98 protein-coding genes and 1 pseudogene (1 of these 99 running past the window's edge) are annotated in these 115343 nt (G+C 63.9%); 50 read left to right on the forward strand and 49 right to left on the reverse strand.

Annotation, left to right across the window (positions count from 1 at the left end):
• Positions 1 to 237: 237 nt before the first annotated feature.
• The 8 genes from P0D70_RS01555 to phnS form a co-directional block, all read right to left on the reverse strand.
• Entirely contained in the window at positions 238 to 798 is a 561-nt protein-coding gene (locus P0D70_RS01555) for a phosphonate degradation HD-domain oxygenase (RefSeq protein WP_408181846.1), read from the reverse strand.
• A gap of 4 nt (positions 799 to 802) precedes the next feature.
• Positions 803 to 2254, reverse strand: a complete 1452-nt coding sequence (phnY, locus tag P0D70_RS01560; RefSeq protein WP_408181848.1) for a phosphonoacetaldehyde dehydrogenase — start codon at positions 2252 to 2254, stop codon at positions 803 to 805.
• Positions 2251 to 3537: a phosphonoacetate hydrolase gene (phnA, locus tag P0D70_RS01565; protein WP_408181850.1), complete on the reverse strand. Its 1287-nt coding sequence runs from the start codon at positions 3535 to 3537 to the stop codon at positions 2251 to 2253. The genes phnY and phnA overlap by 4 nt, the downstream gene beginning before the upstream one ends.
• Positions 3538 to 3593: 56 nt before the next feature.
• Positions 3594 to 4328, reverse strand: coding sequence for a phosphonate utilization associated transcriptional regulator (locus P0D70_RS01570; RefSeq protein ID WP_408181852.1), 735 nt, complete (start codon positions 4326 to 4328; stop codon positions 3594 to 3596).
• Between the two features lie 76 nt (positions 4329 to 4404).
• On the reverse strand, positions 4405 to 5268 hold the full coding sequence (gene phnV, locus P0D70_RS01575) for a 2-aminoethylphosphonate ABC transport system, membrane component PhnV (protein WP_408181854.1): 864 nt from the start codon (positions 5266 to 5268) through the stop codon (positions 4405 to 4407).
• Complete coding sequence (locus P0D70_RS01580) at positions 5258 to 6211, reverse strand: 2-aminoethylphosphonate ABC transporter permease subunit (RefSeq protein ID WP_408181856.1); 954 nt, start codon at positions 6209 to 6211, stop codon at positions 5258 to 5260. Before P0D70_RS01580 ends, phnV begins: the two co-directional genes overlap by 11 nt.
• Positions 6189 to 7289, reverse strand: a complete 1101-nt coding sequence (gene phnT, locus P0D70_RS01585) for a 2-aminoethylphosphonate ABC transport system ATP-binding subunit PhnT (RefSeq protein ID WP_408181858.1) — start codon at positions 7287 to 7289, stop codon at positions 6189 to 6191. The genes P0D70_RS01580 and phnT overlap by 23 nt, the downstream gene beginning before the upstream one ends.
• A 128-nt stretch (positions 7290 to 7417) precedes the next feature.
• Positions 7418 to 8506 (reverse strand): 2-aminoethylphosphonate ABC transporter substrate-binding protein, encoded by a 1089-nt coding sequence (gene phnS, locus P0D70_RS01590; protein ID WP_408181860.1) that lies wholly within the window; start codon positions 8504 to 8506, stop codon positions 7418 to 7420.
• Between the two features lie 285 nt (positions 8507 to 8791).
• Here phnS and P0D70_RS01595 point away from each other — a divergent pair.
• Positions 8792 to 9140, forward strand: a pseudogene (locus P0D70_RS01595) (2-aminoethylphosphonate--pyruvate transaminase); the annotation flags it as partial.
• Positions 9141 to 9290: 150 nt separating this feature from the next.
• Here P0D70_RS01595 and P0D70_RS01600 read toward each other — a convergent pair.
• On the reverse strand, positions 9291 to 10046 hold the full coding sequence (locus P0D70_RS01600) for a DeoR/GlpR family DNA-binding transcription regulator (protein WP_091802278.1): 756 nt from the start codon (positions 10044 to 10046) through the stop codon (positions 9291 to 9293).
• A gap of 186 nt (positions 10047 to 10232) precedes the next feature.
• Between P0D70_RS01600 and P0D70_RS01605 the strand changes: the two genes are divergently transcribed.
• Positions 10233 to 11792 (forward strand): ABC1 kinase family protein, encoded by a 1560-nt coding sequence (locus P0D70_RS01605; RefSeq protein ID WP_408181863.1) that lies wholly within the window; start codon positions 10233 to 10235, stop codon positions 11790 to 11792.
• A gap of 274 nt (positions 11793 to 12066) precedes the next feature.
• Positions 12067 to 12942 carry a DMT family transporter gene (locus tag P0D70_RS01610; RefSeq protein WP_408181865.1) on the forward strand — a complete coding sequence of 292 codons (876 nt, stop codon included), beginning with the start codon at positions 12067 to 12069 and terminating at the stop codon, positions 12940 to 12942.
• A gap of 201 nt (positions 12943 to 13143) precedes the next feature.
• On the opposite strand, the gene P0D70_RS01615 is transcribed toward P0D70_RS01610, so the two are convergent.
• Positions 13144 to 14214 (reverse strand): L,D-transpeptidase, encoded by a 1071-nt coding sequence (locus P0D70_RS01615; RefSeq protein WP_408181867.1) that lies wholly within the window; start codon positions 14212 to 14214, stop codon positions 13144 to 13146.
• Between the two features lie 348 nt (positions 14215 to 14562).
• On the opposite strand from P0D70_RS01615, the gene nadE reads away from it, so the two are divergent.
• Complete coding sequence (gene nadE, locus P0D70_RS01620) at positions 14563 to 15423, forward strand: NAD(+) synthase (RefSeq protein ID WP_408181869.1); 861 nt, start codon at positions 14563 to 14565, stop codon at positions 15421 to 15423.
• 118 nt (positions 15424 to 15541) lie between these two features.
• Here the strand turns inward: nadE and P0D70_RS01625 are convergent, their stop codons facing one another.
• The 5 genes from P0D70_RS01625 to P0D70_RS01645 form a co-directional block, all read right to left on the reverse strand.
• The gene (locus tag P0D70_RS01625) at positions 15542 to 15808 is read right to left on the reverse strand and encodes a hypothetical protein (protein WP_091802295.1); all 267 of its coding nucleotides are present in this window, start codon (positions 15806 to 15808) and stop codon (positions 15542 to 15544) included.
• 428 nt (positions 15809 to 16236) lie between these two features.
• Positions 16237 to 16587 carry a hypothetical protein gene (locus P0D70_RS01630; protein ID WP_091802299.1) on the reverse strand — a complete coding sequence of 117 codons (351 nt, stop codon included), beginning with the start codon at positions 16585 to 16587 and terminating at the stop codon, positions 16237 to 16239.
• Between the two features lie 91 nt (positions 16588 to 16678).
• A complete protein-coding gene (locus P0D70_RS01635; RefSeq protein ID WP_408181872.1) occupies positions 16679 to 17332 on the reverse strand; it encodes a hypothetical protein in 654 nt (217 codons plus the stop codon).
• A gap of 264 nt (positions 17333 to 17596) precedes the next feature.
• On the reverse strand, positions 17597 to 19270 hold the full coding sequence (locus P0D70_RS01640) for a S10 family peptidase (protein ID WP_408181874.1): 1674 nt from the start codon (positions 19268 to 19270) through the stop codon (positions 17597 to 17599).
• Between the two features lie 74 nt (positions 19271 to 19344).
• Positions 19345 to 20904: a S53 family peptidase gene (locus tag P0D70_RS01645; protein WP_408181876.1), complete on the reverse strand. Its 1560-nt coding sequence runs from the start codon at positions 20902 to 20904 to the stop codon at positions 19345 to 19347.
• 304 nt (positions 20905 to 21208) lie between these two features.
• Here P0D70_RS01645 and P0D70_RS01650 point away from each other — a divergent pair, with 304 nt between their 5' ends.
• On the forward strand, positions 21209 to 21718 hold the full coding sequence (locus P0D70_RS01650; RefSeq protein ID WP_408181878.1) for a DUF1993 domain-containing protein: 510 nt from the start codon (positions 21209 to 21211) through the stop codon (positions 21716 to 21718).
• A 108-nt stretch (positions 21719 to 21826) separates the two neighbouring features.
• On the opposite strand, the gene P0D70_RS01655 is transcribed toward P0D70_RS01650, so the two are convergent.
• Entirely contained in the window at positions 21827 to 22147 is a 321-nt protein-coding gene (locus P0D70_RS01655) for a YnfA family protein (RefSeq protein ID WP_091802314.1), read from the reverse strand.
• Between the two features lie 136 nt (positions 22148 to 22283).
• Here P0D70_RS01655 and P0D70_RS01660 point away from each other — a divergent pair, with 136 nt between their 5' ends.
• A complete protein-coding gene (locus P0D70_RS01660) occupies positions 22284 to 22457 on the forward strand; it encodes a DUF1289 domain-containing protein (RefSeq protein ID WP_091802317.1) in 174 nt (57 codons plus the stop codon).
• A gap of 56 nt (positions 22458 to 22513) precedes the next feature.
• Here the strand turns inward: P0D70_RS01660 and P0D70_RS01665 are convergent, their stop codons facing one another.
• On the reverse strand, positions 22514 to 23167 hold the full coding sequence (locus P0D70_RS01665) for a LysE family translocator (RefSeq protein ID WP_408181881.1): 654 nt from the start codon (positions 23165 to 23167) through the stop codon (positions 22514 to 22516).
• Positions 23168 to 23322: 155 nt separating this feature from the next.
• Here P0D70_RS01665 and P0D70_RS01670 point away from each other — a divergent pair, with 155 nt between their 5' ends.
• Positions 23323 to 23790, forward strand: coding sequence for an Lrp/AsnC family transcriptional regulator (locus tag P0D70_RS01670; RefSeq protein WP_012426651.1), 468 nt, complete (start codon positions 23323 to 23325; stop codon positions 23788 to 23790).
• Positions 23791 to 23855: 65 nt separating this feature from the next.
• On the forward strand, positions 23856 to 24089 hold the full coding sequence (locus P0D70_RS01675; protein WP_091802324.1) for a hypothetical protein: 234 nt from the start codon (positions 23856 to 23858) through the stop codon (positions 24087 to 24089).
• Between the two features lie 76 nt (positions 24090 to 24165).
• Here the strand turns inward: P0D70_RS01675 and P0D70_RS01680 are convergent, their stop codons facing one another.
• Together P0D70_RS01680 and P0D70_RS01685 are read right to left on the reverse strand one after the other, a co-directional pair.
• Positions 24166 to 24642, reverse strand: coding sequence for an OsmC family protein (locus P0D70_RS01680; RefSeq protein WP_408181885.1), 477 nt, complete (start codon positions 24640 to 24642; stop codon positions 24166 to 24168).
• Positions 24643 to 24733: 91 nt separating this feature from the next.
• The gene (locus P0D70_RS01685; protein WP_091802330.1) at positions 24734 to 25072 is read right to left on the reverse strand and encodes a hypothetical protein; all 339 of its coding nucleotides are present in this window, start codon (positions 25070 to 25072) and stop codon (positions 24734 to 24736) included.
• 158 nt (positions 25073 to 25230) lie between these two features.
• Between P0D70_RS01685 and P0D70_RS01690 the strand changes: the two genes are divergently transcribed.
• From P0D70_RS01690 to P0D70_RS01715, 6 genes are all read left to right on the forward strand, one after another.
• On the forward strand, positions 25231 to 25911 hold the full coding sequence (locus tag P0D70_RS01690; RefSeq protein ID WP_408181891.1) for an HD domain-containing protein: 681 nt from the start codon (positions 25231 to 25233) through the stop codon (positions 25909 to 25911).
• 200 nt (positions 25912 to 26111) lie between these two features.
• Complete coding sequence (locus tag P0D70_RS01695; RefSeq protein ID WP_408181893.1) at positions 26112 to 28118, forward strand: bifunctional DedA family/phosphatase PAP2 family protein; 2007 nt, start codon at positions 26112 to 26114, stop codon at positions 28116 to 28118.
• A 402-nt stretch (positions 28119 to 28520) separates the two neighbouring features.
• Entirely contained in the window at positions 28521 to 29798 is a 1278-nt protein-coding gene (locus P0D70_RS01700) for an efflux RND transporter periplasmic adaptor subunit (RefSeq protein ID WP_408181897.1), read from the forward strand.
• A gap of 15 nt (positions 29799 to 29813) precedes the next feature.
• On the forward strand, positions 29814 to 32939 hold the full coding sequence (locus tag P0D70_RS01705) for an efflux RND transporter permease subunit (protein ID WP_408181904.1): 3126 nt from the start codon (positions 29814 to 29816) through the stop codon (positions 32937 to 32939).
• Positions 32936 to 36256, forward strand: coding sequence for an efflux RND transporter permease subunit (locus P0D70_RS01710; protein ID WP_408181908.1), 3321 nt, complete (start codon positions 32936 to 32938; stop codon positions 36254 to 36256). The genes P0D70_RS01705 and P0D70_RS01710 overlap by 4 nt, the downstream gene beginning before the upstream one ends.
• Positions 36253 to 37746 carry an efflux transporter outer membrane subunit gene (locus P0D70_RS01715; RefSeq protein ID WP_091802345.1) on the forward strand — a complete coding sequence of 498 codons (1494 nt, stop codon included), beginning with the start codon at positions 36253 to 36255 and terminating at the stop codon, positions 37744 to 37746. The genes P0D70_RS01710 and P0D70_RS01715 overlap by 4 nt, the downstream gene beginning before the upstream one ends.
• A 17-nt stretch (positions 37747 to 37763) precedes the next feature.
• Here P0D70_RS01715 and P0D70_RS01720 read toward each other — a convergent pair whose 3' ends face one another.
• The 12 genes from P0D70_RS01720 to P0D70_RS01775 all read right to left on the reverse strand — a co-directional run bounded on the left by P0D70_RS01720 (position 37764) and on the right by P0D70_RS01775 (position 49873).
• On the reverse strand, positions 37764 to 38171 hold the full coding sequence (locus tag P0D70_RS01720) for a universal stress protein (RefSeq protein WP_408181913.1): 408 nt from the start codon (positions 38169 to 38171) through the stop codon (positions 37764 to 37766).
• Positions 38172 to 38296: 125 nt separating this feature from the next.
• Positions 38297 to 38641: a hypothetical protein gene (locus P0D70_RS01725; RefSeq protein WP_408181915.1), complete on the reverse strand. Its 345-nt coding sequence runs from the start codon at positions 38639 to 38641 to the stop codon at positions 38297 to 38299.
• Positions 38642 to 38647: 6 nt separating this feature from the next.
• Positions 38648 to 38863, reverse strand: coding sequence for a hypothetical protein (locus P0D70_RS01730; protein ID WP_091802353.1), 216 nt, complete (start codon positions 38861 to 38863; stop codon positions 38648 to 38650).
• A 221-nt stretch (positions 38864 to 39084) separates the two neighbouring features.
• Positions 39085 to 40203, reverse strand: a complete 1119-nt coding sequence (locus P0D70_RS01735) for a DUF294 nucleotidyltransferase-like domain-containing protein (protein ID WP_408181918.1) — start codon at positions 40201 to 40203, stop codon at positions 39085 to 39087.
• 14 nt (positions 40204 to 40217) lie between these two features.
• Positions 40218 to 42353 (reverse strand): 3'-5' exonuclease, encoded by a 2136-nt coding sequence (locus P0D70_RS01740; protein WP_408181920.1) that lies wholly within the window; start codon positions 42351 to 42353, stop codon positions 40218 to 40220.
• An 8-nt stretch (positions 42354 to 42361) separates the two neighbouring features.
• A complete protein-coding gene (locus tag P0D70_RS01745) occupies positions 42362 to 42748 on the reverse strand; it encodes a response regulator transcription factor (protein WP_091802362.1) in 387 nt (128 codons plus the stop codon).
• On the reverse strand, positions 42745 to 45516 hold the full coding sequence (locus P0D70_RS01750) for an ATP-binding protein (RefSeq protein ID WP_408181924.1): 2772 nt from the start codon (positions 45514 to 45516) through the stop codon (positions 42745 to 42747). Before P0D70_RS01750 ends, P0D70_RS01745 begins: the two co-directional genes overlap by 4 nt.
• Position 45517: 1 nt before the next feature.
• Positions 45518 to 45859 (reverse strand): hypothetical protein, encoded by a 342-nt coding sequence (locus P0D70_RS01755; RefSeq protein ID WP_408181927.1) that lies wholly within the window; start codon positions 45857 to 45859, stop codon positions 45518 to 45520.
• 67 nt (positions 45860 to 45926) lie between these two features.
• Positions 45927 to 47591, reverse strand: a complete 1665-nt coding sequence (locus P0D70_RS01760; RefSeq protein WP_408181930.1) for a cation acetate symporter — start codon at positions 47589 to 47591, stop codon at positions 45927 to 45929.
• Positions 47591 to 47896: a DUF485 domain-containing protein gene (locus P0D70_RS01765; protein ID WP_408181932.1), complete on the reverse strand. Its 306-nt coding sequence runs from the start codon at positions 47894 to 47896 to the stop codon at positions 47591 to 47593. The genes P0D70_RS01760 and P0D70_RS01765 overlap by 1 nt, the downstream gene beginning before the upstream one ends.
• Before the next feature lie 447 nt (positions 47897 to 48343).
• Positions 48344 to 49297 carry a Tim44 domain-containing protein gene (locus tag P0D70_RS01770; protein WP_408181934.1) on the reverse strand — a complete coding sequence of 318 codons (954 nt, stop codon included), beginning with the start codon at positions 49295 to 49297 and terminating at the stop codon, positions 48344 to 48346.
• An 81-nt stretch (positions 49298 to 49378) separates the two neighbouring features.
• Complete coding sequence (locus tag P0D70_RS01775) at positions 49379 to 49873, reverse strand: CBS domain-containing protein (RefSeq protein WP_091802377.1); 495 nt, start codon at positions 49871 to 49873, stop codon at positions 49379 to 49381.
• Between the two features lie 147 nt (positions 49874 to 50020).
• Here P0D70_RS01775 and nhaR point away from each other — a divergent pair, with 147 nt between their 5' ends.
• From nhaR to P0D70_RS01790, 3 genes are all read left to right on the forward strand, one after another.
• Complete coding sequence (gene nhaR / locus P0D70_RS01780) at positions 50021 to 50914, forward strand: transcriptional activator NhaR (RefSeq protein WP_408181937.1); 894 nt, start codon at positions 50021 to 50023, stop codon at positions 50912 to 50914.
• A gap of 257 nt (positions 50915 to 51171) precedes the next feature.
• A complete protein-coding gene (locus tag P0D70_RS01785; RefSeq protein WP_091802383.1) occupies positions 51172 to 51474 on the forward strand; it encodes an ArsR/SmtB family transcription factor in 303 nt (100 codons plus the stop codon).
• A 100-nt stretch (positions 51475 to 51574) separates the two neighbouring features.
• Positions 51575 to 52636, forward strand: a complete 1062-nt coding sequence (locus P0D70_RS01790; RefSeq protein ID WP_408181940.1) for an alkene reductase — start codon at positions 51575 to 51577, stop codon at positions 52634 to 52636.
• A gap of 191 nt (positions 52637 to 52827) precedes the next feature.
• Here the strand turns inward: P0D70_RS01790 and P0D70_RS01795 are convergent, their stop codons facing one another.
• A complete protein-coding gene (locus P0D70_RS01795) occupies positions 52828 to 53355 on the reverse strand; it encodes a GNAT family N-acetyltransferase (protein WP_408181942.1) in 528 nt (175 codons plus the stop codon).
• A 218-nt stretch (positions 53356 to 53573) separates the two neighbouring features.
• Between P0D70_RS01795 and P0D70_RS01800 the strand changes: the two genes are divergently transcribed.
• From P0D70_RS01800 to P0D70_RS01810, 3 genes are all read left to right on the forward strand, one after another.
• Positions 53574 to 54026, forward strand: a complete 453-nt coding sequence (locus P0D70_RS01800) for a MarR family winged helix-turn-helix transcriptional regulator (protein ID WP_408181945.1) — start codon at positions 53574 to 53576, stop codon at positions 54024 to 54026.
• A gap of 15 nt (positions 54027 to 54041) precedes the next feature.
• Positions 54042 to 54605: an isochorismatase family protein gene (locus P0D70_RS01805; RefSeq protein ID WP_408181947.1), complete on the forward strand. Its 564-nt coding sequence runs from the start codon at positions 54042 to 54044 to the stop codon at positions 54603 to 54605.
• Positions 54606 to 54669: 64 nt separating this feature from the next.
• Positions 54670 to 56010: an MFS transporter gene (locus P0D70_RS01810; RefSeq protein WP_408181949.1), complete on the forward strand. Its 1341-nt coding sequence runs from the start codon at positions 54670 to 54672 to the stop codon at positions 56008 to 56010.
• Positions 56011 to 56092: 82 nt separating this feature from the next.
• On the opposite strand, the gene P0D70_RS01815 is transcribed toward P0D70_RS01810, so the two are convergent.
• Together P0D70_RS01815 and P0D70_RS01820 are read right to left on the reverse strand one after the other, a co-directional pair.
• Positions 56093 to 57616 carry a CoA-acylating methylmalonate-semialdehyde dehydrogenase gene (locus tag P0D70_RS01815; RefSeq protein ID WP_408181952.1) on the reverse strand — a complete coding sequence of 508 codons (1524 nt, stop codon included), beginning with the start codon at positions 57614 to 57616 and terminating at the stop codon, positions 56093 to 56095.
• A 259-nt stretch (positions 57617 to 57875) separates the two neighbouring features.
• Positions 57876 to 58832 (reverse strand): LysR family transcriptional regulator, encoded by a 957-nt coding sequence (locus P0D70_RS01820; protein WP_408181954.1) that lies wholly within the window; start codon positions 58830 to 58832, stop codon positions 57876 to 57878.
• Positions 58833 to 59092: 260 nt separating this feature from the next.
• Between P0D70_RS01820 and P0D70_RS01825 the strand changes: the two genes are divergently transcribed.
• The 3 genes from P0D70_RS01825 to aroQ are packed head-to-tail and all read left to right on the forward strand — an operon-like array spanning position 59093 to position 62084.
• The gene (locus P0D70_RS01825; protein ID WP_408181956.1) at positions 59093 to 60499 is read left to right on the forward strand and encodes an MFS transporter; all 1407 of its coding nucleotides are present in this window, start codon (positions 59093 to 59095) and stop codon (positions 60497 to 60499) included.
• 33 nt (positions 60500 to 60532) lie between these two features.
• A complete protein-coding gene (locus P0D70_RS01830) occupies positions 60533 to 61600 on the forward strand; it encodes a Gfo/Idh/MocA family protein (protein WP_408181958.1) in 1068 nt (355 codons plus the stop codon).
• Between the two features lie 46 nt (positions 61601 to 61646).
• Complete coding sequence (gene aroQ, locus P0D70_RS01835) at positions 61647 to 62084, forward strand: type II 3-dehydroquinate dehydratase (RefSeq protein WP_408181960.1); 438 nt, start codon at positions 61647 to 61649, stop codon at positions 62082 to 62084.
• A gap of 60 nt (positions 62085 to 62144) precedes the next feature.
• On the opposite strand, the gene P0D70_RS01840 is transcribed toward aroQ, so the two are convergent.
• Entirely contained in the window at positions 62145 to 63233 is a 1089-nt protein-coding gene (locus P0D70_RS01840; RefSeq protein WP_408181962.1) for a hypothetical protein, read from the reverse strand.
• A gap of 199 nt (positions 63234 to 63432) precedes the next feature.
• Between P0D70_RS01840 and P0D70_RS01845 the strand changes: the two genes are divergently transcribed.
• From P0D70_RS01845 to P0D70_RS01855, 3 genes are all read left to right on the forward strand, one after another.
• Complete coding sequence (locus tag P0D70_RS01845) at positions 63433 to 64338, forward strand: LysR family transcriptional regulator (protein ID WP_408181964.1); 906 nt, start codon at positions 63433 to 63435, stop codon at positions 64336 to 64338.
• Positions 64339 to 64469: 131 nt separating this feature from the next.
• Positions 64470 to 65141 (forward strand): HAD family hydrolase, encoded by a 672-nt coding sequence (locus P0D70_RS01850; protein ID WP_408181966.1) that lies wholly within the window; start codon positions 64470 to 64472, stop codon positions 65139 to 65141.
• A gap of 21 nt (positions 65142 to 65162) precedes the next feature.
• A complete protein-coding gene (locus tag P0D70_RS01855; protein ID WP_408181968.1) occupies positions 65163 to 66302 on the forward strand; it encodes a DSD1 family PLP-dependent enzyme in 1140 nt (379 codons plus the stop codon).
• Positions 66303 to 66360: 58 nt separating this feature from the next.
• On the opposite strand, the gene hpaR is transcribed toward P0D70_RS01855, so the two are convergent.
• Positions 66361 to 66768 carry a homoprotocatechuate degradation operon regulator HpaR gene (gene hpaR / locus P0D70_RS01860; RefSeq protein ID WP_408181970.1) on the reverse strand — a complete coding sequence of 136 codons (408 nt, stop codon included), beginning with the start codon at positions 66766 to 66768 and terminating at the stop codon, positions 66361 to 66363.
• 179 nt (positions 66769 to 66947) lie between these two features.
• Here hpaR and P0D70_RS01865 point away from each other — a divergent pair, with 179 nt between their 5' ends.
• The 7 genes from P0D70_RS01865 to hpaI are packed head-to-tail and all read left to right on the forward strand — an operon-like array spanning position 66948 to position 72919.
• Positions 66948 to 67721, forward strand: a complete 774-nt coding sequence (locus P0D70_RS01865) for a fumarylacetoacetate hydrolase family protein (protein ID WP_408181972.1) — start codon at positions 66948 to 66950, stop codon at positions 67719 to 67721.
• Positions 67718 to 68476, forward strand: a complete 759-nt coding sequence (locus P0D70_RS01870; RefSeq protein ID WP_408181975.1) for a fumarylacetoacetate hydrolase family protein — start codon at positions 67718 to 67720, stop codon at positions 68474 to 68476. The genes P0D70_RS01865 and P0D70_RS01870 overlap by 4 nt, the downstream gene beginning before the upstream one ends.
• 27 nt (positions 68477 to 68503) lie before the next feature.
• On the forward strand, positions 68504 to 69961 hold the full coding sequence (gene hpaE / locus P0D70_RS01875) for a 5-carboxymethyl-2-hydroxymuconate semialdehyde dehydrogenase (protein ID WP_408181977.1): 1458 nt from the start codon (positions 68504 to 68506) through the stop codon (positions 69959 to 69961).
• Positions 69961 to 70824, forward strand: a complete 864-nt coding sequence (hpaD, locus tag P0D70_RS01880) for a 3,4-dihydroxyphenylacetate 2,3-dioxygenase (protein ID WP_408181979.1) — start codon at positions 69961 to 69963, stop codon at positions 70822 to 70824. Before hpaE ends, hpaD begins: the two co-directional genes overlap by 1 nt.
• 21 nt (positions 70825 to 70845) lie before the next feature.
• Positions 70846 to 71247 carry a 5-carboxymethyl-2-hydroxymuconate Delta-isomerase gene (locus P0D70_RS01885; RefSeq protein ID WP_091802438.1) on the forward strand — a complete coding sequence of 134 codons (402 nt, stop codon included), beginning with the start codon at positions 70846 to 70848 and terminating at the stop codon, positions 71245 to 71247.
• A gap of 20 nt (positions 71248 to 71267) precedes the next feature.
• Entirely contained in the window at positions 71268 to 72071 is an 804-nt protein-coding gene (hpaH, locus tag P0D70_RS01890) for a 2-oxo-hept-4-ene-1,7-dioate hydratase (protein WP_408181982.1), read from the forward strand.
• 44 nt (positions 72072 to 72115) lie between these two features.
• Positions 72116 to 72919, forward strand: coding sequence for a 4-hydroxy-2-oxoheptanedioate aldolase (gene hpaI, locus P0D70_RS01895; RefSeq protein WP_408181984.1), 804 nt, complete (start codon positions 72116 to 72118; stop codon positions 72917 to 72919).
• Between the two features lie 49 nt (positions 72920 to 72968).
• On the opposite strand, the gene P0D70_RS01900 is transcribed toward hpaI, so the two are convergent.
• A complete protein-coding gene (locus P0D70_RS01900) occupies positions 72969 to 75314 on the reverse strand; it encodes an EAL domain-containing protein (RefSeq protein WP_408181986.1) in 2346 nt (781 codons plus the stop codon).
• A gap of 114 nt (positions 75315 to 75428) precedes the next feature.
• Positions 75429 to 76580, reverse strand: coding sequence for a GGDEF domain-containing protein (locus tag P0D70_RS01905; RefSeq protein ID WP_408181988.1), 1152 nt, complete (start codon positions 76578 to 76580; stop codon positions 75429 to 75431).
• 571 nt (positions 76581 to 77151) lie between these two features.
• Between P0D70_RS01905 and bcsD the strand changes: the two genes are divergently transcribed.
• The 7 genes from bcsD (at position 77152) to P0D70_RS01940 (ending at position 90315) form a co-directional block, all read left to right on the forward strand.
• Entirely contained in the window at positions 77152 to 77607 is a 456-nt protein-coding gene (gene bcsD, locus P0D70_RS01910) for a cellulose biosynthesis protein BcsD (protein WP_408181990.1), read from the forward strand.
• Positions 77608 to 77825: 218 nt separating this feature from the next.
• Positions 77826 to 78800: a cellulose biosynthesis protein BcsP gene (gene bcsP, locus P0D70_RS01915; RefSeq protein ID WP_408181992.1), complete on the forward strand. Its 975-nt coding sequence runs from the start codon at positions 77826 to 77828 to the stop codon at positions 78798 to 78800.
• Positions 78797 to 79585 (forward strand): cellulose biosynthesis protein BcsQ, encoded by a 789-nt coding sequence (gene bcsQ / locus P0D70_RS01920; RefSeq protein ID WP_091802461.1) that lies wholly within the window; start codon positions 78797 to 78799, stop codon positions 79583 to 79585. Before bcsP ends, bcsQ begins: the two co-directional genes overlap by 4 nt.
• Positions 79582 to 81786 carry a UDP-forming cellulose synthase catalytic subunit gene (gene bcsA, locus P0D70_RS01925; RefSeq protein ID WP_091802463.1) on the forward strand — a complete coding sequence of 735 codons (2205 nt, stop codon included), beginning with the start codon at positions 79582 to 79584 and terminating at the stop codon, positions 81784 to 81786. Before bcsQ ends, bcsA begins: the two co-directional genes overlap by 4 nt.
• A 3-nt stretch (positions 81787 to 81789) precedes the next feature.
• A complete protein-coding gene (gene bcsB, locus P0D70_RS01930) occupies positions 81790 to 84360 on the forward strand; it encodes a cellulose biosynthesis cyclic di-GMP-binding regulatory protein BcsB (RefSeq protein ID WP_408181996.1) in 2571 nt (856 codons plus the stop codon).
• A 10-nt stretch (positions 84361 to 84370) separates the two neighbouring features.
• The gene (gene bcsZ / locus P0D70_RS01935; protein ID WP_408181998.1) at positions 84371 to 85552 is read left to right on the forward strand and encodes a cellulose synthase complex periplasmic endoglucanase BcsZ; all 1182 of its coding nucleotides are present in this window, start codon (positions 84371 to 84373) and stop codon (positions 85550 to 85552) included.
• On the forward strand, positions 85543 to 90315 hold the full coding sequence (locus tag P0D70_RS01940) for a cellulose synthase subunit BcsC-related outer membrane protein (protein ID WP_408182001.1): 4773 nt from the start codon (positions 85543 to 85545) through the stop codon (positions 90313 to 90315). Before bcsZ ends, P0D70_RS01940 begins: the two co-directional genes overlap by 10 nt.
• Before the next feature lie 75 nt (positions 90316 to 90390).
• Here P0D70_RS01940 and P0D70_RS01945 read toward each other — a convergent pair whose 3' ends face one another.
• The gene (locus tag P0D70_RS01945) at positions 90391 to 91623 is read right to left on the reverse strand and encodes a DUF2252 domain-containing protein (RefSeq protein WP_091802473.1); all 1233 of its coding nucleotides are present in this window, start codon (positions 91621 to 91623) and stop codon (positions 90391 to 90393) included.
• A gap of 353 nt (positions 91624 to 91976) precedes the next feature.
• Between P0D70_RS01945 and P0D70_RS01950 the strand changes: the two genes are divergently transcribed.
• From P0D70_RS01950 to P0D70_RS01965, 4 genes are all read left to right on the forward strand, one after another.
• Positions 91977 to 94625, forward strand: a complete 2649-nt coding sequence (locus P0D70_RS01950) for a response regulator (protein WP_408182006.1) — start codon at positions 91977 to 91979, stop codon at positions 94623 to 94625.
• Between the two features lie 36 nt (positions 94626 to 94661).
• Positions 94662 to 95573, forward strand: coding sequence for a DUF72 domain-containing protein (locus P0D70_RS01955; RefSeq protein WP_408182009.1), 912 nt, complete (start codon positions 94662 to 94664; stop codon positions 95571 to 95573).
• Positions 95574 to 95701: 128 nt separating this feature from the next.
• A complete protein-coding gene (locus tag P0D70_RS01960; RefSeq protein ID WP_408182013.1) occupies positions 95702 to 96649 on the forward strand; it encodes a phosphatase PAP2 family protein in 948 nt (315 codons plus the stop codon).
• A gap of 264 nt (positions 96650 to 96913) precedes the next feature.
• A complete protein-coding gene (locus P0D70_RS01965; protein ID WP_408182015.1) occupies positions 96914 to 97180 on the forward strand; it encodes a hypothetical protein in 267 nt (88 codons plus the stop codon).
• Positions 97181 to 97297: 117 nt separating this feature from the next.
• Here P0D70_RS01965 and P0D70_RS01970 read toward each other — a convergent pair whose 3' ends face one another.
• From P0D70_RS01970 to P0D70_RS01980, 3 genes are all read right to left on the reverse strand, one after another.
• Positions 97298 to 98653 carry an ATP-binding protein gene (locus P0D70_RS01970; RefSeq protein ID WP_408182017.1) on the reverse strand — a complete coding sequence of 452 codons (1356 nt, stop codon included), beginning with the start codon at positions 98651 to 98653 and terminating at the stop codon, positions 97298 to 97300.
• On the reverse strand, positions 98650 to 99363 hold the full coding sequence (locus P0D70_RS01975) for a response regulator (RefSeq protein WP_091802491.1): 714 nt from the start codon (positions 99361 to 99363) through the stop codon (positions 98650 to 98652). The genes P0D70_RS01970 and P0D70_RS01975 overlap by 4 nt, the downstream gene beginning before the upstream one ends.
• 135 nt (positions 99364 to 99498) lie before the next feature.
• Positions 99499 to 99792: an EF-hand domain-containing protein gene (locus P0D70_RS01980; RefSeq protein ID WP_091802493.1), complete on the reverse strand. Its 294-nt coding sequence runs from the start codon at positions 99790 to 99792 to the stop codon at positions 99499 to 99501.
• 541 nt (positions 99793 to 100333) lie between these two features.
• Between P0D70_RS01980 and P0D70_RS01985 the strand changes: the two genes are divergently transcribed.
• Complete coding sequence (locus P0D70_RS01985; RefSeq protein ID WP_091802496.1) at positions 100334 to 100579, forward strand: hypothetical protein; 246 nt, start codon at positions 100334 to 100336, stop codon at positions 100577 to 100579.
• Positions 100580 to 100630: 51 nt separating this feature from the next.
• Here P0D70_RS01985 and P0D70_RS01990 read toward each other — a convergent pair whose 3' ends face one another.
• A complete protein-coding gene (locus P0D70_RS01990) occupies positions 100631 to 101881 on the reverse strand; it encodes an arsenic transporter (protein WP_408182020.1) in 1251 nt (416 codons plus the stop codon).
• Between the two features lie 133 nt (positions 101882 to 102014).
• Positions 102015 to 103031, reverse strand: a complete 1017-nt coding sequence (locus P0D70_RS01995; RefSeq protein WP_408182022.1) for a GGDEF domain-containing protein — start codon at positions 103029 to 103031, stop codon at positions 102015 to 102017.
• Between the two features lie 229 nt (positions 103032 to 103260).
• On the opposite strand from P0D70_RS01995, the gene P0D70_RS02000 reads away from it, so the two are divergent.
• The 5 genes from P0D70_RS02000 (at position 103261) to dinB (ending at position 107462) form a co-directional block, all read left to right on the forward strand.
• On the forward strand, positions 103261 to 103815 hold the full coding sequence (locus P0D70_RS02000) for a cytochrome b (RefSeq protein ID WP_091802505.1): 555 nt from the start codon (positions 103261 to 103263) through the stop codon (positions 103813 to 103815).
• Positions 103816 to 103933: 118 nt separating this feature from the next.
• The gene (locus P0D70_RS02005) at positions 103934 to 104509 is read left to right on the forward strand and encodes a YceI family protein (RefSeq protein ID WP_091802508.1); all 576 of its coding nucleotides are present in this window, start codon (positions 103934 to 103936) and stop codon (positions 104507 to 104509) included.
• A 46-nt stretch (positions 104510 to 104555) separates the two neighbouring features.
• On the forward strand, positions 104556 to 105134 hold the full coding sequence (locus P0D70_RS02010; RefSeq protein ID WP_408182027.1) for a YceI family protein: 579 nt from the start codon (positions 104556 to 104558) through the stop codon (positions 105132 to 105134).
• A 484-nt stretch (positions 105135 to 105618) separates the two neighbouring features.
• Positions 105619 to 106224 (forward strand): hypothetical protein, encoded by a 606-nt coding sequence (locus P0D70_RS02015; protein WP_408182369.1) that lies wholly within the window; start codon positions 105619 to 105621, stop codon positions 106222 to 106224.
• 71 nt (positions 106225 to 106295) lie between these two features.
• Positions 106296 to 107462 carry a DNA polymerase IV gene (gene dinB, locus P0D70_RS02020; protein WP_408182030.1) on the forward strand — a complete coding sequence of 389 codons (1167 nt, stop codon included), beginning with the start codon at positions 106296 to 106298 and terminating at the stop codon, positions 107460 to 107462.
• On the opposite strand, the gene P0D70_RS02025 is transcribed toward dinB, so the two are convergent.
• From P0D70_RS02025 to P0D70_RS02045, 5 genes are all read right to left on the reverse strand, one after another.
• On the reverse strand, positions 107429 to 108883 hold the full coding sequence (locus P0D70_RS02025) for a heavy metal sensor histidine kinase (protein WP_408182032.1): 1455 nt from the start codon (positions 108881 to 108883) through the stop codon (positions 107429 to 107431). The genes dinB and P0D70_RS02025 overlap by 34 nt on opposite strands.
• Complete coding sequence (locus tag P0D70_RS02030) at positions 108880 to 109566, reverse strand: heavy metal response regulator transcription factor (RefSeq protein WP_091802526.1); 687 nt, start codon at positions 109564 to 109566, stop codon at positions 108880 to 108882. Before P0D70_RS02030 ends, P0D70_RS02025 begins: the two co-directional genes overlap by 4 nt.
• 76 nt (positions 109567 to 109642) lie before the next feature.
• Positions 109643 to 111139 carry an efflux transporter outer membrane subunit gene (locus P0D70_RS02035; RefSeq protein ID WP_408182035.1) on the reverse strand — a complete coding sequence of 499 codons (1497 nt, stop codon included), beginning with the start codon at positions 111137 to 111139 and terminating at the stop codon, positions 109643 to 109645.
• Entirely contained in the window at positions 111136 to 112359 is a 1224-nt protein-coding gene (locus P0D70_RS02040; protein WP_408182037.1) for an efflux RND transporter periplasmic adaptor subunit, read from the reverse strand. The genes P0D70_RS02035 and P0D70_RS02040 overlap by 4 nt, the downstream gene beginning before the upstream one ends.
• A 35-nt stretch (positions 112360 to 112394) precedes the next feature.
• On the reverse strand, positions 112395 to 115343 hold the 3' portion of the coding sequence (locus tag P0D70_RS02045) for an efflux RND transporter permease subunit (protein WP_408182039.1). 291 nt of this gene lie beyond the right edge of the window; only the last 2949 of its 3240 coding nucleotides appear in the window; the start codon falls outside the window, past its right edge — the gene reads right to left on this strand; its stop codon occupies positions 112395 to 112397.

The following is a 115343-nucleotide window of genomic DNA, read 5'->3' on the forward strand; positions in this document are numbered from 1 at the left end:
GCTGGCTCTCCCGCCTCCCGCGCTCCGTTTTCCGAAGCACGAAAGAGCGAGATTCTAGCGAGCCGCCCAGCGCCTTGCAAGCGTTATTTTGATATGCATGGATTGCGCCAGAAACGATGCGGAAACGACGAACGAATCAGAAGACGAGGAAGCGCGCGTAGGGCCAAAGCCGCCTCAATCAAACCACCCTCAAGCAGACCTTGAACAGTTCAAGCAGCTCAAACACCCTCAAGAGGTTCAAACAGCCGCGTATTTAAGCATCGCTCGCTCGACAACGCCCAGATAGTGCGCGAGATCCGGCGTCGCGCGGTTCTCTTCCTTGGCGAGATCGTCCCATCTGCGCAGGCGCAACGCGTCTTCCGCGTGAGGCTTCTGCAGAAACGCCTCCGCCTCCTCCTTGCTGAAGATGCCGCCCTGCAATTCCAGGCTTCGCACGGAATCGGCGGAAAGCTGGCCGAAATAGGTATTGTCGATGGCGCACAGGCAGCGCTTGGCGTCGACGTGCAGCCGAATCGGCTCCAACACCGCCTCCGACAACACCGGCCGCAGGAACGGCAGCGCGAAATACTGGTGCAGATCGTCGATGCCCCGCTCCGTCGGTGTCTCACCCTGCAGATTGAGCAGGTGGCCGAGGTCGTGTAGAAACGCCGCGGCGACCAGTTCCTCGTCAGCGCCAGCCTCTTCCGCCAACAAGCCGCTCTGCAAGGCATGTTCGAGTTGCGTCACCGGCTCGCCGCTATAAGCCAGATTGCCGTACTGTTCAAACAGGGAACGGATGTCCTTCACACTCAATGCCACGCTATCACTCCCACGGTAATGAAAAGGTCTTCAGATTGGTGAAGCTCTTCATGGCTTCCTGAACACCTTCCTTATAGCCAAGCCCGGAGTCCTTGATGCCGCCGAACGGCGTCAGCTCGATCCGGTAGCCGGGCACTTCCCACACGTTGACCGTCCCCACGCGCAATTCGTTGATGAACCGCGTGATCGCATCCTGCCGGTTTGTGCACACGCCTGACGACAACCCGAACGGCGTGCCATTGCTGATGCGGATGGCGTCGTCGAGCGTGTCGAAGGTGATGATCGGCGACACCGGCCCGAAGGTTTCCTCGCGCACGAGTGTCATGGAAGGATCGACGCGGTCCAGCACCGTCGGCGCGTACAGCGCGCCGTTGCGCTGGTTGCCGCTCAGCAGACGCGCCCCGCTCGCCACCGCCTCGCTCACGCGTGCCTCGAAGAGCTGCGCCGCGGCAACGTCGATCACGGTGCCCATCTGGTTCGACGCATCGAACGGATCGCCGAAAGACCAGGCCCGCGTCTTCTCGACGACCAGATCGGTGAAGTCCGCAGCCACGCTCTTTTGAACCAGCATCCGCTTGACCGCGGTGCACCGCTGCCCGGAGTTCTTGTACGAGCCCTGCACGGCAAGCGTCGCCGCGCGGTCGAGATCGGCGTCTTCGAGCACGATCAGCGGATCGTTGCCGCCCAACTCCAGCACTACGCGCCGGTATGCCGCCTTGCCCGCGATGTATTTGCCGATCGCCACACCGCCCGTGAACGTGACGAGCTCCGCCAACGGATGCGTGATCAATTCATCGGCGATTTCGCGCGGGTCGCCGGTCAGCACCTGCAGCATCGGCGCGGGCAAACCGGCTTCGTATAGAACGTCGGCGAGATAGAGCGCCGACAGCGGCACCTTTTCCGACGGTTTCAGCACCACCCGATTATTGGTCGCGATGGCCGGCGCGATCTTGTGTGCAACCTGGTTCATCGGATGGTTGAACGGGGTAATCGCGACGATCACGCCCGCCAGCGGCTCGCGCTGTGAGAACACGCGCCGCTTCTTGCCATGCGGCGTCAGATCGCAGGAAAAGCTCTGCCCATCGTCACGCAACGCTTCGATCGAGGCGAACTTGAACACATCGGCCACGCGGCCGATCTCGTAACGCGAGTCCTGCTTCGACAAACCGGATTCGAGCGAAATCAGATCCGATGCCTCTTCGGTGCGCTCACGCATGAGCGCCGCCGCGCGTTCGAGAATCTGCGAGCGTTCGTAACGCGTGAGCTGAGCCTGATAGGCTGCCGCATATTCGAACGCAGCGCGCACGTCGTCGACGCTCGCCAACGGGACCGTACCGACGCGTGTTCCCGTATAAGGATCGAACACGTCGAGCGTGCGCGAGCGCGTCACGCGTTCGCCTTTGAGCCGCAGCGCTTCCGCCCGAAAAGCCGGATGGTCCCGCAGCGTGGCGTTCATGATGCCGACACGCGATTCAGGGCGATGTCGAAGATATCGAAGTTACGCAGTCGCTTGCCGTCATTGCCAGCACTGCTGGACGGCAACGCTTCGACACGCCGGTTGAACAGCAGCGGCACTTCCTGCTCGGAGATACCGCCGTGCGAGCGCAACGGCACGGTCAGGCCCGACAGGTCGTGCTCATCGCGCCGCGTGCCGAGCACGACATGCTTCGTGCTGACCACGACGATATCGCCGACGCGGTCATTCGGCAGTTCGAAGCGCTCGCACGCGGCGCGGTTGTCGAGCACGGTTTCGATCCCTTGCATGCCGCCGATCCGTTCGATCACCTGCGCGACGCTGACATCGCGCGGCAGATAAATCGTTGCGAACGAGCCGAGCGCGCCGTGATGCACCACGTACGGATCCGTGATCGGCAAAATGACACGCGCGCGGCCGGCGCCGAGCCACTCGTCCAGCACGTCTTGCAGATAGATCACATTCGGCTCGCCGGTCTGCGGATCGTGCTTCGCGTTCATGCCATGATCGGCGGTCAGGCCGATCACCCAGCCGAGCGCGTCGAGCTTTGCAAGGTAGCCGTCCATCATCGCGTAGAACGCGTTCGCGCCCTCGGTGCCGGGCGCGAACTTGTGCTGGATGTAATCAGTCGTCGACAGATACATCAGATCGAGCTTGCGCGTTTGCGCGAGCCGCACGCCGGCGGCGAACACGAACTCGGACAACCCCGCGCTGTACACGTCGGGTACCGGCAAGCCGACCAGATCAAGGACTTCGTCGATGCCGTTTTCTTCCAGCGTGACCTTGTCGGCTTTTTCCGCCGAGAAGCAGATGCCCTTCAACTGCCAGCCGAGCAGCCGGCGCAGTTTGTCTTTCGCGGTGACCACGGCCACCGCGGCGCCGGCTTCGGCGGCAGCGGCCAGCAAGGTGCCGGCGCGCAAATACGCGGGATCGTTCATCATCACTTCCGCGCCTTCGCCGCCGTTCGCGTCCGGATCCCAGAAGTAATTGCCGCAGATGCCGTGCACCGAAGGCGGCACGCCGCACACGATCGAGAGGTTGTTCGGGTTGGTGAACGACGGGATCACGCAGTCGCCCTTGAACGCGCCGCCGCCTTTGAGCATCTTGCCGATGAACGGCGCGACGCCCGCCGCGACCGCGGCTTCGAGATAGTCGAACTCGCAACCGTCGACGCACACCACGACCGTCGGTTGCGAAGGTAGCCGGTAGCGGCGGCCGTTGACTTCGATCGTGCGTTCGTTCGTGCCTGTGCTCGTATTTGCCATCGTTGCCTTCCATGCGTGCGGGGCACGCGTGTTGTAGTCAGTCCGTTGCCCGTCTTTTATTCGTTCGATGCCGGCGGCATCCGCACCACGCCCAGCGTTCCTTCCGGTTCGCATGCCGCATGGGCGCGCTGCAAGCCGCCGTTCACGTGCGCATGCATCAACGCCGCGGCCTGCTCGGGCTCGCGCGACGCCAGCGCCGTCAAGATCGCGCGATGCTCGGCCAGCGAGCGCTCCATCGCATCGGCATGCACGACCAGAGCGGCACGCCGAAACAGACTCAACTCGCACACCAGCCTTCGATACGTCTCATACAGCTTCAGATTGCCCGATGCCGCTACCAGCGCATCGTGAAATGCCACATTCGCGCGCGCGTACGCATCGTGATCCTGGGCGTCGAGCGCCGCGCGCATGGCGTCGAGCCAATCGCGCAACACCGCGAGCTTGCGCGCATCGATACTCACCGCCAGCATCCGGCACGCCGCCTCTTCCAGCACCGCGCGCACCGCGTAAATCTCGTCGGCTTCCGCCAGCGACACCGTCCGCACGAACACGCCGCGGTTCTTCTCGGTACGCACGAGGCCGACCTGCTCCAGCGCGCGAAACGCCTCGCGCACCGGACCGCGCGACACCTGCAGCCGTGTCGCCCAGTCGGCTTCGTTGAGCTTGTCGCCGGGCGCGAGCGCCCCCTCGATGATGTGCCGTTCGATTTCGTCGCGAACCAGCGTGGTCAGCGAATGCCTGCGCACAACCTCGATCGGATCGACAGAAGCAGTTTGCATATATTCGGTCATTTCGACAATTTTTGCCACATCGATAAGTGCAGGCCCGCCGTCGAGGCGCGCCTGCTGACGCATCAGAAGTTGCCCGTCAGTCCGCCCGACGGCGCGGAACGCGCGCCGCGATCAACAACAGCGCGGCCAGCGAGACCAGCAGAAGAATCAGCGACAGCGCGGAGGCCGGCAGGTAATAGCCGCGCTCCACCTGCCCGACGACCACGATCGGCACCGTCGCGAAGCCCGGCGGATACACGGTGAGGGTGGCGCCGAGTTCGCCGAGCGAGAGTGCGAAACCCAGCGCGAGACTCGCGCGGATCGCCGGCACCAGTTGCGGCAGCACGACCCGGCGCAACACCATCGAAGGCGGCGCACCGAGGCTTGCCGCCGCTTCGCGCAGAATCGTCAGCTCCGGTCGCAACGCGGCGGCGGCGCAGCGGTAGCAGAACGGCAGCACCAGTGCGAGCTGCACGAATACGACGATCGCCGCGGAGCTCGACAGATCGAACGGACGCTTGTGATACGCGATCAGCACCGCGAGCCCGAGCACCACGCTCGGCACGCCGTTGGGCATCATCGCAATGGTGTCGACGAAGGCGCCGAGGCCGCGGCGGTCACGCCCTTCGAGCGCGAGCGCGAGCCACAGGCCGAGAATCGTGCCAAGCACCGCGACGCCCATGCCGATTTCGAGGCTGGTGGTGAGCGCGTCGAAATCGCTCGAACCGAGACGCTCGAACCAGCGCATGCTGAAGCCATCGGGCAGGATCGTGCCGGACCAGTGCGCCGCCACGCTCGAGAGCGCGACGACCAGCACGGGCAACACGAACAGCCAGAAGCACAGCAACGCGGCAAAACCGAGAAACAGGCCGCTGAGCATGCGCACCACCAGGCTACGGCGCACCGGCCGGGCTTTCTTGTGCATGACCGGCAAAACGGTCGGGTCGAGTTCAACGGCCATGGCCCGCTCCTTTCACCTTGCGACGGTTGACCTGGCGGTACAACGCGTACAGCGACAAAGACATGATCAGCATCACGACCGCGCCGGCGGCGGCGGTCGGCAGATCGAGATCGACCGTGGCGGAGCTGTAGATCGCCACCGGCAGCGTGATCAGGTGCGCGCTGCCGAGCACGAGCAGAATGCCGAACTCGTTGAGCGTGAGCAGAAAGCACAGGATCGTGCCCGCGGCGATGCCCGGCCATGCGAGCGGCAATATCACCTTGAATGCGACCATCCAGCCGTTCGCGCCGAGGCTGCGGGCGGCTTCGATCAGACGCATGTCGAGCGTGGCGAACGAAGCCAGCGTGGGACGCACCACGAACGGCGCGTAGAACACGACTTCCGCGAGAATCACGCCGCCTACGCCGAACAGGAAATCGAGCGGCGGCGCCTGCAGATGAAAGAGCCTCTGCAAGCCGATACTGACGGAACCTTGCGAGCCGTACAGAAAGATCAACGTGAACGCGACCAGAAACGACGGGAACGCGACGAACAGTTCGAGAAAGCGCGTGATCATCCGCGCGCCGGGGAACGGCTTGAAGAACAGGATCGACGCCAGCGCGACGCCGAGCAGCGACGCGAGCCCGGCACTGGCGAACAGGATCCATAGCGTCGTGCCGATCACGCCGCTCGTTTCCGGATTGCCGAAGAACGCCGAATAGGCGTGCAGGCTCAAACCGTGCGGGCCGGTCAGACTGAGCAGCACCAGACGTACGAGCGGATAGATCACCAACGGCCCGAGCACGACCACGGCGATGAACAGCAAATGCCATTGCGCGACGCGTTCGCGGCGCTTCACCGCGGCGCTATGCGAGGCGGCGCTGGCGCTGCGGCGCGCGGCGGCGGCATCGGCGGCGGCCGTGCCGAGCGCGTTGGGCGTATCAGGGGTTGATAAGGACGACATCGTCAGCCTCGTAACGCAGGGAAACACGCGCGCCCTTCTCCGGCATCATGCCTTGGCCGCGCTGCATGGTGACGAGCACCGGCTCGTTGGGCATGGCGTCCAGTGCAACGGATATCGACAACACCGCGCCGTACCATTCGACCGAGGCGATCGCGCCGTGCAAGTGCCCCTCGCCGAGCGGCACGATACGCAACGCCTCGGGACGCAGACAGGCCACGCGCTCGCGCTCGTTATAGCGCGCGTCGCTCATGCTGAACGCGATCTGCGGCGGCAGCAGATTGGCCGCGCCCAGATAACGCGCGACAAACCCGTCGGCCGGCGTGTCGTACAACTGCTGCGGCGTGCCGAGTTGCGCGATGCGACCTTCACGCATCAGCAGCGTGCGGTCGGACAGCACCAGCGCGTCGTCCTGATCGTGCGTCACGCAGACGATCGTCAGATTCGGCAGGCGCTCATGCAGCGCCTTGAGTTCGGAACGCACCGACGCGCGCAGATTGGCGTCGAGTGCGGAAAGCGGTTCGTCGAGCAACAATACATCGGGTTCGATCACCAGCGCGCGCGCGAGCGCCACGCGCTGCTGCATGCCGCCCGACAGTTGCGCGGGCATCACGTGACCGGCGTCGCCGAGTTGTACCAGCTTCAACGCATCGGCGACACGCCGGGCCACGTCTTTGGCCGGCGTGCGGCGCGCGCGCAAGCCGAAGGCGACGTTCTCGAATACCGACAAATGGGGAAACAGCGCATAGCTCTGAAACAGCAAGCCGAGATTGCGCTTGTGCGGCGGCACGTGCGTGAGGTCGTGACCGGCCACGGTCAGCGTGCCGGACAGGCCGTCTGCTTCGATAAACCCGGCGATGAAACGCAACAAGGTCGTCTTGCCGCAACCGCTGCGGCCGAGCACGGTGAGCAATTCGCCGCGCTGGATGGTCAGCGACAGATCGTCGAGCACCGTGCGCGAACCGAAGCGCACCGTCAGATGGTCGATCTGCACGCCGCCCGGCGTATTCGAACGCGCGGCATCGAGCGCGTCCGGTGAGGCGCCGAGCGCGCCTGGGTGAGCAAGACTGGCCGTATTCACCGGGTTCATCCTCCAACTGGATTAATGCTGATGCAGCGCCTCGGGAGCGAGTCCCGAAAGCGCCGCCTGACTCTGTGACGTCACCCGGCTACGTCCCGAGTGAGGTCGATTGCGTGACGAACGACGGCTTACTTCGGCTTGACCACTTCGATCTGCTTGCCCGACGAACCGATCACTTCATTCTTCCAGCGCGCGGTCCAGTCGGCCTTCTTGGCCATCACCTGAGTCCAGTCCACCGGAATCAGCTTCACGCCGGCGATCGCCTGCTTGACGATTTCGCCGTTCTTGCCTGCCAGCGGCACGTCGGTACGGCCCGGAATACCGAAGATGTCCGGCACCTTCGACTGCACTTCCGTCGACATCAGGTAGTCGATCAGCTTCTTGCCTCCGGCCTGGTTCGGACCGTTCTTGATCAGGCCGATTGCGTACGGCAGCTGGAACGTGGTCGGCTGGCCGCCTTCGTGCGCGAGGAAAATCGGCTTGAGCGACAGGCCGCCGTTGGCCGCGTCGTCGAGATCCATTTGCAGGTCGCCGTTGGCAACCGCGATTTCGTTACGCGAGAGCAGCACGTCGAGGTAGCCCGTGCCCTTGGTGTGGAACTTGGCGCTGTTTTCGAGCTTCTTCAGATAGTCGAACGCCTTGTCTTCGCCCATCAGCGACGACGTCAGGATGATCACCGCCATACCGTCGCCCGCCGTGGCCGGGTTCGAGTAGGCAACCTTGCCGCTGAAGTCCGGGTGCAGCAGGTCGGCGAAGGTCTTCGGCGCCGTCTTGGTGACTTCCGGGTTGATCGCGAACGAGAAGTAGTTGTTCACGAAGGTCGCCCACGCGCCGTTCGACGCCTTGGCGATCGCCGGCACGTTCTTGTAGTTGGCGCTCTGGTAAGCCTGCAGCAGGCCGCTCTGGTCGGCTTGCTGGATGAACGGCGGCAGCGTGACGAGCACGTCCGCCTTCGGCTGATCTTTTTCGATGGTGGCGCGGTTCACCACTTCGCCGCTGCCCGCCGTGACGATGTTGACCTTCACGCCTTCCTTCTTTTCGAAGGCCGGCAGCACGTCCTTGTAGAGGTTCTCGAGGCCGTCGGCGGTGTAGAGCACCACGGCGTCGGCCGCGTGCGCCTGCATGGCCGTGGCGCCGAAGGCTGCCGCGGCGACCAGCGCCGGCAACAGTTTGCGTGCGAGACCGGCCGTAGCGTGAAGGGAATTCGTCTTTGTCATGTCGCTTTCTCCGAAAGGCAAAAAACCAGACGGTCGGGATATCCCGATACCTGTTGTGATTGAACGGCGGTAGCGCCGCGCCGCTTGCGTGTTGCCCGCATCAAGCCGTGTGCGGATCATGCGGATTGCAGATTGCCAACAACTTTGCTGCTTCTTGTACCCTCTTTTCCTGCCCGACTTACAGCCCACCTACGACGCTCGCGCTGCCAGCCATGCCTGAACGGGCACGGCAAGGATCACAGGTTTCCATGACAACGCCATGACGATTCTGCTCAATTCCAAAAAATGACACAATTCGCCAATAATATCCAAATGAATCTTTTCGTCATCTGGTCTCGGGCGGTGCCTCTTCCCAGACGATGGCGGAGGCTTGCGCGCTCTTCTGGAAACGCCCCGATCGTGTTGACGGCGAGGCCCGCTCACTTCCACGCGGACGCGCGAAGCACTCCCGCGCGGCTGGGATTCGTGGGACGCCGCGTTCAACCGCTTGACCGACAGCGCATGCGCCGACCCGGTGAAGATCGTACATGGCGAAAATGACTATGCATGCGCACCGCTTCAACGCAGCGGGACGATCACAGTCGAAGCGGCGCCCGGCACGCTCGTGCCGCGCCACGGCTCCCTGCTGGTTCCGGGCAAACTGACTCAGGTGGAATCGTTTCGCTTGGGTGGCATCGGCGCGATCGATGTGAGTGAACTGCTCGACGCGGCGGCCGCGATCGGCCGCACGTCCGAACGGCCCTGCACCCCCGTGGAACAGACAGGCTCGCCGTGGCACGCACGCTCAGGCGATCAGGATTTCCGGGCCATGCGCCGTGATCGCCTTGCCGAGAGCGCGCTCCGGAGCCAGTTCGGTCACGAGGTAACGCGCCGACTCGATACCGTTGATGCGCACCGGCGTCACGCGGCCGAACTTCGAATGATCGGCGACGATCACCACCATGTCCGCAGCGGCGATCATGCGGCTGCGTACCTCCGCGGCCATGCGGCTGTAGTCGGTCAGATAGCCGTCCGGCGAAATCCCGCCCGCGCCGATGAAGGCAAAGTCCGCGTGGTACTGCGTGAGTTGATGAACCGTATCGAGCCCGAAGGTGGCGTCTTCGATATCCGACAGTTCGCCGCCCAGCAGCGTGACGCGGTTGTCGTTACGCCGGCCGAGCAGCAGCGCGATGCGCCAGTCGTTCGTGTACACCGACAGCCGATGCCGGTCGAGCAGCGCCCGCGCCACCGCTTGCGTGGTGCTGCCCGAATCGATGATCAGCGACGCGCCGTCCGGCACGAACTCCGCCGCGCGCTCGCCGATGGCGCGCTTCGCGCCGGCGTTCGCCGCTTCGCGTGTGTCGAGGTCGGGCTCGCGCCGGTCGCTCGACAGCGCGCCGCCGTGAGTCGTGACCAGCAGGCCGCGCCCGGCCAGCGCGTTCAGGTCACGGCGAATGGTTTCGCGCGACACGTTCAATTCGCGTACCAGTTCCGCGACGGAAAGCGCGCCCGTTTTGGCGACTTGCGCCAGGATGTATTGGTGACGTTGTTCTGCGAGCATCGATAAAAGGCCGGAAGCCGGCACGCTTGGGTTTCGCCACGGTTTGAGAAGGCCGGCGTATTGTATTACGCGACGCGCGGCGATGCTCCCCTCGGCGCGCTTACCTGCTAACCTGAACGCTCAGGCCGCGCGCGATCGTCCTTCGATAGCTTTGAACGCACGCGTGCCCCGTCAACCGAACTGCCGATGCCGCCACTGTTTCGCCGTCTACTGTTGCTGTTCCACGCGCTGCGTTACGGCGCTCGCCTGATCTGGCTTGCCGCTCCGCAAGATCACAAGCTGCACTGGATGATCGGGCTGGTCGGCCGCTTGCACGCGGCAGGACGCGGCGGCCAGAGCCTGAACGGCGTGCTGCCCGCACTCGGGCCGCTGGCGGAGCGGTTCGCGCAAACCCTGGTCGAACGGCCCGAACTCGCGACCGGCACCCTGCACGACGCGCTCGACGCGATCGATCACATGGAAGCTCCGCTGCCGCCGCGCGAGGCGGAACAGGCACTCGCGCGCGCCTTCGGCAAGCCGCTCGCCACGCTTTTCAGTGCCGTGGATCTGGTGCCGGTACGCGGCGGCTTCGCCGAACAGACGCATTTTGCACGGCTGCTCGCGCCGGTGAACGGTCACTACGAAGTGGCGATCAAGCTCGTGCGCGCCGACCAGTTGCAGCAGATCGGCGACGAACTCGCGCTGCTGCGCTGGGTCGCGCGCTGGCTGGAGAAGCTCTCCGGCACCGCGCGCCGCCTGCAACTGCGCGCGCAGGCGCAGACCTTCACGGACGACATCCTGCGCCGTTTCGATCTGCGCGCGGAAGCCGCCAATCTGAGCCAGACCGGCCATCATTTCGACGGCGACGCGCGCATCGTCGTGCCGGGCGTGATCTGGGATCTCTGCACCCACTACACGCTGACGATGCAACGCGTCAGCACCTTGCCGGCCAACGATCTGCCCGGTCTGCACGCGCATCACATCAAACTCGCGCCGCTCGCCGCGCATATCGTCGAAGTGGTGACCGAGCAAGCGTTCGAACATGGCTTCTTTCACGCCACACTCGACGCGCGCCGCGTGCGGGTCAGCATCGAACCGGACACGCTCGGGCGTCTCGTGCTGGCGGAATTTTCGATCATGTCGAGCCTCTCGACCGGCGAGCGCGAGTTCTTCGTGCATGGCGCAACCGCGCTGTTCGACCAGGACTACGCGCGCCTCGCCGAAATGCATCGCGATGCCGGGCACGTGCCGCACGACACGCGCGCCGAGGTGCTCGAAGCCGAGTTGCGCACGCGCGCGGAAGCGCATTTCGCGGCCGAACCGGAAGACCGCTCGGCGGGTTCGCTGTTTCATCATCTGCTGCAAGCGGTGCATCCGTTCGACGGCGCGGTGCCCGGGCGGCTCGCGAGCGCGCAACGCTCGTTTCATCAAGCGGAAATGCTGGCACGTGCGCTGCATCCAGGCGTCGACACGTGGAATATCACGCGCGGCGTGCTGGCGGATATCGCGCGGCGCGACATCGACCATCGCGGCTGGATCAAGCGGATCACGCGCGAGTTGCCGCACCTCGCGCATATGCTGCCGCGCGTGCCGCAACTGGCGGTTCGGTATCTGCAGCATGAGCATGATCGTGCGCGCAAGCCGCAGCAGAATGCGCAGCTCATGGCGGAGATCGGCCGGGAATACCGGCGCACGCGCGCGCTGCTGTGGGCGTGCGCCGTGTGCGGTGGCGTGCTCGGTGCGGGGACTGTGCTGCTGATGTGGTGATGGCGTTGGTGGGGGTTCATGCGGCGGGGTGGCAACCCGCGGTGCGGTGCGGTGCCTTGCGCGTTGCGGTGCCTTGCCGCGTTGCGTTGCCTTACGCGTTGCCTTGCCTTGCGCGTTGCCTTGCCTTACGCGTTCCTTTGCCTTACGCGTTCCTTTGCCTTACGCATTGCTTTGCGTTACGCGTTGCGTTGCACTGCCTCGCCGATTGCAGCTTCGAACAAGACACGCATCGCCTATCCCGACAAGATGGCGGCTTTTTACACCCCCCTTTCCGATGCTCGCTTCTTTAATCGCCGCCGTCTTCGTCGTGTTGTGGTCGACCGGTTTCGTGGTCGCCCGCGCGATCACGCCCTATGCCGATCCCAATCTTTTCCTGCTCGCGCGCTTCGGCGGCACGGCGCTGATCTTCGCGCTGGCCGCGCTGGCGGCACGCGCCGCGTGGCCTGGCAGGCGCGACTTCGGCAAACATCTGGTGGCGGGCGCGCTGCTGCAAGGCGTGTATCTCGGCGCCGGCTACTGGGCCGTCGCCCAAGGCTTGAGCGCGGGTGTGATGGCTTTGCTCGGCGCGCTTCAACCGCTTGCAACGGCTGCCGTCGCCGCGCCGCTCTTCGGCGAGCGGTTGTCGCGGCGTGGCTGGAGCGGCATGGCGCTCGGCCTCGCCGGCGTCGTGCTGGTGCTCGAACCGAAGCTGGCGGCGGCCAGCCCGGCGACACCGCACGGCAGCGCGCCCGCCTGGCTGGTCGTAGCGATCTCGATCGCCGCGATCGGCGCGATTACCGCGGGCACGCTGTTTCAGAAGACTTCGCTTGCCAAGGCCGATATTCGCAGCGCGAGCGCGGTGCAGAACCTGGGCGCGGCGCTCGTCGCGGGCGTGCTCGTGCTGGCGCTCGGTGAGCATCGCTGGATTGCGTCGCCTACGCTGTGGGCGTCGCTGGCGTGGGGCATCGTGATGCTCTCGGGCATCAGCGTCACGTTGCTCGTGTGGATGGTCAGACGTGGAGACGCGGCCCGCGCCACCGCGCTGATGTTTCTCGCTCCACCGCTCGCCGCGCTCGAAGGGTATGCGGGCTTCGGCGAGACCTTGCTGCCGCTGCAGGTCGCCGGTTTCGCCGTGGCGCTGGTGGGCGTGGTGCTGGCGCGCTCGCGCTGAGCGGGCTGACGTGATCGCGCCAAACGGGCTGGCGCACTCTCGCCGAACGAGCTGACGTGATCACGCCAAACGGGCTAACGTACTCTCGCTGAACGATCCGACGCGATCACGCCAAACGGGGCTGGCGTACTCTCGCTGAACAAGGTGACGCGCCCGCACCAAACGGACTGGCACGCCCACATTCAGCGCCGCGACCGCGCATCAATCCGCCGTGTCCGCCCCGGCCGGCACACTGGCGCGCGCCTTGCCGCCAGGCGCGGGCGCCCATGCCGGGCGGCTCTTGCGTTCCGAATCCAGCACGACGATGTATCGCCCTGCCCACGGCGTCACCTGACGATCGCTCTTCAACACCCACAGCGATCTACCCGACTCGACGAGCGCCGCATACTCGGCGTCGAGAATGCCGTAGTGATCAAGAAACGTATTGAGCGACGCGGGAATCCTCACGCAACCCTTCGAATGACGAATGCCGAGCAGCGGTTCGAGTCGGTCAGGGTCGGTGGCATGCATCTGGAAGCGCATCTGCGACATCCCGCCTTTGCCCCAGCCACGCTCGCCCTCTGCCCAGCCGAGGTCGAAGATCCGCATGTCACGTTTGCCATAACCACGAATATGGTTTTCGTTCTGCGTGCCTTCCGAGCGGAAATCCATGTTGGCGGGCGTATGTTCGAACACGCCGAGCGGCGTGACGAAGTGGTCATACTCGCCCGGCCGCCCGGTCGAGACCGGCGACGCGCCGATCATCTGCCAGACATCCGCCGGCGCGGCGCGAAAATAGATGAAGAGTGCCTGGACATTGGCGTTTCGATCGACCAGCACGACATACTCGCCCGATAAATCGCCCAGCATGTGCGCGTCGAGCACTGCTTGCATGCGATCCGCATAGGCTTGCTGATCCGCCGCCGGCACCACCAGCTTACGTGTGACGCTCTGCGCGAACACGTCCCGCAGGATGAATGCGCGGCGCGGATCGACCACGCCGGCCGCATCGGGCGCGGCGACAGCGGACGCGCTGACGCTCGCCTGCGGACGATTCGCCACGTGCGCCGCCGACGCCGCGGCGGGTGCCGAGGCGGCGATCGCCGCGCCGCAGGACAACCCGCAAAGGGCGGCGCCCAGCGCTTGCATCAGACGGTGAAAAGAAGGCAATCTGCGCGCGATGTTCCGCACGGTGAGTCGATACGAATGACGCGACACGTCGCGCGGACAATCTACCGACGCGAAGGTCAGGCGGTCCACTACAGGCTGGCCAGGCCGATTGGAGTAGTTCATCGCTTATTGGAGCAAACCTGATTATTATTGACTGCCCGCCGGCTTATGCGGCGCTCTCAGACCGAGGATGTTACTAAGCACATGGCAATCTGTCGATAAAGTTTCGACGATTCGAATATATCGCTGTAATACCCGGACACATTTGCTGTTCCACGCGACAAATTGAAAGCGACGCGAAGGTGATTTAAAGCTGATTGACGGCGAATAAACTCTGTAAAACGGATGCGGCGCAGCGTATCAACCAAAAACTGCCGTCGTACCGGCGCGCGGCTGTGCCTCTTACGGCCGTTGCGCGCGCAACGTTAATCGTTCGACACATGCGCGAGCGCGCAAGGAGCAAAAGGAATCATGACGCAACACGATCCAGTCGCACGCCAGGCGAACATTTCTCAAGAAATGCACATTAGCGACGGGTTCGACGCCGAATCAGAAATCGAGCGGCGGGTCGCTTTTCTCGCGGATTATCTGCGCAGCAGCGGCCTGAAAACATACGTGCTTGGAATCAGTGGCGGCGTGGACTCGACAACTGCCGGCCGGCTTGCGCAACTCGCGGTCGAACGATTGCGCGCCGAGCAATACGACGCGCACTTCGTCGCAATACGTCTGCCTTACGGTGAACAAAAAGACGAAGCCGACGCCCAACAGGCATTGCGCTTCATTCGAGCGGACGAAAATCTCGCCATCGACATCAAGCCCGCTGCCGACGCGATGCTCGCCGCGCTAGACAAGAGCGGCGTGCTATTCAAGGACGAATCGCAACAGGACTTCGTGCATGGCAACATCAAGGCGCGGCAACGCATGATTGCGCAATACGCGGTGGCCGGCGCGCGGGCCGGTGTGGTGATCGGCACGGATCACGCGGCCGAGTCGGTCATGGGCTTCTTCACCAAGTTCGGCGACGGTGGCGCCGACGTGCTGCCGCTCGCGGGGCTCAACAAGCGTCGTGTGCGCGCGTTGGCGAAGGCGTTAGGCGCACCGGAAGAATTGGCGCACAAGGTGCCGACCGCCGACCTCGAGATGTTGCGCCCGCAACGACCCGATGAAGATGCCTATGGCATCCCATACGATGCGATCGACGATTTTCTGGAAGGCAAACCGGTGAACGACACGGCGCGCGCGACCATCCTGCGCTATTACGACGCCACGCGTCATAAGCGGGCGTTGCCGTACACGCCGTTCGACTGGGCGGTACAGGCAAGCGAAGATTGAAAAAGTGATGGGTGTGCAGCTGACGCGCTCAATGCAGCGGCGTTGGCGTGTCGGCTATGCGTCAGCCGAAGCGCGGTCGTCTCGCTCGCCAGATTCAGGCTCGCTCGATCGAGTCAGCTCACTCAGCTTTCGGCGGTTCGTCGGTGAACAGATCGGCGCTGGCCTCCAACGCCAGACCACCTAGCTGCTTGCCCTGAATCTGCCGCGCGATGACCTCGCCCACATAGGGCACTTCGGCGTCAAGCTCGACCGTGGCGTAGGCGCCCGGCTTGCCGGCGTCGACCACTTCGATGTTTTTTGCGTAATGCCCGAGTTCGTGCTTCAGGAATTCCCGCACTTCCTGCTCGCTACACGACTGGGCGATGTTGCGAACGATCAGGTTCATGCAGCCTACCCTCGGCGCGCGTTGCGCCCTGTGCCCTCAACGCGCACGGGGCGCAATGCGGCACGCTGTTTCGCCTGCGCGACAGCAAGTTGGCGGATCAATGCGGCGCCCGCAGCGCCCAAGGCAGCCAATGACAAATAGAAGGCAAGCATTTAATTCTCCCCTGCGAATTTCGTCCTGTGTTCAGGATAGCCATAAATCACAGCAAAAGCGATGTGACACAGCGTAGTAAAACGGAACTCAAATCTCCGTTAATGCACTGTACCTGAATAAGCGGCGTCAAAAATAGCAAAACAGCGCTTCATTTTCCGGTACAGACCCGGCAAACGCGTCGAACGCAGTGCGTGGGCGCGAAAACCGGGCCGCGGCCACGTATCGCCACGGCATCCTGCGGGGGACGTGCGCAAAAGGCGGGCTGATCGTCGCGATCAGTCCGCCGCTTGCACGTTGGCCGCGCTGACCCACCACGTATTCTTGCCCTGCGGCAACTGCACCAGCACCGCGGACGGATCGTCGACACCGTCGTCGGCAACTTCGCATACCGCGAGACCGTCGGGCAGGCGCTTCACCTCGCCCGCGGACTGGAACAGCGCAACACGTTGCGCGCTCAACGGCCGCAACTGGCGGTACACGTCGAAGCTGATCGCCGCCGGCACATCGCCGCGAATCTGCAGCGCCCCGGCTTGACCGCAACGAACAGGCTCAGCGGCGAACACCGCGCTGCTACCGAACAGGCAGCCAAACGAAAGCGCCATGACGGCAACACGTGAATGGATCATGATGATTCTCCGAAAACAAGATGGGGGCGGGCTTGCGAACCGCAAGCCGGGCGAATGAACGAAACTGGCGACGCAGGCGAATCGGCCGCCTTCATGGCGGGTTGTCGTGCCCGGCGCCGCGGCCAATATCGCCGCCCGTGGCGACGTCGAGCCGGCTCACGTCGCAAGACGTCTGGCCGAAGCCCGAATAAACGACCGACCAGTTGCCGACAATCGCGGCCTGCGCTTCGGCGAGACTCATTTTGCCTTCGCAGACGCAGCGCTTGAGCATGACCGCGGCGCGCGCCTTGCGGCGCTCGCCCTGGTGGCCCGCCCACGGTAACAGATCGAGATTGGCGGGAGCGTCCGGCGAGCCGCCGAGCACGATCGGCACACGCCGGTCGAGCGCGAAGGCAGCGCCATTGTCCGCGTCGATGCCGCGCGCGGCGAGCATGCGGTCTTTGTGCGCCATCAGTTCGTCGAACGGCGGCGCGACCGTGTCAGCATAGCCAGGGCGGCAAATCGTCTCGCCCACCGACTGCTGCGTGACACGTTCGTCGAGCATACTGATGCCCTGTGCGCGGGCTTCGCCCATGCACACAGCGAGTAGCGCCGCCGAGCCGAGTGCGAGCACGATGCGCGCGCCGCGCGAAGGACGCGCAACGCGGCATCGGCGTGCGAGCGCCGGCGCGGCCGTTTCATACGTACTACCGGTCGGGTCGCTGAGGTGTTGAGTGCGACGCCTGTCTGCAATGCCTGCGTTCATTCGTCGGCGCGCCGGGAACGGCACGCAATAGTTCAATTCGCAGACTAATTAAAACACATTCAAAACGCTTATGTAAGAAAGCCTACGTGTGCGCGCTGCGTGCATAGATCGCAATCTGCGGGTTTCATAGACGGCAGCAACCGGCGGCGGCGCCCCTCGCGCACCGCCAATCCCCCTTCCCGCTACGGACGCCGCTCGCGGATCGCGCGCAACACCGCACGTTCCACACGAGAGGCGTCCGCCACGCTCCGTGTCAATGTGACGCTACCTCGGCACACGCGCCTGCAGCGCACGAATACGGAACATGGCCTGCGTGTCGGACACGGTGGTTTCGTACATCTTTGCGAGGTCCGCCTTCAGCGCGGTGCGCGATCCGCCGTCGAGATAGACCATATGCCCCGACGGATAAAAGCGCGCCGACAAATTCTGCCGGACCTGCTGACTGAGCAGCGGCATCTGCTGCAGATCGAGCACGGTTTGATAAAACGGCGTCACGTAATCGAAGAAACCGTTGGCCGACAGCACCTTCAGATCGGGATTGAGCGCCATGACGGCGGCAAGGTCGCCGGCGGTGTACAGAATGATGTTGCCCTTCGCGTCCACCCCCTTCTGCGCGCCTGTCGGATCGATGTGACTGAAGTCCCAGTACTGGAAGGCCTGATCGTTCAGGTCGGTGAATGACGAATTCGATGTGTATTTCAACTGCTCGTTCAGATACACGTTCCACATCGTCGTATAGACGCCGGTGACCGCCGTCATGGTCGGATCGTTGCCGCCGGAGTTCGGGTCGATCTTGCCGGCAATGCCCGTGCCGATCGCCGTCACGCGGCCGTCGTATTCGCCGAGCGCGAGACCTTTGGATTTCAGCAGCGTAGTCAGGAATAGCGAATTACCCCGGCTGTCGTACGACGCGATATCCAGACTCCAGGCAAGCAAGGTTGTTTTATCTATCCCGGTGTATTCGCTAAGTTTTTCGACCGTTGCCGAATCGGTGGTCGGAAATTTACGCAGCGCGGCCAGATAGTCGGTGCGCGCGAATTGCGCGACTTCTTCGGCGAACGTGCCGAGATCGGTTGGCCGCGGCGCGATGCCGAGCTTCTTGTGATACCACGCGTCCGCTGCCGCCGTGGGCAGCGTGCCGACCGGGTTGCCGGATTGCGTGTAATCGAGAATCGACGATTGCAGCGTAATGCCGTTCAGATCGACGCCGTCTTCGTGTAATCGGTAAGCGAGCACGCAACTACGCGCCGTGCCGTACGACTCGCCAAACAGGTACTTGGGCGAGTTCCAACGGTTGTTCTTGGTCAGAAAGCGCTTGATGAATTGCTTGATCGAGTCGGCATCCTGATCGACGCCCCAGAAGTCGCGGTTCTTCTTCGGGGCGATCGCCGCCGAGTAGCCCGTGCCGACCGGATTGATGAAGACGAGGTCGCTTTTGTCCAGCAGACTGTCCGGGTTGTCTTCCATCGAATAGGGCGCGGGCGGCGTAAAGCTCGGCATCGACGTCTTGATGCGACGCGGCGCGAACGAGCCCAGCAGCACGAACACCGACGACGATCCCGGCCCGCCGTTATAGAAAAACGTGAGCGGCCGCGCTTCTTCTTTCTGCTTGTCCTGCGTGAAGGCCACGTAGAACATCCGGGCTTCCGGTTGCGAACTGCTCGGGTCGACGATCACGAGGTGTCCCGCCGTCGCCGTGTAGTTGATCTTGCGCCCGCCGATGGTGACCGAATGATGCGTGATCGCAGCGGTCTCCGCGGTATCGGTGACGGAATCGTCCGGCCCGTTACCGTATGCGACCGGATCGAAGAACGGCTGATCGCCGGCTTTGTGCGGCGAGCTGGCCGCTGCCGGTGCCGCGGGTGCGGCCGGTGCAGCCGAAGCATGAGCATTGTGCGACGACTGCGGACTAACGGAAGCTGACTCTGTGTTCGTCATGATCGCTCCATGGGTTCGTTCACGTCTTGTACGTCGCCCCCAAAGCAGACCTGCTTCGGGGCGTGTGTTGCAGACTATAGTGCGGCCGCCACCTTCTGACCATTGGGACTGCCGAGCCCCGTGCAGGCGTCCCAGCCCGTGGCTGCCGCGAAGCTGCCGTTGTTGCCTTGCGTGATGTCGTTACACACGCCCGGCGTCTTGTACAGCTTGGGATTGATGAACCCGGCCGGCTGTCCTTTGGCCGCATTGATACGCGCGATCAGCGCGGCCCACAGCGGCGCGACCGCACTGGTGCCGCCGACCACCGTCTGCGTACCGTCGATCAATACGTTGTAGCCGGTCACCGGAGAAGCGTCGCCTGCTACGTCCGGCACGCCGCGCCCGCTGAGCGCCTTCTTGCCGCCGCTCGACGACGTGGCGGACAAACCCTTTTGCCACGTCGGCGCCGCAAAGGCATGGCTCACGCCGCCGCCGGTCGCGCCGCCCTGCGCGCCGTCGTTCCACACTACCTCGTGCGAGATCGAAGTGCCCGACGCGGTGAGGTTCGTGCCGCCGCAGGCCAGTACATACGGGCTCGAAGCCGGGAAGTCGACCTGGTCGCCGCCGCTCACGCCGTCGCTCGAACCGCTGTCGCCCGACGCCGCGCATACCGTGACACCGAGGGCCGCGGCCGACTGCAGCACGCTGTTGAAGGCCTGCATCGACTGGCTGGTCCAGTTCGACTCCGGGCCGCCCCAACTGATCGAAATGACCGACGGCTTGTTGGTCGTGTCGTGTACCGCGCGGCTCACCGCGTCGATGAAACCGGAGTCGCTATTCTGCGTGAAATACACCGCGATCTTCGCGCCGGGCGCGATCGCGCCGACGATCTCGATATCGAGCGTCACCTCGCCGTCCGGTCCGTTCGGATCGCCGCTCGGCTGATTGCTGCCCTGATCGACGCCGACCGATTTCACCGTGGGCGACGCGACGCCGAGGCTCGCGAAGTAGGACTTGAGATCGGCGGTGTTGTAGCCGCCGCCCAGTTCGATGATACCCACGCACTGGCCGCCGCCATCGCCTTGCGGAAAATGGTAGAGCGACGCGAGTTGCGGCGGCGTAAAGGAAGCCTGATGGGCCCGGGCCGGCTGGAACGGCGGCCGGATGCGAAAGTGCGGCCGCGCCTGCGGACGATTGTCGAGGCCCATCACGGCTTCCACCACGCCGCGCAGATCGTCTGGCACGCTGATCGGGCCGGTGCGCCCACGGAACTGCCCGGCCGTGTGATGTTCGTAATGTTCCAGCTTGACGGAAAACGCATCCTGGAACTGGGCAATCGTGCCGCCCAGCACGACCGAGCGCGCAGCCGGATCTTCGCGCACCACGGTCAGCCCGTGTTCCGCGGCGAAGGCCTTGACCTTGGCGATGTCGTCCGGCGCAGCGCCGTAGTCTGCGGCAAGCGCCTCGCGCGAGAGCGGCTTGACGCCCGGATCGCCCGATTCGATCTTGCTCATCAGCGCGTCGAACTGCGCCTGCTGCTGACGGCGCAACATGACGAACACCTCGATCCGCTGCGCCGGATCGCATTGCCCCACGACTTTCGAACCCTGTTCCACTGTTCGTTCACTGCCTGGCAGCGGGTGCTTGTTGACCATGGTGTCGACTCTCCAGTTAGCGTGACGGCGCAATCCACACAGTGGACCCAGCACGCCACGCGCCTGCACGACCTCATTGCCTGAAGCCGGCGGCAAGTTACTGTTTCAGGGACCTCGTCAAACCGTCCGACCAATCCATTCAAACACAGTTCCGGCGTGCGCGGCAGTTGTCCGGATGGCCAGCGCCGCGCCGCACCGACACGCATACGCCACCGCTCGCGCTATGATGCTGCAGCGGCAATCCAGCCGTTACGTTGCCTCGCGCGCCATCCGCGCGCACGATCAAAGAATCAGAGGAAGCCCCATGTCAATTTCGATGTATCAAGCATCACTGCCCGTGTTGATCCGCGGCCTGACAAACCTGCAGGTCATTCTGGGCAAAGCCGAAGCACACGCTGCCGAAAAGCAGATCGAGCCTACGGTGTTCACGACCGCCCGGCTCGCACCCGACATGCTGCCGCTCACGCGCCAGGTCTATATCGCGAGCGACACCGCGAAGGGCTGCGCCGCGCGTCTGGCCGGCGTCGAGGCGCCGAAGTTCGACGACGTCGAACAGACTTTTGAAGAACTGACTGCCCGCCTTCAAAAGACGATCGATTATCTGAAGGAATTCAAGCCGGAACAGATCGACGGTTCGGAAGCGCGCGAGATCACGCTGAAAATGCGCACGGGTCCGATCGAGTTCACGGGCTTGTCGTATCTGCTCGGTTTCGTGCTGCCGAACTTCTATTTCCACGTCACGACGGCGTACGACATTCTGCGTCACAACGGCGTCGACCTCGGCAAGCTCGACTATCTCGGCGGCATCAAGTAAAACGCATGTTCCGCACGGATTCGAGGCCTGTGCGAATGCGCAATGAGTGTTGGCGAGAGACGTTTGAAGGACGCGGCAAACACGTGTGGGCCGCGCCCCGGTGTCAGCTCAAACGCGCGGCTGGAACGCGATGATCGCCATGCCGGCCAGCGTAAAGGCGACGCCGGCCGCGTCCCACAGCGTGGGCCGCACCTTGTCCACGCACCACAGCCAGGCAATCGCCACCGCCACGTACACACCGCCGTAAGCCGCATAAACGCGGCCTGCGGCGGTACCGTGCAGGGTCAACAGCCAGGCGAACAACGCAAGGCTGAGCGCGCCCGGCACGAGCAGCCAGATCGAACCGCCCTCTTTCAGCCACCGCCACGGCAAATAGCAGCCGACAATTTCAGCAACGGCGGTCACGGCATAAAGCAGAAAAGTCTTCATTAACGATGAATAGGCAGGTGATTGTGATGCCACGAATGAGGTGTGGCGCTCTATCGGCTTTATTAACACAATCACTTGGCGCGCGGGCACGGCGCGTGCGAGAGTCTTCGAGTCCTTTCTTTAATTGCCCTTCGCCATGAGCATCGCTTCACCCTGCATCGACATCTGCAAATTCGACGGCAAAACCGGTTTCTGCATTGGCTGTTTGCGCACTCGCGACGAATGCAAAAGCTGGAAGAAGATGAAAGACAAGCATCGCAGGAAAATCATCGAGGACCGTTCGCGGCGCGAGCATAAGCTGAACAAGTAAGCGATCCGCCAACGCCATGCGTAGCGCGGCGCTTCTCGTCGTGCCTTCGCGCCGCGTCAGTCCAACGAAAGCCGCAGCGCAAAGCCGATCAACGCCGCCGAGAAGGTCCAGCGCTGCAGCGTTTGCGCCAGCGGATGAGCGCGCATCCAATTGGCGATGCGGGCAGCGCCGATCGCGTACATCACGTCGAAACATGCGCCTATGGCGAGCAACACCAAGCCTAACTCGACCATTTGCAAAGCCACCGGCCCCGCTTCCGGGCGCACGAACTGCGGCAGCAGCACCGAACAGAACAACAGCGCTTTCGGATTCAGCAAGTTGGTCAGCAGACCTTTGACGAAAGCAGCCCGCAGCGGGCGCGACTCGCCGTTTGCGGGAGCGCCCGCTGCGGCTTTCGCCGTGTCGCCGTCAGGCAGCGCGAACACCGGCGAACGAAAAATCTGGATGCCCACCCACGCGAGATAAACCGCGCCGCCATAGCGCACCACGTCGTATAACCACGGCGCGTTGCGCAACAGCGCGGCCACGCCGCACGCCGACAGCGTCACGTGCGTGGCGCGCGCGAGACCCAGGCCGCCGGCAGCCGCGAAACCGCTGCGCGCACCGCGTCCGATACTGGTTTGCAGCACCAGCGCCATGTCCGGGCCCGGCACGGCATAAACGACGAAAAGCGCTGCGATGTAGACGGCCAGCAGGTGTGCGGAAATCATCAGAGGCTCCTGTTTTTCAGGGCTCTATCTTGCTATTGCCAGCGGAGGGTTTGTTGGCGAATTACTGGCCCGGTATCTTTGGATTTGGAGGAATGCGCTAACATTACGGCTTAGGCTTGTGTTTTCCTCCAAACCGCTATTGACATCGCCGAGCCATGACAACCGACCTCGACAAAACAGATCGCGCAATCCTCGCCGCGCTGCAGAAAGACGGGCGCATGTCGAACGCGCGGCTGGCCGAAACGGTCGGCCTGAGCGAAACGCCGTGCGCGCGCCGTCTCAAGCGCCTCGAAAACGACGGGTATATCGACCAATACCGCGCCATGCTGTCGCGCTCCGCGCTTGGCTTCGGCGTGGTGGCCTTCGTCTATGTCCGTTTTGCCGTGCACGATCGCGCGGTGGCGACGCGCTTCGAGCGCGAGGTGCAGGCGATCCCACGCATTCTGGCGTGTCACAACGTGTCGGGCAGCGCCGATTACATCCTGCAGGTGGTGGCGCGCGACCTCGACGACTACGGCACCTTCATGCGCGACGAGATGCGCAGCCTGCCGGGCGTGACATCGGTGGAATCGGCGCTGTCGTTGCGAGAGGTAAAAGCCAACGGCGGCTTGCCGCTATCCTGAACGCGAACGTGGCATAGTCACGCCTTTGAAACGGCGCGAGCCGACCCGACGAATCTGGAGTTCTCATGGATCACGAACAGGCACGAGCCGAAGAAACCGCCGCGATGACGCGCGTATTGACCGCCACGCAGCGGGTGCAGTCAGCCTTTGCATCGCTGCAATCGCAATTCCCGCCCGCCGGCAGCGGCACGCCTTCGCAGTTCGCGCTGCAAACATTCGACGCGGCGCTGCAGGAACTCGAAGACGCGCAAGCCGCGTTCGACGAACTGCTTGGCGATCTGCTCGACGGCAATCGTTGAGAAGCCGTCAAGGCATGCCGCCTCTGAAAGAGCGGCCGGGCACGACTGCTTCAGAGCGCAGCCGGGCAAGACGCTCTCAATGCGCTTCGATTTCGATGACCGGCTCGCAGAGAATCGGAAAATTGACCGAGTTCGCGATATAGCACTTCTCGTGCGCGACGTGATGCAAGTGCGCGGCGAGTTCGGCATCGCCGCCCGCCCGAATCACGACGTGCGGGCGCAGAACGATTTGTGAAAAACGGCCCTGCTTGGGATCGTCGAGCATGGTGCCTTCGGCATGGTCGCGATACGCGGTGACGGCGATGCCGGCGTCCGCGCATAGATGCAGATACCAGAGTTGATGGCAGGCGCTCGCCGAGGCGACCAGCAGATCCTCCGGATTCCAGCGTTTGGCGTCGCCGAGAAAGGCCGCGTCCGATGACCCGGGAAGCTCGGGTTTGTCGCCAGCGGCAATCACATGATCGCGCCCGTAGTCACGGTAGCCCGACGTGCCGCTTCCGCGATTGCCGGTCCACTGCACCGACACCTTGTATTTGTGCTCGCCGTACGCCATGCCAACCTCCCTTTGATTTGAATCGGATCCGGTCGCAGAGGCGTGCATTTTATACGCGGGCATCACGCGACGGCCGCGCGCCGCTTGCTGACTAATTCGGCGAACTTGGCGGTAATGGCCTTCCGGCGAGAGGCGGCGCACGTGGGTCCGGGCTTTCGTTCAGGTTCGTGCCGTTTGCCCGCATGTTGCTGAGTGCGTGGCCTGCCCCCGCGCCGCTTGTCCTTCCCACGGCCGGCGCCCCGCTCGTGCCGGCGCCCGCCCCCAGCCCCGTCGCCGCCGCGCCGCCCGTGTTGTTGAGCCCGTTGGACTGCACGCCATTCAAGCCGAAGCCGCCCGCGTTGGCCGGTCGAGCGACAAGCTGCGCGTAAGCCGTCGCGGTGCAGCCGATCATAAGCGCCGACGCTACGATACCGCCCCATACTGTCTTCATGGCCACTCCGTTACATCGTCGATTTGCGCGGCCGCGGTGTCAGCATGGCGGACCACTCGAACAGTATGACGACGCCGAGCCCGCTTCGTTCAGAAGTGAAAATCGGGGCGCGACGGACGATACGCGATAATCGACGGTTTTCTTCGCAGACCGCTTCGATGCCTTCGATAACACCCGCCTCGTTCGACCCCTTCGACCCCTTCGCCCCGTTCGCCCCGTTCCAGGAACCGGCCCGAACCCTCCTGCCGCATGCGGGCGACGACAACGGCGACGGCTCGCACGACACCTCGCATCTGCAACGCGTCTGGAAAAACGCAGCGTCGATCCACGCGGAAGAAGGCGGCGATGCGCAGGTCCTGTTCGCCGCCACGCTGCTACACGACTGCGTAGCGGTCGAAAAGAATTCGCCGCTGCGCGCGCAGGCCTCGCGACTATCGGCGGAAAAAGCGGCGCGCGTGCTGACGTCGCTCGGCTGGGCACAAGCGCAGGTTCAGGCGACCGCGCACGCCATCGAAGCGCACAGTTTTTCGGCAGCCATCATGCCGACCACGCTTGAAGCGAAAACGCTGCAAGACGCCGACCGGCTCGACGCGATCGGCTTGCTGGGCGTGGCGCGCTGCTTCTACGTCGCCGGGCGGATGGGCCGCGCCTTGTACGACCCAGCCGATCCGCACGCAACACAGCGCCCGCTGGATGACACGCGCTTCACGCTGGACCATTTCCATACCAAGCTGCTAAAACTGTCCGAGGGTTTTCAGACGGCCACGGGCGCGCGTCTGGCCGGCATCCGCCATGCCCGCCTGCAACGTTTCCTCGACGAATTCAGCGACGAAATCTGAACATCCGACTCGCGCTGCCAAACGCAACCGCCATGCGGATCGCCACACGCCTTCACGTTCGCGGCGCCAGATCGAGCGATTGACTGCGCGCTTCGCGAACCCTGGCCTGCTTCACTGGAGGCCGGTTTCTAAAAAGGAATAAGACGGCCGCCGTGCGCGTTATGATCAATCGTTATGCCAGAAACGGCTGATCGCACACGATGGAGCACGCTTACGTTCACCTCCTGCATCTGCTGGCCGGCCACCCGGGCTGGACACTCACGGTCATCTTCCTTGCGGCGTTTCTGGAGGCCGTCGCCGTTATCGGCACCTTCATTCCGGGCAGCACCGCGATGTTTCTCGCCGGGGCGCTGGCGGGCACCGGGTCGCTCAGCCTCGGCTGGGTTTTCGTGTGGGCCATCGCGGGAGCCATCGCCGGCGACGGCATGAGCTTCTGGCTCGGCAGCCGCTATAAAGACCGGATCGTCCAGTTCTGGCCGTTCCGCAAACATCCCGAAGTGCTCGAGGCTGGCCGCCGCTTCTTTCGCAAACATGGCGCGAAGAGCGTCGTGCTGGCGCGCTTCATCGGCCCGTTGCGGGCGATCGTGCCGGTGGTGGCGGGCATGCTGCGCATGCCGCCACTGCTTTTCTACGGCATGAACGTGCTCTCGGCGCTAATCTGGGCACCCGCCCACATCCTCCCCGGCATGATCTTCGGCGCTTCGGTGCTGCTGGCCGGCGCGGTGTCGTTCCGGCTCGTGGTGATCATTGCGTTGCTGGCGGGTATCGTCTGGCTGAGCTTTCGCGCCGCGCGTGTGCTGCTCTCGCATGCCAATGCATGGTCGAACGCGGCCGGGCTTCAGGTGGGCGCCTGGGCTTGCCGGCACCCCGGGCCGTTCGGCCGTTTCGCGCGCAAGATGCTCGACCCGGCGACACCGGACGCCAGCAGCATTCTGCTGACGTCGCTGGTCGTAATCGTGTCTGGCGCACTGTTCTTCGGCGTGCTGGAAGACGTTCTCAGCGGCGATCCGCTCACGCAAGTAGACCTCTCGGTCTATCACTTCCTGCAATCGGTACGCACGCCCTGGAGCGACACCGTTCTCGCGGGACTCTCGACGCTCGGCAGCAGCATCACGCTCGCGGCGCTGATCGTGACGGTCGTGATCTGGATGCTGCTGGAACGGCGCTGGCGCACCATGGGCTACTGGCTCGCGGCCGTAGTGTTTTCCCAATTGCTGATCTTCGCGCTGCAGTTCGCGATGCACCGCGCGCCGCCGAATGATCTGATGGTCGGCGCGTATGTCTTTCCGAGCGATCACGTCGCCGCGACCGTTATCGTGTACGGCTTCCTCGCGTTCCTGCTGGCGCGCCGGGTCGGCATGCTCGAAGGCGTCATGGTGGCGGCCGCGAGCGCGATCGTCGTGATCGTGGTCGCGCTCGCGGGACTGTACTTCGGCAAATATTGGGTATCCGATGCGATCGGCGGCGCCGCGCTCGCCTACATCTGGGTGGCGATCGTTGCGTTGACCGCAATGTGGCGGCACCCGGAAACACCGCCCGAGCGCACCTTCATGCCGGTGGTCGTGCTGCTGGTCATGCTGGTCAGCGTGGGCCTGCAACTCGGCGTGGCCATGCCCGCGCCGCCGCCGGATACGGCGTTGCGGCCGCCGCCCGTGCTGGTCACCCAGGCGCAGTGGACGCTCTCCGTGTGGAAACGTCTGCCGTGTTACCGCTCGGATATGGGCGGCGACAGCATGGAGCCGCTCACACTGCAGTGGGCCTCGAACCTCGATTCGATCCGCGGGCAGTTGCGCGCCCACGGTTGGGTGGAGGGCACGGACGTGTCGGCGCACAGCCTGCTCTCGCTCGCCTCGCCCAATGTGGCGGCCGTGTCGCTGCCGGTCTTGCCGAAGCTGAACAATGGCGTGCCGTCCTCGGTGGTCTTCATGCGTCCGGGCAACACGCGCGACGAACGCGACGTGCTGCGCTTCTGGCCCAGTGGTTACGCCGTGGAAAACGGCACGTCCGCCACACCGTTGTGGGTCGGCGCTTTCGCGCACGAGCGGCTGTCCCGGCCGTCATGGCCCATCAACATTCTGCGGGTCGACAGAGGGATCACCTCGTTCGACGCGCACGCCAAATCCAGTGCGAGTCTCGGCGCGGCGATCGTCGGCAGGGTGAGTTGCCATGGCGTGCCGGTGTCGCTGCTCGCCTCGCCGGTGGAGTAAGCGCATTCCCTGTCATGCCGAAGAAATCGCTCTGTGCTCAACCAGTTAGCCCGCTTGGCCAGGACTTGTCCACAAGGATATGAACATTTTCTGTGGGTAACTTTTCCGTCCATGCGTGCCGTATCGCCCTATCCCCTTATTCCTCTTTGCACGACGCTTCAGGAGTGGCCCCGTCACACCTAGGTCTCGTCGACTTACCGTAACAAACCGAAACCCCGTCCAGGCGATGCCGCGAGAAATAGCTCCACAGTCGGATAGACTCTGCTACTGATTGTCTGGATTCCTGTCGCCGGCAACGGCGATACCCATCCTGGGAGTTCGTATGACGCGCTTCGACAGCAATTGGCCTGGCCGTCCATGGGCGGTGTTCGCCGGGTGCCACGAGTCCCGCGGGAGGCCGTCATGAGCGAAGCGCCGTCAATCCAGGCGAGGCGTCCCCGAAGAGGCCGCCTCGTACTCGCGGTCGTGCTGCTGGCGCTGATCGCACTGGTGGCCTTCCATCTGCTGCGCTCGAAGGCGCCCAAACCCACTGTTGCGCCCCAGGTCGTGACGGTCGCCGCCGCAACCACCGGATCGATGCCGGAAATCCTGAGCGAGCTGGGCACGGTCACGCCCGTTGCCACCGTCACCGTCTTGCCGCAACTGAGCGGCTACTTGACCGCCGTCGGTTACCGCGAAGGGCAGGACGTGCAGAAAGGTCAGTTCCTCGCGCAAATCGATCCGCGCCAATACGAAATCAGCAAGCGCCAGGCCGAGGCGCAACTCGCCAAGGACAAGGCGGCGCTCGCCCAGGCGCGTGCCGATCTCGCGCGCTATACGCAACTGAACGAGCGCAAGTCGATCGCCGAGCAGACCTATGCGGATCAGAAGTTTCTCGTCCAGCAGGACGAAGCGGCGATCAAGGCCGACGAAGCCAACATCGCCCAATTCGCGCTCGACCTGATCTACTGCCATATCACCGCGCCGGTGGCGGGCCGCGTCGGATTGCGCCTCGTCGATCCGGGCAACTACGTCACCGCGTCGAGCCAGCCGGGCATTGCCGTCATCACGACGATGAAGCCGACCACAGTCCAGTTCACGGTGCCGCAAACCGCGCTCGACAAGGTGCTGCGCCGCACCAACGCAGGCGCGCAGCTCCCCGTCACGGTGTTCAGCAGCGACAACTCCCGCCAGCTCGCGACCGGCACGCTGTACGCGATCAACAACCAGATGGCGACGGCGACCGGCACGGTCACGCTGCGCGCGTCGTTCGCCAATGACGATGAGGCGCTGTTCCCCAACGAGTTCGTCAACGTCAAGCTGCTGGTCGACACGCTGCAAGACGTGGTGCTGGTGCCGACGCCCGCGGTGCAGAACGGCGCGCCGGGCGACTACGTGTATCTGGTCAACGCCGACAATACGGTATCGGTGCGCAAGGTCACGCTTGGACCGGGTGATGGCCAGCACACGGTGATTACGTCAGGGCTCGCCGCCGGCAACGTGGTCGTGACCGACGGCATGGACCGCTTGAGCGACGGCGTGAAGATCAAGGCATCCGCGGCCCGGACGGCTGCGGGTGCTTCGGGCGCTTCAGGCGCAACGCCGGCTTCGGGCCCGCTAGCCGCTTCGGGCCCGCCAGCCGCTTCAGGCGCGACGCCGGCTGCGGCGCCCGCGCCCGGCGCGGCGTCCATGGCTTCGTAGTTCACCGACCCGCCGATGAACTTCTCCCGCCTGTTCATCCTCCGGCCCGTGGCGACGTCGCTGCTGATGGTCGCGCTCGTGCTCGTCGGCCTGGTCGCGGTGCGCTTCCTGCCGGTTTCCTCGCTGCCCGACGTCGACTATCCGACCATCCAGGTCCAGACCTTCTACCCGGGCGCCAGCCCGAACGTGATGGCGACCACCGTCACGGCGCCGCTCGAAGTGCAGCTCGGCGAGATTCCGGGCTTGCAGCAGATGGTCTCGTACAGTTCGGAAGGCGCGTCGGTAATCACGCTGCAATTCGATCTCTCGCTGAGTCTCGACATTGCCGAACAGAACGTGCAGCAGGCCATCAACGCCGCCAACAGTTTTTTGCCGACCGGGCTGCCCGCGCCGCCCACCTACGCGAAGGTCAACCCGGCCGATCAGCCGATCCTCACGCTCGCGGTCACGTCGAAGTCCATGTCGCTGACGCAGTTGCAGGACACCGCCAACAATCGTCTTGCCACGAAGATCTCCGAAGTCTCCGGCGTCGGTCTCGTCACGACCGCCGGCGGCAACGTGCCGGCCGTGCGCGTCGAAGCGGACCCGCAGAAGCTCGCCGCCTACGGCCTGAATCTCGACGATCTGCGCACCTTGCTCGCCAACGTCAATGTGAGCCAGCCAAAAGGGAATTTCGACGGACCGGAACTCGACTACACGATCAACGCGAACGATCAGATCGTCGACCCGCAAGACTACCTGGCCACCGTGATCGCCTATCAGAACGGCGCGCCGGTGTATCTGCGCGATGTTGCGCGCGTAAGCCAGGCCGCGCAGGACGTCGAGCGTGGAGCGTGGTACAACCGCACGCCGGCCATCGTGCTGAACGTGCAGCGTCAGCCGGGCGCGAACGTGATCGCCACCGTGAACCAGATCATGAAGCAGTTGCCGGCGCTCGAATCGACGCTGCCCGCCGGCTTGCAAGTCACGGTGGTGGCGAACACCACGGGCGTGATCCGCTCGTCGGTCTCGGACGCCGCTTTCGAACTGGTGCTCGCCGTGGTGCTGGTCGTGCTGGTGATTTTCGTGTTCCTGCGCAACGTGCCCGCCACGATCATTCCGAGCATCTCCGTGCCCGTGTCGCTGATCGGCACGCTCGCCGTGATGTACCAGCTCAACTATTCGATCGACAACCTCTCGCTGATGGCGCTGATCATCGCGACCGGTTTCGTCGTCGACGATTCGATCGTGATGATCGAGAACATCGTGCGCTATCTGGAGGAAGGCAAGACGCCGCTCGAAGCCGCGCTCGAAGGCGCCGGGCAGATCGGCTTCACGATTCTCTCGCTGACGGTCTCGCTGATCGCGGTGTTGATCCCGCTGCTGTTCATGGGCGGCGTGATCGGCCGGCTGTTCAGCGAATTCGCGATCACGCTGGCGGTGACGATCGTGATTTCGGCGGTGGTCTCGCTGACCGTCGTGCCGATGCTATGCGCGCGCCTCCTGCGCGCGCAGGCGCAGCGCCATCCGAGTCGCTTCGAGCGGTTCAGCGAAGGCCTGTTCGACAAGACGCTCGCGGCGTACGAACGCGGCCTGCGCTGGGTGCTCGATCACCAGACGCTCACGCTGGTGGTCGCACTCGTCACCGTCGCGCTCACTGCGATCCTGTACATCGTGATTCCGAAGGGCCTGTTCCCGGTGCAGGACGTGGGCGTGATCCAGGGCATCAGCGTGGCCGACAACTCGGTGTCGTACACGTCGATGGTCCGGCGTCAGAGCGCCCTCGCCGACGCGATCCTGAAGGATCCCGACGTGGTGTCGCTCACCTCCTATGTCGGCATCGACGGGACCAATCCGACGCTCAACAACGGCCGGTTCCTGATCAATCTGCGCCCGCGCGACGACCGCTCGGCGAGCGCCGCGGAAATCGGCCGCCGGATCCAGCAGGAAGTCGCCGAGGTGCCCGGCATTCGGCTGTATCTGCAACCGGAACAGGACCTGACGCTCGACACCTCGATCTCGCGCAACCAGTACAACTTCGTGCTGCGCGGGCCGAATCAGCAGGCCTTCAACCAGTACGTGCCCGCGCTGATCGCGCGCATGAAGCAGATTCCCGCGATCACGGACGTCACGAGCGACCTGAACACCAACGGTCTGAGCGTGAACGTCGAAGTGAACCGGCAACTCGCCGCGCGCTATGGCATCACCGCGGCCACGATCGACAACGCACTGTACGACGCGCTCGGCCAGCGCATCGTATCGACCATCTTTCAGCAGTCCAACCAATACCGCGTGATTCTCGTGGCGAAGCCCGAAACACTGCCCACCGTGCAGTCGATCGGCAACCTGTATCTACCGAGCCAGACGAGCAGCAGCGGTCAGGTGCCGCTGTCGGGCATCGCGAAGATCAGCATCACGCAATCGCCGCTGATGATCAGCCATCTCGCCCAGTTCCCGGCGGTGACGATCTCGTTCAACCTCGCGCAGGACGCGTCGCTGAGCGCCGCGGTCGCACAGATCCGCGACGCCGAGCGCGCGGTGAACCTGCCGCCGTCGATCACGTCGTCTTTTCAGGGCGCGGCGCAGGCATTCGAAGATTCGCTCACGAGCGAGGTGTATCTGCTGATCGCCGCGCTCGTCGCCGTGTATATCGTGCTCGGCGTGCTGTACGAAAGCTATATCCACCCGGTGACGATTCTCTCGACGCTGCCGTCGGCCGGCATCGGCGCCCTGCTCGCGTTGATGATCGCGGGCAACGATCTCGACGTGATCGGCATCATCGGGATCGTGCTGCTGATCGGCATCGTCAAGAAGAACGCGATCATGATGGTGGACTTCGCGCTCGAAGCGGAGCGCGTGCATGGCAAGCCGGCGCATGAAGCGATTTTCGAAGCGTCGCTGCTGCGCTTCCGGCCGATCCTGATGACCACGCTCGCGGCCATGCTCGGCGCGCTGCCCATGCTGCTCGGCACCGGCACCGGCTCGGAACTGCGCCGGCCGCTCGGCCTCGCGATCATCGGCGGGCTCATGCTCAGCCAGGTGCTGACGCTGTTCACGACGCCGGTGATCTATCTGTTCTTCGACCGCCTCGCGCAGCGCGTGAACAGCCGGCGCCGCGCGGCCAGCGAAGGCGCGGCCGCGCCGCCGGAGAATACGCCGTGAACCTCTCGGCGCTCTTCATCCGGCGCCCGGTGGCGACCGCGCTGCTGGCGGTCGCGATCCTGATATCCGGCGCGCTCGCCTATTTCCGCCTGCCGGTCGCGCCGCTGCCGAACATTGCGTTTCCGGTGATTGCACTGCAGGCGAACATGGCGGGCGCGAGTCCCGAGATCATGGCCGCCACGGTCGCCGAGCCGCTGGAGCGGCGCCTTGCCACCATCGCCGACGTGAACCAGCTCACCTCGATCAGTTACGTGGGCTCGTCGATGATCATCGTCGTGTTCGGTCTGAACCGCGATATCAACGGCGCGGCGCGCGACGTGCAGGCCGCCATTCAGGCCGCGCGCGCCGACCTGCCCACCACGCTGCGCAGCAATCCCACGTACCGCCAGTACAATCCGGCCGGCGCACCGATCATGGTGCTCGCACTGACTTCGGACACGCTCACCAAAGCCCAGCTCTATGACTCCGCCGATTCGGTGATCCAGCAGCAGCTATCGCAGGTGGATGGCGTCGGGCAGATCACGCTCGGTGGCGGCGCATTGCCCTCGGTGCGCGTCGAACTGGAACCCGGCAAGCTGAACAGCTACGGCATCGGCCTGGAAGACGTGCGCGCCGCGATCGGCGCGGCAAACGCGAATAGCGCGAAAGGCCATATCGACCAGGGCGAGCAGCGTTATGTGGTCACGTCGAACGACCAGATCAGCAAGGCCGCGCCCTATCGCGACGTGGTGATCGCGTATCGCGACGGCGCGCCCGTCCTGCTGCGCGACGTCGCTCAGGTGCGCGATTCGAATGAGAACATCCGCAACGCCGGGCTCTACAACGGCAAGTCGGCCGTGCTCGTGATCGTCTATCCGACGCCGGGCAGCAACGTGGTGCAGACGGTCCAGCAGATCCAGTCGCGCCTGCCGATCATCGAAGCCGCGTTGCCGAGCGCGATCCACGTGAACGTCGCCATCGACCGCTCGGAGTCGGTGCGGGCCTCGGTGGCCGACACCGAGCGCACGCTGTTCATCGCCGTGCTGCTGGTAGTGGGCGTGGTCTTCGTGTTCCTGCTGTCGCCGCGCGCCACGCTGATTCCGGCGGTCGCGCTGCCGCTGTCGATCGTCGGCTCGTTCGGACCGATGTATCTGCTCGGCTATAGCATCGACAACCTCTCGCTAATGGCGTTGACGATCGGCACCGGCTTCGTGGTCGACGACGCCGTGGTGGTGCTGGAGAACATCGTGCGTCACCTCGAAGCCGGGCTCGATCCAAAGGAAGCCGCGCTGCGCGGCAGCGCCGAGGTCGGCTTCACGGTGATCTCGATGAGCCTCTCGCTAATCGCGGTGTTTCTGCCGATCCTGTTGATGCCCGGCATTGTCGGGCTGCTATTTCATGAGTTCGCCGTCACGCTCTCGATTGCGATCCTACTCTCGCTGCTGATTTCGCTGACCATCACGCCGGTCATGTGCGCCTACCTGCTCAGCCGCGAGCGCACGATGCATGTAGAGGCGCGCTGGGCGCGCTGGGCCGAGGCGCAGTTCGACCGCTTCAAGAACGCCTATGCCCGCTCGCTCGCGGCGGCGCTCGATCATGCGCTCGCGGTCGTCCTGCTGTTGATCGGCCTGCTCGTGCTCAACGTGTTTCTGGTCCGGCTGCTATCCGGGACGTTCTTTCCGGAGCAGGACACCGGCATCCTGATCGGCCAGATCATTGCGGATCAGAGCGTGTCGTTCAACGCCATGGAAAAGAAGCTCGCGCAATTGCAGGCGATTGTGAAGCAGGACCCGGCGGTAGCCTCGGTGGCGGGCTTCACCGGCGGGCGCGCGCTGAACACGGCCAACGTCTTTATCGAACTCAAGCCGCTCGCGCAACGCCATCTGTCTGCGACGGAGGTGGTCAACCGGCTGCGCCCCAGGCTCAATGCCGTGTCGGGCGCGCGGCTTTTCCTGCAGGCGCAGCAGGACCTCCAGATCGGCGGGCGCCAGGCCGCGGCCGAATATCAGTACACCCTGACCAGCGACGATGCGAACGCGCTCTTCACGTGGGTGCCGAAACTCGTCACCGAACTCGGCAAATACCGCGGGAAACTGGAAGACGTGAACTCGGATCTCCAGCAGAACGGCTTGCAGACCTACGTGAACTTCAGCCGCGCGAGCGCCGCGCGTTACGGCTTCCAGCCGAATCAGATCGACAACGTGCTATATGACGCCTTCGGCCAGCGCACGGTGTCCACCATCTACAACGCTCTGAACCAGTACTTCGTGGTGATGGAGGTCGCGCCGGCCTACTGGCAGTATCCGCAGGCGCTCAACCAGATCTTCCTCAGCACGGCCGCCGGCAACGCGAACGGCACGCAGCAAACGCAGATGTCCCGCGCCACCGTCAAAGCCATGCAGCAGGCGGCGGCCGTCAGCAGCGCCTCAAGCGCCAGTGCCAATACCAACTCGCAGAACGCCGACGCCGAAGCGAACCAGCAGACCAACAGCATCTCTAACAGCAAGGGCGGCAATTCCAGCGGCAGCGCGGACAGCACCGCGGCCGAAACCATGGTCCCGCTCGCCGCCATGATGACCTTCTCGAACAGCCACACCGCCACCCAGGTGAATCACCAGAGCGGCCTCGTGGCCGGCACCATCTCGTTCAATCTGCCGGCTGGCGGATCCTTGAGCGAAGCCGGCCAGCTCATTGCGCAGGCCGAGCGCGACATCGGCATGCCCGCGTCGGTGCACGGCGCGTTCGCGGGCGCCGCGCAGGCCTACGCGCAATCCATGGGCGCCGTCCCGCTGCTGATTCTCGCCGCACTGGTGGTGGTCTACCTCGTGCTCGGCGTACTGTACGAGAATACGGTTCACCCGCTCACGATCCTGTCGACGCTGCCGTCGGCCGGCATCGGTGCGACACTCGCGCTGCTGATTTTCGGCACGCCGTTTTCGGTGATCGCGATGATCGGCATCATCCTTCTGATCGGCATCGTCAAGAAAAACGGCATCATGATGGTCGACGTCGCGATCCAGCTGCAACGCCATGAAGGCATGAATGCGCGCGATGCGATTCACCAGGCCGCCGTAGTGCGGCTGCGCCCGATCATGATGACGACCGCGGCCGCCGTGCTGGGCGCGGTGCCGCTTGCGATCGGCATCGGCCAGGGTGCGTCGTTGCGCCAGCCGCTCGGGGTGACGGTCATGGGCGGCCTGCTCGTGAGCCAGGTGTTCACGTTGTACACGACGCCGGTGATCTACCTGTACCTCGACCGGCTACGCGCGCGACTCGCGAAATGGTCGGCGCGCCTGCCATGGAATCGCCGCGGAGAAGCACCAGATACGAGCGCATGATGAAGACGATCTCCCCCACCAGACTCGCCGGCGCATTGCTGGCGTTATCGACCGTGTTGACAGGCGGTTGCATGGTCGGCCCCGATTACCATCGGCCGCCCGTCGCGACGCCCGCCGCGTGGAAAGAACTGCCCGGCTGGACCGAGGCGCAGCCCGCCGCCGAACGCCCGAAGGGAGACTGGTGGACCGCCTTCAACGACCCGCTCATCAATGAACTCGAACCGCTCGTGTCGGTGTCGAACCAGACCGTGCGCCAGAGCTATGCGAACTACCAGCAGGCGCTGGCCGAAGTGCGGCTCGCGCGCAGCGCCCTGTTCCCCACCATCGGCATTACCGGATCCGCGACCCGCGAACGTTCTTCGACGGGCAATCTGAGCAGCAGTCTGCTGGGCCGAGCGGGCGCGAGCAGCTTCCAGCGCATCAACAACGCCGGCTCGCTCGAAGCCAACGCGAGCTGGGCGCCCGACCTATGGGGCCTCGTGCGCCGCAATATCGAGGAAAGCGCCGCGACCGCGCAGGCAAGCCAGGCAACGCTCGCCAACGCGACACTTTCCGAACAGATCGCGCTCGCCAACGCGGTGATCGATCTGCGCGTAACGGATGTCAATATCGACTTGCTCAAGCACACCGTCGAGGCGTTCGAGCAATCGTTGCGCGTGGTCGCGGAGCAGGACAGGGCCGGCACCGTGCCGCCCTCCGATCTGGTGAGCGCGCAAACGCAACTGGAGTCGGCCCAATCGAGTCTGATTGCGCTGGGTGTCGCGCGCGCTCAATACGTTCATGCGATCGCCGTGCTGGTCGGCAGGAATCCGGAAGAACTGGACGTGCCCACGAACACCACGCTGCCGACGCTGCCGTCCATTCCGGTCAGCGTGCCATCCACGCTCCTGGAGCGCCGGCCCGATATTGCCGCCGCCGAGCGGCAAATGGCGGCACAGAACGCCGCGATCGGGGTGGCCGTCGCCGCCTATTACCCGACGATTTCGCTATCCGCGCTGGATGGTTTCACGCAGTCGCCGTTGAACGGCCTGCTGCATATCGCCAACTATGTCTGGTCGTTGGGCGGCCAGGCGAGCGAGACGCTGTTCGACGGTGGGCAACGCAGCGCGCAGGTCGACGCGGCCAAAGCGTCTTACGACGCGGCGCTGGCCAATTATCGCGGCACGGTGTTGACGGCGTTCCAGGGCGTGGAGAACGACCTCGCCGGCTTGCGTATCCTCGCGCAGCAAGCCGAGGTGCTGGAGCGCGCGGTACGCGACGCGACGCGCGGCACCGAGATCGCGCGCAATGAATACCAGGCAGGCACGGTGGACTTTACAACCGTCGCGACCGCGCAGGCCACGCAGTTGAACCTTCAGCAGACCGCATTGAACGTGCAGCAAACACGGCTGCTCGACGCGGCGTCGTTGATCGGCGATCTGGGCGGCGGATGGTCCGACAGCGAGCTTGCCGATCCTCGGAAACCGGGACAACAGCAGGTGTCGCACTAGGCCGGTTTTGTTGCCATTCAATGAACCATCGTCACCGGTGTGACTGTGCGCCTCGACAGCGACGCGAGCACGGCCAGCCTGCGAAAGAAGCCCATATGGCTCGCGTCGATCACCATCACGTCGGGCCGGGTCGTGGCCGCGTAATCCGCAACCGCTTTCGTGCGGTGGCCGAAAACGCGTTTCCAGCGGTAGGGCACACCGGCTTCTTCGAGAATCGTGCGGGCGTCGATCAACGCTTTCAGCATGACCTGCTTCTCGTGACGCAAGAGGGAGCTACGCGAGTGGAAGGCTGCCGCCCGCCCCTCCCCGACCGGTTCGAGGACTTCCAGCAGTTCGACCTCCGTGACGCCACGCTCGAGGAACATGAACGCGGCGTAGCGCGCAGCCTCGACGGCGCCGCTATGGTCGAGGACGGGAATCAGCATTCGTATCATCGAGAAATCCTGGGGGTCGATCAGTGTGTAACTCGAGCTTAGCTAACGCCGCATTAACGCCGCGTAAAAAGTATCAGCCTTTTTACGCGGCCCGCCGAGATACGGCCAGACCACCGTTATGCCTGGATCGCCGCCGGATTGAGTTCGACATGCAGGATCACGAGCCAGCGTTTCGGGCAGTCCGCGGCGATCTGCAGATCCTGCTTGCCGTCGGCGCCGGTCTTCACGAAACCCTTTTCCCGCGCGAAACCGAAAGCACGCCGCGCGTCGGCCTGTAGCCACAGCGTCACCAGCCCGCAGGTCAGACAGCTGAAAATCCACATGGAGTCGGACGGCAGCGCGGCGTCGAGTTGCTGGGTGGCGTACGTGAAAAGCGTTGTGAGAACCTGGTTGGTGACGAAAACGATAGCGATGAGCTTGCACAGCCCCCTGAACATCATGGCCTGTCTTGACGGTGTCATGGCTTGTCAGACGCCGAGCACGCGGCGCGCTTCGAGTTCGGCCAATTCCAGCGCTTGCGCGGAACTGGGCATCGGCCGTCCGCAACCGCGCCCGGTGATCTGCTGTATTTGTTTGTCGTGCCGGATGGTCGTTACGCGCAAGGCGCCTTTGAACATGTGACCCGGAGCGGGAAACACGCAAGCCTCGACAGTCACGCCGCCTTTGGTTTGTTTGAATGCCATATGAACCCCTGCCAATTTCGCGGTTTTTCCACGTCGAAAAACCAGTCACTCACTATACGGAGGACCTCGTAAAGAGCGCGAAACGATTGCAGCAGACCGCATAAAAATCCCGTGAAATTCAACGCACGCCGACCAGCCGGTATTCCACGCCCGACTCGGTGATGATGTGCTCGGGACGCGCCGGATTGCGTTCTATCTGCGCGTCAATTCGCTGGGTTTGCTCAAAGCCCTCGACCCGTGTCGAGGTAGTCCAACGCGAGGCGCTTTTGTAGGGCACGCGCCTGGCGAAGCGTGTCGAGCAGAGCGTGCCGTGTCAGCGGGCCCAGTTCGTCTGGATTGACGTGATTGTGCATAGGCAAGCCACGCTCATAACAGCGCTGCTGATTTTCCAGCCGAAGCTTCTGGATGAAATAAAACGCCTGTATCCACGAATCCACGTCGCGCTGATCCAGGCGTTGCGCCTCTCCAGCCCGTCGAAAGCGATCCGCCGTATTGCTCGTGCGAGCGCCAAGGGCGAGGCCGTAGATCCGGGCCGCGTCGACGAACAGCGTCGCGGCATGCAGTTTGAGATCGAGCGTGCCGGCGAATTCGCCCCCCTTCTCGACCACGAAATCACGCACCACGCCGAGCGGCGCCTTGCGCCGCAATGCGTTCTCCGTCATCTGGTAAAGAAAGCGCGGATTGTCCGGCACGATCTCTTCGAGCCAGTCGGCGAGCGCCTCGGCCAGATCGAAGGCGCCATAGAGGGGGCGCAAGTCGAAGAAAATGCTCGCGTTAAGGAGCGCCTGCGGGTCGCCCTCGTTGATCCATGTCGCAAAGCGCTCCCGCCATTCGTGCAGGTCGAGACACCACTGCGGATTGCTCGCCATGATCTGCCCGGTGCACAAGGGAAAGCCGCAGGCGTCCAGCGCTTCATTGATGCGCAGCGCAAGCGGCAACAGTTGTTTCCGCAGCGCCGTGGCGCCACCGCTGCCAGCGAAAATGATGCCGTTGTCCTGGTCGCTCGACAGCGTCTGTTCCTGACGCCCTTCGCTGCCCAGCGCGATCCAGCACCAGCGCGCTTCCTGCATGGGTGTCCCGGCGCAGGTCAACTCGATTGCGCGGCGCGTGATCTGGTCGTTCAGCGTGGAGAAAAGTCCGGTGAGCGGTGCCGGAGCCGCCTCGCCGACCGCGCAATGCACGAGCCTGCGCACCGTCGCAGCGGCCAGTTGCAAAGACGCGGCATCGTTCGCGTCGGCTATGCTGCGATGAGCGTGTCGCAGGTCGTGCGCGAGCGCGCGACCCGCGACGGTTTGCGGGTCGAAAACAGCATCGGGCCCGGAGGTGGCGGAATCATCCATCGAGTGTGCACTCCTCAGTAGCGGATTCGCGCGTAAAGGGTCTGCTGCGCGGCATCGCGGGCATCTTTTAGGGTGACTATGCCTTTCTCCGCCAGCAAGGGGATCATCCGCAGGAACACCTCGCCGGTGACGATGGCGTCGCCGAGCGCGGTGTGCCGGCCGATCACCGGCACGCCGAGGCGCGCGGCGATCGCCTCGAGCGAGTGCCCAGGCTGATGAGGGTGGATCACCTGCGACAGGAGCAGCGTATCGAGGACCGGCTGCCTGAACGCCACGCCGGTCCTCGCTTCGAGCATTTGCAGAAATCGCATGTCAAACGCGGCGTTGTGCGCGACGAGCACGGTGTCCGCCGCAAAATCGCGGAACTGCGGCAGCACTGCTTCGACCCGCGGCTGTCCCTTGAGCATCGCGTGGGTGAGGCCGTGAATACTGGTCGATTCGGCGCTCAGCTCGCCTCTTGGCTCGATCAGCCGGTCGAACGTTTCCTGCTGGAGCAATCGTCCATTGACGATGCGCAAAGCGCCGATAGAGATGATTTCGTCGCCCGCGGCGGGATCGAGCCCGGTGGTCTCGGTGTCGAACACCGTATAGCTGAGTTGCGAGAGCAGGCACTGATCGATCTCGGCGCTCTGTCCCGGCTGATGAAAAAGATCGAAATCGTAGAATTCGGGCCGGCCTGTCGGCGGCGGTGCAATATCGAACGCACTCCGGGGTTCGGCGGCTTGCAGCATCACGCGGTAGCGCGCCCTGCCCTCGGCAGGCTCGCAACGATATACCGATTCGCCGCCGTGGCGCGCGATCACCGAATTCAGCGTAAGCGCCAGGCCGCCAGCACTGACCGGAAGCGGTGCGTGCTCCCACGCCCTTAACGTGTCGGCGGGCAACGGCGCGCCGCTCCAGACGAGATCCAGATGCGCCAGCCGATCGGCGCGCTGCAAATCGAAGCGCAGTTCGGTCACGCCCGCGTCAGCCGCGAGCCGCCGCGATAGATAGGCGAGCGCCTGCGTCAATGCGTAACTGTCGACCCTGAGCCACAAGGTGGCGTCAATGGTGTCGCCGGCCGTGACGCGCAGTGATGCGCTCCCGATGCGCCGCAGCAGTAAAGCGATCAGGTCAGTGCCACGCATGTCTTCGAGTTCCCGACGGCTGTCCGTAGCGTTGCTGCCCTGCTGCACCGCGCGCTCGATCTGAGCGGCGAGGCGCATCGATTCGTCGCCGATGATGGCGGTGAACTGAGTCCGCTTCGCGCCGCTCATGTCCGGAAAGGTCTGGATGGTCTCGACCGCCGCGCGGATATTCGCGAGCGTTGCCCGCGTGTCTTGCGTCAGCGACTGCACCAGTGCGTCGCGCCGGTTATCCGCCTCGACGTGGCGCGTAATGTCTTCCAGCGTCAGCACGAAGCCATTGAGTGCGCGGACGCTATCGAACACGGGCGCCATGTGCGCGCGCACGATTTGCCCATCCGCGAGCGTGGCAACGAAGGCGCATACGGGTGGCGCTATGTCGTCGCGCGGGTCCTGCAACTGGTGCTGGATTTGTTCCAGCGCGTGCAGGACGAGACCGCTCTCGATCACGCCGAAAACCGAGCGCCCAAGCCCGATGGCCGAGACGCCCTGATGGCCGGTTCGCAGCAACTGCCTCGCGCGAGTGTTGAAAAGCAGGATGCGCCCGTCGATATTGCACACCAGTACGCTCAGCGCGAGTTCCGCCATGAGCGCAGCGAGCCGGTTCTTTTCTTCGGCGAGCGCACGGTTCGCGAGTTCGATTTTTTCCTGTACGTCGCTGTGCAGCGTTTGATGTGCGGCGGCAAGCGCGTTCAGCTTCTCGACCAGAACGCGCACGTCGCGCGCGCCCCGCACCGTGATGCGATGCCCAGGGTTGGCCGCGAGCAGCACGGCGTCTTCAGCCAGTCGCGCGACCGGTGTGATATAGGCGTCGAACAGCGCTTTCAGGCCGAAGCCCAGTGCGAACAGCAGCAGCGTTGAGAGGGCGATCCAGACCGCGGCCCGTTGCAGCAGCATCTCGCGCAACCATGCGCGCTGCACGTTGGGGACGTCGAGCGCGAGAGACGCAAGAATCGCGGCGCCAATAAGCACCTGCACTGCGAACAGCAGTGCCAATGCAATGCCAAACCGACGTCTGGCGATCATCGTGACGATCATTCGTCGCTTCGGTCATGTCGCGCGAGCAGCGAGCGGACCTGCTCGACCAGTTCCCTCGTCGAGAACGGCTTGGTGATGTACGCGTCGGCACCGAGCGCGAGGCCCTTGCTCACCTCGAGGTCGCGGCTCTTCGCCGACAACATCACCACCTTCGTTCGATTCCACGCGCTGTTTTCGCGAATCGTCTGACAGACCTCGAAGCCGTTGCGCAATGGCAGCATGACGTCGAGCAGCACGAGGTCGGGTTGGAACGCAGCCATCTGCTCAAGGGCTTGCGCGCCGTCCCGCGCAATCGCCACATCGTAGCCACACTCGGTCATCAGGAATTCCAGCGAGATGACGATGTTCGGTTCGTCGTCGACGATGAGGACTTTATAGGTCATGACGTTGTCTCCGTCGCGCTCGCGAGGGGTAGCGTGAACACGAACACGGCGCCCTCTCCTTCTCCCGGCTCTCCCGGCGCACTTTCCAGCCTCAGCGTACCACCGAAATGACGGACGATTTCCCGGCTGATCGGCAGTCCGAGGCCGGTGCCCTGCGGCTTGCCGCTGATCGTGTCGCCTCCCTGCCGGAACTTCTCGAAGATGAGTTCCCTATCCTGCGCACGCACGCCGGGACCGTTGTCGCGCACCTCGACGCGTAGCGCTGCGCCCACCCGGACGAGCCGCACCGCGACGCGCCCGCCGGCACGGTCGCAGAACTTCGCCGCATTCGACAGCAGATTGAGCACCACCTGCATCAGACGGTCATGATCGCCCAATACAAGCGGCACCGCGGCCGGCAGGTCCAGTTCGAGCTCGATGCGTTGTTCGGCGAACATCTGGCGGGTAGCGTTCGCCGCGTCTTCGATGACCTGCTTCAGGTCGAGCGGCTCGGCATGCCATTGCGCGCTGCCCGATTCCATCTTGGCGAGGTCGAGCACATTGTTGATGAGCCGCGTGAGCCGCTCGCTCTCCTTGATCACGATATCGAGGTATTCGCCGCGCTTCGCGGCCGGCAGATCGGGATGCTCGCGCAGGATTTCCGAGAACGCGCGGATCGACGTGAGCGGTGTGCGCAATTCGTGGGTGACCGTCGAAATGAAATCGTCCTTCATACGGTCGAGCTCGCTGAGCCGCGCGTTGGCTGCCTTGAGTTCCGCCGATGCACTCTCCAGCTCGCGCGACTTCTGCTCGAGCTGGTGGCTGTAGGCGACTACCTGAGAGGTTTCATCCAGTATCGCCATCACTTCGTTCAACCCGAGCGGCTCCTCGTCGACGACCGTCGCTATCATCGCCCGCGCCGACGCCGCGCCGATCGCCCCGGCAAGTTGCCTCTCCGCGAAGCGCACGAGGTCGGCGTCCGCAGTGGGCGAGTTCGTGCCACCACGTTCGTGGTGGAAGCGCGCATATGCGTCGTCGGCAGAAGCTGAACCGAGGAAGCGCCGCAACAGCTCAAGCACCGCTTCGGTCGAGGCGCTGCCGCGCCAGATGTCCGGGCGGAGCGTGTCGCCGGTGTGCGCATAGGCGTCGACGAACAAGGCAGCCTGGGTCTTTTCCACCACGCTCTGCCCGCGCGCGAGCGACACGCCGACAAACCCCGCGACGTTCGCCAGCATGCTCCAGAAAAGCGCATGCGAGACTTCGTCCAGTCCCTGCAGACCGAACAGTTGCCTCGGCCTGAGCCACTCGATGCCGAGCGGTCCTTGCGCGAGAAAGCCACGCGGCAACCAGCCGGATTCGGCAAACGAAGGTAGCAAGAGCGTATAGGCCCATAGCAGGAATCCCGCGCTCAAGCCGGTCAGCGCGCCGAGCCGGGTGCCGTTTTTCCAGTAGATCGCCCCGAGCATCGCAGGCGCGAACTGCGCGACCGCCGCAAACGAAATCAAGCCGATCGAGACCAGCGCGTACGCTTCGCCGGCAAGCCGGAAATAGGCATAGCCAAGCATCATCAGCAGCACGATCGCGGCGCGCCTGATCGTGAGCAGCAGTCCGGGGAAGTTCGCGCGCCGCTCGGATTGCAGTGATTGCAGGCGTAACAGTACGGGCATCACAATGTCATTGCAGACCATCGTGCTGAGCGCGATGGTTTCGACGATCACCATGCCGGTCGCAGCCGACAACCCGCCGATGAACACGAAGAGCGTGAGCGCCAGTTGATGCTCACGCATGGGCAGCGCCAGCACGAACATGTCCGGGTCCACGGCACCGCCGGGAAAATGCATCGTTCCGCCGAACGCGATCGGCAACACAAAGACGTTGATCGCGAGGAGATACAGCGGCAGCACCCAGACGGCTTTTGCGACGTGGTTTTCGTCCATGTTCTCCACTACGGCAATCTGGAACTGGCGGGGCAGCAGCATGATCGACAGCATCGACAACACGATCAGTGACGCCCAACTGCCAAACGCCGCACCGCCTGCGCCTGCCTCGCCGCCATGCAGCGTCAGCAAGGCGTTCAATGCGGGAACCGCCTGCGCCCGCGCAAACAGATCTCCAAAGCCATCGTAGATTCCGAACGTGACGAATGCCCCTACGGCTAGAAACGCGACGAGCTTCACGAGGGACTCGAAGGCGATCGCGGCGACCATGCCCTCGTGGCGTTCGGAAGCATCGAGGTGGCGTGTTCCGAACACAATGGTGAACGTCGCCAGAAGGAGCGCGATATACAGGGTTGGGTCCGACCACCAGGGCCCGGCTTCGGCACGCCCGCTGGCAATGCCGGGGGCATGCGTCAGGACGGCAACGCTGGCGGATACCGCCTTCAGTTGCAGCGCGATATAAGGCACGAGTCCGACCACCGCCACCAGCGTGACGAGCCCGCCGAGCAGCGCGCTCTTGCCGTAGCGCGAAGCCATGAAATCCGCGATCGACGTGATGTGATTGTTCTTGCTGATGCGGATCATCTTGCGCAACACGGTCCACCACAGCGCCGCCACCAGGGTGGGGCCGAGATAAATCGGCATGAAGCCGACGCCGCTTCTGGCCGCGCGACCAACGCTGCCATAGTACGTCCAGGAACTCGCGTAAACCGCGAGAGACAACGCGTAGACGTAGGGGCTGTTGATGATGCTCGTGCCCGCATCCGCGCGCCGGTCGCCGTAAAACGCGATTGCAAACAGCACACCCAGATAGACGAGCGACGCCAGTGCGATGACCCAGCCGTCCAGCATCTCAGTCCTTCGATGCCGGTTCGGATCCGACGGCCCGCGTGGATGTTTTACGCGAAGCCCCCCGTTCGACGATGACGGCAAGCAAAACGATGAAAAGCGCCCACGCGGCGAACAGATATCCGTACAGGAGCGGAAGGCCCAACCAGGTTCGCGTGTCGTTGAACAAGGCCAGCAAAGGATAGTTGAACACCAGCCAGCCCAGCACGAACAAAGCGATCAGGCGCTGGCCGGCAAGGGTGCGATGCGACATGGGCATCTCCCGCAAAAGGATTTGCGAACCATCTTTCAGCAGCGGCGATATTGCGGGCACCTGAACAATAGCGTCACGACGGCTGCGCGCCATGAACGCCCGGTTGCATCACGAGAAGCTCCGGATCGTTTCGGGTCTTCTCGTGTCGCGTCCGCGCAAGTCAATGGCCGGATGCGCCCGACGCACCGATACCGGTTTCCGAACGGACTTTCTGGGCCGGATACCCCGCGCGGTCGATGCGTGCGCGCTCGCTCCTGTCCAGAATCGAGAACAGCCAGATCCCGACAAAACCCGCGGTCATGGAAAACAGGGCGGGCGACGTGTAGGGGAAAATCGCATCCTTGTGACCGAGCACATCCACCCACACCGACTTGGAGACGAACGTCAGCCCAACCGCGGTAACCAGCCCGAGAAAGCCGCCGATGGTGGCGCCGCGTGTCGTGCAATCCTTCCACAACACCGACATGAACAGCACCGGAAACGTTGCCGATGCCGCAATCGCAAAGGCCAGCGAGACCATGAAGGCGATGTTCTGCTTCTCGAAGGCAATGCCAAGGATCACCGCCACGATGCCCAGCGCTACCGTCGTGATCCGCGAAACACGGAGTTCCTTATCGCTGGCCGCCTTGCCCTTCTTGAACACCGTCGCGTAGAGATCGTGCGATACCGCCGAAGCGCCGGATAGCGTCAGCCCGGCGACAACCGCAAGGATCGTTGCGAAGGCCACGGCGGAGATGAAGCCGAGAAACACGTTGCCGCCCACTGCATTCGCAAGATGGATGGCTGCCATGTTGTTGCCGCCCAGCAGCCCGCCGAGCGCATCCTTATATACCGGATTGGTGCTGACGAGAACGATGGCGCCGAAGCCGATGATGAATGTCAGAAGGTAGAAGTAGGCAATCCATGTGGTTGCCCAGAACACGGACTTGCGCGCCTCCTTGGCGCTCGGCACGGTGAAGAAGCGCATCAGAATATGCGGCAGGCCTGCCGTACCGAACATCAGCGCCATGCCGAAGGAGATCGCCGAGATCGGATCTTTGATAAAGGCACCCGGACCCATGATTGCGTCCTTCTTCGCATGAATCTCGACCGCTTTGGCGAACAGCGCTTCCGGATTGAAGTGAAACTGCGCCAGCACCATGAACGCCATGAAGCTCGCGCCCGCCAGCAGCAGGCCCGCTTTGATGATCTGAACCCATGTGGTCGCCGTCATGCCGCCGAACAGAACATAGACCATCATCAAACTGCCGACGATCACGACCGCGACCCAGTATTCCAGACCGAACAGCAGCTTGATCAACTGTCCAGCGCCGACCATCTGCGCGATCAGGTAGAACGCCACCACAACCAGCGTACCGGATGCCGCGAACACGCGGATTGGCGTCTGTTGAAAACGATATGCGGCAACGTCGGCGAAAGTGAAGCGACCAAGATTACGCAGGCGCTCCGCCATCAGAAAGGTAATGACCGGCCATCCGACCAGAAAGCCGATCGAATAGATCAGTCCGTCGTAGCCATTCAAATAGACCGCCGCCGAAATGCCGAGAAACGACGCAGCGGACATATAGTCACCGGCGATTGCAAGCCCGTTCTGGAAGCCCGTAATCCCGCCACCCGCCGTGTAGAACTCCGCAGCGGATTTTGTCTTGCTCGCGGCCCACTTCGTGATGAACAGCGTGAACACAACAAAAACAGCGAACATCGATATCGCTGTCCAGTTGGTCGGCTGCTTCTGCAACTGGCCGAGGTCACCCCCTGCAGCCCAGACCGTGCCGGCCACGGCACACAGCGTCAATGCGCACAAACCACGTTGGAATTTAGTCATCACAGCACCTCACTGCGAATTTGAGCGGTGAGGTCATCGAATTCCCGGTTGGCGCGCCGAACGTAGATTCCCGTAATGGCCACAGTAAAAACGATCACGAACAGCCCGATCGGGATGCCCCAGGTCATCACGCCCGAGCCAATCCTGGCGGAAAGCAGATTCTTGCCAAATGCAACCAGCAGGATGTAGCCATAGTAGACGACCATCATCATTGCCGTCAGGAGCCAACCGTACGACGAACGCGTTGCCACCAGTTGTCGGTACTTGGGATTTGACTCTATCCTTTGAACAAGATCTTCTTCCATTTTTCGTGTCTCCGGTTTTAGGCGTAAACGAGGTAATTTCCGGCAACCTCGAATGTCGTGCAGGGTTTTTACCGGCGTGGTCTAGCGAATGCAGCATCGATCATCATCCACCTCCGGGTATCCGACAGTCAGATCGCCGAGCGCACCGCATCGCGGCAGCGGATAACTGACCTCAGGCTATTTCACCCAGACGCCAGCCAATTGACGCAGGTCAACGCCTGCGTGTTCACCTGGCTTCATTCCGAAAATGAGTCTGTGGCGCGCACAGTTCGCCTGTCGGCAGCGCTCCAGACATTCATTGTCCAGACATCACGCAACCAGGGCTTCGATGTGGGCTTCTTTGACAGTGTCCGGCCGCGTGAGTATCGGCTGACAAGAATGAGGCGTAGATAGGGAATAACCGGCAGCAAGCCGCTGCCGGTTTCAACTGCGTTCCACTGTGTTCCTTTAGCGGTCCATCTGCTGGATGCCCGCCAGTCGCCATGCCTGGTCGCCCTGTGTGCTCCTGACGATGTTCCAGATCTCCTGGAACGGCTGGGCGGTCTGTGCGTCGTCTTCCCGCATCTGACCGTAAAAGCGGACGCTGACGAGCGTTTCATTAACGGTGTCTTCCGTGCCCAGCACTTCGGCTTCGAGTTGCGTCACGTCCGTACGGCTCGGCTCGTGGCCCCGTGCCTCCAGGTCCTGTTTGAGCCGCATGAACATCTCGGGCGTGGTCAGTTCGAACAGATCGCCTTGCTCATTGCGGTCCCACGCGCCCTGAAGACGCATGAACATAGCCTTCGCCGTCACCAGCAATGCAGCTTGGTCCGCGAGCGCGGGCTCCCGTGCGTTCACGCTACCCGCCGCGCCAGTCGATCCCATCGCGGCTCGTTGCCAGTCGCGCAAGTTCGTGTCAGGCCGCGATTGTCCAACCTGATTCAGAAACGGTGAGTTGTTCGATTGCTGCCGGTTCCCTGAATAAGCCAGATTCGGTCGACGCCGATTGGCGATAAAGCGGAACAGCATCACGCCGGCAAGCACCACCAGGCCGATCAACAAAGCATTCGAGAGCATTTGCGCCAGCCCCTCAGCCAGACCAAACGATGAGAGCAACGCCGCGATGCCCAAGCCGGCGGCGAGACCAGCGAGCGGGCCCATCCAGCGGCCGGCACCGGTGGCCGCTGGTGTCTGCCCTGCCTGCTGCGCGGGTTGCGCCTGCTGGCTGCGTTGCCCCTGGCCGGACGGCGACGCCGCCTGCGACTGTCGCCCAATGCTTTGGCTGCCGCCGACGCGCTTCGCCTCGGCGTCGTTCGAGGCCACGGCTCCAAGGGCAAGAAGTCCGGCCAGACCGAGCGCCGCTGTTCCGCGCGTCACCGCGCTGGCGGCACTTCGAAGACGATTGATGATCTGCGTGTACATATGAAGCCTCTTTCGGTAAGTCAGGGAACTGCCCGCATGGCGCGCCACTCGGGCAGCGCAAAAACATTACGAACAGTAATATTATTGACTGGTCAAACTTGCAGCCCGTCGCGCCTGCAATCCACTTTGGGCAGCCTGAAGGCTGTTGCCGTGGATATAGTGCTCGAGCTGCTGGATGGTCTGTTCCTGCTCGACAATCAGGTTCTGGATGAGGTCACCGATCGACACCATGCCGATCACCTGCGCTGCGGCAATGACAGGCAGATAGCGGATCCGGTCCGCCGTCATGAGCGCCATGCATTCTTCGGTTGTCTGGTCCGGACTGACGTAGCGCACAGTCGTCGACATGATGTCGCGCACAGGTGTATGCCGCGACGAGCGGTCCATCAGAACGATTTTTCTTGCGTAGTCACGCTCTGTCACGATGCCGGCGATACGACCGTGGTGTGCGACGATCAGCGCGCCCACCTTCCGGTGAGCCATCACCGCTATTGCGTCGTAAACCGAAGCGGATGCCTGAGTCGACCACACTGTCTGTGACGCTTTTGAGCGAAGGAGCTGCGCAACCGATGCCATATGTCACCTCTGTGAGTTGTCGTTAGCCGCCCGCTGGCGCCTAAGTACGAGGCCTCAATGTAACTGAACATGATTGAGCGAAAAATGCGTATTTTTAATGCGAATACTTCGAATAAACCGTAATGTCATGAATTTGGCGGAGGACGCGTGAACTTCAAGCATCTGCATTACTTCTGGGTCGCGGCGCACGCGGGCGGCATCGTCCGCGCCGGGGAGCAGTTGCACATCTCGCCGCAAACGCTCAGCGGGCAGATCAAGCTGCTCGAAGAAGCGCTGGATAAGAAGCTGTTCAGGAAAAACGGGCGAACGATCGAACTGACCGACGCGGGCCGTCTTGCGCTCGACTACGCGGACGAAATATTCTCGTTGGGCTCGGAACTCGAGAGCGCCGTGCGGCGCGAGAGCGAATCCGGTGCGCAAACACGGTTTCGCGTCGGCATCGCGGATTCGGTACCCAAGGCGATCGCCTACCGGCTGCTGGAACCGGCGCTGAGCGCCTCCACGTCGCTGCGTATGATCTGTCACGAAGGCAAACTGCACGCGCTGCTTGCCCAACTGGCCGTACACCGTCTCGATCTGATCATCGCGGACGCCCCCATTCCCGCCGACGTGAACATCAAGGCGTTCAATCACCCGCTCGGCCGCTCGACGCTCAGCTGTTTTGGCGCAGAGGCGCTGATTCAAAGCGGCAACAAGCGCTTTCCGCTGTCGCTCGGTCAGTTGCCGGTGTTGCTGCCGGGCACGGAATCCGCAGTGCGCCGCAAGCTGGATCACTGGCTCGCTTCGCATGCCATTTCGCCGCGCATCGTCGGCGAGTTCGACGACGGAGCGATGACCATGGCGTTCGGTCGTGAAGGCCGCGGCGTGCTTTTCGCACCCACCGTGCTGGAGCGTCAGCTACAGGCGGAGCACAATCTGAAGATGGTCGGGCAGATCAAATCGATCGTCGAAGAATTCTTTGCCATTTCGATCGAGCGCCGAATCAGCCATCCGGCTGTCGCGATGATCATGGACGCAGCGCGCAGCGACTTGTTTATGTAGCGAAACCTGCACGAATAAAGCGCAGGCATCCTGATCAAATAGCGTTCTCGCATATAGCCGCGACGGTCCAACGCCGTCATGCGGTGAAGCGCTGCCGGAGTGCGGCACGTATGGGCGCACCTATCACCCCATAGCCTGTAGTGTCTTCATGCATATCGTAAAAACACGATATATAATTCGTCACGTAACGATGCAGGCGTTTGCGCACTAACCGGCGCCGCGCCTGCCTGTTGTTGAAGACCATGAAACCCACCCCAATGACGCTCGACATCGACGCGATTCACAAAGCGCTTGCCAACCCGGTTCGCCGGGAGATTCTCGGCTGGCTGCGCGAGCCGTACGCGCATTTCGCCGACCAGGAACTGCCGCTCGATCACGGCGTATGCGCCGGCAAGATCGACGCGGCCTGCGGCCTGTCGCAGTCCACCGTGTCGGCGCACCTCGCGGCTTTGCAACGCGCGGGGCTCGTCACGTCGAAGCGAGTCGGTCAATGGGTGTTTTTCAAACGCAACGAGCCGGTCATCCAGGCGTTCCTCGAGCACATGAACACGAGGCTCTAGGCGCCGGATCCGCATCGCCGCACTCCTTTCCGCACTTCTTTCATCACGCAGTATTTTTGTCACGCTCGGGCCACATGCCCGCCGTCAAAGGTGAACTCATATGCCGACTCTTTTCGATCCGCTGCAAATTGGCGATATCACGCTGTCGAACCGCATCATCATGGCGCCGCTCACGCGCCAACGCGCCGAAGAAATCCGCGTGCCGAACGCGCTGATGGCGAAGTACTACGCCGAGCGCGCAACGGCCGGCCTGATCATCAGCGAAGCGACTTCCGTCACACCGCAAGGCGTGGGCTATGCCGACACGCCGGGCATCTGGTCGCAGGAGCAGGTTGAAGGCTGGAAGCTCGTCACGAGCGCCGTGCATGCCGCCGGCGGCAAGATCTTTCTGCAACTCTGGCACGTGGGCCGCATTTCCGACCCGCTGTTCCTGAACGGCGAACTGCCGGTCGCGCCGAGCGCGATCGCCGCCCAGGGCAACGTGAGCCTGGTGCGTCCGGAGCGTGCCTATGTGACGCCGCGCGCACTGGAACTCGACGAAATCGCCGGCGTGGTCGAAGCATTCCGCAAAGGCGCGGAGAACGCCAAGGCAGCCGGCTTCGACGGCGTCGAAGTGCACGGCGCGAACGGCTATCTGCTCGACCAGTTCCTGCAGGACAGCACCAACAAGCGTACCGACGCTTACGGCGGCCCGGTCGAAAACCGCGCCCGCCTGCTGCTCGAAGTCACCGACGCCTGCATCGGCGTGTGGGGTGCGAGCCGTGTCGGCGTGCACCTCGCGCCTCGCCGCGACGCGCACACCATGGGCGATTCGGATCCGGCCGGCACCTTCGGTTATGTGGCCCGCGAACTCGGCAAGCGCAAGATCGCGTTCATCGCCGCTCGTGAAGCGCTCGGCGACGACCGTCTCGGCCCGCAACTGAAGAAAGCATTCGGCGGCCCCTATATCGCGAACGAAAAGTTCACCAAGGAAACCGCGCAACAGGTGCTCGACGCCGGCGAGGCAGACGCGGTGGCGTGGGGTCAGCTGTTCATTGCGAATCCGGATCTGGTGCGCCGCTTCGCCACGAATGCGCCGCTGAACAAGCCGAATCCGGCGACGTACTACGCCCGTGGCGAAACCGGCTATGTGGATTACCCGACGCTGGAAACCGTAGAGTAAGCGTCAGAAAAACAAGCTGAAAAAGGCGAAGCTATAGGCTGAGTCGGCGGAGGTCGGACGGCTGGTTCAAAGCGTCCAATGTAAGGCAGGATGTTGAAGAAAAAGGCGCGGCAGGTGCGACAGGAATGATCTGTTCCGGTCACATCCGCCGCGCTTTTTTATGCGCGAACATAGCGCGGCCAGACGACTCGTCAGGCAAGATCATGCCGCATGAAAACGCGCTTCGATTCATCGAGTCCTCGCGCAATGTGCGCATCGCGCCGTTCGATCAGCGCTGCGTCGAGTTCGGCTTCTTCGATATCGCGAAACCCGAGCCGGCGATAGTACGGCGCATTCCACGGCACTTCGCGAAACGTCGACAGGATGAGTTGCGGGAGTCGTTGTGCACGCGCGAGTTGCGCGACCTGCTCGATCAGCGCCGCGCCGATACGCTGCCCGGCGTGCGAGGTGAGCACGTCGAGTTCCTGCACGTAGATGCGCGTGGGTTGCGGCTCAAACATCACGAAACCCACGCACGTTGCGTCGGCACCGACGGCGACGATGATCTCCCGTGCCGCTATCTTGCGGGCGACGAGTTCGAGATCCATAGGCGGCGCATCCGCGATCCCCGCCATATCGACGCTGAAAAAGCGCTGCCCCGCTTCGAATTCAATGGTGCGGATCGCGTTCGCGTCGTGCTGCCCGGCGAACCGGAAAGTGATGGCAGGAGCGTGTTGCATGAGACGTTTCGCAGGTTGGTGAGGGTGGTCGTTCTGGACAACTTGCCCCGATATTGACATCGCCGCCGGGCAGTGGGCAAGTGAGCGCCGCTTCATGACACCGAACACCCGATCACCCGCCGCGCATCGGCTAACAGCCAAGCAGATCGACTAGCTCAACTTGACGCCAGACAGATACGAAGGTAACCTTCACAGGTAGCCTTCATATCTATCGCGGCATGACCCAGCAAGATCCATTAATCGATCCTGAAGCCGTGCACAGCATGGCGGAAGACTTACGCGTGCTGGCCGGAAAACTGCGCCGCCGCTTGCGCGAAGAATCGCACGTGGGCGATTTCACCCCTTCGCAGGTGCAGGTTCTCGGCTTGCTGGAGCGCGAAGGTCCGGCAACGGTCACCGCGCTGGCGCGTGCTCATGGCATGCGTCCGCAGTCCATGGGGGAGACGCTGTCGGTACTTAAAGCGGCCGGACTGGTCAGCGGCGCGCCTGATCCGAACGACGGCCGGCAAACGGTTCTCTCCCTCACACCCGCGTTCCGCAAGAAGATCAAGGCCAGCCGCGCGGCGCGCGAAGACTGGCTGTTTCGCACCATCCAGACACGCTTCTCGGCGGCCGAGCAACAACAACTCGCTGTCGGCGTCGAGTTGCTCAAACGCCTCATCGACTCGTAACTCCAGGAGCCCTTCATGCCAATCACCACGCTGGATGCAAAGACCGCACTGATCGTCATCGATTTGCAGCGCGGCATCGTCGCACTGCCCACCGCGCACCCCACCGGCGCAGTCGTCGAACGCGCGGCCGCCCTTGCGCAGGCATTTCGCCGCCACGGCCTGCCCGTGGTGCTCGTCAACGTGGCCGGCGGCGCGCCGGGCCGCGCGGATCAGGCGCGCAATACAGGCGACTTCCCCGCGGATTTCGCCGAACTGGTGCCCGAACTGAACGCGCAGCCGTCGGATCATCGGGTCACCAAGCGCACCTGGGGCGCGTTCACGAACACCGATCTCGAAGCGTACCTCCGCGAGCAAGGCGTCACGCAGGTCGTACTCGTGGGCGTGGCGACCAGCATCGGCGTCGAATCCACCGCGCGCTACGCACACGAAATTGGCCTGAACGTCACGCTCGTCGTCGACGCCATGACCGACCTCCATGCGGACGCTCATACCAACAGCATCACGCGCATCTTCCCGCGCGTCGGCGAAACCGGCACGACGCAAGACGTGCTCGATCTGCTCGAACAATCGCACGCATGAACTTGAGTTCGAACCCGCGCCGTAGCGTGAACGCCGCCCACATCCTTCATCAGGGAACAGCCCGGTGAATGGCACTTTCCGTTCGCTGAGCAATTTCAACTACCGGGTCTGGGCAAGCGGTGCGATCGTCTCCAACGTCGGCACGTGGATGCAACGCACGGCGCAGGATTGGCTCGTCCTCACGGAACTCACGCAGCACAACGCGACCTCCGTGGGTATCGTCATGTCGCTGCAATTCGGCCCGCAAATGCTGCTGTTGCCGCTGACCGGTTATGCCGCCGATCACTTCGACCGTCGCAAGCTGCTGTTCGCGACCCAGGCGGCCATGGGGTCTCTCGCGCTGGGCCTCGGCATCCTGACCGTCACCGGGCTCGTACAACTGTGGCAGGTCTATGTCTTCGCGGGGCTGCTCGGCTGCGTCACCGCGTTCGATTCGCCGGCACGGCAGACCTTCGTGTCGGATCTGGTCGGCGAACACGATCTGTCGAACGCGGTCGCGCTGAACTCCACCTCGTTCAACGCGGCGCGCATGATCGGTCCTGCCATCGCGGGGCTGCTGATTGCTTCCGTGGGCACCGGCTGGGTGTTTCTCATCAACGCGCTGTCTTTCGTCGCGGTACTCGGTTCGCTGCGCATGCTGCGGGTGAGCGAACTGCATCTGAAGCCGCGCGCGGTGCGCTCACGCGGCAGTTTCGTGGAAGGCTTCAAGTACGTGTGGAAGCGTCCCGACCTGAAGGCCGCTTTGCTGATGCTGTTCCTGATCGGCACGTTCGGCCTGAATTTCCCGATCTTCATCTCGACGATGTCGGTCACCGCATTTCATGCGGGTGCCGGCGAATACGGCGTATTGAGTTCGACCATGGCGATCGGCTCCGTGACCGGCGCGCTGCTTGCCGCGCGCCGGGCGAAACCGCGCATGGCGCTGCTGCTCGGCGCGGCGGGCGTGTTTGGCGTGGGCTGTACCGTGGCCTCGCTCATGCCGAACTATGTGTTGTTCGGCCTTGTGCTGATCGTGATCGGCGTATCGACGCAAACCTTCACGACCTCTACCAACAGTCTCGTGCAACTCTCCACCGAGCCCGCCATGCGCGGCCGGGTCATCGCGATTCTGCTGGCCATCGCGTTGGGTGGCACGCCGCTCGGCGCGCCGGTGGTCGGTTGGGTCGCCGACCGTTTCGGCCCGCGCTGGGCGCTCGGCGTGGGCGCGGCATCGGGATTCGCGGCGGCGGTGGTCGGCTTGCTCTATCTGGTGAAGTACCGCCAGTTGCGTGTGTATGTCCAGGGCGGGCGGTTGCGCTATAGCGTCGACGATCCACGCCAGGCGCCCGCGTATGTGAGCCCCGCGGTCGCCGTGCAGAACGCCGTGTTGAGCGAAGTGGAAGAAGATTCGTCTTCGGGCGTTTAACAAGCCGTTGTGAAGGCCTGATGCAAAAAAGCCGCGCCTGACCAGGCGCGGCTTTCTCATTCCGACAGACTCGCCAGAAGACCTACTTCGCCACCGGCATCGTGAATTCAGCCCCCTTGGCAATGCTGTCCGGCCAGCGTTGCATGATGCTCTTGTAGCGCGTATAGAAGCGCACACCCTCTTCACCATAGGCGTGATGGTCGCCGAACAGCGAACGCTTCCAGCCGCCGAACGAATGCCATGCCATCGGCACCGGAATCGGCACGTTGATGCCCACCATGCCTACCTGAATCTGCCGGCCGAACGCACGCGCCACACCGCCATCCGACGTGAAGAGCGACACGCCGTTGCCGAACTCGTGCGCGTTGATCAACTCAACGGCGCTCGCGAAATCGGGTACACGCACCACCGCCAGCACCGGGCCGAAGATCTCTTCCTTGTAGATCTTCATTTCCGTGCCGACGTGGTCGAACAGCGTGCCGCCGATAAAGAAGCCGTCTTCGCTCGCCACCGCGTGCGCGCGGCCGTCGACGATCAGCTTCGCGCCTTCCGCTTCGCCCGAGGCGATATAACCGGCCACCTTGGCCTTATGTTCGGCGGTAACCAGCGGACCCATTTCGGCGTCGAGACTTTCGCCGTTCTTGATGACGAGCGATTTGACGCGCGGCACCAGCTTTTCAATCAACTTGTCGGCCACGTTGCCGACCGCCACCGCGACCGAGATCGCCATGCAGCGCTCGCCTGCCGACCCGTAGGCCGCGCCGATCAGCGCGTCGACCGCCTGGTCGAGATCGGCGTCGGGCATGACCACCAGATGATTCTTCGCGCCGCCGAGCGCCTGCACGCGCTTGCCGCGCTTCGACGCTTCCGTGTGAATGTATTCGGCGATCGGCGTCGAGCCCACGAACGACAGCGCCGCCACGTCCGGGTGATCGATCAGCGCATCCACCGCCACCTTGTCGCCGTTGACGACGTTGAACACGCCATCGGGCAAACCGGCTTCCTTCAGCAATTCGGCAATCCGCAGCGACGCCGACGGATCACGCTCCGAGGGTTTCAGCACGAACGTGTTGCCGCAGGCGAGCGCGACCGGGAACATCCACATCGGCACCATGACCGGGAAATTGAACGGCGTGATGCCGGCGACCACACCGAGGGCCTGACGCAGATTCCAGTTGTCGATGCCGCCGCCGATCTGGTCGGTGAAATCGGTCTTGAGCAGGTTCGGAATGCCGCACGCGAACTCGACCACTTCGATGCCGCGCACCACTTCACCCTGCGCGTCCGTGAACACCTTGCCGTGTTCGCGTGTAATCAGCATGGCCAGTTCGTCGTGATGCTGGTTGAGCAGTTCCTTGAACTTGAACAGAATGCGCGCGCGCTTGAGCGGCGCGGTCTCGCTCCAGGCGGGAAAAGCAGCCTTGGCGGCCTGGACCGCCGCATCCACTTCCTCGACCGACGCGAGGGCGACCGAGCCGGTCACCTTGCCGGTGGCGGGATTGAACACGTCCTTGAAACGGCCGCTGGCCGGCGCGGCCGGCGCACCGCCGATGTAATGGCCCAACTGCTGCACCGACAGCTTTGCTTGTTCATTCACTGCATTCATGTCTTACCTCGTGTTCGGGATCAACCGCGGCATGCCAGCGCCGGGGCATAGGCAAAAAATCGGGCTACGTCGCGCCACCCTGAGCGGGCATCCGCTCGCCGGCAGGCTCCATTGAGACTTGCCAACTGTATCGACGGTGCCGGTCATACTCCCGATACAGCCAAATAAAACCGCGCCTCACTGTATTGTTTTCTGCGTGACAACTGTATTGGAACGTGGATCTCGCCCACCCTCGCGCGGCGTCCCGACAAAAATCCCGTCAAAACCCGCCAACGCCGCGCGTCACCAGCGCGTAGGGCCCACTCGTCAGCTGCTCCCTGAGGAACTCGATGCACACCTGGACCTTCGCCGACGACGACAACCGCTCCGCCGTCACCGCCCATACGTCGGCGGATTGCATGTAGTCAGGCAGCACACGCACCAGTTCGCCTGCACGCAGGCTCTCGGCGACATCCCAGATCGATACCATCACCACGCCGAAGCCATCCCTCGCCCACTGCACCACGATATCGCTGAGGTTGGACGCAACGCTGCCCGTCACCTTCACGCTCTTTTCGCCGTCCGGCCCACTCAGGCGCCACACGCCGAAGCGGTCGTCGCGCCCGCGAAACAGGAGGCAATCGTGCTGCGCCAGCTCGGCCAGTTCGAGCGGTGTGCCGCGCCGTTCCAGATATTCGGGCGACGCGCAGAGTATTCGCGCACTCTCCACGATCTTGTGCGCGATCAGGTGAGGCTCCTGCACTGCGCCCACCCGAATGTCGATATCGAAGTTCTCGCCGACGAGGTCCGCGCGCCGGTCCAGCAATTCCAGCCAGATCTCGAGGTTCGGATGCCGCTTGCGCAACATGGCCAGAATCGGCGAAACGTGTTTGCGGCCGAGCCTCAAGCTCGTGCTGATGCGCAGCAAACCACGCAACTCGGTGCGCCGGTCGGCGAACGCGTCGGCCATGCCCTGCACGTCCTCGAGTATTTTCTGCGCCCACTGCAAAGCGGCCTCGCCGTCGCTCGTCATGCTGACGCGGCGCGTGGTGCGCTGAAAGAGCTTCACACCGAGGCTTGCTTCCAGCATGGCAAGGCGCTTGCTCACATGGGAGGGCGACAGCCCCATGTCAGTCGATGCCGCCACGAAGCTGCCCCGGCGGGCAATGTTGCAGAACAACTGGAGGTCGCGCAGGAAAGACTCATTGCTGGCTGTGAGCGCATTCTGCTTTTCCATTGGGCCGCATTGTGTCGGTACAGAAGCACATTACCCTAGCCTTAACGGGTCGATCGGGCAAGCCAGGCGGGTCTGACAAATACTCCGGACAACCAGGCACTGGTTAACCCTATGACCGCGGATTCACCCGCTGCATCGCAGCATTCGGGCACCGCACGCGGACCGTGCCCCGGTAAATCCTGGCTTGCATAGTTTCACTTTCAGGACGCAAATGAATCAGCCGTAGAAGCTGATCAAAACATTTCTGTTCAGGAGACGACATGGAAACGAATACATCGGCGGGAGGCCACGAGCACCGCTCGCAGGCTCGCAAGGCAACCGCCAGCGGCTGGATTGGCTCGGCGCTCGAGTACTACGATTTCTTCATCTACGCGCAGGCAGCGGCGCTGATCTTTCCGCAGTTGTTCTTTCCTTCGGGCAATCCGAAGATCGCGATCGTGGCTTCGCTCGCCACGTATGGGGTCGGTTACGTCGCGCGGCCGATCGGTGCGCTCGTGCTCGGGCATTGGGGGGACACCCACGGCCGCAAGAACGTCCTGCTCGTCTGCATGTTCCTGATGGGCATCTCGACGATGGCGGTCGGCTTCCTGCCCACCTATCATCAGGTGGGGCTGCTCGCCCCCGCCCTGCTGGTGGTGTTTCGTCTGATTCAGGGCTTCGCGGTGGCCGGTGAAATCTCGGGCGCGAGTTCGATGATTCTCGAACACGCACCATTCGGGCGGCGCGGCTATTACGCGAGCTTTACGCTGCAAGGCGTGCAGGCGGGCCAGATTCTCGCCGCCGCGGTATTCCTGCCGCTCGCGTATTACATGGAAGAGAGCTCGTTCAACTCGTGGGGCTGGCGCATTCCTTTCCTGTTGAGCGCGGTGGTGCTGATTGCCGGCTACATCATTCGCCGCGAGGTCCACGAAACGCCCGCCTTCGCCAAGGAAGACGAGAGCGGCAACGTGCCCAAATCGCCGATTGTCGAAGCCTTCCGCTACAACTGGGGCGATATGCTGCGCGTGGTCGGCTGCTCGCTGATGAACGTGATCCCGGTCGTCGCCACGATCTTCGGCGCGGCCTACGCGGTGCAAGCTTCGTACGGCATCGGTTTTTCCAAGAGCGTCTATCTGTGGATTCCGGTGATCGGCAACATCGTCGCCGTGCTGGTGATTCCCTATGTGGGCAATCTGTCAGACCGGATCGGCCGGCGCCTGCCGATCATCGTCGGCGCGCTCGGCGCGGGTCTGCTCTCGTTCGGCTACCTCTACGCGATCAGCATCCGCAACGTGCCGCTCGCCATGGTGATGTCGATCCTCATGTGGGGCATCATCTATCAAGGGTATAACGCCACTTTTCCGAGCTTCTATCCGGAACTGTTCCCGACCCGCTCACGTGTCTCCGCCATGGCCATCGGCCAGAACATCGGCACGACGATCACCGCCCTGCTGCCCGCGCTGTTTGCCTATGTCGCGCCGCCCGGATCGCATAACGTGCCGCTCATCATCGGGGCAATCACCTTCGGCATCACCATCATTGCAGCGGTGACCGCATGGAGCGCACGCGAGAACTACCGCGTCAAGCTGAGCGATCTGGGCGAGCCCAATGCGGTGCCGATCGACAAGCTCAGCTATGAGCGCATGCGCGCCGAGACCATGGCTGAAGCGAAGAAAGCACTCGCGTAATCGCGCGCTCCCGACCTTCGGAGGAATTCGCCCATGAACCGGATCCGGATCGCCGTAGCGGGCGCGGGTTACATCGGCCGCGCGCACATGGCTGTCGCCCAGCAGAGCGACACATGCACGCTGTCGGCGATCGTCGATCCGTCGTCGGCGGCGCAAGCGCTCGCCTTCCAGGCCGGCGTTCCGCTTTACCGGACGCTCGAGGAACTGCTCGAACGGGATCGTCCAGACGGCGTGATTCTGGCCACACCGAACCAGTTGCACGTAGAGCACGCGTTGACCTGCCTCGCGGCCGGCGTGCCGACGCTCCTCGAAAAGCCGATAGCGCCCACGGTCGACGCCGCCGAGGCGCTGGTCCGTGAGGTCGAGCGCTGCGGCGTGCCGTTGCTGATCGGGCATCATCGCGCGCACAGTCCGATCATGGCCCGCGCAAGGCAACTGATCGACGAAGGCCGGCTCGGCAAACTGGTGGCGGTGATGGGCAGCGCGGTCTTTTTCAAACCGGGCCAGTACTTCTCCGACGCACCATGGCGGCGCCAGCCGGGCGGTGGGCCGATTCTGCTCAACATGATCCACGAGGTGCACAACCTGCGCATGCTATGCGGCGACATCGTCGCTGTGCAGGCGTTTTCCTCGCACGCGACACGCGGCTTTCCAGTCGAAGACACGGTGGCGATCAACCTGCGCTTCGCGAGCGGCGCGCTCGGCAGCTTCATGCTGTCGGACACGGCGGCAAGCGCTCGCAGTTGGGAACAGACCTCGCAGGAAAACAAGGCTTACCCTTCGTATCCGGATGAAGACTGCTATGTGATCGCGGGCACTTTCGGCTCGCTCGCCGTGCCCACCATGCGGCTGAAGACCTATCGGGAAGCCGCGGATCGTTCGTGGTGGAAACCCTTCGAAACCGGCGTCGCCGACATGACCCGCGACGATCCGCTCAAGCTTCAGCTCGACCATTTCGTGCATGTCATTCGAAGAGAAGCAGAGCCGCTCGTCAGCGCCAGCGACGGCCTGCAGAACCTGCGCATTACCGAGGCGATCGCCGCAGCGGCGGACACGGGCCTCGCGATCGATACGACGCCCGCAGTCGCCGCGGCCCATTGACGTCGCGCCGCCCACACCACTAATTCCGTCACGCGAGGGAAGCCCCATGAAAACATTCGTGATGCTCCACGGCATCAATCACAACATGTTCGGCAAGCGTGACCCCGCGCAATACGGCACGGTGACACTGGCCGAAATCGATAGCAGCTTGCAGGCATTGGGTAAGGAACTGGGCGTCCAGGTCGAGAGCTTTCAGACCAACAGCGAGGCGGCCATGTGCGAGCGCATCCATCAGGCCTTCACGGACAACGCCGACGGCGTCATGATCAACGCCGGCGCATGGACGCATTACAGCTACGGCATTCGTGATGCGCTGGCGATCTTGACGGTGCCGGTGGTGGAAGTCCACATGTCGAACATCCACGCGCGCGAAGCGTTCAGGCATCAATCCGTCTTTGCGGAAATCGTCAAAGGGCAGATTTGCGGCTTTGGGGTCGACAGTTACCTGCTGGGTTTGCGCGCGGCCGTTTCGGCGGCGGCCTAGGCGGCAGGCGGCGAGTTCGCCTCGCCGCGTTCAGTGCCCGTCACCGCGCGCGGCGAATGCTCAGCGCCATGCGTCGGTCAATTCGTTGGCGAGCACCATCTTCTCGCGGATCACTTCCACGAAGGCGGCGTTTGCCCCGGCATGCGCCTTGAGAAATTTGAGCGCGGCGGAATGCACCGTGCGCATGGACCGTCCGTCGATTCCGTTCATGCGTGCGGCGCTGCGACGCGTCTCTTCAACCAGGTCGCGTGCGTTGCCGAAGTCGGGCGACAAAGCGCTTTGCGTTTCGAACCCCGCGCTCAATTCCATCGCGTAGTCGCGCGAGGCCCCAAGCCGGTCGATGTCGACCAGCAGATCGACGCCGTCTGCCATGCGCAACGCACAAAGAATCCACAACGCGACGAATGCCCGATACGCGTTATTGCCTTCAGCCGTGCGCGCATAGTGCTCGCACGCCGCTGCATAAGCGTCTTCCGACGTGGGCGCGGCAGGCGGCAAACTCACGCCGCAGATTTCGATAGCCTGCTTTACCAGCGGATCCGTCTGATTCAGCCCCAGCACACGAAACGGCGCAGCCACGAAAAACGGATTGCTCCATTGCCGGCTGAGCAACCATCCCGATGCGAACTGCGACGCCGGATTGCGCAACACGCCCACGTGCATGGCCCGCGGAAAAGCCTGCTTCAGCCAGGGCAGACGGCCTGACGAACGGCAAAACTTGAAAACCGGCACACGGCCCTGTTCGGTAGTGCGCTCGCACAGATTGCGCAAATAGGCTTGCATCGGGGCAAACGCCGCGTCCGGCTCGCTTGCAAAGCGATCGAGACTGAAGCCTCTCCGGTATCCGGCCACACCGCGAGTACTCTCCTGCAAAAATGGCCGGTATTCTTCAAAGTACGGCGCGGCGAGCGGCGGGTGCCCGGAGGTCAGCGTGGGACGCGACGCGGAAACGTCGGCGAGGCTCAGGTCCGCGAGCACATTGCTGAGTGGTTCATAGAAGGCAGTCACGGTCTCGAGTTCGCGCAGACGCGACCAGACCCACGTTCCCGCACTACGCCAGCCCGTGTGCAGAAACACCGCCTGTTTCAAGGCGCTGTTCTGCGCAGCATCGTTTGACAGGCCGTTCGACGGCCCATTGGACAACGGCATTTGGACTTCTCTTCAAATAAAAGTAACCGGAAATCGGCGCAAACGCGCACTTTAGCCGCTCGTGCCGCCTACCGGGTGACAGAAGCGTCACTTTACCTTGCAAACCAGGCTGCCTTCTTCGGCGCATGCGCAAGTCCAACTGGAAGCGCGCATTCAAACACTTTAAGCTGCCAGATTTGCGAACTCAAACGTTGCTGCCATGAACGACTCGGCCGATATCCGCTTCCTGTTGACACTGCGCGAAAACGGCAGTCTGATCGCCGCGGCGCGAAAGCTGGGGTTGTCGCCCTCCGCGGTCACCCAGCGCCTTCAGCAACTCGAAAAGAAACTGGGCGCGCAACTGGTGAACCGCTCCGCGCGCCGCCTGCAATTCACGGAAGAAGGCACGTTGCTATGCGAACGCGGCGCCGAGCTCGTCCAGCAATTCGACGCGCTGTTCGAGGATTTGCAGATGCGCCGCGGTGGGCTCGCCGGCACGCTGAGAATCAACGCGCCGCTGGGGTTCGGACGGCGGCACCTCGCACCCGCGATTGCCGAGTTTCAACAGCAACATCCGGATGTCGACATCGCGCTCACGCTCTCCGACCGCCCGTTGACCGAGACAACCGACCGTTTCGATATCGTCGTGCATATCGGCGAGTTGCCGGTGTCGAACCTGGTCGGCTACACGATTGCGCCGAATGCGCGTTTCGTCTGCGCCGCGCCGGCATTGATCAAGCGAATGGGCACGCCGGACTCTCCGGACGATTTGAGCAAACTGCCCTGCATCGTGCTGCGCGAGAATAACGAAGACGTCTCGCTGTGGCAGTTCAGCAAAGGCCGCACGCGTCGCAGCGTGCGCGTATCCGCCCACCTGAGTTGCAACGACGGCGACGTGATCCGCCAATGGGCATGCGAAGGCCGCGGCGTGATCCTGCGTTCTGAATGGGACGTGGCCGACGACCTTGCCAAGGGCAGGCTCATCCGTTTGCTGCCGGAATGGAAAGCGCCCGCTGCCGACGTCATCGCGCTCACGCATCAGCGGACGGGGCTGCCGGCGCGCACCCGCCATTTCATGCAGTATTTGCAGAGCAGGTTCAGGCCGCAGCCGCCCTGGCGGCGATGAGTGTCGCGCTCCGATCGAGCGAAGTCACGCATGAAGCATTCAGTCTGACTGAATCTATGAGTTAGCCCATTTGAACGTCACCACGCGGATCAAACTTTATAATCAGCTCACCGTTTCTTGCCGGTTAGATCATGACTCTCGCTTCCGCGCCCGCCGCCTATCCCAAAGCGGTCCTGTTCGACCTCCTGACCGCCCTGCTCGACTCCTGGACCTCATGGAATCGCGCCGCCGGCTCCGAACAGGCGGGCCGCGCATGGCGCGCCGCGTATCTGCGCCTGACCTACGGCTGTGGCCGCTACATTGCGTATGAACAACTGGTGCGCGAAGCCGCCGCGCAAGTCGGCCTGCCCGAATCCGCCGCGCTCGCGCTCGAGGCGGACTGGCTGACGCTTACGCCGTGGAGCGGCGCCCTCGACGCGTTGCAAACGCTTGAGCCGCACTGCAAGCTGGCCATCGTCACCAACTGTTCCGCGCGCCTCGGCACGCAAGCCGCCAACCTGTTGCCGGTTCGCTGGGACGCCATCGTCACCGCCGAAGAAGCCGGCATGTATAAACCCGACCCGCTGCCCTACCGCCTCGCGCTCAAAAAACTGGGCGTAGCGGCGCACGAAGCCGCATTCGTAGCCGGCTCAAGCTACGACATGTTCGGCACGGCCGCCGTCGGCTTGCGCACCTACTGGCACAACCGCGTCGGCCTGCCGCTCGTCAGCGGTGCGCAGCCGCCCGAGATCGAAGCGCCGACGCTCGACTCGCTCGTCCCGTGGCTCGCGCGCTTCGGCGCGAACCAGCATGACCTTGCATGACTCCATTTTCCCGGTGAAAGCATGAAACTCGACCAGATCGAAACCCCAGCCGCGTTGATCGACATTGCGCGGATGCAAAAGAACATCGCGCGGATGCAGGGGCATATGAACACGCTCGGCGTTGCGTTTCGTCCGCACGTGAAGACCACCAAATGCATCGACGTGGTCCGTGCACAGATCGCAGCGGGCGCGCGCGGCATCACCGTTTCAACCTTGAAGGAGGCGGAGGCCTTCTTTGCCGCGGGTGTCAGCGACATTCTTTACGCCGTCAGCATGGCGCCTTCCAAGTTGCCGCGAGCGCTCGCGCTGCGCCGCCAGGGGTGCGATCTGAAGCTCGTGGTGGACAATCCGACTGCGGCTGCCGCCATTGCCGCCTTCGGCGACCAGCACGGCGAAACCTTCGAGGTCTGGATCGAAGTGGACACGGACGGGCACCGCTCAGGCATCACGCCGGAACAGGACAGCTTGCTTGAGGTTGGCCGCATTCTCCATGAGAACGGCGTCAAGGTAGGCGGCGTGATGACCCATGCCGGCTCCAGCTACGAACTCGACACGCCCGAGGCGCTAGCGGCACTGGCGGAACAGGAGCGCGCGGGCTGCGTGCGCGCCGCGCAACGGCTGCGCGAGGCCGGCATTGCATGCCCGGCGGTCAGTGTCGGCTCGACGCCGACCGCGCTTGCCGCCGAAAAACTGGAAGGCGTCACGGAAGTGCGCGCCGGCGTGTACGTGCTGTTCGATCTGGTCATGCACAACGTCGGCGTGTGCGCGCTCGACGACATCGCGCTCAGCGTGCTCGCCACCGTGATCGGTCATCAGGAGGACAAAGGCTGGGCCATTCTCGACGCGGGCTGGATGGCGATGAGCCGCGATCGCGGCACGTCGAAGCAATCGCACGATTTCGGTTACGGCCAGCCGTGTCTCTTGAACGGCACGCCGCTGCCCGGCTATCTGATCAGCGGCGCCAATCAGGAACACGGCATTCTTTCCCCGACTGGAGAGACCCCTCACACCGCAGGCGACATCACGCAACGCTTTCCGATCGGCATGAAACTGCGCATCCTGCCGAATCACGCGTGTGCGACCGGCGCGCAGTATCCCGAGTACCACGCGGTTACACCGGACGGCGACAGCGTGGAATGGAGACGCTTTCAGGGCTGGTAAAACCCGCACGCGGCTCGCCCGCCGAGCCGCCGAGCCGCTGAACCGCTGAACCGCTGCTTCACTCGTCCTCTTCCTCCAGACCGGCCAGCAGATCGTCCACGGCGCGATACACGCGCTCGACGATCTCCGGTCCCACCTTGCGCTCCAGCTCGCGGTAATGCGCCTCGAGATCCCTGGAAATCACGCGCACCAGTTCCCGGCTCGTATCCGTCAGCGACACCAGCACGCGCCGCTGATCCTCCGCGAAGCGCTCCTTGGTCACCAGTTCCATGCTCTCCATGCGCGCGAGCACGCCGGCCATGCTCGGGCTCGAAATCGTGCAGATATCGGAAATGTGGCGCGGTTCCATCGGACCGTGTTCATTCAGCGCGCGAATCACGCGCCACTGCTGTTCGGTCAATCCATGCGCAGTAATCAATGGGCGAAAACGCTCCATCATTTTTTCTCTGGCGCGCAGCAGCAACATTGGCAGGTTGCGGTGCAGAACTCGGGTCGAGGCGGAAGCGGACATAGTGAAAGAGGATAAAGAACAGCCGTCGAAACTTAAGGGAAAACCCGCGATCAGCCGACAGGCTATTGACCGTGGATCATATCAAGCGCAATACTACTAACATGTTAGTGTTTTTGCCAAGAGACAGGTCGAATATGTTTGCACTTGCCGATCACCTGCTGCATCCCGAAGGCGAGGCGCTGCCCCGCGATGTGGATGCCAGCGCCGCGGCCGCGCTGCTCGCACGCGGCATGGCGTGCCGCGCGCCGGTTGGCGGCGCTGTCTACGCAACCTTGCTCAACGACCGCGCCGCGCTCGCGGCGTTGGGCGATGCGATGCACGCCGCCCCCTATAAAGCGCCGCCCAAAGCGCCGGTACTCTATCTGAAACCGCGCAACACGCTTGCCGGGCATCGCGCGCGTGTCGTCGTGCCGGACAATGCGTTGGGCGTGGAAGTCGGCGCGTCGCTCGGCATCGTGATCGGCCGCACTGCAACACGCGTTAGTGCGGAACAGGCATGGCACTACATTGCCGGCTACACGCTGGTCGCCGATCTCAGCGTGCCGCATACGAGCGTGTACCGGCCGTCGGTGCGATTCCGGGCGCGCGACGGCTTCTGCGTCGTCGGACCGGCCGTGGTTGCAGCGCGTCATATGCCGGCGCCCGACGCGTTGCCGATCAACGTTTCTCTCGATCAGGGCGCGAGTTTCAGTGCGAACACTGCGTCGTCGGTGCGCAACGTGGCGCAATTACTCGCGGACGTGACCGACTTCATGACACTCAGCGCGGGCGACGTCATCACGCTCGGCGTGCCGCACGGCTCACCTGTCGCGCATATCGGCGACACGGCCACCATGTCGATCGGCGCAATGCCGCCGCTCACGGTGTCGTTCGTCGCCGCCGAAGCACAACGGGGAGAACAGCCATGATGCGCGGCCGCGTTGCGTATGCAGGCGCGATTCACGAAGCTTATCCTGACGCTCATGGCGTGCGTCTCGCCGATGGCCGCGTGCGTCGCGAGGATGAAGTGGTCTGGCTTGCGCCGATCGAAGTCGGCACGATCTTCGCGCTCGGTTTGAACTACGCCGAGCATGCAAAGGAGTTGCAGTTCAGCAAACAGGAGGAGCCGCTCGTGTTTCTCAAGGGACCGGGCACGGTGCTCGGTCATCGCGGCATGACGCGCCGCCCTGCAGACGTCACCTTCATGCACTACGAGTGCGAACTCGCTGTTGTGATCGGACAAACCGCACGGAATGTCACGCGCGAGCACGCCATGCAGCATGTGGCCGGCTACATGATCGCCAACGACTACGCAATTCGCGACTACCTGGAAAACTACTACCGCCCCAACCTGCGCGTGAAAAATCGCGACGGCGGCACGGTGCTGGGCCCCTGGTTCGTCGACGCCGCGGATGTCGAAGACGTCACGCAACTGGAGTTGCGCACGTTCGTGAACGGCACGCGCCAGCAACACGGCAACACGCGCGATCTCGTCACCGATATTCCGGCGCTGATCGAATACCTGAGCAGCTTCATGACCCTCGCGCCCGGCGACGTGATCCTGACCGGCACGCCGGAAGGCATCGTCAACGTCAATGCGGGCGACGAAGTGGTCTGCGAAATCGACGGCCTTGGCCGTCTCGTCAATACGATCGCATCCGACGCGGACTTCAACCGCGCATGATCGACATGCTTTACATGGGACAAGCCAATGCGAATCGAACACCTGATCGACGGTAAAGCCAGCACCGCAAAAGACTACTTCGAGACCGTCAACCCGGCCACGCAAGACGTGCTCGCAGAGGTGGCCCGGGGCGGTGCGGAAGAAATTGACGCCGCCGTGCGCGCCTCCAGAGAAGCGTTTCCTGCATGGGCCGGCAAGCCCGCCGCGGAACGCGCGAAGCTGGTCCGTAAGCTCGGAGAACTGATCGCGAAGCATGTGCCGGAGATCTCGGAAACGGAAACCAAAGACACCGGCCAGACCATCTCGCAGACGCGCAAGCAACTCGTGCCGCGCGCCGCCGACAACTTCAGCTACTTCGCCGAGATGTGCACGCGCGTGGACGGCCATACGTATCCGACCGATACGCATTTGAACTACACGCTGTTTCATCCGGTCGGCGTCTGCGCGCTGATCTCGCCGTGGAACGTGCCGTTCATGACCGCGACATGGAAAGTCGCGCCCTGCCTCGCGTTCGGCAATACGGCGGTGTTGAAGATGAGCGAACTGTCGCCGCTCACGGCCTCGATGCTCGGCAACCTCGCACTCGAAGCCGGCATTCCAGCCGGCGTGCTGAACGTGGTGCACGGCTTCGGCAAGGAAACCGGCGAGCCGCTCGTGGCGCATCCGGACGTGCATGCCGTGTCGTTCACCGGATCGACGGCGACCGGCAACCGCATCGTGCAAACCGCGGGGCTGAAGAAGTTCTCCATGGAACTCGGCGGCAAGTCGCCGTTCGTGATTTTCGACGACGCCGATTTCGAGCGCGCGCTGGACGCCGCCGTGTTCATGATCTTCTCGAACAACGGCGAACGCTGCACGGCGGGTTCGCGCATTCTCGTGCAGCGCTCCATCTATGCACGTTTTGCCGAGCGTTTCATCGAGCGCGCGAAGCGTTTGACCGTGGGCGATCCGCTATCCGACAGCACCATTGTCGGCCCCATGATCAGCCAGGGCCATCTGGCTAAGGTGCGCAGCTATATCGAACTGGGTCCGAAAGAAGGCGCGACGCTCGCCTGCGGTGGCCTTGCTATGCCCGAGTTGCCCGACGCCATGCGCAAAGGCAATTTCGTGCAACCCACCGTATTCGTCGATGTCGACAACCGCATGCGCATCGCGCAGGAAGAAATCTTCGGCCCGGTCGCCTGCCTGATTCCGTTCGACGACGAAGCCGACGCGATCAAGCTCGCCAACGACATCTCCTACGGTCTGTCGAGCTACATCTGGACCGAGAACACGGGCCGCGCGCTGCGCGTCGCAGCCGCTGTCGAAGCCGGCATGTGCTTCGTCAATAGCCAGAACGTGCGTGATCTGCGCCAGCCGTTCGGCGGCACCAAGGCATCCGGCGTGGGTCGCGAAGGCGGCACCTGGAGCTACGAAGTGTTCCTCGAACCGAAGAACGTCTGCGTATCGCTCGGCTCGCATCACATTCCGCGCTGGGGGGTTTGATGGGCAAGCTCGCATTGGCAGCAAAAGTGACGCACGTCCCGTCGTTATATCTGTCCGAACTCGACGGTCCGCATAAGGGCTGCCGGCAGCCTGCGATCGACGGCCATCATGAAATCGGCCGGCGTTGCCGCGAATTGGGTGTGGATACCTTCGTCGTGTTCGACGTGCATTGGCTGGTGAACAGCGAATACCACATCAATTGCGCGCCGAAGTTCGAGGGCGTTTATACGAGCAATGAACTGCCGCATTTCATCAAGAACATGCCGTATGCGTGTCCGGGCAACGTCGAACTCGGCAATCTGATCGCGGAAGTCGCCAATGAAATGGGCGTGAAGAGCCGCGCGCATAGCGAAACCACACTCGGACTCGAATACGGCACGCTGGTGCCGATGCGCTACATGAATGCGGATCAGCATTTCAAGGCCGTATCGGTAGCGGGCTGGTGCGTGTGGCACGACCTCGCCACGAGCGCGCGTTTCGGCCTCGCGGTGCGCAAGGCGATCGAGGAGCGTTACGACGGCACCGTCGCGATTCTGGCAAGCGGGTCGCTCAGCCACCACTTCGCCAACAACGGTACGGCCGAGCAGTTCATGCACAAGGTGTGGAATCCGTTTCTTGAACTGATGGACCGCAAGGTGGTCGAGTTGTGGGAAGCCGGCGACTGGAAGACCTTCTGCGAGATGTTGCCGCTCTACAACGAGAAATGCTGGGGCGAAGGCGGCATGCACGACACCGCCATGCTGCTCGGCGCGCTCGGCTGGGATCGCTACGACGGCAAAGTGGAAGTCGTCACGCCGTACTTCGGCAGTTCGGGCACCGGCCAGATCAACGCGATCTTCCCGGTTACGCCGCTGCCCGCCTGAGTTGCAAAGAAGGAGCCCGCCATGCCGCATCTCACACTCGAATACAGCGCCAATCTCGCCGATCACGCAAGCATCGGCCAACTGTGCAACGCGCTCGCGCATAGCCTCGACACGCAGCGCGAGAACGAACAGCGGGTCTATCCGCTCGGCGGCATCCGCGTGCGCGCCTTGCGCTGCGAGCAGTACTGCATCGCCGACGGGCGCGCCGACGCGGCCTTCCTGCATGCGAACCTGAAGATCGGCGCGGGCCGCTCCGAAGCCGTGAAAAAGGCGACCGGCGACGCTTTGTTCGCGTTGATCAAACAGCACTTCGCCGCTGAATTCGAACAGCACGGCCTCGCGTTGTCGCTGGAGATCAATGAGTTCAGCGAAGCCGGCACGTGGAAACACAACAACCTGCACGCACGCCTGAAGGCTGAATAGCGCCTCATCGAGACTCCACCATGCTAGACGAACAGACTATCCGCGACCTCGCGGCGCAACTCGACCACGCCGAGAAAACGCGTACTCAACTGCGTCACTTCTCCGCCGCTTATCCGCAGATGACGGTGCAGGACGGTTACGCGATCCAGCGCGAGTGGGTGAAACTCAAACTCGCGGAAGGCCACGTGATCAAAGGCCGCAAAATCGGCCTCACTTCACGCGCCATGCAGCGCTGCTCGCAGATCGACGAACCGGACTACGCGCCGCTGCTCGACAGCATGTTCATCGAGAACGGCCAGGATATTCGCGCGGACCGCTTCATCGCGCCGCGCGTGGAAGTGGAACTGGCGTTCGTATTGAGCAAGCCGTTGAAGGGCCCTGGTGTGACGCTGTTCGATGTGCTGGACGCGACCGCTTACGTAACGCCGGCCGTCGAGATCATCGACGCGCGCATCGAACAGTTCGACCGCGACACCAAAGCGCCGCGCAAGGTCTACGACACGATCTCGGACTTCGCGGCGAATGCGGGCATCGTGTTGGGCGGCCGCCCCGTGCGCCCAATGGATGTCGATCTGCGTTGGGTCGGCGCGTTGCTTTACAGGAACGGCGCGGTGGAAGAAAGCGGATTGGCGGCCGCGGTTTTGAATCATCCGGCCACCGGCGTGGCATGGCTCGCCAACAAGATTGCCCCATACGACGAAATGCTCAACGCGAACGACGTGATCCTGAGCGGTTCGTTCACCAGCCCGATCGCCGCGCGCGCGGGCGACACGTTTCACGTCGACTACGGCCCGTTGGGCGGAATCGGCCTGAACTTCATTTGAGTTCGTTTGTGTTTCGTTCGAGTTTCGTTTGAGTTGGTAACGACATGCCCACACCGCAAAACCCTTTCAAGCGCGCCCTCGCCGAAGGCAAACCGCAATTCGGCCTGTGGGCCGCGCTCGCAGACGCCTACGTCACCGAGCTGCTGGCCACCGCCGGTTTCGACTGGCTGCTGATCGACAACGAGCATGCGCCGAACGACGTGCGCAGCACACTGGCCCAATTGCAGGCGGTGGCCGCGTATGCCTCCCATCCGGTGGTGCGTCCGGTGCGCAGCGACACGGCGTTGATCAAGCAGTTGCTCGACATCGGCGCCCAAACGCTCCTGCTGCCGATGATCGACACGGCCGAGCAGGCCACCGAAGCAGTCGCGGCCACCCGCTATCCACCGCAAGGCATTCGCGGCGTGGGCAGTGCGTTGGCGCGCGCATCGCGCTGGAACCGGATACCGGATTACCTGAACACTGCGGCAGACGAATTGTGCGTGCTGGTGCAGGTGGAAACCGTGCGGGGCATGGAGAATTTGCCGGCGATTGCGGCCGTGGATGGCATCGACGGCGTGTTCTTTGGTCCGGCTGACCTGAGCGCGTCGATGGGGCTGCTGGGCCAGCCCGGCGATGCCAGCGTGCGCGAAGCGATTCGCCACGGCATCCATATCGCGCGAAACGCGGGCAAGGCGGCAGGCGTGCTCGCCCCCGATCCGGCGATTGCCGCCGATTATCTCGCCGCGGGCGCCACCTTCGTCGCCGTTGGCACCGATACGGGTTTGCTGAGCCGCGCCGCGGCGGATCTGGCGGCGTCGTATAAAAAGACGACGGCGACGCCGGCATCGCCAAAGGGCGGGTATTGAGCGAGTCCGCGGGTCGCAAACGCGCTAGCCCGCGGCGGGAGAATACGCGCTACTCCCTCGCGGGCCACGGCAACCCCAGCGCCGACCAATCCAGCTCCACGCCGATCACGGAGCGCCCAGCAGCGAACTGCAACGCCAGCGTCACCGCGATACACGGCCTGCCGCTCGCGAGCGAAAGATAAGGATTACTGGCAACCGCGACGCCCGGCAACAGCACCGCATTGCGGAAATACGGGCGATGGTCCCAGCGCGCATCGCGCGGATTCGCCACGGGGTGCAGCGAGGCGCCGTCACTGCGCGAGGCTGGCCCCGGCACTTCCAGACCGACCTGCCTGCCCGAGTCGTCGAGAATGAAACAGCTGATGCACCGGTCGAACCTGGCCAGCGAGGCGAACGCCTCTTCCATGGCCACGCCGGCCAGCAACGCATCGGCGGCGACGCGCAAGGCGGCCCGGTAAGGCTCCACTTCGGATTCGAACAACGCATGCTGATGCGCGCGGCCATGCGCGATGACATCGAAAGCCTCGTCGATGCGCCGATGCACCGACTCCGGCCGCGCAATTTCCGCAGCCGGCCGGCCCAGCAGATAACCCTGCGCGAAATCCACATTCGATTCCACGGCGAGAATCAGTTCCTCGGTGGTCTCCACGCCTTCGACAACCACCAGCATGCCCGCCTGATGCAGCAGCGAAACGAGCTTCGGCAGAATCGGCTGCTCGGTGCCGTGGCTCGTCGCGCGAATCAGTTCGCCGTCGAGCTTGACCAGGTCCGGGCGGATTCTGAACAGCCGGTCGAGATTCGACTGACCCGCGCCGAAATCGTCGACGGCGATCAGAAAGCCGTATTCGCGGTACAACGCCGCCGCCCGCGACATGTCGTCGACGCTGCCGCCGTGCGATTCGAGAATCTCCAGAATCACCCGTTCAGGTTCGAGCCCCACGCCCCGCACGATCTTCGCCAGTTGATCCGCATAACCTTCGGCGATGAACGTGGCCGGCAGAATGTTGAGGAAGAGCCACGCGTCCTCGGGCAGCGATCCGCGCGCATTGGCCAGATGCACGGTGTGACTCGCACGGTCGAGCGCGCCTTCGTCGCTGGAAGGCCTCGGCGCGAACAGCACCGCGGGCGGCACCAGCGTGCCGTCGCCCTGCTCGCCGCGCAGCAAGGCCTCGAAGCCCACCTGCTTCTGATGCGACAGGCTGTAGAGCGGCTGAAAATGCGAGGTGAGGTAGTAATCCTCCCATCGGTGCCGCCGGACCGCCGCCCCACCCTCGCCCACTGCGTCCTCGCCAAGCCGGTGCAGCGCGTCGCGCGGCAGCGCGCGCTCGGCGCACACGCGGTTTCTGCCGGAGTGCTTGGCGCGCAGCAGGGCTTCGTCGGCGCGATCGAGCAGCATCATGATGGTTTCGCCGCCGCGATGCTCGGCTACGCCGAAGCTCGCGGTCAGACGGCCGTCCGGCCGCTCGATCGCGGCAATCGCGAGACGCAGCCGTTCGGCCAGATGGAGCGCGCCGGTCAGCCCGTCGCGCAGCAGCAGCGCGAATTCCTCGCCGCCGATCCGGCTCACGCTGTCGTCCGCGGAGGCCTCTTCCATCAGCGCCTGGGCAACCTGATAAAGCGCGTGGTCGCCGACCGCATGGCCGAAGCGGTCGTTCAGGGACTTGAAGTTGTCGATGTCGAGAAAGATCGCGCTGATCCGCGTGCCCGGCGCGAGGGTGTCGAGACGGCGCTCAGCCTGCGTGACGAAGGCACGGCGGTTTTGCAGGCCGGTCAGCGGGTCGGTCGCCGCGAGTTGGGCGAGCTGGCTTTCGAGCAGAAAGTGGTTGCGGCGAAACCGGTAGAAGCCGAAGTGAAACACAGCGGAAGCCGGCGCGGCGAGCGCCGCCATCCACATCCACACCACGACGCCGACATCATGCGCAAGCGGCTCGCCGAACAATAGCGTGACAGCCGTCGCATAGAAAAGCGCGGTGCCGGCGATGTAATGCGTGGGCGTGAGCCACAGCGGCGCGGCGCAGACCGGTATCACGATCATCGCCGGCAGCGCCCACAACAGCGGTTGCGCGACACCGGCGATGTTCATGGCGAGGCCCGCCACCAATACCTGCGAGTAAGCGACGCCTATCAGGCCGAATACCCAGGTCGAGTTCGCACGCGGAATCGCCAGCACCAGCAACGCGAGCGGCAGCGCGCACGCGAGCCGGTACGCGAGCGGCGCAGCCGGGCCATCGACCAGATTGCGCGCTCCGATGAAGCACAGGAACGCGACCACCGTGAACGCCATGATCACGGTGGAAAGCGGACGCTGGTGCTCGAGCGAGCGCCGGTGGAAGCGATCGCGTAGACCGGCATCGGACGGGTGGTGCGTCGACGTGGAAAGCGTATTGATGGGCATCAGCCTGGTTCCGATCACTCTGCCATTGGTTATCGGCTTACATCTGACAAATATTTATGCCTTGCGCACAAATAGCGCCGCAAATTCTCCATCCCGGCCCCGGCCCGTCACGCCCTACGCGGTCATCACCCGATCGCGGCCCGACGCCTTGGCGGCGTACAGCGCGCCATCGGCCCGCGCCATCAACTGGGCGAGCGACTCGTCACCCCGAAGCCTGTCCACGCCGACACTGAACGTGTAGCGCAGCCCGCGCGGCCGCTCGTGCGGCGCGATGGCGGCAAGGCGGGTCCGCAGCCGGTCCAGCAGGCTCACCGCCTCGGCGGCGGTGGTGGCCGGGCACAGCACGCCGAATTCCTCGCCGCCCAGCCGGCCGAACACGTCGCCCGCCCGCAGGTTGCGCGCGACGAACGTCGCGAAGTGGCTCAGCACCTGATCGCCGGCCGCGTGGCCGTGTTGGTCGTTGACGGCCTTGAAGGAGTCGATGTCGATGATCGCCATTGCCAACGGCGAGCGGCTTCGCCGCGACGCGTCCAGCAGCGCGGCGCCGGCCGCCAGAAACGCGCGGCGCGACAGCGCGCCGGTCAGGTCATCGATATTGGCAAGCCGTTCGAGCCGTTCCGCGAGACGGTCGTGCGCGAGCATCACGACGCCAATCGAAAGGCACGGCGACGCCAGAATCCCGAGCGCGAGAAACAGGACGTTGGACGGCGAGACCTGCAGCAGGCTGGTCTGCGTCATCCAGCCGAGGCCGTACATGAACCCGCGCGCAGTATGCGCGGCAAACAGGAGTAGCGCCGCCCCGGCGACGAAGAAATAGCTGTAGCGCGGCCGGTTAGAAGGACGCCCACGCAGCATGAGGACGGCGAGCGTGACGCAAAGGCTCGCGTGATACGCCGACACCAACGCGACACGCGCGTTGAAGCTCGGCGCGGCGAAGGTCCAGTACGAAATGCCGAACAGCACCGCGACGAGGCCGAGGTAGGCCGGCCAGGGGCGCGTGCGCCGCCCCAGAAAGCGCAGGCAACCTTCCACCACCAGCAGCAGCGAAGCCGCCATCAGGACGTTGGACGCCACCAGGGTCAGCCACTGCGACGCATGCGCATGCCCTTGCAAGGCGAAAGCGAGGAGCGCGACGATCGCTGCGGCGTTGGCCGACAGCCAATAGCCGACGCCGGGAATTGCCGCGCGCCATAACGATCCGAGCACGGCGATTGCCATGACGCCCGACAGAACGGTAACGAGAAGAATGCTAAGTGGATTGAACATTTGCAGCGAATGAATCGAACGGCATCGTGACGACGTGCCACTGAGGTGCCACTGAGGTGCCACCCACGAGCTAGGTGCACGCAGCGAGACACAAGTCCGCAAGCTTAACGGGCGCGGGCAAAACCTGGAGTATGAAAGCAAATGGAAAGATTCGGGAAGATTGCCGGCGAGATCGATTCGGCGAAGCTGCACGAGGCGCGAAACGTTGCATTTACCACGAAACGAAACAGCTCAATCACGCGACGAATCAAGCCGTTAATGCAGACATCAGGGACGCAATTTTACCGGGCATCGTTGGCCGCGCGGCAAACAGCCAATTCAAGCAGCAAGATTTACCCGTTGATCCGCATCCATCGCAATCGAATCCGCGTATACGCAGACGAATGGAGAGTGGTTAAATCTTAATGTCTTAAGTAGACTGCTTCGGAGTGTGGTGAACGGACTAGACAGCCCGAGGAAAGTAACCTAGGCCGGATGCAATACGCGATTTCCCGATAACACTTTTTCTTTGCGCTCGGCCGTGAGCGGCCGATTTCAAGCGGCTCGAAGCAACGGCCATTTCCCGGAAAACATGGTTCCAATTCTCGATTACCTGCTGGAACGCCAAATCTCGCCGCAGTGGCGCGGCATGCTCACCGCGTTGGCAAGCGAGTTCGAAGCGCAGATCAGTCGCGACGAACTGCGCCAACTGATGCATCGCGTCGGCACCCGGTTCGCGGCGGCGCATCCGCTGCCCGCCTGCGACTCGACCGCCGAACTCGCGCGCACCTTGAACCTGTACTGGCATGAGATGGACTGGGGCTACGTCGAATTGGCGGACGAACCCGAGTCGCTGCGCATCGTTCACTATTGCGCGCCGTTGCCGGCGTTCGGTGGCAACGCGCTCGCATGGACGCCGGCGTTTCTCGAAGGCGTCTATCAGACCTGGTTGAGTGCGTTGGGCGCGCAAGGTTTGTCGGTGGCGCAAACGAGTGGGTATAGCGAGGACACCGCGATCGAATTTCGTCTTGGCCGTCATCCTGTTTGAACGGGATGGGCGGCGCACCGTGATGTGGTTGCTGCGGGCGCGTAGCGAACAGGCGAAGCAGCACAGGCAAGACCGAGCAACACCAGGCAACAGCAGGCAGTAGAGAAACGCGCCAGACCGGTGCGCGTGAAGTAGCGGGACAGGCAGTCCCGTGTTATAGCGCCGCGAACACAAGTTGGGATCGGGGCAAGGCTAGTCATGAACAAGACGGCGGCACTATGAGTTCATCGAGCGACATCGAGAAACTTTTCGATCATTTTGGCGGCGACGCCAACGCGTACCAGGAAATCGGCCGCGAAAACGAGGCGCGCTCGGCGCGCACCCGTTGGCCACTATTAGTCACGCTCGATCTGACCCAACCGACGATTCCCGCAATCGGGCAGCGTCGCGAGGTCAAGCCTCAGTCACCGGTGGCCGCGTCACCGGTGGCTGTCGATCGTCAGGACACCACACCAAAAGATGCAGCGTCCGTGACGCGCGCCAAAGCGCCGTTATTCACGCGATCGCATCGGCGGGATATTCCGCCGGTAGCTGTCGCCGCTCCGGCTAGCACGCAGAGAGGCGCGTCACGCTTTGGCGAACTCGAATCGAAAGATGATGCGGCGCCGCTGGCGGTGGCCGGCGCTGCGCGAGTGGGCACGGTGGCTGCGCAAGCATCGCCGGCCGCGTTCGTGGCTCCGGTTTCTGTGGCTCCGGTTTCTGTAGCTCCGGTTTCCGCGGCTCCGGTTTCTGAAGCTCCGGTTTCTGTAGCTCCGATTTCTGCAGATCCGGTTTCTGCTGCACCTGCTTCCGCATTCCCCGCTTCCGTGCCTCCCGTCATCGCCTTGCGCACACCGATCGCGCAAACGATTCCGTCCGTCGCCCCCAGTTGGGCACATGCGCCGGCACCGGTGCGCGCTCACACGAGCGCGCCGTTAGCACCATCAGCACCATCGACGCTGCTGGCAGCAACCGCACCCGCCGCGCCGACGCAACAAGCTGCTTCGATCCTCGGCAAGCTTTTCGCGCCGGAACCCGAACCCACGCCGCCGCAACCCGACGCGGCCAGCGGCGAGTCCGCGCCCCTGCAAGGCATCTTCGACCGTCTGCGCGGGGCCCCCGCGCAAACGGCCGCGCCTCCCGCCGGCGCTACGTCTGCCGCTGCGCCCCGCACCTCCAACTCGTGGCTGGTCAACGGCCCTCGTCGCTCATGAAAGTCATCGCGGTGGTGTCCGCCAAAGGCGGGGTCGGCAAGACCACCCTCGCCGCCAACCTCGCTTCCGTGCTGGCCGCGAGCGGCCGGCGTGTGATCGCGCTCGACCTCGACCCGCAGAACGCGCTGCGCCTGCACTTCGGCGTGCCGCTCGACAGCATCGACGGTTTGTCGCGCGCCACGCTGACGGGCGACCCGTGGCAGAGCGTGATGTTCGACGGCGTGGACGGCGTGACGGTGCTGCCTTACGGCGCGGTGCTCGAAGACGACCGCCGCCGCTTCGAAGCGTATATCGACCAGGAGCCGCGCTGGCTCGCGCAGTCGCTGCAGAACCTGCACCTCGAAGCGTCCGACATCGTGATCATCGACACGCCGCCGGGTTCGTCGGCGTATGTGCGCACGGCCTTGTGCGCGGCCACCTTCGCGCTGAACGTGGTGCTCGCCGACGCCGCCTCGTACGCCGCGATTCCGCAGATGGAGCGGCTGATCGCAACCTACGCGGCGCCGCGCGCCGAGTTCGGCGGCGACGGCTACGTGATCAACCAGATCGACCAGTCGCGCCAGCTGACCAAAGACGTCCTCAAGGTGCTGCGCCAGATGCTCGGCGCCAAGCTGTTCCCGGGCGTGATCCATCTGGACGAAGGCGTGAGCGAAGCGCTCGCGTGCGACACCACGTTGATTCACTACGATCCGCTCAGCCAGGCGGCCGCCGATTTCCGCGCGTGCGGCACGTGGCTCATGGCGGCCATCGACGCGATCGCCGTCTCGCCGAGGAACGTCGCATGAGCACGACGCCATCGCAGGGTCTCGAGCCGGCGGAACCGTCGCGGCTCGAACGTTTCGTCGACGCGCGCTTCTGGAACAGCCGCATCGTCACGGGACTCGTCACGCTGTTCGCGCTGGTGATGCTGTACTTCGTGTTCACCGTGCCGCTCGCGTTCTACGAACAGTTGACGTTCGCGACCTGCTGTTTCGTCACCGCCCTCATGTTCCGCCGGCTGCAAGGCCGCTACGCGACGATGGTGATGATCATGCTGTCGGTGGTGACTTCAGGCCGCTATATGTACTGGCGGCTGACCGCGACCACCTACTGGGAACATCCGCTCGACGCCGCCTGGGGTCTGCTGCTGGTGTCGGCTGAAGTCTATTCGACCATCGTGCTGCTGCTCGGCTACTTTCAGACCGCCTGGCCGCTCAAGCGCACGCCGATGCCGCTGCCCGCCTCGCGCGCCGAATGGCCGACCGTCGACGTGTTCATTCCGACCTATAACGAGCCGCTCTCGGTGGTGAAGCCGACCATCTACGCCGCGCTCGCACTCGACTATCCGGCCGAGAAGATCTCGATCCACGTGCTCGACGACGGCCGCCGCCCCGAGTTCAAAGCGTTCTGCGAAGAGGTCGGCGTCAACTGGACGATTCGCACGCACAATCGCCACGCCAAGGCCGGCAACATTAACGAAGCATTGAAGATCACCAGCGGCGAATACCTCGCGATCTTCGATTGCGATCACATTCCGACCCGCTCGTTCCTGCAGATCGGCCTCGGCTGGTTCCTGCGCGACAAGCTGCTGTCGATGCTGCAAACGCCGCACCATTTCTTCTCAGCAGACCCGTTCGAGCGCAATCTCGGCACCTTCCGCAAGGTGCCGAACGAAGGCGAGCTGTTCTATGGCCTCGTGCAGGACGGCAACGATCTGTGGAACGCCACGTTCTTCTGCGGCTCGTGCGCGCTGCTGCGCCGGACCATGGTCGAGGAGATCGGCGGCATCGCGGTCGAAACCGTGACCGAAGACGCGCACACCGCCCTCAAGCTGCACCGCCTCGGCTACACCACCGCGTATCTGGCGATTCCGCAAGCCGCGGGGCTCGCCACGGAAAGTCTTTCCGGCCACATCGGCCAGCGGATTCGCTGGGCCCGCGGCATGACGCAGATTTTCCGGATCGACAATCCGCTCACCGGCAAGGGCCTCAAGTTCGGCCAGCGTCTGTGCTATCTGAACGCGATGATGCACTTCTTCTACGGCATCCCGCGTCTGGTGTTCCTGACCGCTCCGCTGTCGTATCTGTTCTTCAACGCGCACGTGATCGAAGCCGCGGCCGGCACGATCGCGATCTACGCGCTGCCGCACATGATGCACGCGAGCATCACCAACTCGCGCATGCAGCGCTCGTTTCGCCATTCGTTCTGGGCCGAAGTGTACGAATCGGTGCTGGCCTCCTACATCACCGCGCCGACCCTGCTTGCGCTGATCAACCCGAAGCTCGGCAAGTTCAACGTGACGGCCAAGGGCGGCCAGATCGAGAAGAACTACTTCGACTGGGCCATCTCGCGCCCGTATCTGTTCCTGCTGCTGCTGAACCTGATCGGCTTCTGCGTGGGCATCGTGCATATCTATTACAACTGGCACATTCGCAGCGTGGTGCAGACCACGATCCTCAATCTCGGCTGGACCACCTACAACATGCTGATTCTCGGCGCGAGCGTGGCCGCCGCGAGCGAGCGCAAGCAGATTCGCGCGGTGCACCGCGTGGCGATGCAGATGCCCGTGATGCTCAAATTCTCGACCGGCCGCACGCTTGCCTGCGAAACCATCGACTACTCTGAAGGCGGCGTCGGCGTGGCGCTGCCCGCCGCGATCCAGGTGCCGATGCACGAGCGCGTGACCGTGTCGCTGTTTCGCGGCGACGAGGAATATGCATTCCCCGCCACGGTCGGCTTCACCGCACCGGGCCGCGTGGGTCTGCGCTTCTCGGCGATGACGCGCGAGCAGGAATACGAGTTCGTCAAGACCACCTTTGCACGTGCCGACGCCTGGACCGGCTGGGCGGAAGGACGGCAGCAGGACACGCCCCTGCGCGGCCTGTCGCATGTGCTGACGGTCGGCGCCCGCGGCATCGCGGGTCTGTTCGAGCATCTCTATGCCGACCTCCGCAGTTCGATGAAAAGCCGTCCAGTGGACGTCAAGAAGCTAAAAACGAAAGACTGATCTATGCGCAACAGGATGGCGAAGGGCAACATCGAACGCTCGATTCACGAGCGCAGTGGGACTGGATCGCAGACGCGCCGCATCGGACGCCCCGGCTCGCATCGGCTGATGCGCGGCCTCGCATGCTGGCTCGCGTTGCAGACGGCATTCGCCGCGCCGCTCGCGTCAGCGGCGGAAGTCGTGGCGGCTGCGGGCGCCAGTTCGGCCGGCGCGATTCAGAGCGCGGCGGGCACCGTGCATGGCGCGCCGGCCACGTCCGCTGCTCCGGTCGCGACCGGTGTCGGTAGCGTGCCCGCGCCGAGTGCCGCGGTGCCCTACGATCCGAACACGATCGCGCAGGCTCAACTGGCCACGCCCACGCCGGCGCTCGCCGCGTCGTCGGTGAAAGCGTTGGGCATCAAAACGCCGACCACCGCAGAGCCGGGCACGCTGGTGCCGGGCGGCCGCCGTCAAACGCTGACCTTCGCCGACCTCGGCGCGCTCGACCCGCTGCAACTGCGCGGCACCGACGGTCAGAACGGCGTGGCGTTCTCCGTGCGCGGCGACGAAGTGGTGACGGGCGCGGTCCTGCACCTGGTCTACAGCTACTCACCCGCACTGCTCGCGAATATCTCGCAGCTCAAGGTGCTGGTGAACGGCGAAGTCGCCGCCACCCTGCCCGTGCCGCACGAGCAGGCCGGCATGCTGGTGGCGCGCGACGTCTCGATCGATCCGCGCTTCATCACCGAATTCAACCACCTGAACGTGCAATTGATCGGCCATTACACGACGAGTTGCGAAGACCCCGCCAACTCCTCGCTGTGGGCGACCGTCAGCAATGCGAGTTCACTCGATCTGACGTATGCGTCGCTCGCCAGCAAGCCGGATCTGGCGGCGCTGCCGCAGCCGTTCTTCGACCGCCGCGACGTGCGCCGTCTCGAGTTGCCGTTCGTGTTCCCGCAAAAGCCGGGTAACGCCACGCTCGAAGCGGGCGGCATCGTGGCGTCGTGGTTCGGCGCGCTCGCCGGTTATCGCGGCGCGGTGTTTCCGGCGCAACTGGACAACGCGCCGCTGTCGGGCAACGCCGTGGTGTTCGCCACCTCGGATCAACGTCCGGCCGGTATCACGATTCCGGCGATTTCCGGCCCGACCATCGCCGTGGTCGATCGCGAAGCGCCGGCGCGCGGCAAGCTGCTGCTCGTGCTCGGGCGCACCGAGGCCGAACTGAAAACCGCCGCGAAGTCGCTCGGCATCGGCCAGAACACCTTGACCGGCCAGAGCGCGACGATCACGCAGCTAAATGAACTCACGCCACGCGCGCCGTACGACGCGCCGAACTGGCTGCCTACCAACCGTCCGGTGCATTTCGGCGAACTCGCCGATCCGCGCGATCTGACCGTGTCCGGCTACGACGCCGACGCCGTGCACGTGAATCTGCGCGTGCCGCCCGATCTGTTCATGTGGCACACCAAGGGCGCGCCGATCGATCTACGCTACCGCTACACGGTACGTCCGCTGCGCGATCGTTCTTCGCTGAACGTGAGCGTGAACAACGGCTTCGTGCAGGCGCTGCCGATTCCGGCCGAATCCGCCTCGGTGTTCGAGCTGAGCCATTACTTCGGCCGCGTGTTACCGGACAAGACCGCCGAAGCGCGCCGCACCGTGCATATTCCGCCGCTGCTGCTGACGCCGCGCGCGCAGGTGCGCCTGCACTTCTACTACGACATTCCGAATACCGGCGAATGTCACGGGCGTCTGCTCGACAACGTGGTCGGCGCGATCGACCCGAACTCGACGATCGACCTCTCGTCGTTCCCGCACTACATGGCGCTGCCCGATCTGGCCGCGTTCGCCAATAGCGGCTTCCCGTTCACGCGCATGGCGGACCTCTCCGAGACCGCGGTGATCCTGCCGAACGACGCCGATTCGAGCGACTACAGCCTGTACCTGCTGACCATGGGCCGGATGGGCACCTCCACCGGTTATCCGGTCATGGGCGTGACGGTCGGCACCGCCGACGACGCCGACAAGTTCGCCAACAAGGACCTGCTGATTTTCGGCGCGCCGGGCAAGCAACCGCTGCTGCAGCGCTGGGCGAAGTCGATGCCGTTCTCCAGCGACGGCGACTCGCGCACCTTCCAGCTCTCCGACATCGCCTTCAAACTCGAGGACTGGTGGCATGGCGAACGCGGCGTCGAGCGCACACCCGCGCGCGCCGATCTGACGCTGGTGAGTTCGAACGGCGACGCGCTGCTGACCGGTTTCGAATCGCCGCTGCAGAAGAACCGCAGCGCCGTCGCACTGGTGAGCGCGGCCGGGCAGTCGGACGCGGACCTGTCCGCGGCGCTGCTCGACGCCGACGTGCTGCCGCAGATTCAAGGCGCGATGGCCGTGATCCACGGCCGCACCGTCACCATCACCTCGAACGGCGAAGCGTATTACGTCGGCCACCTGTCGCCGCAGGAGTATCTGCGCTGGGCGCTGTCGTCGCATCCGTTGCTGTTGATGCTGGGCGGCGTGCTCGCCGCGCTGATCATCGCGGGCCTGTTCTACCGGACGCTGCGCTCGATCGCCGCGCGCCGCCTGAAGGACTAATAGGATTGATATGCGGGTTCGAATCAACAAGACAATCGGCCTCGCGCTGACGCTCGGGCTGGCGGCGTCGGCGAGTTTCGGCAATATCGTGAAAGTGGCGCAGAGCACCGCCGCACCCGGCGTGTGCGGCGACTGGAGCGGTTATCGCGCGTTCGTCGAACGCTTCGTGCAGGCCGACGGCCGCGTGATCGACTACTCCACGCCGACCCAGCAAACCACCTCCGAAGGCCAGTCGTACGCGCTCTTCTTCGCGCTGGTCGCCAACGACCGCGCCACCTTCGACCGCCTGCTCGGCTGGACCCGCAGCAATCTCGCGGGCAATCAGTTCGACGCGCAAAACATGCGGCTGCCGTCGTGGCTATGGGGCAGAAAAACGGACGGCTCGTACGGCGTGCTCGATCCGAATTCCGCCTCGGACTCCGACTTGTGGATCGCCTACGATCTGCTGCAAGCGGGCCGGCTGTGGCACGAAGCGGGTTATACGCAATTGGGCGAGGCGCTCGCCGCGCAGATCGCGCGTCAGGAAATAACCACGCTGCCGGGCGTCGGGCCAATGCTGCTGCCCGGGCCGCAAGGCTTCAAAAATGGCGGCGTGACGCGCCTGAATCCGAGCTATCTGCCGCTGCCGGTGCTGCGCGCGCTCGCGCACGAGATGCCGAACGGCCCGTGGGGCAAGCTCGCCGAGAGCGCGTACAAGCTCGTCAAGACCACCGCGCCGCAAGGCTTCGCGCCCGACTGGGCGGCCTGGCAGAACGGCCAGTTCGTGGTCGATCCGAAAAACGGCGACACCGGCAGTTACGACGCGATCCGCGTCTATCTGTGGGCCGGTCTCGCCTCGCCGGCCGATCCGCTCGCCAAACCGTGGCTCGCGGCGCTCGGCGGCATGCGCGCGCGCGTCGCGCAAACCGGCATTCCGCCCGAGAAGGTCTCATCGACCACCGGCGCGGCGAGCGGCGAAGGACCGCTCAGCTACTGGGGTGCGCTAGCGCCGTATTTCAAGGCGCTCGGCGACGAGCACGGGCTCGGCCTCGCGCGCACGCATCTCGCCGCGCTCGACGCCGCCGTGCCGGGCCGCGAACCGGTTTACTACGATCGTGTGCTGGGCTTGTTCGGCACGGGTTTCATCGACGGCCGCTATCGTTTCGACGAATCCGGACGTCTCGTGCCGAGTTGGAGAAACGCATGCGATTGAGCGCCCTCGCGTTGTCATTGCGCTTCGCGCTCAGCCTCACCGCCGTCTGCTGCGTGGCGACGGTTTCGCCCGACGCGCTGGCGCAGGCGTCGAAAGATCCGTTGAACGTGCTGATCGATCAGGGCAAGTACTGGCAATCGCATCAGCGTGGCGACCTCGCCGAGCAGGCATGGCTGAAGGTGCTGCGCATCGACCCCAAGCAACCCGATGCGCTGTTCGGCATGGGCATGGTGCTCGCCGACCGCAAGGACGGCGCGGGCGCGCAGCAATACCTGGCGCGCCTGAAGGCTGTCGCGCCGAACTATCCGAATCTGGATGAGCTCGGCCGGCGCCTGGGTGAATCGAGCCTGCGCGACCAGACCGTGAACGACGCGCGGCGGCTCGCGCAAAGCGGTCAGAGCGCGAGCGCCGTGCAGGAATATCAGCGCGCGCTGACCGGCAAACCGGCCACGCCCGAATTGCAGCTCGAGTACTACCAGGCGCTCTCGGCCACGCCGCAAGGCTGGGATCAGGCGCGCCGCGGTCTCGAACAGCTCGCGCGCGACAACCCCGACGATCCGCGTTACGCCCTCGCCTACGCGCAGCATCTGACCTATCGCGACGTGACGCGCCGCGACGGTATCGCGCGGCTGCAAAAGCTGGCGGGCGACAGCACGGTCGGCGCGTCGGCGAAAAAAAGCTGGCGCCAGGCGCTGTTGTGGCTGGACGCGCGGCCCTCCGACGCCGCCCTCTATCAAGCCTATCTGCAAACCGCGACCGACGACGCCGCCGTCAAGGCGCGCTTCGATTCGATGGTTCAGCAGGACAGCGCGGCCCGTGCGCGCTCGCAGGAAAACGCCGCCGTCGACGCGCGCGGCCGCACGATCGCCGACGGTTTCGCCGCGCTCGATCGCAACGACGTGACCACGGCGCGCACGAAGTTTTCCTCGGTGCTCGCCACGAGTCCGAACGACACCGATGCGCTCGGCGGCATGGGCATCGCCGCGTTGAAGCAGGAGCGTTTCGCCGAAGCCCGCAATTACCTGGAGCGCGCGTCGCGCAACGGCAATCCGGCGCGCTGGAAAACCGCGCTCGACAGCGCGAGCTACTGGACCTATACGAGCGACGCGATCGGCGCGCGCAGCAACGGCGAGTTCGCGAAGGCGAAGTCGCTGTTCGAGCGCGCAATCGCGCTGAATCCGTCGGATGTCACCGCACAGGTCCTGCTCGGCGAAATGCTGCTCGCCAACGGCGACCCGGTTGGCGCGGAGCAGGCCTACCGGATGGCGCTGCGCCGTCAGGCCGACAACCCGGACGCGGTGCGCGGCCTCGTCGGCGCGCTCGCCGCGCAAGGCCGCGGCGACGAGGCGCTGCAATTCGCCAATCAGCTGAACGCCGAACAGCAATCGAAGGCCGGCGGCATCAACCGTCTACGTGGCGAAGCGCAGGCTGCGCAAGCGCGTGCCGCCGAAGCGCGCGGCGATCTCGGCAACGCGCGCAGCCTCTTCGAAGACGCGCTGCTGAATACGCCCGACGACCCGTGGCTGCGGCTCGACCTCGCGCGCATCTACGTGCGCCAGGGCGCGGTCGCCAACGCGCGCAGCATGATGGACGGCTTGCTCGCCGCGCATCCCGACATGACCGACGCGCTGTACGCGAGCGCCTTGCTGTCCGCGGAAACGCAGGAGTGGTCGGCGGGTCTCGCGCAACTCGAGCGCATTCCGGTCGCACAGCGCACCGACGCGATGACGACCTTGCAGCACCGCTTGTGGGTGCATCAACAGGCCGATCTCGCCACGCGCATGGCGCGCAGCGGCCAGACGCAACAGGCGCTCGCCACGTTGCGGGCCGCGGAGCCGGTCGCGGGCAACAGTGCCGAACTGATCGGCGTGATCGCCGCCGCCTACAGCCAGGCCGGCGACCCGAACCGCGCGCTCGGACTCGTGCGCGCCGCCATGAACGCGGCGCCCGGCAACACCGATTTGCTGCTGCAATACGCGGGTATTCTGTCGGCCACGCAGCAGGAAGCCGAACTCGGCATGGTGATGCGCCGGCTCGCAGCGATGCAGTTGACGCCGCAGCAACGCACCGACTTCGGCAACCTGAATCTCGGCATCGTCATCAAGCAGTGCGACGCGGTGCGTCAGCGCGGCGACCTGGCCAGCGCCTACGACGTGATCGCGCCGTGGCTCGCGGCCATGCCCGACAATCCCGATCTGCAAGCCGCGCTCGGCCGCCTTTATTCGAGTGCCGGCGACGACCGCAACGCGGTCGCGAGCTATCGCGTCGCGCTGCAACGCAAGCCCGACGGTCTGAATCTGCTGCAAGCGACTATTTCCGCCGCGGCCGGCGCAAAGCAGTTCAGCTACGCCGAGTCGCTCGCGAAGCAGGCCTTGAACGCGGCACCAGGCGATCCTGCCGTGCTGGCCACCGTCGGCCGCATGTATCGCGCAGAAGGCAAGCTGTCGCTCGCGTCGACTTATCTGCAACGTTCGCTCGTGGCCGCCAACACGCCGCTGATGGCCAACGCCCCGCGCAACCCGGCGAGCAACGTGCCGCGCGGCTGGGAAGTGGCAATGCGGCGGATCGGCGCGACGCCGCTGCCGGGCACCAATCCCTTCGAGGGCAAGACCGCCACCGTCACGCCGACCGACGCCGACAACGCCGCGCTTGCCGGCGGCAGCTACAACGCCGCGCGCGCAGCGCTCCCGTATTCGCAGTCTTCCTTGCCGACACAGACCGTGCCGAACTATCCGCCGCCTACGCAACCCGCGCCTTACGTCGCGCCTTATACTTCGCCCGCGCAGCCTTATGCGCCTGGCTCGGCGCCCGCTACCCTTCCGTATAACGCGCCGCGTCCGGCCGGCGGGTCGGGTGGCAACTCGGGCGGCTATGGTCAGGAAGCCTACGGGTCCAGCCAGTCGGGCGCGCCGTTGCAGCCTTATCCCGGTCAAGGCCAGCAGCCGATGCAGGCGCAAGCGCCGCAGATGCAGCAGACACCGCAGCAGTACAACCCGGGTTATCCGCAGCAGGCGCCTTATGCGCAGCAGGGCCCTTACGCGCAGCAGCCGCAATACGGCGCGCCGGATGGTTATGCAGCCACGCCGTGGCCGATGTCGCCGGCCGCGCGCGAAGCGCAGGCCAACGCCGGTTCAATGCAGGCGCAACCTTATGGCGCGCCGGGCACGGGTACAAGCACGAAACGCGCGGCCAGCAAGAAGCAAAGCGCGTCGAAAAATACCCGCAACGCGCCCGCCTACGCGCAGGCGCCGTATGGACAACAGCAAGGCTATCCGCAGCCACAGCAGCCCTACTACGGCCAGCCGGCCTATCCCCAGCAGCAGCAACAGCAGGGCTACGCGCAGCAACCTTATCAACCGTATCCGCCGCAGCAGCAGGCCTACGCGAATCAGGGCTATTACGCGCAGCAGCAACAGCAGCCATACATTCCGCAGCCGCCCACCGGTTATGCGCAGCCGTACTACCCAGCGCAACCCGGCGCGAACGGCGCGGGCAATGGCAACGCTTATGCGCCGTCGAACGTGGCGAACGCGCAAACGCTCGGCGTCGCGGAAGAGCTCGCGCAGGTCAACCGCGAGCAGTCGAGCACGATATCGGGCGGCATCGTGTTCCGTAACCGCACCGGCGAGGACGGCCTGTCCAACCTCACCGACATCGAAGCGCCCGTTCAGGGGCGCATCAAGGCGGGCAACGGCCATATCGTCGTCACGGCAACGCCTGTCACGCTCGACGCTGGCAGCGCAGCCGCCAATGTGTCGACGCTCGCGCGCTTCGGCTCGGGGCTATCCAGCGATGCATCCAAAGCAGCCGCCCAGGCGGGCAACAACACGTACGGCAGCCAGACGGCGAATGGCGTGGGCCTGTCGGTCGGCTACGAAGGCCGCAGCCTCAGCGGCGATATCGGCGTGACGCCGATCGGTTTCCGCGAGACGAACATCGTGGGCGGCGCCCAATACAACGGCGGCATCACCGACAAGGTGTCGTATTCGCTCGCCGTCGCGCGCCGCGCGGTGACCGACAGCCTCTTGTCCTACGCCGGCGCGCGCGACTCCGGCTCAGGCCTCGAATGGGGCGGCGTCACCTCGAATGGCGGGCTCGCCAGCCTCGCCTGGGACGACGGCACGAACGGCCTGTACGTAAACGGTTCCTTTCAGTACTACGATGGCAACCACGTGCCGAGCAATACCGCCATCAAAGGCGGCGGCGGCGTCTACACGCGTCTGCTGAAAGACGCCGATCAGACGCTCACGATCGGCGTGAATACGACGCTGATGGGCTACAACAAGAATCTGTCGTACTTCACGTACGGCCAGGGCGGCTACTTCAGCCCGCAACAATACGTGATCCTGAACTTGCCGATCGAATGGACCGGGCGTAACGGCGCGTTCACCTACGACGTGAAGGGTTCGATCGGCGTACAGCATTACCGTGAGGACGCGTCGAATTACTTCCCGCTCAACGACGGCTCCAACCGCCAGAGCACGGCGGCGAACAGCGCGGATTCCATCGGCACCAGTGTGCAGAGCGGCGCGCAGTACCCGGGCCAAAGCAAGACCGGCGTGTCGTATTCGCTCAGCGCCGTGGGCGAATATCAACTGGCTCCGCAACTGGCGTTCGGAGCGACTGCTTCGCTCGGCAATGCTTATGAATATCGCGAGTGGCTCGCGGCGGTTTATGTGAGGTACAGCTTCAGCAAGCAGACGGGCTTGCAGCCGTTCCCGCCCACGCCGCTCGTCTCGCCGTATGTGTCGTTGTCGAACTGAGGTTGGCTTGACCTCGTTAGCGGTCTTCCGGCGGCGGCCCCAATCAGGTTGCCGCCGCCAGTGGACAACCCGGCGTCAACCGTCCCGGCGCTCGGTCGCGTAGCGCCGGCAATGCTCCAGATAGCCGGCTGCATGGCTGCTCACCAGTTCCACGATGCCTTTCCACAGCCACCCTGGCGCGTCGAGGGTCTTTGAACGGTTTCTGCGCAGTTCGGTGAGCCAGGCCTTGCGCTCGGCGCGATCCATTTGCCGCGCATGCGCCCGGCCGACCACCATTGCCAGAAAGCGCGCCGCCTTCGTCGCTTCGTCGCGGGTCAGTTGCTCGATGGTCAGCTTCATGTCCTGAGGCAGCAGTTCGCGAATCACGACGGCGCGATCCGCGAACCGCGCCGCCCGCATCCGCTCGCCGAGCGACGGCGACAGATGCCGCGCACCCTCCACCACCCGCTCCGCGTTGTCGCGCGGCATCCGCACGCCGGGATAGCGCGGCGCGGCGGCCTGCGCGGCCTCCTTGATATCGATAAGGCACAGGTCGTCGCCCTCCATCGCGGCCCCGTCGATGTCGAGCAGCACCGCATACCGCAACCTGCCGAGCGAGCTGCATCCTTTCACCCAGTAAGCGGCGTCGAGCACTTCCACGTCGGTCTCGTCGCCGACGGCGCGCAGCACCGTGGCGAACCGGGCCAGCGAGCCCTTCTCGAACAGCGCTTCGATCTCGCGCCGCTCGCTCTTCGCAAGCGGCCAGAAGCGCGGACCGAGCGGAATGCTCGGCTCGAGATCCTCGATGCGCTCCTCCGCCAGATGCCGCCACGAGCGGCGCACCGCTTCCTTCATCACAACCCGCACCGCCTCGGGCTTTTCTGCGCGGATGTCGGCGTCGCTGGCCGCTTCGTCGAAGGCGCGCTCGTAGCCGTCCGCCAGCGCTTCCATCATGCTGACGGTCGTCACGCCCGGCAGGTCCGAACCACGCGCGGCGGTCGCCAACGAGAGGCCGAGGCGAATCAGGTCGTGGGCCGGATTGCCGATCACGGTCTGATCGAGGTCGCGAATCTGAATCTCGACGCGCCCCTGCGCATCGGCCACCGGCCCGAGATTGCCGGTATGGCAATCGCCGCAAATCCAGATGGCGGGCCCCTCCGGCAACGCGTGGCCGTCGATGCCTTCGAGCCATTCGTAGAACTTGCTGGTATTGCCGCGTACATAAGCGTGCGCCGAGCGCGCCATTCTGGCATTGCGGCGCGTAACGAGAAGCGCCTGACGCGCATCCGGTTTGGGCAGCTTGTTTCGTGTGCTGATTTTCTTCGCCATTGTGTGGTCCGCGTTGCTTCAGGTTCGAATTCTGCGTGGTGCCCCGCCCTACGATGCGCCAGGCGGCGCACGCGAACAAGTGGGATCAGCAGGATTCGCGCCTGGGGTAGACCTTCCACGCAAAGTCCGCGAACGCGTCTTGCGGATGTGATCCAGACGACCCGCCGGTCGCCGGGGCGACCTGTCACCCGTTGGGGGTTGTGACCTACAATTGTCGCTGCCTGCCTGCAGCTATCCTGCCGGCAGATGGGGACGGCAAAGGTTCATCCCGCCTGCTGCCAGGCATAGAAGCGCGTCACACGCGCCGGCAGAGTGGGAACACATTGATCGACGTGACCTTTGGAGAGCGCAGCATGCCATTTCCGGCACAAGACCATGGCTGCCCAGGCTGGAGCGGGGAGATGGCGCAGCGCATCAGCGCCTTCGACTGGGCCGCCACCGGCATCGGCGCAATTGAAGACTGGCCGCGCAGCCTGACCGCCACGGTCCAGCTGGTGCTTGCCTCCCCCGTGCCGCTGGTGCTGCTGTGGGACAAGCCCGGCTACATGATCTACAACGACGCCTACGCGGTCTTCGCGGGCGGACGGCATCCCTATCTGCTCGGCAGCCCTGTCGAAATCGGCTGGCCTGAAGTCGCCGACTTCAACCGCCACGTCATGCACACCTGTCTCGCGGGCGGCACGCTGTCGTATCGCGACAAGGAACTGGTGCTGCTGCGCGACGGCCGGCCCGAAGACGTGTGGATGGATCTCTACTACAGCCCGGTCGCCGGCGACAGCGGTGCGCCGGCCGGCGTGCTGGCAATGGTCGTCGAAACCACCACGCGTGTGCTTACCGAACGCTGGCGGCAACGCGCCGAAACCGAACTGCACGAAACCAACGAGCGGCTACAACTCGCCCTCAACACCGGCGCGGTGCTCGGCACATGGGTACTGGACGTGCGCACGGGAAAGGTCAGCGGCGACGAACGTTTCGCGCGCACCTTTTCGTTTCCGCGCGAAGAAGCCGCGAAAGGCATCGATCGTCATGCGGCCACGCAGATGCTTCATCCGGACGATCAGCCGCTCAACGATCAGATGACCGTCGAGGCCATGCGCACTGGCGCGCCGTTTCGCGCCGAGTACCGAATCCGCCGCCCCGATGGTGACTATCTGTGGGTGCAGGCGAACGGCCGCTGCGAATTCGACGAGCATGGCGAGCCGACCCGCTTTCCCGGCGTGCTGATCGACATTCACGAGCGCAAGATCGCCGAACAGTCGCTGCGTCAGTTGACCGAAACGCTCGAACAGCGCGTTACCGATGCGGTCGCGGCGCGCGCGCTGGCCGAGGAGCAATTGCGCCAGGCGCAGAAAATGGAAGCGATCGGCAGCCTCACGGGCGGCGTCGCGCACGACTTCAACAACGTGCTGCAGGTCATCAACGGCAACCTGCAAATGCTCGCCGCCGACGCCGGCGGCAATCCGGCCACGCTGCGCCGCCTGTCCGCCGCAACCGACGCTGTCAAACGCGGGGCGAAGCTGGCCGCGCATCTGTTAGCGTTCGCACGGCGCCAGCCGCTCTCGCCTACGGTGCTGAATCCGCGCCGGCTGTTGAACGGCATGACCGAGATGCTGCATCGCGCGCTCGGCGAAACCGTCAAGGTGGACACGGTCCTGAGCGACGATCTGTGGCACGTGCAGGCCGACCGCAATCAACTGGAAAACGCGCTGCTCAATCTGGCGATCAACGCGCGCGACGCGATGCAGGCGGACGGCACGCTCACCGTGCGCGCCGCCAACCGCGTGCTGGACGCCGCGTTTTGCCAGGATAAGCCGGAGCTGTCGCCGGGTGAATACGTGGTGTTCTCCGTCGCGGATACCGGCGGCGGCATGCCGCCCGAGATCTTGCAACGCGTGTTCGAGCCGTTCTTCACGACCAAGCCCGACGGCCACGGCACCGGTCTCGGCCTGAGCATGGTATTCGGCTTCGTCAGACAAAGCGGCGGTCACACCGTGATCGAGAGCGAGGTGGGACGCGGCACCACCGTCTCGCTGTTTTTTCCGCGCTGCTGCGAGCCGGAAACCGCGGAAACGGTCGACGATACCGCTGCGCCGAGCGGCGGCGGCGAAACGATTCTGGTCGTGGAAGACGATGCCGACGTGCGGCTCACCGCCGTCGAGATGCTCGCGCAACTCGGCTACAAAGTGCTGACCGCGTCGAGCGGCGACGCGGCGCTCGAGTTCATCGATAGCGACGTGCCGATCGATCTGCTGTTCACCGACGTGGTGATGCCGGGCAAGGTGAAGAGCGTGGAATTGGCGCGGCGTGCCGCAGCGCGCTCGCCCGCCGTGCCGACACTCTTCACCTCCGGCTATACGCGCGACGAAATCGTCCATCACGGCAAACTCGACGCCGGCATTACGCTGCTCTCGAAACCGTACCGGCGCGACGATCTCGCCCGCATGTTGCGCAGCGTGTTGCGCGCCGGCCTGGCCGCTGCGCGGAGTGGGTCCCTGCCCGGCGCCACGCCGGTTTCCCTGCCCGCTGGACAGATCGCCGCTTGCGTGCCGCCCGCCGTCTACGACCCTCCCGCGGACCTCGGCCAACAATGCGGGCATCCCGAGCCCGATACTTCGGCACGGCCTTCCGGCAGCCCGGCTCGCGTGCTGCTAGTCGAAGACGACGCGGATTCGCGCGAAGCCTTCAGCGATCTGCTGAGCGTCCTCGGCTTCGCTTGCACCGCGGTCGCAAGCGCGGAAGAAGCACTGCCGCTCGTGCTCGCGCAACGCTTCGACATCCTCTTCACGGACCTGACGCTGCCCGGCATGTCCGGCGACTGCCTCGCGCGCGCCGTGCTGTGCCAGCAGCCGGAGATTCGCGTGCTGCTGGTGTCGGGCTACGGCAAGAGCGCGGAGATCGGCGACGCCATTCCCGGCGCGCGTCTGCTCGGCAAGCCGCTCGACATCGCCGAGTTGCGGCGCGAACTCGCGGAATGGATCGACCACACCGAAGCTGCCTCCTAGCCCGCCCACACGACGCCCTTTGACACGAGTTCGCCGATGGATATTCGATGCGGCACCGCAGGCTGGACCGACAAGACGCTGATTGCCTGCAAGCGTTTTTATCCGCGCGGCAGCAACAGCGCTGAAGCACGCCTGCGGTTTTATGCGTCACAGTTTCCGCTGGTCGAAGTCGACTCGGCTTACTACGCAATGCCTTCGGCAAGCAATGCGCAGTTGTGGTCCGAACGCACGCCCGAGGGCTTCACCTTCAACTTCAAGGCGTTCCGTCTTTTCACCGGCCATCAGACCTCGCCCGACGCGCTGCCGAAAGACATTGCGATGGCGCTGCCGGCCGGCATCACCGGCCCGCGCAAGAAGAACGTCTACTACCGCGACATGCCGGCCGATATCCGCGATGAACTGTGGCGGCGCTATCAGGAAGCGCTCGAACCGCTGCGCCGAACCGACCGCCTCGGCGCCGTGCTGTTCCAGTTCGCGCCGTGGATCACCCGCGCGCCGGACGGCCTGGCGCTCGTGGAGGAATGCCGGGCGCGCATGACGGGCTACATGATGGCGGCTGAATTCCGCAATCAGTCCTGGTTCGACGAACAGCATGCGGCAGAGTCGCTCGAATTCCTGCGCGAGCGCGGCATCGTGCATGTGATCGTGGACGCGCCGCCGGACGTCACCAACCGCGTGCATACGTTGTGGGAGGTGACCCAACCCGCGCTCGCGATGGTGCGCCTGCATGGGCGCAACACGCAGACATGGAGCGCGACGGGCGCGGCGAGCGCCGCGGAGCGCTTCGATTACGACTATGACGAAGCGGAATTGACTGAACTGGCCGCGCCGATCCGCGCGATCGCGAGGCGGGCGGGACGCACGCATGTCATTTTTAATAACTGCTTTGAAGACCAGGGGCAGCGCAATGCGCGCACCTTGATGAGCATTCTGGGAAATGATGCGTAATCGATATGGAATGCGGTAAGTCCGCTTTGATAATCTGATTTCACTCCCGCCTCGGATTTTGCGGCTGAGCACCGTGCATCTTTGAATTAATATCGCAGGCATAATGCGAAAAAAAATCCGAGAGACCTATGCCAAAACAAATGCGCGCGCTTTACGGGGCGGCCTGGCAGTTCACTTTCCTGATGTTGCTGATCGACTGCATATGGGCGGCCCGTATCGGCTTTCGGCTCGAGCGCAGCGGCGTCGCGCTGACCATCGCGCTGACTTGCGGCCTCGTTGTGATTGACGCAGTGCTGTGGATCGTTTCGCGCGTGCCTTTCAAAAACGTCGACAGATCGATGTTTTATCGGAACGTGCTCGACGCGTTCTTGTGGATCACCGTTATGGCCACGTTCAGCAAGGTCGGCGTCGTATTTCAGTATCTGTGCGTGACGACGAATTTCCCGCTCGCGACCCATGCATTCATTGCCGCCGACGCCGCGCTCGGATTCCACTGGCCCGATCTCTATCGATGGGTTCAGGCGCACCCGTGGCTGCACACAGCGCTTGCCTGGGCCTATAAGTCCGGCGCGTGTCAGCTCCTCGTCATTCCGGCCATTCTCGCGGTGACCCGCAACACGCAGGACTATGCAGAGTTCGTCGTGCAGTTCATGGTGTCGGCTACGCTGGTGATATTGATCTCTCTGCCCTTTCCGGCTGAAAGCGCCTTCGTGCATTTCGGCATTCACGATCCCAATACGGCCTCGACCGTGTCGGACTTTGCCGTTTTCAGAAGCGGCCACACGCGAGAACTGAATCTGTCATTAGCGCAGGGACTGGTTTCCTTCCCGTCGCTGCATACGATTCTGGCGCTCTGCTACGCGTATGCATTGCGTCACGTTCGGTATGTCTTTCCCATGGCGATTGCGCTGAACGCCTTAATGATCATCTCGACGCTCACGCAGGGCGGCCACTACCTGGCCGACGTTCTGTCAGGACTGGTCGCCGGCGCTGTTGTGATCTGCGTGGTCCGCAGGGCCGTTTTCCGGCTGGCCGTTCCGTCCGCCGAGCAGATTCCTTCGGCCGTGACATCGTAAGGTTTGCGTGGCATCGCGCTTTTTAGCCTGCTGCGGGAAATGCAGCTTATATTGATGTTAAGCGTGTTCCTGCATCAACGGGACTGCCGGTTCAGCGCGATCGCCGCGCTCGTACTGGCGATCGTGGTCTTGGAGTGGGTGGCTGGCGCGGCATGAAATGCGCGCCACGCACACACCCTGGTATGATGCCCATCGCGCATCTTTTGCGGAGTCCGGTTCACCAATGCTCCCCGCGCTGCTTTTCCTATCGTCACGAGATCCATCATGCCCGCCCAACACGACAAAGTCCCCGCTGACAGCTCCACGCCGGGCCAGGCCAGGCGCCGCGCCATGCCCATTGCGGCGCGCAATCTTCTGATGGTGGCCGTCGGCGTCGCGGTCTTCGCGATCGTGGCGACCGTCGTGCTCTATGGTCCGATCACGTACGGCGACGAGATTCCGAACTTCGGCATCATCCTCATGCTGACGGTGCCGGTTATCGCGGGCGTGGCGTTCCGGGTCGGGCTCGATGCGTGGCTTGACAGAAAATGAAGAAAGGACGCCCGGCAGCAAGGCGACCGCTCGCCGGACCCGCGACGTGTAAGCCAGGTGACGGCCAGGCGCGCGGAAGATGGCATGGCCCGAACCGTACGCGGCAAGTCGCGATCGCTAGCGTGGCGAGCCACTGAAAGGCAACACGACCCACACCTCCAGCCCGCCACCCTCGCGCGCATGAAACTGCAGATTGCCGCCATGCAGCCGCGCAATCCGCTCGACGATCGCCAGCCCCAATCCCGTACCGCCGCTATGCGAACGCGCATTACGGCCGCGCTGGAACGGCGCCTTGAGCTGCTCCAGCTCGGCCGCTGAAAGGCCCTTGCCGCGATCGCCGACCGCCACATACACCGCCTCGCGCGTCGCCCAGCTTCGTACCGCGAGTCCGGTTCCGGCGTAGACGATCGCGTTCTGCATCAGGTTCATCAAAAGCCGCATCATGCTGATCGGACGATAAGACACAGGCGGCAGATTCGCGAGAGAGAGATCGAACTCGTGCCCGAGCCCCGCGAAATCGCCCGCCAGCCGTTCGATCAATGCATTCAGATCGCCCGGCTCCGGTTGCTCACGCTCGCCGCTGCCCGCGTAATCCATGAACTGCTGCAGGATCGTTTCGATCTGATCCAGATAGGATTCGGCGGCGACCGCGAAGCTGCTGTCGCTGCCGTCGGGCATCGCCATGGCCATTGAAAGTCGCAGCTTGGTGAGCGGCGTGCGGATGTCGTGCGAGATGCCGGCCAGCATCAGCGCGCGCGTCGCCTCGGCTTGCTGCAACGCTTGCGTCATCTGATTGAAGGCGCCGCTCACGGCGGCGATTTCGGTGGGGCCGTCGGTCGGCAGCGGCGCGGGCATTTCACCGGCGCTCACGCGGCGCGCCGCGCGCGTCAACTCCTGGAGCGGCCGGTTCAGGTGGCGCTGGATCACGTAACCGGTCAACGCGGCCAGCGCCCCCAGGCCGAGCGACAACAGGATGGCGGCGTCGAGTCCATTACCCTGCGCGTCCTCGGGAACCGGCAGCGCGATCCAGTACGGCGCCTGTGGCGCATCGGCCGGGCCGTGCATCCGGATCCATAGGCGCTGGCCACCCACGGACTGCCAGCGCGCCGGCATATCGGCGGGCAAGTGCGCGCGCAAGCTATCGAGAAACAGGTCGCGCTGATAGATGCGATAGGCGCGCATCCAATTCCGCGGCGGCGTCTCGAAGGCTTCGGCCGGCAATTGCGCGCGAGCGTCGAGGCGCGCCGTCAATTCGACGCGCGCCTTGGGTGGCGTTGCCGCGAGCAGATTGTCGAGCGTGGTCACATACGTGGCGAACACAGCCGCGGCGCGCTCGACGCGAGGCCGCTGCACGTAGTGCAGCAGCACGCCGAGCGCGCACACCTGGCTCAACATCACGAGCGCGATCAGCAGCGCGATATTGCGCGCCAGCAGCGTTCTGGGCAGCGCTCTTTGCAGCAGCGAGCGCGTCATGAGTCGACGTCCGCTGCCAGCATGTAACCCACGCCCCACACGGTCTTGATGAAGCGCGGCTTGGACGGATCGGCCTCCACGATCTGCCGGAGCCGCAGCACCTGCACGTCGATGCTGCGATCGAGCGCATCGTGGTCGCGGCCCCGCGCGCGCGCCAGCAGATTGTCGCGGCTCACCGGCCGGTTCGGCGACGAGGCGAGCGCGACCAGCAACAACATCTGCGCCGAATGAATGTCCAGCAACTCGCCCGCGCGCGACAGTTGCTGCTTGGCGACATCGAGAGAGAAATCGCCGAAGCGCACGCTTTGCGAGGTCACGGTGACCTCGCCCGATGCGATCTTCTGGCGACGCAGCAGCGCATTGATGCGCGCTACCAGTTCACGCGGCAGGAACGGTTTGGCGAGATAGTCGTCGGCGCCGGTTTCGAGGCCGAGCACCCGGTCGAGCGGGTCGCCCTTCGCGGTCAGCATCAGGATCGGCAAGGTCTGGCCCTGCTCGCGCAGGCGGGCGCAGATGGCGAGGCCGTCCTCTTCGCCGATCATCAGATCGAGCACCAGCAGATCGAACGGCTCGCGCTCCAGATAGCGGTCGAGACGCTTGCCGTCTTCGGCGACTCTCACGTCGAAGCCGTGGCCGCGCAGGAAACGCTGCAGCATGTTGCGCAATTCGACTTCGTCGTCGAGCACGATGATTTTCGCGGGGCGATCCATGCGAAAGCTCCTTGGTTCAGCTGGCGGTTGGTCGGGCATCAGGCACGATCGGAGTATGACGGGCCGATGCTTGCGTGTCCGGTGAGCGCCGCGCCGCGCGCCGCGACTCTACGGTCCCGCCCATCGCCTCGCGGCTCAGTGCGCTGCCCCGCGTTCCTGCATGAATGCCTCGATCTGCGGCAGGGTGATGTAGCCCGCCTTCTGCGTATCGATTTCATCAAAGTGCTTCGCCAGCATCGGCATGCCGGAGGCGGCCTGATCTTTGGTGAGCTTGCCGTCGTGCGTGGTATTGGCATTCGCAAAGCGCGTTTGCAACTGCTGCACCATGCGCTCCATGCGCTGCGGATTGCCGGCTTGAGGCGCGGCGGTCTGGGCGAACGTGACGGTGGATGCGCTGCACAGCAACACGATAGCGATCAACTTTTTCATGACTGACTCCTTCGTTTGAGCCACCGGCCGTCGCCTGCCTTTTGCCGCGATCCGTTTCGATGACAGACCGAATTCTTGAGGAAGCGCCGCCGGAAGGCAACGCCACAATCATGTCGACTTATGTCACGCGTTTCACCCACCCGCAGCCGATGATGAAGACACTGCGCCATGGGCGCCGGACGTGCATGTATTCACGGGATTGATGCCGGGTTGATGACCCCGAAACGGCTGTGAAAGCAGCATAGGACATGCCGTCGCGAGGAAAGCCTGGTGAATTCCCGTTGTTGTGAGGAATTTGGAGTCGCCGGGAATAAAGCGGTCGGCACACCGGTTACTGAAGGAGACAAACGAAAGAGAGAAGCGCGTGCGATTTCATTCCGACGAATGCGGAATGGGCCTTGCTGGACGTTATTCATCATGCGAGCCATGTCCATTCGTTGGACATATCTGTCCAACTATCGCATTTGCGAGCGCATGCATGAAACCGGCTCGGACAGACCCGAACCGGCGCCACCAGGTAACTCTTGGGGGAAAACATCAGATGAACCATCTGGAAATCGACAGGGAAATCGCCCACCTCGAACGCGTATTCGTGGTCATCTCCACCAACGACCACATTCCGCTGTCCTATTGGCAGCAGCGCCTGCATGGTTTGGTGAAGCCATGTTTAATGCCGTCACAACGAGAACGCGTCGCGCGCCTCGTGGAAATGCTGCGCCTGCTAGAAGAAGCGGAGGAAGTTTTGCGCGCCAAACCTCCGCTACATCGCACCGGCACCCGGTCGTGACGCCGCGCCCTCGAACCAGCGGCGCCGCATTCAGATCTCGCGCACGCGTCTTCAACCGGTCAGTATTCGCGCGCCGAGAGCCAGCACGAGCGCCGGCAGCATCACCAGCGCCCCTACCTTCAGAAACTTCATGAAGCTCACGTCTTCGCCCTCGCGGCGGATCGCGCTGAGCCAGAGGATCGTTGCCAGTGAACCGGTGATGGACAGGTTCGGCCCCAAATCCACGCCGATCAGCAGCGCGTCGATCACGCGCTCCGGGCTGTGGGCCTGCATCACGGTCGAACTGGCGATCAACCCGGCCGGCAGGTTGTTCATCAGATTGCTGCCGATCGCGATGATGCTGCCGGCCCAGCCCGCCGCGGCCAGTTCGTCGTGTTGCGCGGCGCGCTGCGCCAGTTGGGCGAGCGCCGTAATGACGCCGGTGTGATCGAGCATCTCGACGAGCACGAACAGCGCGGCGACGAGCGGCAGCACGCTCCACGAGATCTCGCGGATCATCGGCAGCGGCGATTTGCGCTCCTGGATCAGCACGATCAACGCGGTCAGCGCGCCGAGTATCGCGGTGGGCAAGCCGAGCGCGACATCGAATGCCGAGACCGTCAGCAGCACGGCAGCCGTCACCGCGATGCCCGCCAGCGCCACGCGCCCGCTCGACGACAGTTCGAGCGGTTCGAGATTCGCCTCGCAGGTGCCGGCGAGCGCCTCACGCTGGGTCCAGCGCAGCATCGCGTAGGTCGCGATGATCGACAGGAGCGAGGGCAGCGTGAAGCGCAGCAGCCAGGCGCCGAGCGCCGGCGTGTGGTTGCCGTACAGCACGATGTTGGCCGGATTCGAGATCGGCAGCACGAAGCTCGCCGCATTGGCAATGAACGCGCAGACGAACAGCAGCGGCAACGGATCCGTCTTCGCTTTTTTGGCGGCGGCGAACACGGCCGGCGTGAGGACGACGGCGGTGGCGTCGTTCGATAGAAAAGCGGTGATCACCACGCCGACCAGATAGACGAGCAGGAAAAGCTTGCGCGGCGAGCCTTGGGCGTGATTGACCGCGAGCACGGCCACCCAGTCGAACAACCCTTCACGGCGGCCCACTTCCGACAGCAGCATCATGCCGAAGAGGAACAGATAGACGTCGGTGCCCTTGCCGATCGCCTCGATCGCCAGATGCACGGGCAATAGCCCGAGCGACACCAGCAGCAACGCGCCGGCCACGGCCCAGACAGCCTCCGGCCATTTGAACGGCCGGGTGATGACACCCGCCGTGGCGACCGCGGCGATGCCCCAAGACAGAAAAATGGAATTCACAACGTAAGCCCTGGATTCTTGATAAGTGCGAGCACGGGATTTCGCCCTCGCTTCGCAGCCGCACCATGAGCCGGCGGCCGCAGGCGCTCACTTTAGCAAGTTGCGCGCCTGCGGCGAAGCCGTTGGCCGCGCTTCATCCCACCCGGCTCACCGCGGCGATGCAGTCGCGCCCGTTGTCCTTCGCACCGTACAACTGCGTATCCACCAGGTTGACGAAGGCCACCGGGTCGCCCGCCTCTGCCGGAATCGTCGTGCCGACGCCGAAGCTGGCCGTCACCGTCTGCCGGAACGGCGAGCGCTCATGCGCGATCTGCTCGGCGGAAATCCGCTCGCGGCAACGCTCGGCCACCTGGCGCGCGGCCTCGGCGCCGGTGTTGGGCAGGATCAGCACGAACTCTTCCCCGCCGAAGCGGCCGACGAAGTCACCCGGCCGCACCGCGCCGCTCAGCACGCCGGCCATCCGCCTCAGGCACTCGTCGCCCTGCACGTGCCCGTAGTAATCGTTGTAGGACTTGAAGAAGTCGATATCGACCATGACCAACGAGAGCGGCGCCGCGTGGCGCAAGGCCGCGCTCCATTCCCGTTGCAGGTTGGCGTCGAACGCGCGCCGATTGCCGACGCCCGTCAGGCCGTCCCTGAACGACAGCGCCTCGAGTTCGCGTTGCAGCGCGGCCAGTTTCTCCTCGGTCTTCTTGCGCTCGCTGATATCGAACATGAAGCCGACCAGCGATTCCACCTCGCCCTGCGCGTCGCGCACCACATGCACCACGTCGCGCAGCCACACGTATTCACCCCGGCTCGTCAATGCGCGATAGTCGGCTTCGTGATCGGTGCCGGCCTTCGATTGCGCCACGCAGAATTCGACCACCTTGTCGCGGTCGTCCGGATGCATGCGCGCCGCCCAGTCCTGCACGGTTTTCCAGCTAGCGGGCGCCCAGCCGAGCAGGGCTTCGATCTGCGGGCCGATATAGGCGAACTCCATGGTCGCCCAATCGATCTTCCAGGGAATCGCCCTGGTCGATTCGAGCAACGTGCGGTAGACCGCCGCGTCGTGCTCCAGATAGCCTTCCACCCCGGCTGCGGCAACCGCCGTGTCGTGCCGCAGAAAATCCGCGCCGAGCGCGACGGCGTTGTTATCGATTCTGTTCATTGGCCTCAACTCTCCTCGCGGTTCAGCCGGCAAATTACCACAGCGCCCTGTCGCGCGGCCCGTTAAGGCCGCCGCCGCGCGTCATTCCAGCGACATTAGCGTCACGGTTACAACAATGTGTTCTCTTCTGCATGCCTATTCAGTTTTCATTGGCATCCCTACCATCCGCACTTCATCTGCATTTATCTGCATTCGTCGGTTATCGCCGACGCCCCACGAGCGCGACACAATGAAATCCAGCCCTGCCCAACCAGACCGCTACCACGGCGCCGCCATTGCCTTGCACTGGCTGATCGCGGCGTTGATGATCTGCGGCTTCTATATCGGCTGGATCATGACCGATATCCCCGGCTTCACGCCCACCAAGCTCAAATATTTCTCCTGGCACAAGTGGATCGGCGTGACCGTGTTCGTGCTCGCCGTGGCCCGCGTGCTGTGGCGCGCCACCCACCGCGCGCCGGCGCTCGACAGCGCCACGCCCGCCTGGCAGAAGGCCGCCGCGCATCTCGTGCACGCCGTGCTGTACGTGCTGATGCTGGCTATTCCGCTGTCCGGCTACTTCTATAGCTCCGCTGCCGGCATTCAGGTGGTGTATCTGGGCATCGTGCCGCTGCCCACCTTGATCGGCCCGGATCAGGCGCTCAAGGCGAGCCTGCGCACCGTCCACGTGCTGCTCAACTACACGTTGCTCGCCCTCGTTGCAATGCATGTGGCGGCGGCGCTCAAGCATCAGTTCCTCGACCGCGATGGATTGCTCGCGCGGATGGTTCCGTTCCTCAAGTAACTGACCGGCAGGCAACTCATAGCAGACGGACCGCAGGTCATTGGCAACGGTTTGTTGGCAATCAAATTCCCAGCGGTGCGCAATCAACGCACGCGGGTTCGATAGGATGCGTACCACTATGAAATCAAACTTTTATCTCTCCGCTCACCGTGTCACGCTCGCCGGCATAACGGCCATCTCGCTGTTCGGCGCGAGCTTCGCGCACGCCGATGTCGACACGAGCAAGAGCACCGTCATTGCCACCACGAAGCAGATGAACGTGCCCGTCGACGGCAAGTTCAGGAAGTTCTCGGCGCAACTGACTTTCGATCCGGCCAAACCGACCGCCGGCAGCGCCAATGTGTCGATCGACACAGGCAGCTACGACCTCGGCGCCGACGACTACAACAAGCAGGCCCAAGGCAAGGAATGGTTCGACAGCGCCGCCTACCCGGCCGCGACCTTCGTCTCCAGCGCGATCGCGCCGGCGGGCGGCAATCAGTACAAGATCACCGGCAAGCTCACCATCAAGGGCAAGTCGCAAACCGTGGTGGTGCCCGTCACCATTGCAAGCCAGGGCGCTACGCAAACCTTCGACGGCGCATTGCCGATCAAGCGCTCGCAATTCGATGTCGGCACCGGCGAATGGAAAGACACCTCCGTGGTCGCCGACGAAGTCGTCATTAAATTTCACCTCGTCGCTTCGAAGAAATAACCCGACACCGAAGCGTCGCCACACTTTCTGAAACCTGGAGAACACCTTGAAGAAACAACTTTTGCTCGCCGCAGGCGCGCTGGCCGCCGCATTGTCCTTTAACGCCATGGCAGCCGACACGTACCAGCTCGACCCGACGCACACCTACCCGAGCTTCGAGACCGACCACTTCGGCGGTATTTCGGTCTGGCGCGGCAAGTTCAAGAAGAGCAGCGGCACCGTGGTGCTGGATCGCGCGGCGAAGACCGGCACGGTGGACGTGACGATCGACATGAGCTCGGTGGATATCGGCAACGACAAGCTCGACGCGGAACTGGTCACGGACAAATTCTTCGACGCCGCCAAGTATCCGACCGCGACCTACAAGGGCACGCAGATCCGCTTCGACGGCGACAAGCCGGTGGAAGTGATCGGCACGCTGACGATGCACGGCATCACCAAGCCGGTCAATCTGAAGATCGAATCGTTCAAGTGCTTTGTCAACCCGATGCTCAAGCGTGAAGTGTGCGGCACGGAATCGACCGCGACGTTCAATCGCGACGACTTCGGCGTCGACTTCGGCAAGGCCTACGGCTTCAAGATGCAGACCACGCTGCACATTCAGGCCGAAGGCATCAAGCAGTAAACCGCTGCCTTTTCAGGCCGGCGTCAGGCGGTTGCGGCAACCGGTCTCTGTACCGGCATGTCGCCGCAACCCGCCCCTACCTGAGTACACCGGCCGGTTCCGTCGCTCAGCCGACCAGCCGCTCACGAGCGCGCGGAACGTATCCTTTTTCGAGTGCCGCGTGCCTGGCGAACGGGTCTTCTGCGGAAGTGATTATCGAAGCGGACGTAACGGTTCGATTCACCGAATAGCCCTTGAAAACAGGGCTATTTTCATATCGCGTGCGATTAAATCGCGTGTTCGGCATGTTTTACGCGTCATAAATTCCGTTTTCTCCGGAGCTCAAAACTTGAGCGAGAAGAGCTGCCATAAATACCCGCTATTCATGCGTTTGAACCGCTCGGTTAAACCGTAAAGTCGCCAGCACGGAAATAATCCTTTGTCGGGAGACTGTGCGGTGAGACTGGTAAAAAATGCGGCTGTGGTCGCGGCGTTGGCGGCGACGATGGTGGGAGCAGCACAGGCGCAGGAGATTTATGTTCACGGCGGCTCGCTCGGCGCCGGTGTGGGCGCGGCGCTGCCGCTGACCTCATGGGCGGGCGTGCATGCGGAAGTCGAAGGCTTTGGCCTGTCGCATTCGGTCCACGCCAACGACAACGAATACGACGGTCACCTCAAGCTCTTGCAGGGCGGCCTGTATCTCGACCTGTTCCCGTTCAGCTCCAGCGGTTTCCGCGTCACGGCCGGCGCGCTCATCAACGACGACGAACTGAGCGCCCACGCCGTGCCGAACGCGCAAGGCAACTACAAGATCGGCGACGACTACGTGCCGGCCGTGGCCGCCGCGCCATCGGCCACGGTCACGCTGCCGCGCGTCATGCCCTATCTCGGCATTGGTTACGGCCATAAGCCGGTTTCGAAGGGATTCGGTTTGACGTTCGATCTCGGCGTCGCCTACGGCCGTCCGCGCACTACCTATAACGTGCCGGCGATCTATTCGATGTTCACCACACAGGCCAATATCGACGAGCAGGAACGCAAGATCAGCGACAAGGTGGAGCGCTACAAGGTTTATCCGGTGCTGCAGATCGGCGTGAGCTACCGCTTCTGAGCGGTCCTTGCGGCGGCGGAGCAAGGTAGTATTACGGTTTGGCTTTTGTTGTCATCCGTTTTCTCCATCCCATGAGTTCTGCAGGCCGCCACATCGCGCACCTCGACATGGACGCGTTCTACGCGTCCGTCGAGCTCTTGCGCTATCCGGAATTGCGGGGCCAGGCGGTGGTGATCGGCGGCGGCCGCAGCGGCGTGCCGCAAACGCTCGAAGACGGCACCCGCCGTTTCGCCAGGCTGCGCGACTACGCGGGCCGTGGCGTGGTAACCACCTCCACTTACGAAGCCCGCGCACTCGGCGTGTTCTCGGCCATGGGCATGATGAAGGCGGCCATGCTCGCGCCGGACGCCATCCTGCTGCCCACCGACTTCGACTCGTATCGCCACTACTCGCGCCTCTTCAAGGCGGCGGTCGCCACCTTCACGGACCGTATCGAAGACCGCGGCATCGACGAAATCTATATCGATCTGACCGACGTGCCGGGCGAGCCGCGCGAGACCGCCGCGCGCATCAAACAGGCGGTCAATCAGGCCACCGGACTCACCTGCTCCATTTGCGTGGCGCCGAACAAGCTGCTGGCGAAGATCGGTTCCGAACTCGATAAACCCAACGGACTCACGATCCTCACGCCGGCCGATGTGCCGCTGCGCGTGTGGCCGCTCGCCGTGCGCAAGGTCAACGGCATCGGGCCAAAGGCCGCGGAAAAGCTGACCGCGCTCGGTCTCGCCACGGTCGGCGACCTGGCCGCGGCAGATGCGGGACTGTTGCAGGACCACTTTGGGCGCAGCTACTCGGCGTGGCTCATGCAGGTCGCGCAGGGCCAGGACGAGCGGCCGGTGGTGGTCGAATCGGAGCCCAAGTCGATGAGCCGCGAAACGACCTTCGAGCGCGATCTGCATCCTCGTCACGACCGCCCGGCGTTGTCGAGCTCGTTTACCGGCTTGTGCGTGCGGGTGGCGGAAGATCTGGTGCGCAAAGGCTACGTGGGTCGCACGGTGGGTATCAAGCTGCGTTACGACGATTTCCGCACCGTCACGCGCGATCTGACGCTGGATGCGCCGACCGCCGACGCCGCCGAGATCCGCCGCGCCGCAACCGAATGCCTGCGCAGAGTGGAATTGAACCGCAAGCTGCGGCTGCTCGGTGTGCGCGTAAGCGCCTTGAGCCCGGCCAACGCGCTGCCGCCGCAAAGGCGGCTGCCGGTTCAGGCCGACTTGCCCTTTACCAGCGACGAATAATCCGCCGACCCGGCCGCAGCGCTTGCGTTCGCCCGCACCGGCCGCATGCCGGCCTCGACCGGCAGCGCCGCGACCGAGAACGCAAAGGTGTTGATGCCGTGCGCGCTCTGCGCCGACACCGTACCGCGATGCATCTCCGCAATCGCTTTCACGATCGCGAGACCCAGCCCGTGGTTTTCGCGGCTATTGGTGCGCGAGACCTCCGCGCGATAAAAACGGTCGAACAGATGTTCGAGCACGTCCGGCGAAATCGGTGCACCGGGGTTGGCCACCGCGACGCGCACCTGATCCTCTTCATTCACAATCGTCACGTTGATCTCCGCGCCGGGCTCGCAATGCTGGATGGCGTTCATCAACAGATTCGTGCAGGCACGGCCGAACAGCGAGCGGTTCACGCGCGCCACGGCGTCACCGCGCAATTGCGCATGCACTCGCGCTTCTTCGAGCGGAATCTCGAGAAACTCCAGCGTGTGTGCGACTTCCGCGGCCAGCGACACTTCGACCAGACCAGTTGCCCGCTCGCCCTGATCGGCGCGGGCGAGGAACAGCATGTCGTTGATGATCGCGCGCATGCGCTCGAATTCTTCGAGGTTCGATTGCAACGTATGGCGCAGATCGTCGACGGAACGATTGCGTGTCAGCGCCACTTCCGTCTGGCCGATCAGAATCGTCACCGGCGTGCGCAGTTCGTGAGCCACGTCCGCATTGAACGATTCGAGGCGGCCGTAGGCGCCGTCCAGCCGCTCGAGCGCGCCGTTGAAAGAATTCGCCAGGTCGCTCAATTCGAGCGGCAGCGCGGCCGTGTTCAGACGCTGCGAGCGATTGTTCGGGCTGACGGCGGACGCGTCGCGCGTGAGACGCGTGAGCGGCGCGAGGCCGAGCCGGGTGACGGAGTAGCTGAGCAACAGGACAGCAAGACTGCCGAGCGCCGACAGCGCGGCGAGTGCCGAGCCGAACACGCGCATGGTGCGCACGTTGGGCGAGTAGCTCGCGGCCACCTGCAATTGAACCGGCGGACGCGCGCCGTAGGCCGGGATCGTCACCGTGGAGGTGAGCATGTCCTGACCGCCGCCGGCCGGCGTCACGCGTGTATAGCCGCCCGGCCAGCTCGTCACCACCGGACCGTCCACCAGCTTGCCGTAATGGAAATAAGGATCGGTGCTCGACACCGCATAGACGGTGCTGCCGTCGTGCGGCGTCATGTCAGTGAGTTTTTCGCGCGCCATGCGCCATTTTTCCGGCGTGACCGCGTGATAGACAATGATGCGCGCAATCTGCGTGCGATCGTCGAGCGACTCGCGCAGATGATGTTCGAGCTGCGTGCGCAGCACCAGAAAGAGCCCCGTGCCGACCAGCGTAAACACGAACAGTGCGACGAACGCGAACATCATGGCGAGGCGCCGGGCGATCGAACGGTTCATGACTGCTCCGCCTCCTCGCGCACTTCGAGCACGTACCCCATGCCGCGCACGGTGTGCAGCAGCTTGGAGGAAAACGGGCCGTCGAGTTTGGCGCGTAATCGTTTGATCGCGGTTTCGACCACGTTCGTATGGCTGTCGAAATTGACGTCCCAGACGAGTTCGGTAATCGCGGTCTTCGAGAGTATGTCGCCTTGCCGGCGCGCCAGCACGCTGAGTAACTGGAATTCCTTGGCGGTCAGGTCGAGGCGCACGCCGTCGCGGGTCGCGCGCCGGCCGATCAGATCGACGAACAGATCGCCCACGGAAATCAGCGTGGATTCCTGCGAACGGGTGCGCCGCGCCAGCGCGTGCAACCGTTCGACCAGTTCGAGAAACGAAAAGGGTTTGGTGAGGTAGTCGTCCGCGCCTTCGCGCAAGCCGCGCACGCGGTCGTTCACATGGTCGCGCGCGGTGAGCATGATGACCGGCGTCGATTTGCGCATGCGCAGTGCCTTCAGCACGCTGAAGCCGTCGCGTTTGGGCAGCATCACGTCGAGGACGATCACGTCGTAATCGAATTCGGTGGCCAGATGCATGCCTTCCTCGCCGTCGAGTGCGACGTCGACGACCCAGCCCTGCTCTGTCAAACCGGAGCGCAGGTAGTCCACCACCTTGTGCTCGTCTTCAACAATCAGCAATTTCATGCGCGTCCCCTTGTCTATGCATTATACGAAACGCCTCGCCGCTCCCCTGCGTCCGCGCCACTCATGATCCATCGGCTCACCGCGCGGGAGCCATTGCCTCCTTCGTGTCGCCGGGCTGCGTACTCTTCGGCGTGTCCGCCATATCCGCGCCGACGTCCCAGCCACCGCCGAGCGCCTTCACGAGCGATACCGACAGCGTCATCTGCTGGCCGTGAATCTGCACGTCCTGGCGCTCGCTGGTCAAGAGCGACTGCTGCGCCGTAATGACGTCGAGGTAAGCGACGAGGCCGCCAGAATAGCGGTCGTTGGCGAGCGCCAGCAGATGCTGCGCGTCGGTCACGGCCTCGCGCGACTGCCTGGCCGCGCCGTCCAGCACGGAGAGTCCGGTAATGCCGTCCTGCACCTGCTGGAACGCGGTGAGCACGGTCTGGCGGTAGTTCGCCTCGGTGGCCTTGTAGCCTTCGCTCGCGAACTGCACGTTGGCCGCGCGGCGGCCGCCGTCGAACAGCACCTGGCCGACCGCCGCGCCGAGCGTCCACATCAGCGTGGGCGCGCTCAGCAGGCTGGCGAACTGCGTGCTTTCCCAGCCAATGCTCGGTGTCAGCGTCAGACTCGGGAAGAACGCCGCCTTGGCGACGCCGATCTGCGCATTCGCCGCGGCCGTCGCGCGCTCCGCCGAGGCGATATCCGGCCGCCGTTGCAGCACGTCGCTCGGCACGCCGAGCGGAATCGACGGCACCTGAACATCGACCACTTTGGGTGCGATCGAGAACTGCGGCGCGGGCACGCCGACGAGCGCGGCAATCGCATGTTCGAGCTGCGCGCGCTGATTCAGGAGCAGTTGCGCCTGCACGCGTGTCGAGTCGAGCAGCGACTTCTGTTGCAGCACGTCGAGTCCCGACACCGAACCGAGATCGTGTTCCGTCGTGACGTAGTCGAGCGCCTTCTGTTGCAGTTTCACCGATTGATTCAGCACGTCGATCTCGGCGTCGAGTTCGCGCAGCGAGAAATAGTCGGTGGCGAGATCGGTGGTGAGAACGAGGCGCGCGTTGGCGAGGTCGTCCGCCGATTGCTGCGCGGATGCCACCGAGCCTTCCACTTCACGCCGTATCCTGCCGAATAGATCGGTGTCGTAGTTGATGGTGGGGCCGAGCTGCACATTGTTCTGCACCGTCGACGTGGTGGGCGTGCCGTAATTGGTCCGCGGGCGATCCTGCGAAATCCGGAAACGCGATGCCTGTGCCGCCAGATCGACTTCAGGAATCTGCTGCGCGCGGGTGTTCGCCAGCGTCGCCCTGGCTTGCTCATAGTGCGCGCTGGCCGCCACCAGCGTCTGATTCTGCGCGAGCGCCTGGGTTTCCAGCGTGGCAAGCGTCGGATCGTTGAACGCACTCCACCAGTCCGGCGAAATCGGCGCATGCGACGGCACGGCCACGCGCCAGTACGAATCGGTTTGCCAGGTGGGCGGCACCTCGGCCTGCGGCCGCTGATAGTTGGGCCCGACCGTGCACGCGGCCAGCAACGCCGTGCCCGCGAGCGTCGTTATCGCACGCCCTGTGGCCACGCGCTTCACGACGCCCCCTTGCCGTTGGCCCGCGGCGGCTGGATCTGCACGTGATCGCCGTCCGCGATCGAATCGCTCGGGTTGATGATGATCTTGTCGTTGGCCTCGATCCCGCTTTCTATTTCGAGCGACTGTCCGAGGTCTTGCGCAATCACGATCTTATGCAATTGCACGTTGCCGTTCGCATCGACCACCGCGACGCGCGGGCCTTCGGCGCGGAACAGCAGCGCGTTGCCCGGCACCATCAATTGCGCGTGGGCGACTGCCGGCACCGCGACCTGCACGTAAGCACCGGGGCGCAGCTTGTCGTCGGGATTCGGCAGCGTCACTTCGACCTGCAACGAACGGGTGGGCACGTCGATCGCGCCGGACATGTGCGTGATGGTGCCGTGGAATTGCTGGCCCGGCAGTTCCGCCTGCGTCACCACCACCTTCTGTCCCACCGACACGTTTTGCGCGTATGCCTGCGGCAATTGCACATAGACACGCAGCGGGTCCGACTGCGCAAGCGCGAAGAGCGCGCGGCTCGTGCCGCTGCCCGCGTCGATCAGGTCGCCGACATCCACATTGCGCTGCGTGACCACGCCCGCGAACGGCGCAACGATGCGCTTGAACGATTCGAGCTGCTGCAGGCGCTTGACGTTGGCGTCGGCAGCGGCCAGGTTGGCGACGTCCTGCGCATACGTGCTCTGCCGTTCGTCGAGCTCCTGTTGCGAGACCGCGTCGCGCTGGCGCAATTGCTGCCAGCGGTCCAGCGAGCTTTTGGCGAGGCCGAGGCTCGAACTGGTTTGCTGACGCTGCGCCAAAGCCTGCGCGAGTTCCTGGTCGATTTCCGGCGTATCCAGATCGGCGAGCAGTTGGCCCTGCTTCACGCGCGTGCCGATATCGGCGTACCAGTGCAGCAGATAACCCGTGGAGCGCGCATAGATCGGCGATTCGACATAGCCGCGCAGCGTACCCGGTAGCAGCGTATTGCCGCCGCCTTCGGTCTGGGTCGGGCTCACCACGTTCACGTACTGCGTGGCGTTCTGCTTCGTGGTCTCCGCCACCGAACGGTTTTGCATCACGTTCGCGATCACGGTGCGCAACGCCCCGACGGCGAGCAGCGCCAGCACGATCCAGACAGCGATTTTGGTGCGCTTCCATTCGCGATGGCGCGGCGGCAAGGCGTGGCCGCCTTCGGTCTCTCGCGAGGGAATCGCTAGCGATGCATGAGTTTTTTCGGTCATCTCAGTCAGCCATCTCAGTCAGCCGTCAATTAACTTTACGCGGGCTTGCCGGCGCCGCCATGGTCCGGCGTCGGGCCATCGTGGCCATCGCCGTGGGAGTCTGCGTGGTTCGCGCCGCCGTCGTCGCCATCGTCACGGTGGCGGCGTGCGAGCCGCGTGTGAATGGCCGCGAACACGAGCGGCACGAAAAACAGCGTGGACACCGTGGCGAATAGCAATCCGCCGATCACCGCGCGGCCGAGCGGCGCATTCTGCTCGGCGCCTTCGCCGAGACCGAGCGCCATCGGAATCATGCCGATGATCATCGCAAACGCGGTCATCAGCACCGGCCTGATCCGGCTCGCACCGGCTTCGAGCGCGGCGGTCAACGGCGGTGCGCCGGCGGAAAGCCGTTGGCGCGCGAACGACACCATGAGAATACTGTTGGCGGTAGCCACGCCCATCGTCATGATCGCGCCGGTCAAGGCCGGCACACTCAGATGCGTGCCCGTCAGGAACAGCATCCAAACAATGCCCGCGAGCGCCGCGGGCAACGCGCTGACGATAATCAGCGGATCGACCCACGACTGGAAATTCACCACGATCAACAGGTACACCAGCACGATCGCCATCGCCACGCCGAGTCCCAGCCCGAAGAACGAACTGCGCATGGTCTGCACCTGGCCGCGCACGGTAATCTGACTGCCGCGCGGCAGCGACGCGCGCATGTTGTTCACGAGCTGGTCGACCTGATTCGCCACGCTGCCCAGGTCGCGCTTCTCGACGCTCACATACAGATCGATCACCGGCTTGATGTTGTAGTGCGTGACTTCCGCGAACTGATTTTGCGGCGAGACCCGCACCAGGTTGCCGAGCAACTGCGTCGGGCCGTTGGCCGAACCCGACACCGGCGTGCGCAACAGTTCATCGATCGACGAGACCTGATACTGCGGCGTCTGCACCGCCACGTTGTATTCCACACCATTCTTGTTGTTGAACCAGAAACCCGGTGAGGTCTGCGAACTGCCCGACAAGGAAATGAGCACGTTCTGCGCCACGTTGCTCGCGCTCAGATTGAGCTGCTGCAAACGCGTGCGATCCATCTGAAGGTTGATCGCCGGTTCATCCAGCTTCTGCTGAATGTGGGTATCCACCGTGCCGGGAATCAGGCGCACCTGTTTCAGCAGCTTGCGCGCGACGTCGAAGTTGCCCTCCTGATTCGCGCCGGAAATCTGCACGTCCACGGCGGCGGGCAAGCCGAAGTTGAGAATCTGCGTGACGATGTCGGCCGGTTGAAAGAAGAACTCGACACCCGGAAATCGCTGCGGCAGGATCGCGCGCAGTTTGTCCATGTAGATTTGCGACGGCTCGTGGTCTTCATTGAGCGCCACCTGGATCTCGCCGTCGAGCGTGCCGATCGTGCCCGCATTGCTATAGGAGAGGTTGATGCCGCTATAGGGCAAACCGAGGTTGTCGAGAATCGTGCCGAGTTCTTTAGCGGGCACTACCTCGCGGATCACATTTTCGACCTGGTCGGCCAGACGCGCGGTTTCCTCGATGCGGGTGCCCGTCGGCGCACGCATGTGCAGGCGAATGTCGCCGGCGTCAACGCTCGGGAAAAAGTCTTCGCCGAGCACGAAAATCAGGCCCATCGACACGACGCAAAAACCGAGAAACACGCTGCCGAACACACCACGGCGCACCAGCACACTGCTGAGTATCATGATGTAGCCGGCGCGCATGCGCTCGAATCCGCGATCGAAACGGTGATAGATGCGCATGAACGGATTCGGCTTCGCGCCCTCTTTCGGCTTGTGCGCGTGCCCCATCAGCAGCATCGCCAGGGTCGGCACCAGCGTACGCGACAGAACGTACGACGCCAGCATGGCGAACACCACGGCCTCGGCGAGCGGCACGAAGAGATACCGCGCCACGCCGGTCAGGAAGAACATCGGCACGAACACGATACAGATACACAGTGTCGACACCAGCGCCGGAATCGCGATTTCGCCCGCGCCGTCGAGAATCGCATCGTGCAGATTCGTGCCCATATGCAAGTGCCGTTCGATGTTCTCGATCGTCACCGTGGCATCGTCCACCAGAATCCCGACCGCCAATGCCAAACCGCCGAGCGTCATGATGTTGATCGTCTGCCCGAGCGCGTGCAGCGCGATCAGCGAGGACAAGATGGACAGCGGAATCGAAATCGCAATGATGCAGGTGCTGCGCCAGTTGCCGAGAAACAGCAGGATCATTGCCGCGGTCAGCGCGGCCGCGACCAACGCCTCGCGCACCACACCCTGCACGGCCGCTTTCACGAACACCGATTGATCGAATAGCGGCGTGATCTTCAGGTCCGGCGGCAGTGCCGCCTCAGCGCCCGGCAGCAGGCCACGCAGCGTGTTGACGATCGAGAGCGTCGACGCACTGCCGTTCTTGAGCACCGACATCAGCACGCCGCGATGGCCGTCCTGCCGCACGATATTGGTCTGCGGCGAGAAGCCGTCGCGCACGTGCGCGACTTCCCGCAGATACGTCGTGGCGCCGTTGAGCGTGCGCACCGGAATATCGTTGAGCCCTTCCACCGTAGCGGGCGAGCCATTCATGTTGATCGTGTATTCCTTCGTTCCGATCTTCGCCGTGCCGGTCGGCAGAATCAGGTTTTGCGCGTTGAACGCGCTGACCACGTCGGATGGCGTCAGGCCTTTGGCAAGCAATGCGCGCGTGTTCAGATCGACCGAGATCAGCCGCGATTTGCCGCCGTAGGGGTACGGCACGGCCGCGCCCGGAATCGTCACGAGTTGCGGACGCAGAAAGTTCAGCGCCGTATCGTTGAGCGCCTGCTCGGAGAGCTTCGGGCTCGACAGGCCGAGCTGGATCACCGGAATACTGGAGGCCGAGTAGCTGATCACCAATGGCGGCGTGGCGCCGGGCGGCATCTGCTTGAGCTGCGCCTGTTCGACGGCCACCGTCTGCGCGATCGCGGTCTGGATGTTCGCAGTCGG

The sequence above is a fragment of the Paraburkholderia sp. RL17-381-BIF-C genome (genome assembly GCF_046026435.1).
In the GTDB taxonomy this organism is placed as follows: domain Bacteria; phylum Pseudomonadota; class Gammaproteobacteria; order Burkholderiales; family Burkholderiaceae; genus Paraburkholderia.

What these genes read in the sequence shown, in the direction of transcription:
- phnY (WP_408181848.1), bottom strand. Translation starts at nt 2,254, where the DNA reads ATGAACGCCACGCTGCGGGACCATCCGGCTTTTCGGGCGGAAGCGCTG.
- phnA (WP_408181850.1), bottom strand. Translation starts at nt 3,537, where the DNA reads ATGGCAAATACGAGCACAGGCACGAACGAACGCACGATCGAAGTCAAC.
- P0D70_RS01570 (WP_408181852.1), bottom strand. Translation starts at nt 4,328, where the DNA reads ATGACCGAATATATGCAAACTGCTTCTGTCGATCCGATCGAGGTTGTG.
- phnV (WP_408181854.1), bottom strand. Translation starts at nt 5,268, where the DNA reads ATGGCCGTTGAACTCGACCCGACCGTTTTGCCGGTCATGCACAAGAAA.
- P0D70_RS01580 (WP_408181856.1), bottom strand. Translation starts at nt 6,211, where the DNA reads ATGTCGTCCTTATCAACCCCTGATACGCCCAACGCGCTCGGCACGGCC.
- phnS (WP_408181860.1), bottom strand. Translation starts at nt 8,506, where the DNA reads ATGACAAAGACGAATTCCCTTCACGCTACGGCCGGTCTCGCACGCAAA.
- P0D70_RS01600 (WP_091802278.1), bottom strand. Translation starts at nt 10,046, where the DNA reads ATGCTCGCAGAACAACGTCACCAATACATCCTGGCGCAAGTCGCCAAA.
- P0D70_RS01605 (WP_408181863.1), top strand. Translation starts at nt 10,233, where the DNA reads ATGCCGCCACTGTTTCGCCGTCTACTGTTGCTGTTCCACGCGCTGCGT.
- P0D70_RS01610 (WP_408181865.1), top strand. Translation starts at nt 12,067, where the DNA reads ATGCTCGCTTCTTTAATCGCCGCCGTCTTCGTCGTGTTGTGGTCGACC.
- P0D70_RS01615 (WP_408181867.1), bottom strand. Translation starts at nt 14,214, where the DNA reads ATGAACTACTCCAATCGGCCTGGCCAGCCTGTAGTGGACCGCCTGACC.
- nadE (WP_408181869.1), top strand. Translation starts at nt 14,563, where the DNA reads ATGACGCAACACGATCCAGTCGCACGCCAGGCGAACATTTCTCAAGAA.
- P0D70_RS01625 (WP_091802295.1), bottom strand. Translation starts at nt 15,808, where the DNA reads ATGAACCTGATCGTTCGCAACATCGCCCAGTCGTGTAGCGAGCAGGAA.
- P0D70_RS01630 (WP_091802299.1), bottom strand. Translation starts at nt 16,587, where the DNA reads ATGATCCATTCACGTGTTGCCGTCATGGCGCTTTCGTTTGGCTGCCTG.
- P0D70_RS01635 (WP_408181872.1), bottom strand. Translation starts at nt 17,332, where the DNA reads ATGAACGCAGGCATTGCAGACAGGCGTCGCACTCAACACCTCAGCGAC.
- P0D70_RS01640 (WP_408181874.1), bottom strand. Translation starts at nt 19,270, where the DNA reads ATGACGAACACAGAGTCAGCTTCCGTTAGTCCGCAGTCGTCGCACAAT.
- P0D70_RS01645 (WP_408181876.1), bottom strand. Translation starts at nt 20,904, where the DNA reads ATGGTCAACAAGCACCCGCTGCCAGGCAGTGAACGAACAGTGGAACAG.
- P0D70_RS01650 (WP_408181878.1), top strand. Translation starts at nt 21,209, where the DNA reads ATGTCAATTTCGATGTATCAAGCATCACTGCCCGTGTTGATCCGCGGC.
- P0D70_RS01655 (WP_091802314.1), bottom strand. Translation starts at nt 22,147, where the DNA reads ATGAAGACTTTTCTGCTTTATGCCGTGACCGCCGTTGCTGAAATTGTC.
- P0D70_RS01660 (WP_091802317.1), top strand. Translation starts at nt 22,284, where the DNA reads ATGAGCATCGCTTCACCCTGCATCGACATCTGCAAATTCGACGGCAAA.
- P0D70_RS01665 (WP_408181881.1), bottom strand. Translation starts at nt 23,167, where the DNA reads ATGATTTCCGCACACCTGCTGGCCGTCTACATCGCAGCGCTTTTCGTC.
- P0D70_RS01670 (WP_012426651.1), top strand. Translation starts at nt 23,323, where the DNA reads ATGACAACCGACCTCGACAAAACAGATCGCGCAATCCTCGCCGCGCTG.
- P0D70_RS01675 (WP_091802324.1), top strand. Translation starts at nt 23,856, where the DNA reads ATGGATCACGAACAGGCACGAGCCGAAGAAACCGCCGCGATGACGCGC.
- P0D70_RS01680 (WP_408181885.1), bottom strand. Translation starts at nt 24,642, where the DNA reads ATGGCGTACGGCGAGCACAAATACAAGGTGTCGGTGCAGTGGACCGGC.
- P0D70_RS01685 (WP_091802330.1), bottom strand. Translation starts at nt 25,072, where the DNA reads ATGAAGACAGTATGGGGCGGTATCGTAGCGTCGGCGCTTATGATCGGC.
- P0D70_RS01690 (WP_408181891.1), top strand. Translation starts at nt 25,231, where the DNA reads ATGCCTTCGATAACACCCGCCTCGTTCGACCCCTTCGACCCCTTCGCC.
- P0D70_RS01695 (WP_408181893.1), top strand. Translation starts at nt 26,112, where the DNA reads ATGGAGCACGCTTACGTTCACCTCCTGCATCTGCTGGCCGGCCACCCG.
- P0D70_RS01700 (WP_408181897.1), top strand. Translation starts at nt 28,521, where the DNA reads ATGAGCGAAGCGCCGTCAATCCAGGCGAGGCGTCCCCGAAGAGGCCGC.
- P0D70_RS01705 (WP_408181904.1), top strand. Translation starts at nt 29,814, where the DNA reads ATGAACTTCTCCCGCCTGTTCATCCTCCGGCCCGTGGCGACGTCGCTG.
- P0D70_RS01715 (WP_091802345.1), top strand. Translation starts at nt 36,253, where the DNA reads ATGATGAAGACGATCTCCCCCACCAGACTCGCCGGCGCATTGCTGGCG.
- P0D70_RS01720 (WP_408181913.1), bottom strand. Translation starts at nt 38,171, where the DNA reads ATGCTGATTCCCGTCCTCGACCATAGCGGCGCCGTCGAGGCTGCGCGC.
- P0D70_RS01725 (WP_408181915.1), bottom strand. Translation starts at nt 38,641, where the DNA reads ATGACACCGTCAAGACAGGCCATGATGTTCAGGGGGCTGTGCAAGCTC.
- P0D70_RS01730 (WP_091802353.1), bottom strand. Translation starts at nt 38,863, where the DNA reads ATGGCATTCAAACAAACCAAAGGCGGCGTGACTGTCGAGGCTTGCGTG.
- P0D70_RS01735 (WP_408181918.1), bottom strand. Translation starts at nt 40,203, where the DNA reads ATGGATGATTCCGCCACCTCCGGGCCCGATGCTGTTTTCGACCCGCAA.
- P0D70_RS01740 (WP_408181920.1), bottom strand. Translation starts at nt 42,353, where the DNA reads ATGATCGCCAGACGTCGGTTTGGCATTGCATTGGCACTGCTGTTCGCA.
- P0D70_RS01745 (WP_091802362.1), bottom strand. Translation starts at nt 42,748, where the DNA reads ATGACCTATAAAGTCCTCATCGTCGACGACGAACCGAACATCGTCATC.
- P0D70_RS01750 (WP_408181924.1), bottom strand. Translation starts at nt 45,516, where the DNA reads ATGCTGGACGGCTGGGTCATCGCACTGGCGTCGCTCGTCTATCTGGGT.
- P0D70_RS01755 (WP_408181927.1), bottom strand. Translation starts at nt 45,859, where the DNA reads ATGGCGCGCAGCCGTCGTGACGCTATTGTTCAGGTGCCCGCAATATCG.
- P0D70_RS01760 (WP_408181930.1), bottom strand. Translation starts at nt 47,591, where the DNA reads ATGACTAAATTCCAACGTGGTTTGTGCGCATTGACGCTGTGTGCCGTG.
- P0D70_RS01765 (WP_408181932.1), bottom strand. Translation starts at nt 47,896, where the DNA reads ATGGAAGAAGATCTTGTTCAAAGGATAGAGTCAAATCCCAAGTACCGA.
- P0D70_RS01770 (WP_408181934.1), bottom strand. Translation starts at nt 49,297, where the DNA reads ATGTACACGCAGATCATCAATCGTCTTCGAAGTGCCGCCAGCGCGGTG.
- P0D70_RS01775 (WP_091802377.1), bottom strand. Translation starts at nt 49,873, where the DNA reads ATGGCATCGGTTGCGCAGCTCCTTCGCTCAAAAGCGTCACAGACAGTG.
- P0D70_RS01785 (WP_091802383.1), top strand. Translation starts at nt 51,172, where the DNA reads ATGACGCTCGACATCGACGCGATTCACAAAGCGCTTGCCAACCCGGTT.
- P0D70_RS01790 (WP_408181940.1), top strand. Translation starts at nt 51,575, where the DNA reads ATGCCGACTCTTTTCGATCCGCTGCAAATTGGCGATATCACGCTGTCG.
- P0D70_RS01795 (WP_408181942.1), bottom strand. Translation starts at nt 53,355, where the DNA reads ATGCAACACGCTCCTGCCATCACTTTCCGGTTCGCCGGGCAGCACGAC.
- P0D70_RS01800 (WP_408181945.1), top strand. Translation starts at nt 53,574, where the DNA reads ATGACCCAGCAAGATCCATTAATCGATCCTGAAGCCGTGCACAGCATG.
- P0D70_RS01805 (WP_408181947.1), top strand. Translation starts at nt 54,042, where the DNA reads ATGCCAATCACCACGCTGGATGCAAAGACCGCACTGATCGTCATCGAT.
- P0D70_RS01815 (WP_408181952.1), bottom strand. Translation starts at nt 57,616, where the DNA reads ATGAATGCAGTGAATGAACAAGCAAAGCTGTCGGTGCAGCAGTTGGGC.
- P0D70_RS01820 (WP_408181954.1), bottom strand. Translation starts at nt 58,832, where the DNA reads ATGGAAAAGCAGAATGCGCTCACAGCCAGCAATGAGTCTTTCCTGCGC.
- P0D70_RS01825 (WP_408181956.1), top strand. Translation starts at nt 59,093, where the DNA reads ATGGAAACGAATACATCGGCGGGAGGCCACGAGCACCGCTCGCAGGCT.
- P0D70_RS01830 (WP_408181958.1), top strand. Translation starts at nt 60,533, where the DNA reads ATGAACCGGATCCGGATCGCCGTAGCGGGCGCGGGTTACATCGGCCGC.
- aroQ (WP_408181960.1), top strand. Translation starts at nt 61,647, where the DNA reads ATGAAAACATTCGTGATGCTCCACGGCATCAATCACAACATGTTCGGC.
- P0D70_RS01840 (WP_408181962.1), bottom strand. Translation starts at nt 63,233, where the DNA reads ATGCCGTTGTCCAATGGGCCGTCGAACGGCCTGTCAAACGATGCTGCG.
- P0D70_RS01845 (WP_408181964.1), top strand. Translation starts at nt 63,433, where the DNA reads ATGAACGACTCGGCCGATATCCGCTTCCTGTTGACACTGCGCGAAAAC.
- P0D70_RS01850 (WP_408181966.1), top strand. Translation starts at nt 64,470, where the DNA reads ATGACTCTCGCTTCCGCGCCCGCCGCCTATCCCAAAGCGGTCCTGTTC.
- P0D70_RS01855 (WP_408181968.1), top strand. Translation starts at nt 65,163, where the DNA reads ATGAAACTCGACCAGATCGAAACCCCAGCCGCGTTGATCGACATTGCG.
- hpaR (WP_408181970.1), bottom strand. Translation starts at nt 66,768, where the DNA reads ATGTTGCTGCTGCGCGCCAGAGAAAAAATGATGGAGCGTTTTCGCCCA.
- P0D70_RS01865 (WP_408181972.1), top strand. Translation starts at nt 66,948, where the DNA reads ATGTTTGCACTTGCCGATCACCTGCTGCATCCCGAAGGCGAGGCGCTG.
- P0D70_RS01870 (WP_408181975.1), top strand. Translation starts at nt 67,718, where the DNA reads ATGATGCGCGGCCGCGTTGCGTATGCAGGCGCGATTCACGAAGCTTAT.
- hpaE (WP_408181977.1), top strand. Translation starts at nt 68,504, where the DNA reads ATGCGAATCGAACACCTGATCGACGGTAAAGCCAGCACCGCAAAAGAC.
- hpaD (WP_408181979.1), top strand. Translation starts at nt 69,961, where the DNA reads ATGGGCAAGCTCGCATTGGCAGCAAAAGTGACGCACGTCCCGTCGTTA.
- P0D70_RS01885 (WP_091802438.1), top strand. Translation starts at nt 70,846, where the DNA reads ATGCCGCATCTCACACTCGAATACAGCGCCAATCTCGCCGATCACGCA.
- hpaH (WP_408181982.1), top strand. Translation starts at nt 71,268, where the DNA reads ATGCTAGACGAACAGACTATCCGCGACCTCGCGGCGCAACTCGACCAC.
- hpaI (WP_408181984.1), top strand. Translation starts at nt 72,116, where the DNA reads ATGCCCACACCGCAAAACCCTTTCAAGCGCGCCCTCGCCGAAGGCAAA.
- P0D70_RS01900 (WP_408181986.1), bottom strand. Translation starts at nt 75,314, where the DNA reads ATGCCCATCAATACGCTTTCCACGTCGACGCACCACCCGTCCGATGCC.
- P0D70_RS01905 (WP_408181988.1), bottom strand. Translation starts at nt 76,580, where the DNA reads ATGTTCAATCCACTTAGCATTCTTCTCGTTACCGTTCTGTCGGGCGTC.
- bcsD (WP_408181990.1), top strand. Translation starts at nt 77,152, where the DNA reads ATGGTTCCAATTCTCGATTACCTGCTGGAACGCCAAATCTCGCCGCAG.
- bcsP (WP_408181992.1), top strand. Translation starts at nt 77,826, where the DNA reads ATGAGTTCATCGAGCGACATCGAGAAACTTTTCGATCATTTTGGCGGC.
- bcsQ (WP_091802461.1), top strand. Translation starts at nt 78,797, where the DNA reads ATGAAAGTCATCGCGGTGGTGTCCGCCAAAGGCGGGGTCGGCAAGACC.
- bcsA (WP_091802463.1), top strand. Translation starts at nt 79,582, where the DNA reads ATGAGCACGACGCCATCGCAGGGTCTCGAGCCGGCGGAACCGTCGCGG.
- bcsB (WP_408181996.1), top strand. Translation starts at nt 81,790, where the DNA reads ATGCGCAACAGGATGGCGAAGGGCAACATCGAACGCTCGATTCACGAG.
- bcsZ (WP_408181998.1), top strand. Translation starts at nt 84,371, where the DNA reads ATGCGGGTTCGAATCAACAAGACAATCGGCCTCGCGCTGACGCTCGGG.
- P0D70_RS01940 (WP_408182001.1), top strand. Translation starts at nt 85,543, where the DNA reads ATGCGATTGAGCGCCCTCGCGTTGTCATTGCGCTTCGCGCTCAGCCTC.
- P0D70_RS01945 (WP_091802473.1), bottom strand. Translation starts at nt 91,623, where the DNA reads ATGGCGAAGAAAATCAGCACACGAAACAAGCTGCCCAAACCGGATGCG.
- P0D70_RS01950 (WP_408182006.1), top strand. Translation starts at nt 91,977, where the DNA reads ATGCCATTTCCGGCACAAGACCATGGCTGCCCAGGCTGGAGCGGGGAG.
- P0D70_RS01955 (WP_408182009.1), top strand. Translation starts at nt 94,662, where the DNA reads ATGGATATTCGATGCGGCACCGCAGGCTGGACCGACAAGACGCTGATT.
- P0D70_RS01960 (WP_408182013.1), top strand. Translation starts at nt 95,702, where the DNA reads ATGCCAAAACAAATGCGCGCGCTTTACGGGGCGGCCTGGCAGTTCACT.
- P0D70_RS01965 (WP_408182015.1), top strand. Translation starts at nt 96,914, where the DNA reads ATGCCCGCCCAACACGACAAAGTCCCCGCTGACAGCTCCACGCCGGGC.
- P0D70_RS01970 (WP_408182017.1), bottom strand. Translation starts at nt 98,653, where the DNA reads ATGACGCGCTCGCTGCTGCAAAGAGCGCTGCCCAGAACGCTGCTGGCG.
- P0D70_RS01975 (WP_091802491.1), bottom strand. Translation starts at nt 99,363, where the DNA reads ATGGATCGCCCCGCGAAAATCATCGTGCTCGACGACGAAGTCGAATTG.
- P0D70_RS01980 (WP_091802493.1), bottom strand. Translation starts at nt 99,792, where the DNA reads ATGAAAAAGTTGATCGCTATCGTGTTGCTGTGCAGCGCATCCACCGTC.
- P0D70_RS01985 (WP_091802496.1), top strand. Translation starts at nt 100,334, where the DNA reads ATGAACCATCTGGAAATCGACAGGGAAATCGCCCACCTCGAACGCGTA.
- P0D70_RS01995 (WP_408182022.1), bottom strand. Translation starts at nt 103,031, where the DNA reads ATGAACAGAATCGATAACAACGCCGTCGCGCTCGGCGCGGATTTTCTG.
- P0D70_RS02000 (WP_091802505.1), top strand. Translation starts at nt 103,261, where the DNA reads ATGAAATCCAGCCCTGCCCAACCAGACCGCTACCACGGCGCCGCCATT.
- P0D70_RS02005 (WP_091802508.1), top strand. Translation starts at nt 103,934, where the DNA reads ATGAAATCAAACTTTTATCTCTCCGCTCACCGTGTCACGCTCGCCGGC.
- P0D70_RS02015 (WP_408182369.1), top strand. Translation starts at nt 105,619, where the DNA reads ATGGTGGGAGCAGCACAGGCGCAGGAGATTTATGTTCACGGCGGCTCG.
- dinB (WP_408182030.1), top strand. Translation starts at nt 106,296, where the DNA reads ATGAGTTCTGCAGGCCGCCACATCGCGCACCTCGACATGGACGCGTTC.
- P0D70_RS02025 (WP_408182032.1), bottom strand. Translation starts at nt 108,883, where the DNA reads ATGAACCGTTCGATCGCCCGGCGCCTCGCCATGATGTTCGCGTTCGTC.
- P0D70_RS02030 (WP_091802526.1), bottom strand. Translation starts at nt 109,566, where the DNA reads ATGAAATTGCTGATTGTTGAAGACGAGCACAAGGTGGTGGACTACCTG.
- P0D70_RS02040 (WP_408182037.1), bottom strand. Translation starts at nt 112,359, where the DNA reads ATGACCGAAAAAACTCATGCATCGCTAGCGATTCCCTCGCGAGAGACC.